Annotated in this window: 112 protein-coding genes, 8 tRNA genes and 1 other RNA gene (2 of these 121 running past the window's edge); 75 read left to right on the top strand and 46 right to left on the bottom strand. The window is 65.7% G+C overall.

The annotated features are described in order from the left end of the window. The 12 genes from AC5P67_RS11025 to AC5P67_RS10970 all read left to right on the top strand — a co-directional run. On the top strand, positions 1-57 hold the 3' portion of the coding sequence (locus tag AC5P67_RS11025) for a GPW/gp25 family protein (protein WP_005408332.1). The gene continues 282 nt to the left of window position 1, outside the view; the window shows 57 of its 339 coding nt (coding positions 283-339); its start codon lies off the left edge, out of view; the stop codon is at positions 55-57. A gap of 2 nt (positions 58-59) precedes the next feature. Next, positions 60-956: a baseplate assembly protein gene (locus AC5P67_RS11020; RefSeq protein WP_005412462.1), complete on the top strand. Its 897-nt coding sequence runs from the start codon at positions 60-62 to the stop codon at positions 954-956. A 223-nt stretch (positions 957-1,179) separates the two neighbouring features. Beyond that, entirely contained in the window at positions 1,180-1,728 is a 549-nt protein-coding gene (locus tag AC5P67_RS11015; protein WP_134948479.1) for a phage tail protein I, read from the top strand. Positions 1,729-1,735: 7 nt separating this feature from the next. Next, positions 1,736-3,703 (top strand): tail fiber domain-containing protein, encoded by a 1,968-nt coding sequence (locus tag AC5P67_RS11010; protein ID WP_049397153.1) that lies wholly within the window; start codon positions 1,736-1,738, stop codon positions 3,701-3,703. A gap of 1 nt (position 3,704) precedes the next feature. Further along, entirely contained in the window at positions 3,705-4,364 is a 660-nt protein-coding gene (locus tag AC5P67_RS11005; protein WP_012479299.1) for a hypothetical protein, read from the top strand. A gap of 106 nt (positions 4,365-4,470) precedes the next feature. Beyond that, a complete protein-coding gene (locus AC5P67_RS11000; RefSeq protein WP_111193432.1) occupies positions 4,471-5,673 on the top strand; it encodes a phage tail sheath C-terminal domain-containing protein in 1,203 nt (400 codons plus the stop codon). A 2-nt stretch (positions 5,674-5,675) separates the two neighbouring features. After that, positions 5,676-6,179 (top strand): phage major tail tube protein, encoded by a 504-nt coding sequence (locus AC5P67_RS10995; RefSeq protein ID WP_005412457.1) that lies wholly within the window; start codon positions 5,676-5,678, stop codon positions 6,177-6,179. Between the two features lie 80 nt (positions 6,180-6,259). Further along, on the top strand, positions 6,260-6,550 hold the full coding sequence (locus AC5P67_RS10990) for a phage tail assembly protein (RefSeq protein ID WP_005412456.1): 291 nt from the start codon (positions 6,260-6,262) through the stop codon (positions 6,548-6,550). Positions 6,551-6,670: 120 nt separating this feature from the next. After that, a complete protein-coding gene (locus AC5P67_RS10985) occupies positions 6,671-9,118 on the top strand; it encodes a phage tail tape measure protein (protein ID WP_111193433.1) in 2,448 nt (815 codons plus the stop codon). A 2-nt stretch (positions 9,119-9,120) separates the two neighbouring features. Beyond that, on the top strand, positions 9,121-9,588 hold the full coding sequence (locus AC5P67_RS10980; RefSeq protein WP_005408323.1) for a phage tail protein: 468 nt from the start codon (positions 9,121-9,123) through the stop codon (positions 9,586-9,588). Next, positions 9,572-9,787 carry a tail protein X gene (locus AC5P67_RS10975; RefSeq protein WP_005408322.1) on the top strand — a complete coding sequence of 72 codons (216 nt, stop codon included), beginning with the start codon at positions 9,572-9,574 and terminating at the stop codon, positions 9,785-9,787. Before AC5P67_RS10980 ends, AC5P67_RS10975 begins: the two co-directional genes overlap by 17 nt. After that, the gene (locus AC5P67_RS10970) at positions 9,778-10,851 is read left to right on the top strand and encodes a phage late control D family protein (protein ID WP_049397149.1); all 1,074 of its coding nucleotides are present in this window, start codon (positions 9,778-9,780) and stop codon (positions 10,849-10,851) included. The genes AC5P67_RS10975 and AC5P67_RS10970 overlap by 10 nt, the downstream gene beginning before the upstream one ends. 30 nt (positions 10,852-10,881) lie before the next feature. Here AC5P67_RS10970 and AC5P67_RS10965 read toward each other — a convergent pair whose 3' ends face one another. The 15 genes from AC5P67_RS10965 to AC5P67_RS10895 form a co-directional block, all read right to left on the bottom strand. Continuing rightward, positions 10,882-11,262 carry a tautomerase family protein gene (locus tag AC5P67_RS10965; protein ID WP_005408320.1) on the bottom strand — a complete coding sequence of 127 codons (381 nt, stop codon included), beginning with the start codon at positions 11,260-11,262 and terminating at the stop codon, positions 10,882-10,884. Between the two features lie 233 nt (positions 11,263-11,495). Beyond that, positions 11,496-11,570 (bottom strand) — tRNA-Val (locus AC5P67_RS10960). Positions 11,571-11,686: 116 nt separating this feature from the next. After that, positions 11,687-12,040 carry a PilZ domain-containing protein gene (locus AC5P67_RS10955; RefSeq protein WP_046982794.1) on the bottom strand — a complete coding sequence of 118 codons (354 nt, stop codon included), beginning with the start codon at positions 12,038-12,040 and terminating at the stop codon, positions 11,687-11,689. Then, positions 12,037-12,993, bottom strand: a complete 957-nt coding sequence (locus tag AC5P67_RS10950; RefSeq protein WP_049397148.1) for a DNA polymerase III subunit delta' — start codon at positions 12,991-12,993, stop codon at positions 12,037-12,039. Before AC5P67_RS10950 ends, AC5P67_RS10955 begins: the two co-directional genes overlap by 4 nt. Continuing rightward, entirely contained in the window at positions 12,990-13,655 is a 666-nt protein-coding gene (gene tmk, locus AC5P67_RS10945; RefSeq protein WP_049397147.1) for a dTMP kinase, read from the bottom strand. Before tmk ends, AC5P67_RS10950 begins: the two co-directional genes overlap by 4 nt. Next, positions 13,652-14,713 (bottom strand): endolytic transglycosylase MltG, encoded by a 1,062-nt coding sequence (gene mltG, locus AC5P67_RS10940; protein WP_005412449.1) that lies wholly within the window; start codon positions 14,711-14,713, stop codon positions 13,652-13,654. Before mltG ends, tmk begins: the two co-directional genes overlap by 4 nt. Positions 14,714-14,838: 125 nt before the next feature. Further along, entirely contained in the window at positions 14,839-16,203 is a 1,365-nt protein-coding gene (locus tag AC5P67_RS10935) for an aminodeoxychorismate synthase component I (RefSeq protein WP_012479291.1), read from the bottom strand. 214 nt (positions 16,204-16,417) lie between these two features. Beyond that, on the bottom strand, positions 16,418-17,680 hold the full coding sequence (gene fabF / locus AC5P67_RS10930) for a beta-ketoacyl-ACP synthase II (RefSeq protein WP_012479290.1): 1,263 nt from the start codon (positions 17,678-17,680) through the stop codon (positions 16,418-16,420). Positions 17,681-17,822: 142 nt separating this feature from the next. Then, entirely contained in the window at positions 17,823-18,062 is a 240-nt protein-coding gene (gene acpP, locus AC5P67_RS10925; protein WP_005408313.1) for an acyl carrier protein, read from the bottom strand. Between the two features lie 152 nt (positions 18,063-18,214). Further along, the gene (fabG, locus tag AC5P67_RS10920; protein WP_005408312.1) at positions 18,215-18,958 is read right to left on the bottom strand and encodes a 3-oxoacyl-ACP reductase FabG; all 744 of its coding nucleotides are present in this window, start codon (positions 18,956-18,958) and stop codon (positions 18,215-18,217) included. 82 nt (positions 18,959-19,040) lie between these two features. Next, positions 19,041-19,985: an ACP S-malonyltransferase gene (gene fabD, locus AC5P67_RS10915; protein WP_197596551.1), complete on the bottom strand. Its 945-nt coding sequence runs from the start codon at positions 19,983-19,985 to the stop codon at positions 19,041-19,043. Between the two features lie 256 nt (positions 19,986-20,241). Next, complete coding sequence (locus AC5P67_RS10910; protein ID WP_005408310.1) at positions 20,242-21,024, bottom strand: BUD32 family EKC/KEOPS complex subunit; 783 nt, start codon at positions 21,022-21,024, stop codon at positions 20,242-20,244. Positions 21,025-21,102: 78 nt separating this feature from the next. Beyond that, positions 21,103-22,080, bottom strand: a complete 978-nt coding sequence (locus AC5P67_RS10905; protein ID WP_005408309.1) for a beta-ketoacyl-ACP synthase III — start codon at positions 22,078-22,080, stop codon at positions 21,103-21,105. A 91-nt stretch (positions 22,081-22,171) separates the two neighbouring features. Further along, positions 22,172-22,366, bottom strand: a complete 195-nt coding sequence (gene rpmF / locus AC5P67_RS10900) for a 50S ribosomal protein L32 (RefSeq protein ID WP_005408308.1) — start codon at positions 22,364-22,366, stop codon at positions 22,172-22,174. A 107-nt stretch (positions 22,367-22,473) separates the two neighbouring features. Next, positions 22,474-22,983, bottom strand: a complete 510-nt coding sequence (locus tag AC5P67_RS10895; RefSeq protein WP_049397145.1) for a YceD family protein — start codon at positions 22,981-22,983, stop codon at positions 22,474-22,476. 113 nt (positions 22,984-23,096) lie between these two features. Here AC5P67_RS10895 and AC5P67_RS10890 point away from each other — a divergent pair, with 113 nt between their 5' ends. Then, complete coding sequence (locus AC5P67_RS10890; protein WP_012479286.1) at positions 23,097-23,666, top strand: Maf family protein; 570 nt, start codon at positions 23,097-23,099, stop codon at positions 23,664-23,666. Positions 23,667-23,895: 229 nt separating this feature from the next. Here AC5P67_RS10890 and AC5P67_RS10885 read toward each other — a convergent pair whose 3' ends face one another. After that, entirely contained in the window at positions 23,896-25,737 is a 1,842-nt protein-coding gene (locus AC5P67_RS10885; protein ID WP_165710227.1) for a glycosyltransferase family 39 protein, read from the bottom strand. Positions 25,738-25,779: 42 nt separating this feature from the next. Here AC5P67_RS10885 and AC5P67_RS10880 point away from each other — a divergent pair, with 42 nt between their 5' ends. Genes AC5P67_RS10880 through AC5P67_RS10865 form a run of 4 tightly spaced genes read left to right on the top strand, consistent with a single transcriptional unit; the run spans position 25,780 to position 30,146 of the window. Then, positions 25,780-26,733, top strand: a complete 954-nt coding sequence (locus tag AC5P67_RS10880; protein ID WP_005408304.1) for an AAA family ATPase — start codon at positions 25,780-25,782, stop codon at positions 26,731-26,733. 2 nt (positions 26,734-26,735) lie between these two features. Further along, positions 26,736-27,680, top strand: coding sequence for a DUF58 domain-containing protein (locus tag AC5P67_RS10875; RefSeq protein ID WP_111686939.1), 945 nt, complete (start codon positions 26,736-26,738; stop codon positions 27,678-27,680). Next, positions 27,673-29,622, top strand: a complete 1,950-nt coding sequence (locus tag AC5P67_RS10870; RefSeq protein ID WP_164172621.1) for a transglutaminase TgpA family protein — start codon at positions 27,673-27,675, stop codon at positions 29,620-29,622. The genes AC5P67_RS10875 and AC5P67_RS10870 overlap by 8 nt, the downstream gene beginning before the upstream one ends. Further along, positions 29,619-30,146, top strand: a complete 528-nt coding sequence (locus AC5P67_RS10865) for a Slp family lipoprotein (RefSeq protein ID WP_005408301.1) — start codon at positions 29,619-29,621, stop codon at positions 30,144-30,146. The genes AC5P67_RS10870 and AC5P67_RS10865 overlap by 4 nt, the downstream gene beginning before the upstream one ends. A 77-nt stretch (positions 30,147-30,223) precedes the next feature. Here the strand turns inward: AC5P67_RS10865 and AC5P67_RS10860 are convergent, their stop codons facing one another. The 4 genes from AC5P67_RS10860 to dnaX all read right to left on the bottom strand — a co-directional run bounded on the left by AC5P67_RS10860 (position 30,224) and on the right by dnaX (position 33,740). Continuing rightward, positions 30,224-30,583, bottom strand: a complete 360-nt coding sequence (locus tag AC5P67_RS10860) for a histidine triad nucleotide-binding protein (protein WP_005408300.1) — start codon at positions 30,581-30,583, stop codon at positions 30,224-30,226. 67 nt (positions 30,584-30,650) lie between these two features. Further along, on the bottom strand, positions 30,651-31,250 hold the full coding sequence (gene recR, locus AC5P67_RS10855; protein ID WP_005408299.1) for a recombination mediator RecR: 600 nt from the start codon (positions 31,248-31,250) through the stop codon (positions 30,651-30,653). A gap of 111 nt (positions 31,251-31,361) precedes the next feature. Beyond that, positions 31,362-31,682, bottom strand: a complete 321-nt coding sequence (locus AC5P67_RS10850) for a YbaB/EbfC family nucleoid-associated protein (protein WP_005408298.1) — start codon at positions 31,680-31,682, stop codon at positions 31,362-31,364. A 6-nt stretch (positions 31,683-31,688) separates the two neighbouring features. Beyond that, a complete protein-coding gene (gene dnaX, locus AC5P67_RS10845) occupies positions 31,689-33,740 on the bottom strand; it encodes a DNA polymerase III subunit gamma/tau (RefSeq protein WP_087803474.1) in 2,052 nt (683 codons plus the stop codon). Between the two features lie 146 nt (positions 33,741-33,886). On the opposite strand from dnaX, the gene AC5P67_RS10840 reads away from it, so the two are divergent. The 5 genes from AC5P67_RS10840 to AC5P67_RS10820 all read left to right on the top strand — a co-directional run bounded on the left by AC5P67_RS10840 (position 33,887) and on the right by AC5P67_RS10820 (position 37,859). After that, positions 33,887-33,979: transfer RNA gene (locus AC5P67_RS10840), tRNA-Ser, on the top strand. 245 nt (positions 33,980-34,224) lie between these two features. Next, positions 34,225-35,448, top strand: coding sequence for a DNA adenine methylase (locus tag AC5P67_RS10835; protein ID WP_197569409.1), 1,224 nt, complete (start codon positions 34,225-34,227; stop codon positions 35,446-35,448). A gap of 77 nt (positions 35,449-35,525) precedes the next feature. Further along, entirely contained in the window at positions 35,526-36,656 is a 1,131-nt protein-coding gene (locus AC5P67_RS10830; protein WP_049442234.1) for a hypothetical protein, read from the top strand. A gap of 183 nt (positions 36,657-36,839) precedes the next feature. Further along, a complete protein-coding gene (locus tag AC5P67_RS10825) occupies positions 36,840-37,340 on the top strand; it encodes a hypothetical protein (protein ID WP_232503878.1) in 501 nt (166 codons plus the stop codon). A gap of 75 nt (positions 37,341-37,415) precedes the next feature. Beyond that, a complete protein-coding gene (locus AC5P67_RS10820) occupies positions 37,416-37,859 on the top strand; it encodes a GNAT family N-acetyltransferase (protein WP_033835198.1) in 444 nt (147 codons plus the stop codon). Positions 37,860-37,915: 56 nt separating this feature from the next. Here the strand turns inward: AC5P67_RS10820 and AC5P67_RS10815 are convergent, their stop codons facing one another. Both AC5P67_RS10815 and AC5P67_RS10810 read right to left on the bottom strand, forming a co-directional pair. Then, positions 37,916-48,820 carry an autotransporter-associated beta strand repeat-containing protein gene (locus AC5P67_RS10815; RefSeq protein ID WP_495214676.1) on the bottom strand — a complete coding sequence of 3,635 codons (10,905 nt, stop codon included), beginning with the start codon at positions 48,818-48,820 and terminating at the stop codon, positions 37,916-37,918. A 358-nt stretch (positions 48,821-49,178) separates the two neighbouring features. Next, positions 49,179-49,496 (bottom strand): DMT family transporter, encoded by a 318-nt coding sequence (locus AC5P67_RS10810; protein ID WP_005408286.1) that lies wholly within the window; start codon positions 49,494-49,496, stop codon positions 49,179-49,181. A gap of 300 nt (positions 49,497-49,796) precedes the next feature. Here AC5P67_RS10810 and ffs point away from each other — a divergent pair. Beyond that, positions 49,797-49,893, top strand: an RNA gene (gene ffs, locus AC5P67_RS10805) — signal recognition particle sRNA small type. A gap of 78 nt (positions 49,894-49,971) precedes the next feature. Here ffs and AC5P67_RS10800 read toward each other — a convergent pair. Genes AC5P67_RS10800 through AC5P67_RS10790 form a run of 3 tightly spaced genes read right to left on the bottom strand, consistent with a single transcriptional unit; the run spans position 49,972 to position 51,874 of the window. Continuing rightward, positions 49,972-50,361, bottom strand: a complete 390-nt coding sequence (locus AC5P67_RS10800; RefSeq protein ID WP_012479276.1) for a nuclear transport factor 2 family protein — start codon at positions 50,359-50,361, stop codon at positions 49,972-49,974. Next, positions 50,358-51,125 carry an MBL fold metallo-hydrolase gene (locus AC5P67_RS10795; protein ID WP_005408284.1) on the bottom strand — a complete coding sequence of 256 codons (768 nt, stop codon included), beginning with the start codon at positions 51,123-51,125 and terminating at the stop codon, positions 50,358-50,360. The genes AC5P67_RS10800 and AC5P67_RS10795 overlap by 4 nt, the downstream gene beginning before the upstream one ends. Further along, a complete protein-coding gene (locus tag AC5P67_RS10790; RefSeq protein ID WP_012479275.1) occupies positions 51,125-51,874 on the bottom strand; it encodes a 3-deoxy-D-manno-octulosonic acid kinase in 750 nt (249 codons plus the stop codon). The genes AC5P67_RS10795 and AC5P67_RS10790 overlap by 1 nt, the downstream gene beginning before the upstream one ends. Positions 51,875-51,894: 20 nt before the next feature. Here AC5P67_RS10790 and AC5P67_RS10785 point away from each other — a divergent pair, with 20 nt between their 5' ends. Then, positions 51,895-52,941: a glycosyltransferase family 9 protein gene (locus tag AC5P67_RS10785; RefSeq protein ID WP_495214674.1), complete on the top strand. Its 1,047-nt coding sequence runs from the start codon at positions 51,895-51,897 to the stop codon at positions 52,939-52,941. 78 nt (positions 52,942-53,019) lie between these two features. On the opposite strand, the gene AC5P67_RS10780 is transcribed toward AC5P67_RS10785, so the two are convergent. Further along, positions 53,020-53,424, bottom strand: a complete 405-nt coding sequence (locus AC5P67_RS10780) for a DUF6165 family protein (RefSeq protein WP_005408281.1) — start codon at positions 53,422-53,424, stop codon at positions 53,020-53,022. A gap of 291 nt (positions 53,425-53,715) precedes the next feature. Between AC5P67_RS10780 and AC5P67_RS10775 the strand changes: the two genes are divergently transcribed. Further along, complete coding sequence (locus tag AC5P67_RS10775; RefSeq protein WP_099474419.1) at positions 53,716-56,727, top strand: autotransporter outer membrane beta-barrel domain-containing protein; 3,012 nt, start codon at positions 53,716-53,718, stop codon at positions 56,725-56,727. Positions 56,728-57,079: 352 nt separating this feature from the next. On the opposite strand, the gene AC5P67_RS10770 is transcribed toward AC5P67_RS10775, so the two are convergent. Then, positions 57,080-57,170: transfer RNA gene (locus AC5P67_RS10770), tRNA-Ser, on the bottom strand. A 165-nt stretch (positions 57,171-57,335) separates the two neighbouring features. Here AC5P67_RS10770 and AC5P67_RS10765 point away from each other — a divergent pair. Continuing rightward, positions 57,336-58,040 carry a PP2C family protein-serine/threonine phosphatase gene (locus AC5P67_RS10765; protein WP_005408277.1) on the top strand — a complete coding sequence of 235 codons (705 nt, stop codon included), beginning with the start codon at positions 57,336-57,338 and terminating at the stop codon, positions 58,038-58,040. Between the two features lie 111 nt (positions 58,041-58,151). Here AC5P67_RS10765 and dnaQ read toward each other — a convergent pair whose 3' ends face one another. The 3 genes from dnaQ to AC5P67_RS10750 are packed head-to-tail and all read right to left on the bottom strand — an operon-like array spanning position 58,152 to position 59,998. Next, positions 58,152-58,883 (bottom strand): DNA polymerase III subunit epsilon, encoded by a 732-nt coding sequence (gene dnaQ, locus AC5P67_RS10760; protein WP_005408276.1) that lies wholly within the window; start codon positions 58,881-58,883, stop codon positions 58,152-58,154. Between the two features lie 4 nt (positions 58,884-58,887). After that, positions 58,888-59,340 (bottom strand): ribonuclease HI, encoded by a 453-nt coding sequence (gene rnhA, locus AC5P67_RS10755; protein WP_004154603.1) that lies wholly within the window; start codon positions 59,338-59,340, stop codon positions 58,888-58,890. A 13-nt stretch (positions 59,341-59,353) separates the two neighbouring features. Beyond that, positions 59,354-59,998 (bottom strand): class I SAM-dependent methyltransferase, encoded by a 645-nt coding sequence (locus tag AC5P67_RS10750; RefSeq protein WP_106550101.1) that lies wholly within the window; start codon positions 59,996-59,998, stop codon positions 59,354-59,356. 11 nt (positions 59,999-60,009) lie between these two features. Here AC5P67_RS10750 and gloB point away from each other — a divergent pair, with 11 nt between their 5' ends. Together gloB and AC5P67_RS10740 are read left to right on the top strand one after the other, a co-directional pair. Further along, positions 60,010-60,774, top strand: coding sequence for a hydroxyacylglutathione hydrolase (gene gloB / locus AC5P67_RS10745; RefSeq protein ID WP_106550100.1), 765 nt, complete (start codon positions 60,010-60,012; stop codon positions 60,772-60,774). Further along, entirely contained in the window at positions 60,771-61,970 is a 1,200-nt protein-coding gene (locus tag AC5P67_RS10740) for a lytic transglycosylase domain-containing protein (RefSeq protein ID WP_111189437.1), read from the top strand. The genes gloB and AC5P67_RS10740 overlap by 4 nt, the downstream gene beginning before the upstream one ends. A gap of 183 nt (positions 61,971-62,153) precedes the next feature. Here AC5P67_RS10740 and AC5P67_RS10735 read toward each other — a convergent pair whose 3' ends face one another. The 12 genes from AC5P67_RS10735 to AC5P67_RS10680 form a co-directional block, all read right to left on the bottom strand. Continuing rightward, the gene (locus AC5P67_RS10735; RefSeq protein ID WP_414487327.1) at positions 62,154-64,109 is read right to left on the bottom strand and encodes a peptidyl-prolyl cis-trans isomerase; all 1,956 of its coding nucleotides are present in this window, start codon (positions 64,107-64,109) and stop codon (positions 62,154-62,156) included. Positions 64,110-64,255: 146 nt separating this feature from the next. Next, positions 64,256-64,332: transfer RNA gene (locus AC5P67_RS10730), tRNA-Asp, on the bottom strand. Positions 64,333-64,438: 106 nt separating this feature from the next. Next, positions 64,439-64,515, bottom strand: a tRNA-Asp gene (locus AC5P67_RS10725). Positions 64,516-64,600: 85 nt separating this feature from the next. Continuing rightward, positions 64,601-64,677, bottom strand: a tRNA-Asp gene (locus AC5P67_RS10720). 84 nt (positions 64,678-64,761) lie between these two features. Next, positions 64,762-64,838: transfer RNA gene (locus tag AC5P67_RS10715), tRNA-Asp, on the bottom strand. 26 nt (positions 64,839-64,864) lie between these two features. Further along, positions 64,865-64,939 (bottom strand) — tRNA-Val (locus AC5P67_RS10710). Positions 64,940-64,950: 11 nt separating this feature from the next. Next, positions 64,951-65,223 (bottom strand): HU family DNA-binding protein, encoded by a 273-nt coding sequence (locus AC5P67_RS10705; RefSeq protein ID WP_005408270.1) that lies wholly within the window; start codon positions 65,221-65,223, stop codon positions 64,951-64,953. Positions 65,224-65,440: 217 nt separating this feature from the next. Beyond that, positions 65,441-67,888 (bottom strand): endopeptidase La, encoded by a 2,448-nt coding sequence (lon, locus tag AC5P67_RS10700; protein WP_049449901.1) that lies wholly within the window; start codon positions 67,886-67,888, stop codon positions 65,441-65,443. Between the two features lie 143 nt (positions 67,889-68,031). Then, entirely contained in the window at positions 68,032-69,321 is a 1,290-nt protein-coding gene (gene clpX, locus AC5P67_RS10695; RefSeq protein ID WP_004154600.1) for an ATP-dependent Clp protease ATP-binding subunit ClpX, read from the bottom strand. A 126-nt stretch (positions 69,322-69,447) separates the two neighbouring features. Next, on the bottom strand, positions 69,448-70,074 hold the full coding sequence (gene clpP, locus AC5P67_RS10690; protein ID WP_004146318.1) for an ATP-dependent Clp endopeptidase proteolytic subunit ClpP: 627 nt from the start codon (positions 70,072-70,074) through the stop codon (positions 69,448-69,450). Positions 70,075-70,150: 76 nt separating this feature from the next. After that, a complete protein-coding gene (tig, locus tag AC5P67_RS10685) occupies positions 70,151-71,446 on the bottom strand; it encodes a trigger factor (RefSeq protein ID WP_495214671.1) in 1,296 nt (431 codons plus the stop codon). A gap of 290 nt (positions 71,447-71,736) precedes the next feature. After that, positions 71,737-72,297 (bottom strand): OB-fold protein, encoded by a 561-nt coding sequence (locus AC5P67_RS10680; protein WP_052504338.1) that lies wholly within the window; start codon positions 72,295-72,297, stop codon positions 71,737-71,739. Between the two features lie 535 nt (positions 72,298-72,832). Between AC5P67_RS10680 and AC5P67_RS10675 the strand changes: the two genes are divergently transcribed. The 21 genes from AC5P67_RS10675 (at position 72,833) to AC5P67_RS10575 (ending at position 85,053) form a co-directional block, all read left to right on the top strand. Continuing rightward, on the top strand, positions 72,833-75,268 hold the full coding sequence (locus AC5P67_RS10675; RefSeq protein ID WP_005412423.1) for a DNA-directed RNA polymerase: 2,436 nt from the start codon (positions 72,833-72,835) through the stop codon (positions 75,266-75,268). 44 nt (positions 75,269-75,312) lie between these two features. After that, positions 75,313-75,456, top strand: a complete 144-nt coding sequence (locus AC5P67_RS10670) for a hypothetical protein (protein WP_005412422.1) — start codon at positions 75,313-75,315, stop codon at positions 75,454-75,456. Further along, on the top strand, positions 75,449-75,733 hold the full coding sequence (locus AC5P67_RS10665; RefSeq protein WP_005412421.1) for a hypothetical protein: 285 nt from the start codon (positions 75,449-75,451) through the stop codon (positions 75,731-75,733). Before AC5P67_RS10670 ends, AC5P67_RS10665 begins: the two co-directional genes overlap by 8 nt. Then, positions 75,733-75,891, top strand: a complete 159-nt coding sequence (locus tag AC5P67_RS10660; protein WP_154267700.1) for a hypothetical protein — start codon at positions 75,733-75,735, stop codon at positions 75,889-75,891. The genes AC5P67_RS10665 and AC5P67_RS10660 overlap by 1 nt, the downstream gene beginning before the upstream one ends. Continuing rightward, a complete protein-coding gene (locus AC5P67_RS10655; protein WP_004154595.1) occupies positions 75,891-76,556 on the top strand; it encodes a hypothetical protein in 666 nt (221 codons plus the stop codon). Before AC5P67_RS10660 ends, AC5P67_RS10655 begins: the two co-directional genes overlap by 1 nt. Then, entirely contained in the window at positions 76,540-76,977 is a 438-nt protein-coding gene (locus tag AC5P67_RS10650) for a RusA family crossover junction endodeoxyribonuclease (protein ID WP_157178715.1), read from the top strand. The genes AC5P67_RS10655 and AC5P67_RS10650 overlap by 17 nt, the downstream gene beginning before the upstream one ends. Then, positions 76,978-77,340 carry an N-acetylmuramoyl-L-alanine amidase gene (locus tag AC5P67_RS10645; RefSeq protein ID WP_004154593.1) on the top strand — a complete coding sequence of 121 codons (363 nt, stop codon included), beginning with the start codon at positions 76,978-76,980 and terminating at the stop codon, positions 77,338-77,340. It abuts the gene before it with no gap. Positions 77,341-77,351: 11 nt separating this feature from the next. Then, complete coding sequence (locus AC5P67_RS10640) at positions 77,352-77,738, top strand: helix-turn-helix domain-containing protein (RefSeq protein ID WP_004154592.1); 387 nt, start codon at positions 77,352-77,354, stop codon at positions 77,736-77,738. Next, positions 77,735-77,914 (top strand): hypothetical protein, encoded by a 180-nt coding sequence (locus tag AC5P67_RS10635; RefSeq protein ID WP_004154591.1) that lies wholly within the window; start codon positions 77,735-77,737, stop codon positions 77,912-77,914. The genes AC5P67_RS10640 and AC5P67_RS10635 overlap by 4 nt, the downstream gene beginning before the upstream one ends. A 151-nt stretch (positions 77,915-78,065) precedes the next feature. Further along, positions 78,066-79,532 (top strand): toprim domain-containing protein, encoded by a 1,467-nt coding sequence (locus tag AC5P67_RS10630; RefSeq protein ID WP_005412418.1) that lies wholly within the window; start codon positions 78,066-78,068, stop codon positions 79,530-79,532. A 165-nt stretch (positions 79,533-79,697) separates the two neighbouring features. Next, entirely contained in the window at positions 79,698-79,946 is a 249-nt protein-coding gene (locus AC5P67_RS10625; protein ID WP_005412417.1) for a hypothetical protein, read from the top strand. Positions 79,947-79,956: 10 nt separating this feature from the next. Next, positions 79,957-80,607: a Gabija anti-defense Gad2 family protein gene (locus tag AC5P67_RS10620; protein ID WP_005412416.1), complete on the top strand. Its 651-nt coding sequence runs from the start codon at positions 79,957-79,959 to the stop codon at positions 80,605-80,607. Between the two features lie 12 nt (positions 80,608-80,619). Next, entirely contained in the window at positions 80,620-82,494 is a 1,875-nt protein-coding gene (locus tag AC5P67_RS10615; protein ID WP_049417451.1) for a DNA polymerase, read from the top strand. Then, on the top strand, positions 82,476-82,814 hold the full coding sequence (locus tag AC5P67_RS10610; protein WP_050483582.1) for a hypothetical protein: 339 nt from the start codon (positions 82,476-82,478) through the stop codon (positions 82,812-82,814). Before AC5P67_RS10615 ends, AC5P67_RS10610 begins: the two co-directional genes overlap by 19 nt. After that, positions 82,811-83,176: a hypothetical protein gene (locus tag AC5P67_RS10605; protein WP_005412414.1), complete on the top strand. Its 366-nt coding sequence runs from the start codon at positions 82,811-82,813 to the stop codon at positions 83,174-83,176. Before AC5P67_RS10610 ends, AC5P67_RS10605 begins: the two co-directional genes overlap by 4 nt. A gap of 28 nt (positions 83,177-83,204) precedes the next feature. After that, entirely contained in the window at positions 83,205-83,330 is a 126-nt protein-coding gene (locus AC5P67_RS10600; RefSeq protein ID WP_005412413.1) for a hypothetical protein, read from the top strand. After that, positions 83,327-83,575 (top strand): hypothetical protein, encoded by a 249-nt coding sequence (locus AC5P67_RS10595; RefSeq protein ID WP_005412412.1) that lies wholly within the window; start codon positions 83,327-83,329, stop codon positions 83,573-83,575. The genes AC5P67_RS10600 and AC5P67_RS10595 overlap by 4 nt, the downstream gene beginning before the upstream one ends. After that, positions 83,572-83,883 (top strand): hypothetical protein, encoded by a 312-nt coding sequence (locus tag AC5P67_RS10590; RefSeq protein WP_005412411.1) that lies wholly within the window; start codon positions 83,572-83,574, stop codon positions 83,881-83,883. The genes AC5P67_RS10595 and AC5P67_RS10590 overlap by 4 nt, the downstream gene beginning before the upstream one ends. Further along, entirely contained in the window at positions 83,880-84,029 is a 150-nt protein-coding gene (locus AC5P67_RS10585; protein WP_005412410.1) for a hypothetical protein, read from the top strand. Before AC5P67_RS10590 ends, AC5P67_RS10585 begins: the two co-directional genes overlap by 4 nt. Further along, a complete protein-coding gene (locus AC5P67_RS10580) occupies positions 84,026-84,859 on the top strand; it encodes a hypothetical protein (RefSeq protein ID WP_004154583.1) in 834 nt (277 codons plus the stop codon). Before AC5P67_RS10585 ends, AC5P67_RS10580 begins: the two co-directional genes overlap by 4 nt. Then, positions 84,847-85,053 carry a hypothetical protein gene (locus AC5P67_RS10575; RefSeq protein WP_005412408.1) on the top strand — a complete coding sequence of 69 codons (207 nt, stop codon included), beginning with the start codon at positions 84,847-84,849 and terminating at the stop codon, positions 85,051-85,053. Before AC5P67_RS10580 ends, AC5P67_RS10575 begins: the two co-directional genes overlap by 13 nt. 25 nt (positions 85,054-85,078) lie before the next feature. Here AC5P67_RS10575 and AC5P67_RS10570 read toward each other — a convergent pair whose 3' ends face one another. After that, on the bottom strand, positions 85,079-85,387 hold the full coding sequence (locus AC5P67_RS10570) for a hypothetical protein (RefSeq protein WP_032961816.1): 309 nt from the start codon (positions 85,385-85,387) through the stop codon (positions 85,079-85,081). 68 nt (positions 85,388-85,455) lie between these two features. Here AC5P67_RS10570 and AC5P67_RS10565 point away from each other — a divergent pair, with 68 nt between their 5' ends. The 23 genes from AC5P67_RS10565 (at position 85,456) to AC5P67_RS10455 (ending at position 108,519) form a co-directional block, all read left to right on the top strand. Then, a complete protein-coding gene (locus AC5P67_RS10565; protein WP_004154581.1) occupies positions 85,456-85,992 on the top strand; it encodes a deoxynucleotide monophosphate kinase family protein in 537 nt (178 codons plus the stop codon). A gap of 64 nt (positions 85,993-86,056) precedes the next feature. Further along, positions 86,057-86,236, top strand: a complete 180-nt coding sequence (locus tag AC5P67_RS10560; protein WP_005412407.1) for a hypothetical protein — start codon at positions 86,057-86,059, stop codon at positions 86,234-86,236. A gap of 20 nt (positions 86,237-86,256) precedes the next feature. Continuing rightward, the gene (locus tag AC5P67_RS10555; protein WP_005412406.1) at positions 86,257-86,409 is read left to right on the top strand and encodes a hypothetical protein; all 153 of its coding nucleotides are present in this window, start codon (positions 86,257-86,259) and stop codon (positions 86,407-86,409) included. Next, a complete protein-coding gene (locus tag AC5P67_RS10550; protein WP_005412405.1) occupies positions 86,402-87,958 on the top strand; it encodes a portal protein in 1,557 nt (518 codons plus the stop codon). The genes AC5P67_RS10555 and AC5P67_RS10550 overlap by 8 nt, the downstream gene beginning before the upstream one ends. Before the next feature lie 16 nt (positions 87,959-87,974). Beyond that, positions 87,975-88,118: a hypothetical protein gene (locus tag AC5P67_RS10545; protein WP_241889099.1), complete on the top strand. Its 144-nt coding sequence runs from the start codon at positions 87,975-87,977 to the stop codon at positions 88,116-88,118. Further along, the gene (locus tag AC5P67_RS10540) at positions 88,118-88,903 is read left to right on the top strand and encodes a capsid assembly protein (protein ID WP_005412404.1); all 786 of its coding nucleotides are present in this window, start codon (positions 88,118-88,120) and stop codon (positions 88,901-88,903) included. Before AC5P67_RS10545 ends, AC5P67_RS10540 begins: the two co-directional genes overlap by 1 nt. A 26-nt stretch (positions 88,904-88,929) precedes the next feature. Next, entirely contained in the window at positions 88,930-89,883 is a 954-nt protein-coding gene (locus AC5P67_RS10535) for a major capsid protein (protein ID WP_241889098.1), read from the top strand. Between the two features lie 99 nt (positions 89,884-89,982). Beyond that, positions 89,983-90,573 (top strand): phage tail tubular protein A, encoded by a 591-nt coding sequence (locus tag AC5P67_RS10530; RefSeq protein ID WP_005412402.1) that lies wholly within the window; start codon positions 89,983-89,985, stop codon positions 90,571-90,573. Next, a complete protein-coding gene (locus tag AC5P67_RS10525; RefSeq protein ID WP_005412401.1) occupies positions 90,573-92,705 on the top strand; it encodes a phage nozzle protein in 2,133 nt (710 codons plus the stop codon). Before AC5P67_RS10530 ends, AC5P67_RS10525 begins: the two co-directional genes overlap by 1 nt. After that, entirely contained in the window at positions 92,702-93,175 is a 474-nt protein-coding gene (locus tag AC5P67_RS10520) for a hypothetical protein (RefSeq protein WP_005412400.1), read from the top strand. Before AC5P67_RS10525 ends, AC5P67_RS10520 begins: the two co-directional genes overlap by 4 nt. A gap of 32 nt (positions 93,176-93,207) precedes the next feature. Continuing rightward, positions 93,208-93,606: a virion core protein, T7 gp14 family gene (locus AC5P67_RS10515; protein ID WP_032961812.1), complete on the top strand. Its 399-nt coding sequence runs from the start codon at positions 93,208-93,210 to the stop codon at positions 93,604-93,606. Between the two features lie 3 nt (positions 93,607-93,609). After that, positions 93,610-95,784 carry a hypothetical protein gene (locus tag AC5P67_RS10510; RefSeq protein WP_032961810.1) on the top strand — a complete coding sequence of 725 codons (2,175 nt, stop codon included), beginning with the start codon at positions 93,610-93,612 and terminating at the stop codon, positions 95,782-95,784. Positions 95,785-95,790: 6 nt separating this feature from the next. Then, the gene (locus tag AC5P67_RS10505; RefSeq protein ID WP_005412397.1) at positions 95,791-98,955 is read left to right on the top strand and encodes a hypothetical protein; all 3,165 of its coding nucleotides are present in this window, start codon (positions 95,791-95,793) and stop codon (positions 98,953-98,955) included. Positions 98,956-98,994: 39 nt separating this feature from the next. Beyond that, the gene (locus tag AC5P67_RS10500) at positions 98,995-101,532 is read left to right on the top strand and encodes a phage tail fiber domain-containing protein (protein WP_005412396.1); all 2,538 of its coding nucleotides are present in this window, start codon (positions 98,995-98,997) and stop codon (positions 101,530-101,532) included. Positions 101,533-101,557: 25 nt separating this feature from the next. Beyond that, positions 101,558-104,362: a tail fiber domain-containing protein gene (locus AC5P67_RS10495; RefSeq protein ID WP_005412395.1), complete on the top strand. Its 2,805-nt coding sequence runs from the start codon at positions 101,558-101,560 to the stop codon at positions 104,360-104,362. After that, positions 104,362-104,847 (top strand): hypothetical protein, encoded by a 486-nt coding sequence (locus AC5P67_RS10490; protein ID WP_126411773.1) that lies wholly within the window; start codon positions 104,362-104,364, stop codon positions 104,845-104,847. The genes AC5P67_RS10495 and AC5P67_RS10490 overlap by 1 nt, the downstream gene beginning before the upstream one ends. Before the next feature lie 26 nt (positions 104,848-104,873). Beyond that, positions 104,874-105,143 carry a phage holin family protein gene (locus AC5P67_RS10485; protein ID WP_005412393.1) on the top strand — a complete coding sequence of 90 codons (270 nt, stop codon included), beginning with the start codon at positions 104,874-104,876 and terminating at the stop codon, positions 105,141-105,143. After that, on the top strand, positions 105,140-105,385 hold the full coding sequence (locus AC5P67_RS10480) for a DNA packaging protein (RefSeq protein ID WP_032961803.1): 246 nt from the start codon (positions 105,140-105,142) through the stop codon (positions 105,383-105,385). The genes AC5P67_RS10485 and AC5P67_RS10480 overlap by 4 nt, the downstream gene beginning before the upstream one ends. An 8-nt stretch (positions 105,386-105,393) precedes the next feature. Beyond that, positions 105,394-107,058 (top strand): phage terminase large subunit, encoded by a 1,665-nt coding sequence (gene terL, locus AC5P67_RS10475; protein ID WP_032961836.1) that lies wholly within the window; start codon positions 105,394-105,396, stop codon positions 107,056-107,058. Between the two features lie 8 nt (positions 107,059-107,066). Continuing rightward, positions 107,067-107,258, top strand: coding sequence for an LPXTG cell wall anchor domain-containing protein (locus AC5P67_RS10470; RefSeq protein WP_005412390.1), 192 nt, complete (start codon positions 107,067-107,069; stop codon positions 107,256-107,258). Beyond that, complete coding sequence (locus AC5P67_RS10465; RefSeq protein ID WP_065426719.1) at positions 107,255-107,752, top strand: hypothetical protein; 498 nt, start codon at positions 107,255-107,257, stop codon at positions 107,750-107,752. The genes AC5P67_RS10470 and AC5P67_RS10465 overlap by 4 nt, the downstream gene beginning before the upstream one ends. Positions 107,753-107,761: 9 nt before the next feature. After that, the gene (locus AC5P67_RS10460) at positions 107,762-108,070 is read left to right on the top strand and encodes a hypothetical protein (protein WP_005412388.1); all 309 of its coding nucleotides are present in this window, start codon (positions 107,762-107,764) and stop codon (positions 108,068-108,070) included. Further along, entirely contained in the window at positions 108,067-108,519 is a 453-nt protein-coding gene (locus AC5P67_RS10455) for a hypothetical protein (RefSeq protein ID WP_005412387.1), read from the top strand. Before AC5P67_RS10460 ends, AC5P67_RS10455 begins: the two co-directional genes overlap by 4 nt. 21 nt (positions 108,520-108,540) lie before the next feature. On the opposite strand, the gene AC5P67_RS10450 is transcribed toward AC5P67_RS10455, so the two are convergent. The 3 genes from AC5P67_RS10450 to AC5P67_RS10440 all read right to left on the bottom strand — a co-directional run bounded on the left by AC5P67_RS10450 (position 108,541) and on the right by AC5P67_RS10440 (position 109,908). Continuing rightward, complete coding sequence (locus AC5P67_RS10450; RefSeq protein WP_125899042.1) at positions 108,541-108,942, bottom strand: response regulator; 402 nt, start codon at positions 108,940-108,942, stop codon at positions 108,541-108,543. Between the two features lie 88 nt (positions 108,943-109,030). Next, positions 109,031-109,363, bottom strand: coding sequence for a hypothetical protein (locus AC5P67_RS10445; protein ID WP_043033726.1), 333 nt, complete (start codon positions 109,361-109,363; stop codon positions 109,031-109,033). Between the two features lie 215 nt (positions 109,364-109,578). Then, positions 109,579-109,908, bottom strand: coding sequence for a hypothetical protein (locus AC5P67_RS10440; RefSeq protein ID WP_150359511.1), 330 nt, complete (start codon positions 109,906-109,908; stop codon positions 109,579-109,581). A gap of 1,075 nt (positions 109,909-110,983) precedes the next feature. Between AC5P67_RS10440 and AC5P67_RS10435 the strand changes: the two genes are divergently transcribed. From AC5P67_RS10435 to AC5P67_RS10425, 3 genes are all read left to right on the top strand, one after another. After that, positions 110,984-111,145: a hypothetical protein gene (locus tag AC5P67_RS10435; protein WP_154267699.1), complete on the top strand. Its 162-nt coding sequence runs from the start codon at positions 110,984-110,986 to the stop codon at positions 111,143-111,145. 68 nt (positions 111,146-111,213) lie between these two features. Beyond that, positions 111,214-111,384 (top strand): hypothetical protein, encoded by a 171-nt coding sequence (locus AC5P67_RS10430; protein ID WP_004154558.1) that lies wholly within the window; start codon positions 111,214-111,216, stop codon positions 111,382-111,384. A gap of 64 nt (positions 111,385-111,448) precedes the next feature. Beyond that, positions 111,449-111,898: the 5' portion of a DNA polymerase III subunit beta family protein gene (locus tag AC5P67_RS10425; protein ID WP_005412385.1), read on the top strand. Its footprint extends 150 nt past the window's final position; the window shows 450 of its 600 coding nt (coding positions 1-450); it begins with the start codon at positions 111,449-111,451; its stop codon lies beyond the right edge, outside the window.

The raw sequence follows: 111,898 nt of genomic DNA, 5'->3' as shown, positions 1-111,898 counted from the left end.
GGGATCCACCTGCCGGACGGCGAGGCCATCACCATCGAAGGAATCGAGGTTCGCTAACCGTGGCATCCGGCTCGTTCACCAGTGTCAATCTGTCCCAGCTGCCTGCACCGGCGGTCATCGAAGTGCTCGATTTCGAAGCCATGTTCGATGAATCGCTGACCGCACTGCAGGCCCTGGATCCCACTTTCGACGCGCTGCTGCCGTCGGACCCGGCCTTCAAGATCCTGGAGGTCTGCACCTACCTGCGCCTGCTCGATCGCCAGCGTGTCAACGACGCCGCGCGTGGCGTGATGCTGGCCTATGCCGGTGGCAGCGACCTGGACCACCTCGCCGCGATCTTCGGCGTCGCCCGCCAGGTGCTCGACCCGGGCAGGCCGCAGGAAGGCATTCCACCGCGATATGAGAGCGATGAGGACTTCCGCCGCCGCATCCAGCTGGGCCCGGAAGGGTTCAGCGTGGCAGGGCCGGAAGGTGCCTATGTATTCCATGCGCTGAGCGCCGACCCGCGCGTGCTCGACGCCAGTGCGACCAGTCCCGCCCCCGGCGAAGTGGTGGTCTCGGTGCTGTCGCGCGAAGCGGATGGAACCGCCACCCAGGGCCTGCTCGACATCGTCGAGGCGAAGCTGAGCGCCGATGACGTGCGACCGCTGACCGACCACGTGCTGGTGAAGCCGGCCACGATCGTCACCTACTCGGTCGACGCCACGCTGTTCACCTTTGCCGGCCCGGATTCGCAGGTCGTGCTTGCCGAAGCGCGCACCCGCCTGGACCGCTACATCAGCGAGTCACATCGCCTCGGCCGCGATGTCACCCGTTCGGGGTTGTTCGCCGCATTGCATGCCGAGGGCGTGCAGCGCGTGGAGATCGTCCATCCGGCTGCAGATGTGGTGGTGGACCGAACCCAAGCCACCCACTGCGCCGGCGTGACTCTGACCCACGGCGGCACCGATGAATGAGCCGAGCACGCGCCTGATCAACGCGCGGCTGCGCGGCGCGATCGATGGCCGCAACCGCACCTTCCGCCACCCCGGCGGCGCGCTGGCGAGCCTGCAGGCGGTGTACCGCACCGATGCACGGGGGCGGCAGCCGCTGCAGGGCAGCGTCATTGAGGGCAGCCGGGTCACCCTGGCCGCTGCACCGGCGCCCGGCGAGGTCATCGATGGTGACGCCCAGGTGGTGGTGCCCTCGGCGGCGAACCTGCTGCCCGCCAACGCCACCCACGCCGAGCGCGCGCTTGCCCGCGCCATCGTTGCGCGTCCGTTGCCGGTGGACATCACCGCGCTGTGGGATGCCGACCGCTGTCCGACCGCACTGCTGCCCTGGCTGGCCTGGGCACTGTCGGTGGACGAATGGAAGGCCTACTGGCCCGAAGCGGTGAAACGCGCACGGGTGCGCACGGCCATCGCCATCCAGCGCCGCAAGGGCACCGCCGGCAGCGTGCGCGACGTGGTGGCCGCCTTCGGCGGCTCGGTGCTGATCCGCGAGTGGTGGCAGCTGCAGCCCAAGGGCGCGCCGCACACCTTCGAAGCGGTGATGACCATCGCCAACCAGGATGGCCAGTCCGCCACGGCGATGTTCGTCGAGGACGTCATCGGCGAAATCACCCGGACCAAGCCGGTGCGCTCGCATTTCACCTTTACCCAGGGCATGCAGGCCGACGCCGCCATCGGCGCACTTGCAGCCGCCCACGCCACGGCCTTCCGCCGCCTTCAACTGATCGGAGAGTAACCCCCGCATGCGCCTGAAAATCACCGATGCCGGCTTCGCCAAGCTGGTCAATCCGCCGAACACCGGCACCAACGCCGTCCTGATCACCCAGATCGGCCTGACCTCGACCGCCTTCGTGCCGTCGGCGGGGCTCACGGCACTGCCCGGCGAGATCAAGCGCGTCGCCACCTTCGGCGGCCAGGCCGTGGGCGATGACACCGTGCACGTCACCATCCGCGATGACAGCGCCACCTCCTACACGCTGCGCGGCTTCGGCCTGTACCTGGCTGACGGTACGCTGTTCGCCAGCTACGGCCAGGCCGATCCGATCATGGAGAAGTCGGCCGCATCGATGCTGCTGCTGGCCACCGACACACGCTTCAGCGGGATCGACACGACGCAGATCCAGTTCGGCGATGCCGGCTTCCTCTATCCACCGGCCACCACCGAGGTCGTCGGCGTGGTCGAGCTGGCCACCAGCACCGAAGCCGAAGATGCGACCGACACCCAGCGCGTGGTGACTCCGCGTGGCATGCGTGCTTACACCGACAAGCGCTTCGGCGCCAGCGCCCCGACCGCGCTGGCGAAGACACTGCTGTCTGCGGCGAACACCGCGGCGGCGCGCACTGCGCTGGAACTGAAGAGCGCCGCGCTGAAGGACACCGGGCATGGCAACGGCCTGGACGCCGACACCCTGGATGGCAAGCACGCCTCCGAGTTCGCCCTGGCCGGTGACTTCGCCACCGTGGGCCACAAGCATGTGATTGCTGATGTGACCGGGCTGCAGTCGGCACTGGATGGCAAGGCGTCCAGGGGCGGCAACACGTTCACCGACCAGCAGTTCATCAGCGGCACGTATCCGTTGCTGGGCTTCGGTGCCGCCGGTGCCGAGCAGTCCTTCATTGGTGGCTGGGCAAATTCCAGCCTGTGGCGCGTGTGGAGCGCGGACCGCAGCGCCAGCAGCGAAATCACCATCAAGCATGGCGACACGCCGCGCTGGAACGGCTCGCCGATGTGGCATGCCGGGAACTTCGCGCCTGAAGCGAAGATGGACAAGAGTGGCGGGACGTTCACCGGCGCGGTTTCCATCTCCAACAACTCGCTGCGCCTGTCCGGCTGGGGCAGCACGCTGACCGATGGTGTCATCTACTTCGGCACCGGTGACAGCTACATTTTCAAGTCAGGTTCCTCCTTCACCTTCCGCAATGTGGAGGGTGCCTATAGCGCAACGCTCAGCGCAGGCGGGAACATCTGGACCAGCGGCAACTTCGATCCCGGCGGGAAGATCAACAAAGCCGGCGACATCATGAACGGCACGCTGAACATGTATGTGGGTCAAGGCAGCACCCAGGTCGTGCACCAACGGTTCGGCTGGGGCAACAACGTGACCCGATGGGCGACAGCCATGGAGAGCGACGCCACACTTTCGCTTTACTCCTACGACTTCAATGGAGGAACTCCGACGCAGCGCGCGAGCTTCAGCAATGTCCAGTACCGGGAGAACACATTCGTCGGCGGCGTCACTTCCGCAGGTGGCAATGCCGCATTCATCATCAAGGACCGTGGGAACGCGAATCAAGAGTTCCACATCTACAACACGGACAACGTGTTCCGGATCTGGTCGTCCACTGCGCAAGTGGATCGACTGCAACTGAATGCCGCGGGGGCTCTCTGGACGGCCGGCGGCTTCGATACTGGCTCTTCGCGCAAGCTGAAAAACATCGAAGGCGCACTTCCGTATGGCCTGGCAGCTGTCGAACAGATGGAACTTGCAGCCGGCCACTACAAACCCGAGTACAACGACGACGGTCGCCGTCGCCTGTTCTTCGTCGCCGAGCAGCTGGCCGAACTGGTGCCGGAAGCGGTCGACCTGGAAGGCGTCGAGTTCCAGGGTGAGCGCGTGGCATCGGTCAAGCTCGACCAGCTGCTGCCGGTGATGGCCAAGGCCATCCAGGAACTGGCCGCTGAAGTGCGCGCACTGAAAGCGGAGCGCTGACATGCCCAGCGGATATCGCTCTTCCGGTGTCGACTTTGACGACCTGTTCGATCCGTACGTTGAAGGTCCACTGGCGCAGGATTCGGGCCGCCGTATCGGCGGCACCGACCTGAGCCGCCGCTATGCCCACATCCAGTACGGCAGCAAGCGTGCCGACGTAGGCCATCGCATCAACGGCATGGACGTGTCCAACCTGTGGGCGGCCCGCGGCAGCGCCACCTACAGGCTGCCATTCCATGGCAAGGGCTACTCGGCAAGCAATGGCGCCAAGACCAACTCCACCGGCTCCGTGTCGGCAACCGTCTCGATCCTGATGTATGCCGACGGCACCTATGCCATCCGCACGGGCGTCGCCGGTGGCGGCAATGGAGGCAGCTCGGTAGCAGCGTCAGGCCAGTGGCTTCCGGCAGGTGCAAGCGTTTCCGAGTACGAAGTGCAGATCACCGGCTCCTCGCCCGCCAAAGCCTCTTTCAGCACCAGTGCTCCCTCGTTCGTGCCGGCATCGGCTGGACCGTCGGCAGGCGTGTCGATCAGCGTCCCTGCCAGGTCCGCCAGCTACGAATCGGACAGCGTCAGCATTTCCGTCGCGCTGCGCCGTGCCGGAGGTATCGCCCAGGTTTCCACCTTCAGCGCCAGCGTCAGCGCCTCCGGCTGGGTCTGATCGATCAGCGGGCCACCGCTGCAATTATCCCGACCGCCACATTCTCCGAACATTACCCCGTCGCCTGCACAAGCCGGCACACACCCACACCGAGGAAGAACCCCGAATGACCGAATTTCTCCATGGCGTACAGGTCGTCAACATCGATACCGGTGCCCGATCGATTGCCATCGCCTCCAGCAGCGTGATCGGCATCGTCGGCACCGCACCGCTGGCCGACACCGAAGCGTTCCCCATCAACACGCCCGTACTGGTGACCTCGCCGTCGCAGGCCGCCAAGCTGTCGGCCACCACCGGCGCCGATGCGGGCACCCTGCCCGGTGCGCTCGACGCGATCTTCGACCAGTCCAGTGCCGTGGTCGTCGTCGTCCGCGTCGAGAAGGGCGCCAATGAAAGCGCCACCCTGGCCAACGTGCTGGGCGGCGTGAACGCCCAGACCGGCGCCTACGAAGGCGTGCATGCACTGCTGGCCGCCAAGTCCATCGTCGGCGTCAAGCCGCGCATCCTGGTAGCACCCGGCTTCACCCATGTGCACCCGGCCGACCCGGCCAAGCCGGAGGCCGTGCTGGCCAACCCGGTCGTCGCGGAGCTGCTCGGCATTGCCGACAAGCTGCGCGCAGTGATCATCAAGGATGGCCCGAACAGCAACGACGACGCTGCCAAGTCCACCGCCGCCCTGACCGGCTCCAAGCGCGTCTACGTGGTCGACCCCGCGCTGCTGGTGCAGTCCGGTGATGCCATCGTCACCCGCCATGCCTCCGGTGCCGTGGCCGGTGCCATCGCCCGCAGCGACAACGAGCGCGGCTGGTGGACGTCGCCGTCGAACCTGGAACTCAACGGCGTGGTCGGTACCGCGCGTGCGATCGACTTCGGCCTGTCCGATGCCACCAGCCGCGCCAACCTGCTGAACCAGGCCAACGTGGCCACGGTCATCCGCGAAGGGGGCTTCCGCCTGTGGGGCAACCGCACCACCAGCATCGATCCGAAGTGGCAGTTCCTGTGCGTGGTGCGCACCGCCGACATCATCGCCGACAGCCTGGAAGCCGCCCACCTGTGGGCCGTCGACCGCGGCATCAGCAAGACCTACGTCGATGACGTGCGCGAGGGCGTCAATGCCTTCCTGCGCGGCCTGAAGACCCAGGGCGCGATCCTCGGCGGCAACTGCTGGATCGACCCGGAACTGAACGCAGCGGACAGCGTGGCCCAGGGCCGCTTCTACTGGGACTTCGACTTCACTCCGACCTACCCGGGTGAGCAGCTGACCTTCCGCATGCACATGAACAACAACTACGTCTCGGAGATCTTCTAAGCATGGCGCGCAAGATCCGCAAAAACTTCAACTTCTACGTCGACGGCAAGGGTTATGCCGGCAGCGTGATGTCCTTCACCGCCCCCAAGCTGTCGCTGAAGACCGAGGACTTCCAGGCCGGCGGCATGCTGGCCCCGACCGAGATCGTGCTCGGCCATGAAAAGCTGACCGCCGATGTGGAGTTCGCCTCCGACGACGCGGAGATCATGAGCAAGTTCCACGTCATCGAAAGCAAGGAATACGGCTTCACCGCCCGCGAGGCACTGGAAGGCGACGACGGCGAAGTGACCCAGGTCGTGCACAACATGCGTGGCAAGGTGAAGCTGCTGGACCGTGGCGAAACCAAGGTCGGCGAGAAGGGCACGATCAAGGTCAGCCTGGCGCTGAGCTACTACAAGCTGACCCATGGTGCCCAGGTCGTGCAGGAGATCGACGTGGTCAACATGATCGCCCGCCAGGGTGGCGTCGACGTCCTGGCCGGCATCCGCGGCGCGTTGGGCATCTGAGCCCACGCCGCACCGAAGAACCCGGGGGCGCCTCGCGCCCCCGCATCCATCGCACCGCATCGCATTCCAGGAACGCATCCATGTCCAGCAAGACCAAGACCCCCACCGACACCGTCATCGAGCGCGATGGCTTCGCCGAGATCACCCTCACCCGTCCGCGCCAGGTCAATGGCATGGAAACCGCCGTGCTGCGCATGCGCGAGCCGACCGTGGAAGACATGGAGCGCTACCAGGACGACAAGGGCAGCGACGCCCAGCGTGAGGTGCGGATGATCGCCAACCTGTGCGAGATCTCGCCGGACGACGTGCGCAAGATGCCGTTGCGCGACTACGCACGACTGCAGGCAGGCGTCGCGCTTTTTACCACCTGACCCTGCCACAGATCAGGCAGGGAGTGCTCGCCCTGGCCGGTCATACCGGCTGGGGCCTGCGCGAAATCATGACACTGCGGGTGTCGAAGTTCATCTGGTGGATTCAGGGATTGCCGGTACATGGCCAGTAACGTTCAAACGACAACGATCACGATCGGCGGTGAGGTGTCCAAGTCGCTGAAGGACGCATTGTCCTTCGCCAATGATGGCGTGAAGCGCCTCGGTGATGAAGCCGGCAAGCTGGAGCTCAAGCTCGCCGCGATGAAGAAGTCGGGCACCGCATACACCCGCATGCGCGCGCAGGCCGATGCGCTGCGCGCCTCACAGGAAGCGCTGGAGCGTGTCGAAGCCAAGCGCACCGCCAACCTGGAGAAGCGCGAGAAAATCGGCGCCTCGTTCAAGGCAGCGCGCGGCACACTCGGCACCGCCGTCACCGCACTGGCCAAGCCGGTCGAGAACGCCTCCGGCTTCGCCCGCCAGAACCAGCAGATCGGCGTAGCGGCCAACCTCAGCCGCGCCCAGGTCAGCGCACTTGGCCAGGCGATCCTGGAACAATCGCGCGCAACCAACCAAGGCGCCGACGCGCTGCAGCGCTCGATCAAGCTGATGATCGACGCCGGCATGGATGCACAGTCGGCCCAGGCCAGCCTCGGTGCTGTCGGGCGGACCACCACTGTCACCGGTGCCAGCATCGATGATGTGGCCCAAGCTGCGGCCGCCCTGCAGCAGTCGTTCGATATCGATCCCTCGCGCATGCAGAACGCGCTGGACGTGCTGGTGGTGAACAGCCAGCAGGGCAGCCTGGGCCTGAAGGACATGGCCCAGGTGCTGCCGGTGCTGGGTTCCTCGTTCGAGGCGATGAAGCTGCAGGGCACATCGGCGGCGGCTACGCTGGGTGCGGCACTGGAAGCCACGCTGGACTCGGCAGGTGGCGCCGACAAGGCCGCCAGCAACATGAAGAGTTTCATGTCCGAGGTGCTCTCGCCGGACATTCAGGAGAAGGCCAAGAAGAGCCTGAACCTGGATCTGCGCAAGATCATCGGCGATGCACAGACCAGCGGCGGCAATCCCTTCGATGCTGCGATGCAGGGAATCATCCAGGCGACCGCGGGCGACCAGAAGAAGATCGGCACCCTGTTCAGCGATGCACAGGCGAAGAACTTCGTCCAGCCCATGATCGAGAACTGGGACACCTACATCCGTGTCCGCGACAAGGCCTTGAATGGATCGGCGGGTACCACCGATGCGGCCTATGCCGACGCGATGCAGACCGATCCGCAGAAGATCGAAGGCGCCAAGATCGCCGTGGACAACCTGTCCAAGGCGTTCGGTGCGGCGCTGCTGCCCGCGGTGGGCGAGGCCGCGGTCAAGCTGACCGAGCTGTTGAACGGGGTCACCTCGTTCGTGCAGGAAAACCCGAAGCTGATCGCCAACACCACGCAGATCGTGGTCGGCATGCTGGGCATGCGCACGGCGGTACTCGGCGCTCGCTATGCCTGGACCTTCCTGCAGGGCCCGATCCTGGGCGTTCAGAAGGCCTTCCAGCTGTTCCGGGGTGGCAACCTGCTTGCCCAGATGGGACGCTTCGGGCCGATGGCCATGCGCCTGGCATCGGGCTTCCGCATCGTCGCAACTGTCATTGGTGCCATCGGCGGTGGCCCCATCGCCGTTGCGGTCGCCGCCATCACCGCCGGCGCCCTGCTGGTGCGCAAGTACTGGGAACCGATCAAGGCATTCCTGGGCGGCGTCTGGGAAGGCCTGAGCGGTGCAGGCACCGCAGCGATGGGTGAACTGATGCGCGCGGTTGAACCACTGCGCCCCGCCTGGGAAGTCATGAGCGGGCTGATCGGCCAGGCCTGGGACTGGCTGTCGAAGATGCTGGAGCCGGCGCAGTACACCGGCAATGAATTGTCACGCGTCGCCCAGATCGGCTCGCTGGTGGGTGAGGCGCTGCTGACCAACTTCCGGCTGGTGATCCAGGTCATCGGCGGCGTGGTGGGGGCGGTGGTGTGGCTGGGCGAGATGCTCGGCACCGTCGCCGGCTTCATCAACGAAACCCTTGGCAACATCTGGGAGTCGATCAGCCAGAAGGCGACCGCAGCGTTCGACCGCATCCTGGAAAAGCTCAAGCCAGTCATCGAAGGCGTCGGCTGGTTCATGGACAAGCTTGGTGGTCGCGTAGGGGCTGCCAACGACAAAGCGCTGGAGGTCGCCGAGGGCGGGCTGCAGACCGCAGTGGGCGCCGCCAACATCTACAGCGGCATGAAGGCGCGCGGCGGTGGTGGCATCGGCGACATGGCGCGCGTTGCGTACGCGGTCGGCACCAACGACAACGATGGCCTGAACCGCCGCATGGCCGAGCTGAGCGGCGCGCAGGGACGCCGTGCGCCGGACATGCCCTCGCCCACGATGCGCGCACCGACCACCGTGCAGCAGCAGCAGACCAACCACATCACCATCCACCAGCAGCCAGGCGAATCCAGCGAGGCGGTGGCGCGCCGCACCGCCGACGAGCTGCAGCGTCGCAACGCGGTTGCCGCCCGTGGTGGCCTTGCAGACAGGAACTGAGCATGAAACGCGAATTCGTAACCGGCACTGTGGACAAGCTGCTGTCGCAGTTCAAAGCCAATGACTCCGGCAACGCCCCGGTCCTGCTGATGCTGGGCGGCTTCAAGTTCAGCCTCAACACCGCGGTCTTCCGGGAGATCCAGCAATCCAACGAGTATCGCTGGCAGGCGCAGGACCGCATCGGCCAGATGGCGGCCCTGCAGTACACCGGACCGGGCTCAGCCAGCATGACCCTGCCGGGCGTCATCTACTACCAGTTCCGCGGCGCCGGCAACGAGCTCTCACAGCTGCGCAAGCTGGCCGCGCAGGGCACGCCTCATCGACTGCTGACCGGCAAAGGCGGCAACCTGGGCCTGTGGGTCATCGAGAAGATCGATGCCACCGCCAGCGAGTTCACCGCCGACAGCGCGATCCTGAAACAGGAATTCACCCTTTCACTGCGGAAGCACAGCAATGGCACGAACGTATAGCACCCGCGACGGCGACGTCGTAGACCGTATCGCGTACGCGCATTATGGCGAGCAGTCACCGGCCATCCTGCGCGCGGTGTTCGATGCCAACCCGGGCCTGGCCGCACGCGGCCCGGTACTGCCTGCCGGCGTAGCGATCACCCTGCCGGAGGTGCAGCGCCCGGCCAGCGAGCGCAAGGGAGTCGCCCTGTGGGATTGAACATCACACCGGCCTTCCGCGTGGTGGCCAACAGCCAGGACATCACCGACAAGATCATGGCGCGCTTCAAGTCGCTGCGCATCACCGACGAGACCGGCAACACGTCCGACACGCTGGAACTGCAGCTGGCCGACCACGATCCGTCCGATCCGATCCAGCTGCCACCGGTTGGCGCGGAACTGGAGGCCTTCATCGGCTATGACGGCGAAGTGCGGCGCGTAGGCCTGTACATCTGCGACGAGGTGGAGATCTCCGGCTTTCCCGGCAGCATGACGCTGCGCGCCCGGGCGGCACCGTTCGAGACCAGCAAGGGGGGCAAGAGCGACCTGCAGACGCAGAAGACACGCACCTGGAAGAAGGGCACCACGATCGGCGACATGGTGCGACGCATGGCCGGCGAGCATGGGCTGAACGCAGCGGTGAGCGCATCGCTGGCGTCCATCGTGCTGCCGCTGACGGTGCAGTCGCAGGAGTCGGACATGAACCTGCTGCTGCGCCTGGCCAAACAGCACGATGCCATCGCCAAGCCCGGAGGCGGGCGCCTGGTGTTCGTGAAGCGGGGCGAATCCACCAGCGCCAGCGGCGAGCGCATTCCCGATGTCACCCTCACCCCGGCCGATGGCAGCGACTACCGGGTAAGCCTTGCCGCACGCGAAGATGCCGGTACCACCATTGCGTACTACCGCGACGTGCGCAGTGCCAAGCGCCAGGAAGTGAAGGTCGGCAGCGGTGAACCGATCATGCGCCTGCGCATGGCCTATGCCGACCGGGAGAGCGCAGAAGCGGCGGCGCGCGCCAAGCATCGCGAACAGGCACGGCAGACGCGGACGCTCAGCTACACCCTGCCCGGCCGCGAAACACTGATGGCCGAAGCCACCGTGGTGATGCAGGGGTTCCGCGAGGGCGTGGATGGCCAGTGGCTGGTCAAGCGTGCCGAGCACAGCATCGGCAGCGAGGGCTTTATCACCCGCATCGAATGCGAACAACCCAACAGCGCCGACGCAGTGAAAGCGGCCAGCAATGCCCCGGCCAGCGAAGGCGAACAGGTCGGCAGCGAAGTGTAGATTCACGCCATGCGTGGTGCTTTCCGCGCATCAACTCACGTACTGCGCCACGCCATTGCCGAACGACCAGTTCTCCTTCTTTACTTCAACAAGATTGATGAACACATCCTCGCGGCGGATGCCCACCGCCGCGTGCAGTCCATCGGCGATGCCGGCGTACAACGCCTTCTTCTGCTCCAGCGTACGCCCTTCGTTCCAGGTGATCTGGATGCAGATGAAATCGTCGGTGCGGTCCACCCCCAGATAGCCGGGGTCGTAGATCAGCGTGCCGGCGTCGTGCTGCTGGAAGATCTGGAAGCGGTCGTTCTCCGGCACGCCCACCGCGCGCATGGCCTGGTAGATGGCTTCGCCGACACGTTGCAGGTAGTCGGCGGATTTACCTTTGCGAAGATCGATGCGGGCGAGCGGCATGGTGGCACTCCAGGGAATGGGGGCACGGCACTGCCTCGAGAGTACGCCGGCCGTGAACCACGGAACAGCGCATGGATGGAATCCTGTGCCCGCATCGGTGAAGTGCGTCCCCCGAGCGCTTCGCGCGGTTGAGGGAGCCGGTGAGTCGCGCTTCCAACGATGCCGGAAGGCCGCGCTGATGGCCAGGCAACAAAAAAGCCCCCATTTCTGGAGGCTTCTTTCGTTCTGCAACATGGTGGGCGGTACAGGGATCGAACCTGTGACCCTTGCCGTGTGAAGGCAATGCTCTACCGCTGAGCTAACCGCCCGGTGTGTTGCTGAGCCGCTCATTATAGGGGCTTTTCAGAGGCCGTCAACAGTTTTTCACATTCGTGTTCACGGGTGTTTCGAGGTCGTCGCCGGGCATGGCCCGGCGCTACCGGAATCACATCGTATGGGTCGGCTTGTCCGAACCGGTCAGGCCGGCCAGCAGGGTCTCGATCTTGTGGCGTACGCCCTCGCCTTCGGCACCCTCGGCCAGCTGCACGCCGATGCCGGCGGTGCGATTGCCCTGCGCGCCGGCCGGGGTCACCCAGATCACCTTGCCGGCCACCGGCAGGCGCTCGCTGGAATCGGGCAGGGTCAGCAGCAGGAACACCTCGTCGCCGAGGAAGTAGCGCTTGGGCGTGGGCACGAAGATGCCGCCATTCTTCACGAACGGCATGTACGCGCTGTACAGCGCGGCTTTGTCCTTCACGGCCAGGGACAGGATGCCCTGGCGGGCGTTGCTGGCACTCATCGATTTCCCCTTGCGGCAGGCCGCTCGTTCACCTTGTTCCAGGCCAGCAGCAACTCGACCACCGCAAGGTCTGCACGCACCGTGGTGCGCAGCAGGTCGCGGGTGCGGTTGGCCGCATCGAACCAGGCTGCAAGCTTGTGCAATCGCTCCGGCGTGGTCAAGGCATCGGTGCTGGCCTGGGCCAGCGCCAGGTCGGCGGCAAAGCGCAGGCGCAGCGCCGCGTTGTCGTCACCACACCACTTCTGCGCCAGCTCCACCGCGCCGGTCTTGCCGGCGGCCAGCTGTTCCAGATCTCGACCGACTTCGCGGCGCAGGCTCAGGCCGTCTTCGCGCAGCCAGTTGTCGGCCTGGCCGGGATGGCCGCGGGCGGCCTCCAGCGCTTCGCGCGCCGATGCTTCGCTGTGGCCCTGCTGCTGCAGCCAGGCCAGCGCTTCGTGCTGCGGCGGCAGCTTGAATTCCAGGCGTTGGCAACGGCTGCGGATGGTCTGCGGCAGGCGCGCCGGGTCGCTGCTGATCAGCCACAGGTAGCGGCCGGGCTGCGGCTCTTCCAGCGTCTTCAGCAGCGCGTTGGCCGCCGAGCGGTTGATCGCATCGGCCGGGTCGACGATCACCACCTGCGCCACGCCGTACTGCGGGGTCAGCGCCAGCTTGTCGGTGATCTCGCGCACCTGCTCGATGACGATCTCGGTACGCAGCTTGTCGCCGCTCTTGTTCGGTATGAAGCTGACCAGCTGCAGGTCCGGATGGGTACCCGCAGCGATCAGCTGGCGCGTGCGCGTGGCATGCGCGGCATCACCGCGGGCCAGCACGTGGTCGGCCAATGCCAGCGCCACCTCACGCTTGCCCAGACCGGCCGGCCCGCAGATCAGCAGGCCATGGCCGAGGCGACCGGCATCGAGCGCGACCACGGTCTGGTCGAACGCGCGCTGCTGCCATGGCGAGAACGTGCTCATGCGCCTTCCCCGTCCTGCAGCCAGCGCTCGACATGCGCGACCACATCAGCGGCCACGCGCGCCTGCTCCTGGCCCGCATCAATCAACGCAAAGCGCTGCGGGTCCTGCTGCGCACGGCCGCGGAATACTTCGCGCACGCGCTGGAAGAAATCGTCCTGCTCGCTTTCGATGCGGTCCGGCCACAGGTCACGGCCATTGGCGCGTGCCCGGCCGACGGCCACGTCCACGTCCAGCAGCAGGGTCAGGCCCGGCAGCAGGCCCACCGCGCGGCGCTCCAGATCGGCAATCCACTGCGGATCGAGGCCACGGCCACCGCCCTGGTAGGCATAGCTGGAATCGGTGAAGCGATCACTCAGCACATAAGCGCCGCGCTGCAGCGCCGGCTGGATCACCTGGCGCACATGCTGCGCGCGCGCGGCGAACACCAGCAGCAGCTCGGCTTCGGCGCTGAGCGGTTCGGCGACGATCTCGGCATCGGGCTTCAGCACCAGGCCGCGGATGCGCTCGGCCAGCGGCGTACCGCCCGGCTCGCGGGTCAGTACCACCTCATGACCGTGGCTGCGCAGGCAGTCACGGATGGCATTGATGGCGGTGGTCTTGCCCGCGCCCTCGCCGCCTTCCAGGCTGACGAAACGCGGGTGGCGAAGCAGCGCGGGACTCATTGCGCCGGGGTCTCCTGGGTACGTTGCTGGCGCAGCTGCTGCAGGTAGCGGGCGACTGCGGCGTTGTGCTGGTCCAGGCTGGGCGAGAACACGTGCGCGCCGCTGCCATCGCCCACCGCGACGAAGTACAGCGCGTCGCCCGCAGCGGGTTGCGCGGCGGCCATCAGCGCATCGCGGCTGGGCATCGCGATCGGGGTCGGGGTCAGGCCGGCACGGGTATAGGTGTTGTACGGCGTATCGGTGGTCAGGTCGCGGCGGCGGATGTTGCCGTCATACGCGGCACCGAGGCCGTAGATCACGGTCGGGTCGGTCTGCAGGCGCATGCCGATCTTCAGGCGGCGCATGAACACGCCGGCAATCTGCGGGCGTTCGCTGGCCAGCGCGGTTTCCTTCTCGATGATCGAGGCCATCGTCAGCAGTTCGTAGGGCGTGTTGATCGGCAGGTCCGGCGCGCGGCTTTCCCACGCTTCGTCCAGCGCCTTTTCCATTGCGGCATGGGCGCGCTTGAGCACGTCCAGATCGCTGTCGCCACGCTGGTAGACATAGGTCTCCGGCAGGAAGCGGCCTTCCGGATGCTGGCCACCGAAGCCGAGGCGCTGCATCAGCGCGGCATCATCAAGATTGTCGGTGGTGTGCAGCAGCGGCTCGGCGCGCTTGAGCGCAGCACGCAGCTGGCGGATGTTCCAGCCCTCGACGATCGTGACGCGGTGCTGCAGCACCTTGCCCGCGCGCATGCGCAGCAACAGCTCGCGCGGGGTCAGGTCGGCGCTGAGCGCGTACTCGCCCACTTTCAGTTTGCCGGCGGCGTCGAGCTGGCGCGCCAGCAGCTGCCATTGGGTGTCCTGGCCCTCGTCCACGCCGGCATCGCGCAGCTTGCGCAGCACGCTGTTCATGCCATCGCCGCTGGCGATGACCATGCTCTCGGCAGTCGGGGTGATCGGGGCATCGGCGAAACGCGTCTGCTGGTAGAAGAACCACGCGCCCACGCCGGCCACGACGGCGCCCAGCACCACCACCAGCGTTACCACGAACAGACACCCGCGCTTGGCTCCCGCCATGGACTACCTCTGAACTCGATTCCGTCGTGCAGGATACCGTGCCGGTGGATTGGGGTCATGACCGGGGCCACGCAGCCGTGCCGACCAACGGTCGGCACCCACCGGAACAACGGCACCCGCCGGCACTACCCCTGCTGGCCCAGTGCGCGCAGCAGGCCGCGGGCCTTGGCGCGGGTCTCGTCCAGCTCCTTGTCCGGGTCCGAATCGACCACGATGCCGGCGCCGGTGCGGAAGCTCACCTCGTGGCCATCCACTTCGGCGGTACGGATCAGGATGTTCAGGTCCAGGTCGCCATCGCGGTTCAGCCAGCCGAACGCGCCGGTGTAGGCACCACGCGGCACCTGCTCCAGCTCGCTGATGATCTGCATGCAGCGCACCTTCGGGCAGCCGGTGATGGTGCCACCCGGGAACGTGGCGGCGATCACCTCGCCGGGCGTGACCTCCGGGCGCAGGTGGCCGCTGACGTTGCTGACGATGTGGTGCACGTGCGCGTAGCTCTCCACGGTCATCAGCTCATCGACCACCACGGTGCCCGGCAGGCAGATGCGGCCCAGGTCGTTGCGCTCCAGGTCGATCAGCATCACGTGCTCGGCGCGCTCCTTGGGGTGACCGACCAGTTCCTGGATGCGCGCGGCATCGTCGTCGCCTTCGAAGCGTGGACGGGTACCGGCAATCGGACGGGTCTGCGCATGGCCGGCGTGCACCGACACCAGCCGCTCCGGCGAGGAACTGACCACATGGCGGCCGTGCGCGCTGAACAGGCCGGCAAACGGCGCCGGGTTGGCACGACGCAGCTGTGCGTACAGCGCCTGCGGGCTGACCGGCGCAGCGAACTGCGCGTTCCAGCGCCGCGACAGGTTCACCTGGAACACGTCGCCGGCGCGCAGATACTCGATCACCCGGCGCACGCCATCGGTGAAACGCTGCGGCGCGTCCTCGCCGACCGCCTGCGGTGGCTGCCAGCCCTGCCCGGCTTCGGGCAGCGCGGCCGAGGCCAGTGCCACCAGCGCATCCAGCAATGCCTGCTCGCCGGCTTCGGCAATGACGAAGCTGGCCTCGTTGTGGTGGTCGTGCAGCACCGCGGCCGGGCAGCGCAGCGCCAGCGCGGTCGGGCGGCCATCCCCGCGAGCACGCGCCGGCAGCACCGGTTCGATCTGGCTGGCCACTTCGTAATCGAGCATCAACGCCCAGCCGCCGCGGAACGGCAGGCTGTGGCTGCCGTCATGCGACAGGCGCTCATGCTGCCAGGCGCGATCCAGTGCCTGCAGGAACGTGCCGGGCTGCACCAGGTCGTGCTGGTCGCGCACCTGGCCGTCGGCATCCAGCCGCAGGCCATCGCCCTGCGCGACCAGCAGCAGGCTCCAGCGGCCCTGGGCGGTGCCCGAGGCGGTGGATTCCATCAGCAGCGGGAAACGCGCCGGGTCGTGCTGCTGCAGGGCCAGCAGATCGATCGGGTGCGGCAGCGGGTGGATCAGCGGTGCGTGGGTCATGGCAGCCAGTTCGGGAGTTCAGATGCACGGAAGCCGCCTTGCGGCGGCTCCGTGGTGCACGGCGTTGATCCGTTTGTCGGATTGCCGATGGGTAGAGTCGACTGTCAGTCGACTGCTTTCCCATCAACGATCACCGCGGCGGATCGAAAGGCAGTCGACTGACAGTCGACTCTACCAATGCGACGTCGAGCGTGGCGCGACGTCGCAACACCACTCAGACGCGCTTGAAGATCAGCGTGCCGTTGGTGCCGCCGAAGCCGAAGCCATTGGACATCACCACGTCCACCTTGGCCTGGCGTGCTTCGTTCGGCACGTAATCCAGGTCGCAGCCTTCGCCCGGCTGTTCCAGGTTGATGGTCGGCGGAATGACGTTGTCCTGCAGTGCCATCACCGAGAAGATCGCTTCCACGCCGCCGGCAGCGCCCAGCAGGTGGCCGGTCATCGACTTGGTGGAACTGACCATCATCTTGTAGGCGTGGTCGCCGAAGGCGGTCTTCATCGCCATGGTCTCGCCCAGGTCGCCCAGCGGCGTGGAGGTGCCGTGCGCGTTGAGGTAACCCACCTGCTCCGGGGTCACGCCGGCGTCCTTCATGGCCATGACCATGCAGCGCGCGGCGCCTTCGCCGTTCTCGCTCGGTGCGGTCATGTGATACGCGTCGGAGCTGGCGCCGAAGCCGGCCAGTTCGCAATAGATCTTCGCGCCACGTGCCTTGGCGTGTTCGTACTCTTCCAGGATCAGGATGCCGGCGCCGTCGCCCAGCACGAAGCCGTCACGGTCCTTGTCCCACGGGCGCGAGGCCTGTTCCGGAGCATCGTTGCGGGTGCTCATGGCCTTCATCGCGCAGAAGCCGCCCAGCGCGGTCGGCGACGAGCCACGCTCGGCACCGCCGACCACCATCACGTCGGCATCGCCGTACTGGATCATGCGCATCGCGGTACCGATCGAGTGGTTCGAGGTCGCGCACGCCGAGACCGCCGAGAACGACGGACCCTTCAGGCCGGTGATGATGCTCAGCTGGCCCGGCAGCATGTTGATGATGGTCTTGGGCACGTAGAAGGGCGAGATCTTCTTGCCCTCGTGGAACTCGATGGTCTGCTCTTCGATGCCGAGCAGGCCGCCGATGCCGGCGCCGACGATGGCGCCGATGCGCTCGGCATTGGCGTCGGTGATCTCCAGGCCCGAATCATGCAGGGCCATGAACGAGGCACCGAGGCCGTAATGGATGAACGGGTCCATCTTCTTGGCATCCTTGCCGCTGACCCGGAACTTGCCGAACAGTTCATTGTCGGCGGTGATGTCGAATCCCTTGACCTCACCTGCAATCTTGGTGGTGAACCGATCCACGTAGGCATCAGCAACGTTGGTCAGCGGACCGATGCCCGAACGACCGTGGGTGATGCCTTCCCAGCTGCTGGCCAGATCATTGCCCAACGGCGAGACGATACCCAGGCCGGTTACGACGACGCGACGCTTCATTGCTGTTTCTCCTGACCCGGATGGTTTCTACGGGCAACTCGGTTTGCTTCGATGTGATGCTCAAACACACGGGGCCGCAACAGCGGCCCCATGGGGTGCGGTGCGCGGCGAGGATGACCCGCGCGCGCACTGCCGTCTGACATCAGGCCTTGACGTGGGCCTTGACGTAGTCGATGGCGGCCTGCACGGTGCTGATCTTCTCGGCTTCTTCGTCCGGGATCTCGCACTCGAATTCTTCTTCCAGGGCCATCACCAGCTCGACGGTGTCCAGCGAGTCAGCGCCCAGGTCATCGACGAACGATGCGCTGTTGGTGACTTCTTCTTCCTTGACGCCAAGCTGTTCGACGACGATTTTCTTGACGCGTTCTTCGATGGTGCTCATGGGATCTCGCTCCAGATGGAGTTGTGGTTCAAAAGTGGTCGCCATCAAAGGCGATGGCCGTGGGATAGTGTAGTGGAAACCGGCGCGGCCTTGCATCGCAGCAAAAACCTCAGCAGATCAACCACTTGCGGCGCAATCCCTGCGCCCCTTGCTTACGGCATGTACATGCCACCGTTCACATGGAGGGTTTCGCCGGTGATGTAACCGGCAGCCGGGCTGGCCAGGAAGGCCACCGCATGGGCGATGTCCTCCGGCGAACCCAGGCGTTCGAGGGCGATGTCGTTGATCAGCGCGGTGCGCGCTTCTTCCGGCAACGCCTTGGTCATGTCGGTGTCGATGAAGCCGGGAGCAACCACATTGACGGTAACACCGCGCGAACCGATTTCCTTGGCCAGCGACTTGCTGAAGCCGATGATGCCGGCCTTGGCGGCCGCGTAGTTGGCCTGGCCGGCATTGCCGGTCACGCCCACCACCGATGCGATGTTGATGATGCGGCCCTTGCGTGCCTTCATCATGCCGCGCATCACCGCCTTGCTGGTGCGGAACACGCTGGTCAGGTTGGTGTCGATGATCGACGCCCAGTCCTCGTCCTTCATGCGCATCAGCAGGTTGTCGCGGGTGATGCCGGCATTGTTGACCAGGATCGAGATCGGGCCGAACTCCTTGGCGATGCCGTCCAGCACGCTGTCCAGCGCGGCAGCGTCGGTCACGTTCAGTGCACGGCCGTGGCCACCGTGGGCGGCCAGGCGCTCACCAATCGCGGCAGCGCCGGATTCGGTGGTGGCGGTGCCGATGACGGTGGCGCCCTGGGCGGCCAGCAGATCGGCGATGGCGGCACCAATGCCACGGCTGGCGCCGGTGACCAGTGCGATTTCACCCTGCAGGGGCTTGCTCATGATGTTTTCCTCAGGCTGGGGCGGCCGCCGTACCCGTACCGCGTGCAGCGGCCACCGGTACGGTCGGCAGGAACAGGGGGAGTCAGGCCGACCATGCCTCGCGGGCGGCTTCGAAGTCGCCCGGGGTGGCCAGTGAACGGCCGTCGATGGCCTTGTCGATGCGCTTGACCAGGCCGGTCAGCACCTTGCCCGGGCCGCACTCGGCGATCCGGGTGATGCCGCGGCCGGCCAGCGCCTGCACGCACCCGGTCCACTGCACCGGCTGGTACAGCTGCTGGACCAGCGCGGTACGGATCGCGTCGATACCGTCATGCACCTGGGCATCCACGTTCTGCACCACCGGCAGCTGCGGTGCCTGCCAGGACAGGCCGGCCATCACTTCGGCCAGACGGTTGGCGGCTTCGCGCATCAGCGGGGTGTGCGAGGGCACGCTCACGGCCAGCTTGACGGCCTTGCGCACGCCCTTCCCGGCCAGCAGCGCCAGCGCGCGGTCAACCGCATCTGCGTCGCCGCCGATCACGATCTGGCCCGGCGAATTGAAGTTGGCCGGCACCACCACCTGGCTGCCCGCGGCTTCGGCGCAGACGTCCAGCACCAGCTGGTCTTCAGCACCGAGCACGGCGGCCATGGCGCCGACACCGGCCGGTGCGGCTTCCTGCATCAGCTGGCCGCGCAGGCGCACCAGGTGCGCACCGTCATGCAGGCTCAGCGCGCCAGCGGCGACCAGGGCGGTGTACTCGCCCAGGCTGTGGCCGGCCAGCACCGACGGGCGCGGACCGCCCACGGCGTTCCAGACGCGCCACACGCCGATGCTCGCGGCCAGCAGGGCCGGCTGGGTGTATTCGGTACGGTTGAGCATTTCCTCCGGGCCACCCTGGGACAGCGCCCACAGGTCGACGCCGGCACCATCGGATGCTTCGGTGAAGGCTTCACGCACCTGCGGGTGCAGTTCGGCCAGCTCGGCCACCATGCCCACAGACTGCGAGCCCTGGCCGGGGAAGACAAAAGCGAGGGTGGATACGGTCACGCGGTCATCCGCTTGTTGCAATCGAAGCGGGCCATGATAAGGGCGAATCCGCTGTGTCGTCTGTACGTGCGCGTATGCAGGCGTATGGAGCGCCGCCGCGGGACAACCCCGCATCCGGTGCGGTGCCCCGCCCAGGTAGAGTCGAGTGACAGTCGACTGCCCTTCGATCAGCCGCTGAAAACCTGCGCTGCGCGCGGAAGTCGACTGACAGTCGACTCTACCGCAGCGCCAACCTGCCAGCAGCGCGAACCTGCCATCAGCAGAACAGCTGCAGCACGTCCAGGTCGCCGTCGGCGAGGAAGTCCACGCACAGGCCCACCAGCATCAGTACGCCCGCCGTGCTGGCGCCATGGGCGATGAAGATCGAATGCGCCAGCGCGCGCGCTGAACGGCCCAGCTTCATGCAGACCCGGGCCAGGCTGCGCAGGCGGCCGCTGACCGCGTGCACGTGTTCGCGCACAGGCGCCTGGGCCTCGCCCATCGCCTCGGCCATCATCGCCTGCAGCTGCTCGGGGCGGTCGGCGTAGTACTTGGCCACGCCGTAACCGAACATCAGCCAGTCGCGGGCCTGCGCCTCGGACAGATCCATCACTTCCAGCGGATCTTCCTCGAAGTCGATGAAGCCCACCTTCTGCCCATCCCAGGTGAGGTTGCGCGGCAGCGGCTGGCCGAAATAGGCGCCGCGCGCATGCGCTTCGGCGATGGCCTGCATGGCCGCCATCACCAGCCGGTCGCGGCCGGCCTCATCGGCCTGGCGCAGGCAGGTATTGAACGAGCTGCCGTTGTCACCGATCACCAGCGCGGCGTGGCCGCTGCCCAGCACGTCGGGCACGTTCACGCCTTGCGCCTGCAGTTCTCCCAGGCGACGGGCTTCGGTTTCTCGCGCGGCATCACCACCACGGTGCGGCGGTGGCCGCAGGGCGTCCAGATGGAAACGACGGGCAACGAAATTGAGCAGGCCCAGGGCCACTGCGCGGCTTCCCTTGCCGTACTGCTTCAGCCAGGCGCGCTGCCCTTCGATGACGATGGGCTCAACCATGACGTGTACTCCTTTAAACGCGTTACGGCCCCAGAGGGGCCGTAACGACAAAACTTCACATTGTCGTAACTTGCACTATCAATAGCGCAGCAGGGCCGAACCCCACGTGAAGCCGCCGCCGAAGGCTTCCAGCAGCAGCAGCTGGCCGCGCTCGACGCGGCCCGAACGCACCGCGGCGTCCAGCGCCAGCGGCACCGAGCCGGACGAGGTGTTGCCGTGCTTGTCGACAGTCACCACCACCTGGTCCATCGACATGTCCAGGCGCTTGGCGGTGGCTTCGATGATGCGCAGGTTGGCCTGGTGCGGAATCAGCCAATCCAGGTCGGACTTGTCCAGGCCATTGGCAGCCAGGGTCTCGTCCACGACCGAGTCCAGCGCCTTGACGGCGTACTTGAACACGTCGTTGCCCTTCATGTTGATGGTGCCGCCACCGTTGGCACCGTCCTTGAAGCCGGTCGAGACGCCCACCGGGTTCCACAGCAGCTCCTTCTTGCTGCCGTCGGCATGCAGGTGGGTACTGAGGATGCCGGTTTCCTCGTCGGCCTTGAGCACGACGGCGCCGGCGCCATCGCCGAACAGCACGCAGGTGGTGCGATCGTTCCAGTCGACCATGCGGGTCAGCGTTTCGGTGCCGATCACCAGCACATGCCTGCAGTCGCCGGAACGGATGAACTTGTCGGCCACGCCCAGCGCGAACACGAAGCCCGAGCAGGCGGCGTTGACGTCAAAGGCAGGGCACCCCGCAACACCGAGCTTGGCCTGGATCAGGCACGCGGTGGAGGGGAAAATGAGGTCGGGCGTGGTCGTACCGACCACGATCATGTCGAGCTGCGAAGCGTCGATACCGGCCGCTTCAAGTGCGCGCAACGCGGCCTGGTAGCCGAGGTCGCTGGTGGTTTCGCCTTCGGCCGCGATGTGCCGTTCACGAATTCCGGTGCGCGACTGGATCCACTCATCCGAGGTTTCGACCATTTTTTCCAGGTCGGCGTTGGTCAGGACTTTTTCCGGCAAATAGCTACCGGTGCCCGCGATCCTCGAATAGATCCGCTTGCTCATCATGTTTCCTGTTGCGCGGGCCGCCGATCACCGGCACGCCCGGGAAAGAAGGCAAAGGCCGCTGCCCGGGGGCAGCGGCCTTCCCGGCACATCAATCTTCTTCGACGGCCGAGGTCTTGGTCTGGATGACCTTCTTGCCGCGGTAGAAACCGTCGGCAGTGATGTGGTGACGCAGGTGCACTTCGCCGGTGGTCGGGTCGGTCGACAGCTGCTTGGCGCTCAGGGCGTCATGCGAACGGCGCTGGCCGCGGCGGGACGGGGTAACACGGGATTTCTGCACAGCCATGGGATTGCTCCAAACTCGGTTCGTTTTGCTTCGTCGTATCGTCGCGCAGGACGCCAGCGCCCAGCACACTTTCGCTTTCGCCGCAGCCGCCGACGACAATCCGGCTGCTATTGTTTCTTCAATGCCGCCAATGCCGCGAACGGATTGGCCTTCTTTGCTTCTTCTTCGCTCGGCGCCCAGTCCTTGTCGACTGCTTCACCGTCGGGCGACAGCGGAACCACCGGCACCGCCAGCACCAACTCGTCTTCGACCAGGTCCAGCGGACGCAGCTGGCCGTCTTCCGGCACCAGCAACGCCTCGTACTCCTCCGGCAGGGACGATTCCTCGTCCTCGTCGCGGATCAGGCCAAGCCTCTGGGTCACCTTCACCGGCAACAGGAATCGCTGCATGCTGCGCTGACAGGTCAGCGGCAACGCGGTGTCGATGGTCAGTTCCACATAGGATACCCGCAGGACTTCGTCGCGACCGAATTCAAGCGAGTAGGAACACTCGCCGTCGGTATCTGCGACCAGCCCCTGCAGGCGGGTCAATTCAGCCAGGGAGACCTGGCCGTCGAAGCGCCTTCGCGCTACGACCATCCGCCAAGCATCCAGCGATTCGGGCACGTTCGCGGACATAAGCCGCTGAATACTAAGGATCGGGGGGGCTGCTGTCAAATGCCCGCCATACAGCACTTGCTGCTGGCGCTGCGCACAGGCCAGACTGCCGCACCCTGCCCCGGTATTCTCGCATGTCACTGGTCCTGGCCTCCACCTCCCGCTACCGCCGCGAGTTGCTGCAGCGGCTGGGCCTGCCCTTCGACTGCGCGCGCCCGGAGGTGGATGAAACCCCGTTGAACGGTGAGACGCCGCTGGCCCTTGCAACGCGCCTTGCCACGGCCAAGGCAACCGAAGTCGCCGCCCGCCACCCCGGCGCCTGGGTGATCGGCTCGGACCAGGTGGCGGACCTGAACGGGCGGCCGCTGGGTAAACCGGGCACGGCCGGGGCGGCCTGCGCGCAGCTGGCGGCGATGTCCGGGCAGACAGTACGCTTCCACACCGCCATCAGTCTCACGCGAGACGGAGAATCATTCAGTGCCGTGGATTTGACCGAGGTCCGTTTCCGCGCGCTGGGCCAGGAGGAGATCGCACGCTACGTGGCCACCGAACAGCCCCTGGACTGCGCCGGCAGCTTCAAGTGCGAGGGCCTGGGCATCAGCCTGTTCGAAGCGATCGACAACCGCGACCCGACCGCGCTGATCGGCCTGCCGCTGATCGCGCTGTGCGGGTTGCTGCGCCAGGCAGGGTTCGCGGTGCCCTGAAGGCGACACACTGACTGCCGGCACCGATCGCGGAAACAGGCCGGACATGGGCCGGGTAGGACCTGAGCCGGGTAGCGTCGACTGTCAGTCGACCATCGCGCCCAGCGCGGGGTTTTGCCGGCGGCTGGAAGAGCAGTCGACTAACAGTCGACTCTACCAACGTGGAGCACCCGACCAACCTGGAGCACGCAACCAACCTGGCGCGCGACCACCTGGACCGCGCTCCGCCTCAGCGCCCGCGAACCTCGAACGGCTGCTCCTGCCATTCCTCTACGCTGCCATCGCGACCGTGCAGGCGCAGGCCCAGCCAATGTCGTCCCGGCGCCAGCGTGCTCGTGTCCAATGAAGCATCGAAGCCCACCGCCGGATGCTGCGGATCGGTGCTGTCCGGCCAGGTCTGGCGCACGTCGAATGCGCGGCCATAGCGCGCATCCCCCATCGAGCGGCCATCGACCAGCACCTCAACCCGTGCCAGGCCGACACCATCCTTGAACGCCCATCCCTTGATCGCCAGCGTGCCAGACACCTTTTCGCCGTTGGAAGGCGTATCCAGCCACGCCATTGCCGGAGTCACGCACGCCCCGGGCGCGCGCTGCGCCGGCAGCCGGAACAGCAGGAAACGCTGGAAGCCATGGTCACTGCTGACCACCCGCGGCGCCGGCAACGGCCCCACCTGTCCGCAGATGGCGTGATAGCGCGCCAGCAGATCGCGATAACGCTGGTCGCTGGGTGAAAGCACCAGCAGCATCGGCGTCGAGCGCTTGCCCTCATGCAGCAGTTCCCACTGCGCCAGCTGCGCGGTGCGCCCATGCTTGTCGTTGAGCGGATGCGGCAGCACTTCGATATCGCCATTGCCGAGCTGGAAGCCCAGCTCGGCGCCAACCTTGAAGTTCCCCGCCAGCACCCGCGTGCCCGCCGGCATCTGCTGCAACTCTTCGCGCACCGCCATCGCCAACGGCTGCCAGCCAGCGAAATTGCGCGGGTAGTACTTGCTGCCTGCCAGCTGCTCGCGCAACGCAGGCGTGGAGGCCATCAGGTAATAGCCGAACGCCAGCACCATGCCTGCGCCCGCCAGCCACCAGCCGGTGCGCCGCAGCCAGCGTGGCCAGCCGTTGAGCACCACCGGCACCGCCACCAGCAGGGCCAGATAGCCCGGCAGCGGCCAATGGAAACTGATCCGCTCGACGTCGGTGAAGAAGCCCAGCAGGAAGATGCCCAGCGTGGATACGCCCCCGACCAGGCCGAAGTAGCGCCACTGCACGCGCGTGCCGCCGCCCCTGCGGGTACCGGCCAGCGCCACCTTCCACATCGCCATGCACAGGATCGGGGTGACCAGCATGGGCTGGATCACCAGGAACCACCACCCGTTCCATTCGAACGTCCAGGGATGGCGCTCGACCACCTGGAACTTCAGGCCGGCGTCGTGGTTGTCCGCGTTCCATGCCAGCAACGGCAGCCACGCCAGCACGCCCACCGCCAGCGCGACCCATACGCGCGGATCGGCCAGCATGCGCCGCCCCTGCGGCAGCGCCAGCAACGCGATGAAGCCAACGCCGATGACACCGATGAAACGGTAGTGACTGAGCGCACCGATCGACAGGCCCAGCGCAAGCTTCATCGCCGACGATGCATCAACGTTGTGCAGCAGCCGCGCACCGGCGTGCAGGCAGATCACCGCGGCCAGTGCCATGGGCACATCCGGCACCGCCAGCAGGCCCAGCGTCGCCGACAACGGCATCAACAGCGTGAGGCTGCCCGCTTGCCAACCGGCCACATTGCCGAACCAGCGCGTGGCCGTGCGCACCACCAGCAACGGCAGCAGCGCGCCGATGGCCAGGAACGGCAGGCGCAACGCGAGCACATGGTGGCCACCGATCTCCACACCCAGGCGCGCCAACCACGCGGTCAGTCCGGGAAGGTCCGAATACGCAGCGGCCAGATGCTGGCCTTCCTGCCAATAGAACGCCTCGTCAACAAACAGTGGCAGCCGCGCAGCCACTACCAGCTTGGCCGCTGTGACCAGCGTCCATAACCAGAGAAATATTGTCCGCGCGCGCTGTTCGCCCTGCATTGCTCTATGGATAATCGAATGGATTCCAGACCTGAGACGATCATGCCAGCCTCGTCCCCCAATCCCAGCATGCTAACCGATCAACTGCGCCAGGCCCTGCGGGAGGCGCAGGATCAGGTAAACGCACTGGTGCTGGGCAAGGTGCCGGAAGTCAGGCTGGCTTTCGTCGCCCTGCTTTCCGGCGGCCATCTGCTGATCGAAGATCTGCCCGGCCTGGGCAAGACCACGCTGGCGCATGCGTTGGCCAGCAGCCTGGGCCTCAGTTTCCAGCGCGTGCAGTTCACCTCCGACCTGCTGCCCGCCGATGTACTGGGCGTTTCGGTATACGAGGCCGGCAGCCGCCAGTTCCAGTTCCACCCGGGGCCGGTGTTCACCCACGTGCTGCTGGCCGATGAGATCAACCGTGCGCCGCCACGCACGCAGAGCGCGCTGCTGGAGGCGATGGCCGAACAGCAGGTCACCCTGGATGGGCAGACCCATCCCCTGCCCGATCCGTTCTTCGTGATCGCCACGCAGAACCCGGTGGATCTGTCCGGTACCTTCCCGCTGCCGGATTCGCAGCTGGATCGTTTCCTGCTGCGCCTGGCGATGGGCTACCCCAGTGCGCAGGCCGAACGCGAACTGCTGCGTGGTACAGACCGCCGCGACCTGATCGCACGTGCCGTACCGAAGCTGGATGACACCCAGGTGCGCGCGCTGCGTGAAGCCGTCAGCCAGGTCCATGCCAGCGATGCACTGGTCGACTACGTGCAGGCCCTGCTGACTCGCAGCCGCCAGCACGCCGGCGTGCGCGTGGGCCTGTCACCGCGTGCCGGCCTTGCGCTGCTGCGCGCGGCCAGGGCGCATGCACTTCTGCTGGGCCGCGGCCACGTGGTGCCCGAGGACGTGCAGACCCTGTTCGTGGCGGTGGCCGGTCATCGCCTCGTGGCCGAAGCCGAGTCCAGCTCGGGGCCGGCACTGGCACGGGCCATCCTGCAGACCGTTGCGGTGGATTGAGGGTGGCCACGCGCTGGGCACGACTGCAACTGCTGGCACGCCCGCGCAGGCCTGAAGCACTGCCGCAGCGCCTGGACCGCCATCGCATCTACGTGCTGCCCACCCGTTTCGGCCTGTTCGTCGCCGCGCTGCTGGCGGCGATGCTGCTGGGCGCACTGAACTACAACAACAACCCGGCGTTGCTGCTGGCCCTGCTGCTGGCGGCAGCGGCGATCGCCAGCGCCATCGCCGCGCACCTGCAGCTGTCGGGCGTACAGATCGACGCGATCTCCGCCGAGCCGGTTCCTGCCGGGCAACCACTGCGCCTGCGCGTGGACCTGTCACTGCGTGATCCGCGCGCACGCCACGGCCTGCACCTGCAGCTGGGTGACAGCGAAGCCTGGACCTCGCTGCCTGCACACGGCCGCGGTGAAGTGGAGCTGCAGGTTCCCAGCGAACGCCGCGGCTGGCTGGAGCTCCCGCGCATCCGCCTCTCCACCACCCAGCCACTGGGCCTGGTGCGGGCATGGTCGTGGGTGTGGCCGGAACAACCGCTGCTGGTCTATCCGCAACCCGAGGCGCTGGCCCCTGCACTGCCGGAAAGCGGCAACGATCCGCTGCATACCCGGGCCCACGCCAGCGGCGAGGAACTGCATCAGCTACGGCCCTATCGTGCGGGCGATGCGCCACGCAGCATTTCCTGGAAGCACTCGGCACGCCGCGACAGCCTGCTGGTGCGCGAGTACGAAAGGCCGGTTGGCATCGAAGTCATCCTCGATTGGCGCACGCTGTCCCCGCTGGGCCATGAAGCACGCATCGCGCGTTTGGCGCGATGGGTCGACATGGCCGAGCGCGAAGGCCGCCGCTACACCCTGCTGCTGCCTGCACACCCGCCATTCGGGCCAGGCCAGGGCGCCATCCACCACCACCTGTGCCTGCGTGCACTGGCATTGATGCCGCATGACTGAGACCACGCCCGCGCTCGACCGCAATGCCCGCAACTGGACCCTGGCCAGCGCGGCGTTGGCGCTGTTGCCGTTGCTGCTGCAGTTGCCGCCCCTGCTGGCGGGCGTGATCGCGGCCGCAGCGCTCGTGACTGCGGTCCTGTCGAGGCGGAAGGTGCTGCCCATGCCGGTGCGCCTGCTGCTGGTGCTGGCCATGCTCGGTGCCATCGCCTGGCAGATGGGGATGGTCCGACCTGGGCGCGATACCGGTTGCGCCCTGCTGGCAGCGATGCTGGCGATCAAGTCCAGCGAACTGCGCAGCCGGCGCGATGCCCGCAGCCTGCTCGGCTTCGCGCTGTTTTCCCCGTTTGCGGCGTTCCTGCTCGACCAAGGACCACTGACCACGGTGTTGGCCGCACTGGCGGGGATCAGCGCGCTGCTCGCCCTGCAACGGCTGGCCGGGGATGAAGGCAACGCCGCGCAGCTGCCCTTGCGAGGGCAGCTGCGCGGCGTTGGCCGCCTGCTGGCGATCGGCCTGCCGCTGGCATTGGCCTGCTTCTGGCTGTTCCCCCGCCTGGCCACGCCACTGTGGGGTGTTCCCGAGCGCGCCGTGGGTACGCCGGGGTTGTCCGACAGCATGGAGCCCGGCCAGTGGCTGGACCTGATGGCCGACGACAGCCCGGCGCTGCGCGTGCAGTTCTTCGGCGCGGTACCCGAGCCGATGCAACGCTACTGGCGAGGACCGGTACTGACCGCCTTCGATGGCCGGCGCTGGACACGTGACCGCGCCAGCGAGCGACGGCCGGCGGCCGTGGTCGAGGCCGGCACGCAGGGCTGGGACTACCAGATCGACTACGAACCCACCGACCGGCGCCAGCTGGTGGCACTGGACCTGCCCAGCCGCGCGCCTGCAGGCAGCACGCTGGATGCGGACATGAGCCTGAGCAGCGAGCGGTCACTGGCGTCGCTGAGCCGCTGGCGGTTGCATTCGGCGCCACCACAACGCTTCGACAGCACGCTGTCACCCTATCTGCGACGGGCCGCGTTGCAGTTGCCCAGTGGCTTCAACCCGCGCACCGCCACGTTGGCGCAGCAATGGCGGCAGCAGGCTGGCAGCGATGACGAGGCCATCGTGCGCCGCGCGCTGCAGTGGATCACCACCGACTTCTCGTACACGCTGGACACCCCTGCGGCAGGGCGCGACCCGATCGACGAGTTCCTGTTCGGCTACAAGGCCGGCTTCTGTGAACACTTCAGCTCGGCCTTCGTGGTGTTGATGCGCAACGCCGGCGTCCCGGCACGGGTGGTGACCGGCTTTGCCGGCGGCACCTACAACCGCCTTGGCGACTACTGGATCGTGCGGCGGATGGACGCCCATGCCTGGGCCGAGGTATGGCTGCCGCAGCGCGGCTGGGTACGGGTTGACCCGACCGCAGCCGTGGCACCGGAACGCATCTTGGACACACTGGACGACCGCCTGCAGGCCGGTACGGACACGCCACTGCAGCAACGCTGGCAGCAGCTGGGGCAGATGGGCGACTGGCTGCGCCGCGGCTGGAACGACCTGGTGCTGTCATTCGATGCACGCCGCCAGCAGCAACTGCTCACGCCGTTCGGGCTGGATGATCTGGGCCCCACGCAACTTGTCGCTGGCTTCGTGGTGGCAACGATGCTGGCCTTGGCGTGGATGGCCTGGCTGCTGGCCCGTGGCGAGCGCGAACGCGACCCGCTGCTGCGCGCCTGGCACCGGCTCGGACGGCGCTACGCCCGCCTCGGCCTGGCCCGTGAACCGCACGAAACCGCACAGGACTGGGCCCAGCGGGTGCACCGGCAGCGCCCTGACCCGGCCCTGCTCGCACTCAGCCAGCGTTTCGCCGACGCGCGCTACGCTGGAACTTGCACCGACCTCGCTTCATTATTGCGGGACCTGCGCAGGCATCGCCCGACTTCCGGAGCCTCCCCATGAACACCAAGTTCCTTCTCACCGCTGTGGCCACGCTGGCCCTGTCGGCCTGCGCCACGGCCCCCAAGCCGCTGCAGGGACAGTTCAGCCTGGTCTCCCCGCGCGACTCGGTCGCTACCCAGCAGGTCGGCACGCCGGTCCGTTGGGGCGGTCGCATCATCGAAACCAAGCCCGGCCAGGGCGAGACCTGCTTCCAGATCATCTCGCGCCCGCTCAATGGCAGTGGCCGCCCGAACACCACCTCGTCCGACGCCAGCGACGGTCGTTTCATCGCCTGCCGTGCCGGCTTCTACGACCCGGCCGTGTTCGAAGCCGGTCGTGACGTGACCTTCATCGGCAAGATCGACGGCTACCAGAACACCCGCATCGGCGAGTACGACTACCGCCTGCCCAAGCTGTCGGCCGATGTGATCTACCTGTGGCCGGAACAGCGCCAGGTCGACGTGGTGCCCTACCCCTATGGCCCGTGGGGCCCGGGCCCGTATGGTCCGTACTGGGGCGGCTATGGTCGCTGGGGCTGGTGGTGAGCGTCACCGCACAGGCATGACGGAAAAGGCCGCCCTCGGGCGGCCTTTTTCATCCGCGCATGGCGTGGACAGGGGCTTCAACGCCCAGGCGCACCGAAATGCCCCAGCGGCGCGCCGGCCAGCAGGTGCATGTGGATATGGAACACGGTCTGCCCGGCATGCTCGCGGCAGTTCATCACGATGCGGTAGCCGTCCTGTGCGAAGCCCTCGCGGCGCGCGTACTCGGCGGCAGCCAGCGCCAGCTTGCCGATCAGGTGCGCCTGCGACGGCTGCAGGTCATCCAGGGTCGGAATGATCTCGTTCTTCGGAATGAACAGCACGTGCACCGGTGCCTGCGGTGCGATGTCCTTGAAGCCCAGCACCTCGTCATCCTCGTAGACGATGGTGGCCGGGATCTCGCGACGGATGATCTTGCTGAAAAGGGTTTCGTTGCTCATGGTCGGCCTCGGCGGGGATGTCATCCGCATTGTAGGCCGGCCGCGCCGGGGGATGCCCGGCCGGCATTCAATCGCGGAATTCGCTGCGCGTTCCGAACGCGTGCGAGAGCGTGCCGCGATCGACGTATTCGAGTTCACCGCCAAGTGGCAGGCCCTGCGCCAAACGGCTCGGCTGTACCTTGCGTGCGCGCGCCAGCTGCGCCAGGTAATGCGCGGTGGCCTCGCCCTCGACAGTGGCGCTGGTGGCGATGATCAGCTCCTGCACCTCGCCTTCGGCCAACCGTCGCTCCAATTGCTCCAGGCCCAGCTCGCGCGGGCCGATGCCATCGAGCGGCGACAGCCGCCCCTGCAGCACGAAGTAGACACCGCGGAAGCCGGTGGCGTTCTCGATGGCCAGGCGGTCGGCCGGCGATTCGACCACGCACAGCTGGCTGCGCTCGCGGCTGCCGTTGGCACAGGTCGGGCACAGCTCAGTTTCGCTGAAATCGCGGCACTGCACGCAGTGGCCGATTCGCTCCACCGCCAATGCCAGTGTCTCGGCCAGACGCTGGCCACCTTCGCGCTCGCGCTCGAGCAGGTGATAGGCCATGCGCTGTGCAGTCTTCTGGCCGACGCCAGGCAGCACCCGCAATGCGTCGATCAATTGTTCAAGCAGGGGTGCGGACACGGCGGCATGCTTTCATGGCGTCGAGCACGCTCGACAGCTGTCTGTAGAGTCGAGCCATGCTCGACCGAGGGTTGGAGCGGGCACCTGCAGCGGCAGGCGCCCCCTGGGAAATCAGAACGGCAGCTTCATGCCCGGCGGCAGCTGCATGCCGGCGGTGGCCGACCCCATCTTCGACTTCGACTCGGCATCGATCTTGTTCGAGGCATCATTGAAGGCGGCGGCGATCAGGTCTTCCAGCATCTCCGGGTCGCTGGTCAGCGACGGGTCGATGCGCACCTTGCGGCATTCCTTGGCACCGGTCAGGGTCACGCTGACCATGCCGCCGCCGGCGCTGCCGGTCACTTCGATCTTGGCGATTTCTTCCTGGGCCTTCTGCAGGTTTTCCTGCATTTTCTGGGCCTGCTGCATCAGTTGTGCGATGTTTCCGCGCATGGTGTCTTACTCGTCAAAAGAACGGATGGAATCGGAAACAACCCGGGCACCGTGCTGTTGGATCAGCACCTGCACTTCCGGGTCGTCCATGAAAACGGCCTCTGCCACCTGCTGCCGCTCACTACGCTGGCGGTCGGCACGCTGGTGCAGGGTCTCGGCCGGAACGTGTTCGGTTTCCACGGTCTCGACCACGATCTTCGGCGCCTGGCCGAGGGCCTTCTCCAGCATCTCGCCCAGGGCGGCCAGCGCGCGCTCCGAGCGCAGGTATTCAAATCCGGGCGAAAGGCCCAGTTTCAAGGTCCCGTGCTGGCAACTGATGAAGGCAGCGTTGGCGGCCAGCTGCCGCGACGGGCCGCTCAGGCCACTGTTGGCGACCAGATCCAGCCAGTCCTCGGCGCTGGCCAGGTCGCTGACACCTTCCAGCGGCGCGTTCTCCTGCACTGGCGCCGGCTCGACCGGCGCGATGGCAATGCCTTCCGTGCGGAACGGGCGTGCGGGCGGTGCAGGCTCGCTGGGAGCCGCGACGGGAGCCGGCGGCTCATGCCAGGGCGCCACCATGGTAGCTTCCGGCCCAGCCATCTCGGCCGCCAGCGCCTCGTCACGTGCCTCGGCTTCGTCGGTGGCCCACGGCGGCAGGTCGTCGCCCGCTTCTGTTTCAACGGACGGCGGCGCCGCTGCTTCGGCCTTCACCGGCGGCGGTGACACCGGCTCTTCCACCGGAACCGGCTCGGGCTCCGGCGTCGGGTCCGGTTCGGGTTGCGGGGCCGGGTCCGGTTCGGGTTCAGGTTCGCGCGGCGCGGCCTGCACCGGAGCGGCCACCTGCGCCACCAAGGCCGGGCTTGCCGAAGCGGCGGCAGTCGCCGGCGTCGCTTCGTGGGTACCCGCACCGGTGCCACCACCGGCAGCATTGCCACCCGGCGCATTGCCTGCCCCCTCCACCGACTTCGGCACCGGCGGGACCGCCGCGGCCGGGCGGAACGCCAGCATGCGCAGCACGGCCATCTCGAAGCCCGCGCGCGGGCTCGGCGCCATCGGCAGGTCACGACGGCCGTTCAAGGCCATCTGGTACCAGAGCTGCACCACTTCCGGGCGCAGGCGCTCGGCGAATGCGGCGGCATCCAGGCCTTCGGCAACGGCCGCACCCGGTACCAGCTGCTGCACCTGGATGCGGTGCAGGCCTTCGGCCAGCGCTTCCAGCACGCCACTCCAGTCCGGCGAGAATTCGGCCAGCGCGGCCACCACCTGCAGCAGGCGCGGGCCATCGCCGTCAGCCAGCGCATCGAGCATCGCCGCCACCTGGGTGCGGTCGACCGTGCCCAGCATGGTACGCACCACGTCCTCGCGCAGCGCGCCGCCGGCATAGGCAATCGCCTGGTCCAGCAGCGACAGGCCATCCCGCAGGCTGCCATCAGCGGCCTTGGCCAGCTGCACGATGGCACTGCCGTCGGCCTCGATCTCCTCGGCCGCCAGGATGCGGGTCATCTGGCCCTGGATCTGGTCCTCGTCCAGGCGCTTGAGGTTGAACTGCAGGCAGCGGCTGAGCACGGTGACCGGCAGCTTCTGCGGATCGGTGGTGGCCAGCAGGAACTTCACGTGCTCCGGCGGCTCTTCCAGCGTCTTCAGCAGCGCGTTGAACGCCGCCTTGGACAGCATGTGCACTTCGTCGATCAGGTAGACCTTGTACTTGCCACGCGAAGGCATGTACTGCGCGTTCTCGATCACCTCGCGCACGTCGTCCACGCCGGTGTTGGACGCGGCGTCGATTTCCAGCAGGTCGATGTAGCGGCCGGCGTCGATATCCAGGCAGGCTGCACACTGGCCGCATGGATCGGCACTGGTGCCCTGTTCGCAGTTCAGCGACTTGGCGAAGATGCGCGCGATGGTGGTCTTGCCCACGCCGCGGGTGCCGGTGAACAGGAACGCATGGTGGACCCGGCCGCTGTCGAGCGCGTTGCTGAGCGCACGGACCACGTGTTCCTGGCCCACCAGCTCGGCAAAACGCTTTGGACGCCACTTGCGGGCAAGGACGAGATAGGACATCAGGCCACCGTTTTCCATCGGATGTTCCATTGTGCCATGCCTGTCCAGCCCCCCCTCGCCTCCGGCACATCTTTCGCGGGTTCCTGGCCGGGGTGCTTGTGAAGTGCCGCGCAGCCCGCTAGAATCTGCGCCCCTGCTGAGGCGTTTGCCGATGGCAGGGATCCGGAGAGGTGTCCGAGTGGTTGAAGGAGCACGCCTGGAAAGTGTGTAAGCGTCTAAACCGCGCTTCGGGGGTTCGAATCCCCCTCTCTCCGCCAGTTATCGAGTAGGCAGGGGATCCGGCCAAGTAATTCCGGCCCCCCCTTACTGAAAGTCGTAATTTGGTCTGATGTGCTAGTGCTGAGCACTAAAACATAGTCCAAGTCTAGAATCACATGAAGGCCGCCCCTCAAGGGCGGCCTTCATGCATATGAAGGCATTGCAATTGAACCGAAGTCTCAACGAGTGCGACCTGCCTCAGGGAGAATCCTCTACTCTAGGACCAGACAGAGGAAGTACTCCCGTGACCCTCATAGACAAGGAACGCGAAGCAGTGTTCGCGCGCACCCAGCTAAAGCAACGAACGTACCCCCACTACATCAAGTACATGGGATCAAAGTCCAAGATCATGGACTTCGTGCTTTCCGGCATCAATGAGGTCTATGACGGCGGGGCTCTGTGCGACTTGTTCGGAGGAAGCGCATCCCTGGCCGGAGCAGTCGGAGATCAAATTAGCGTCCACTCCAATGACATCCAAGCTTATTCTGCAGTCTTGGCTGAGGCATACCTGAACGCGTGGCGCTCACCCCAAACGCCGACCTCCGAGCAGATCATTGAACAAGCCAAAGCGATTGCTGATAGGAATCGCAAAGCGATTGGCCCCCTCCATGATTACTCCGCGCAAATTTCATTGGCGCAATTCAATGCCGTCGAGCGAGAGCAGCAGACCTTGCTTGAACGAACTTTCCGCAGACCATGGCACCTGTTCCTGAAGTACTACTCCGGCACATGGTGGTCTGCGGAACAGACGCTCTGGATCGATGCTATACGTGAAGTTGCGGATCGCTACAAAGGTGACCCGGCATACAATGTAATTCTGTCATCCCTAATGTTTTCTATGGCGTATTCCAGCCAAGGAACAGGCCACTATGCGCAGTATCGCGATGCAAAGACCGAGTCTTCCATGCGGGACATCTCCATCTACCGCCAGCGGTCAGTTCCACATCTATTCGCGAAGAAGTATGACGACGTAGTCGCGGGAATTCCGACTCGAGAGCCAACTTTGGCGCATAGAGTGACTTCGCTAGACTACCGAACATCTTTAGCTGGATTCTCTGGCGGCACCGTGTATGCGGATCCGCCCTATGCATTCGTCCACTACAGCAGATTTTACCACGCACTTGAAACGCTGGTGTTGTATGACTACCCCGAAATTCAGGTAAAAAACGGAGAGATTGTCAAGGGGCGGTACAGGGAGAGTCGTCATCAGTCACCGTTCTGCATTCGCTCGCAGGTGAAGGGAGCATTTGAGGACCTCTTCCGAGGCGTCAGCAACAGCAATTCCAATCTAGTCTTGAGTTACAGCAACACTGGCATGATTTCGATTGATGAACTTGCTGAGCTTGCATCCAAGGAGTTCGGGCGCCGGTCAATCGATCTAATCTTTACTGATTACAAACACATGACCCTTGGGCGTCAGTTTGATCGCCACCGGGAAGTGGAAGAATGCCTGATGCTGGTGAAGTAGCCGAGAAATGTCGCTATTCACCTATGAATAGCTAGCTGATACGATCTCCCCCCCCAAGGGTTGTGAATCGTAGGCCAATGACAGACATTTCTCAGCTCAAGGTTTCGCTCACTAAGCACAACGCTCACAAGATTGCCGCGCTGCTGAAAAAATACGGACCAAGTCAGGCCCTCAAGAACCTCGCGGAGGTTCATGCCGATGAGGCTCAAGCCCATAAGAATCTGTCCGTGCAACCGGGAAACAGAATTCCTGACGTATGGTCCAAAGCCAAGAGGATTGGTGAAAACGCAATCGATGCACTCGTCCTGATTGGAATCACATTTAGTCATCACCAGTTGATCACAGCAATGATCAACGCAACTAGTCGATCAGGTTTCTCCGGGCGCATCGAGAGAAACAAGCAACTTTCGGCGAAGGCCTACACAAATTTCGTTCAAATCATCGATCAGCTCGGCTATGCAACAAGGCGCGATCACAATGGCGTCTCATTCAACCTGCGCTCAATGTTCGAAATTCCAGGACTCGGCCCCTTGGCCGGCGAACTACTCGGCCACAAACTCACGGCAGCAAGATGGGATGGGGAAGGCACCATTGCAGATGAAGCGATCGCGCACAATTTCCACAGAGTTCTTGGCTTGACCCCCAGGGAGTTTAAGGACTGGATAACTACCGATTCGCAACCCGAGGCCGCAGGAAATCAGCTTCTACCTAAGGACGAAGAGTTCTTTCAAACGGAAGAGGAGGACATCCCCCCTTCAGCATTCGAGTTCAAGCCAGGCCACGAGGAACGGCCCGCCGACCCGATTACGCGATCCGCGTCTGCGAGATCACAAGCCAACCAGCGGCATAACGACATCCAAAATCGCCTATACGCTCACCTCACGAAAAAGTTTGGCAAAGACAACGTCGGAACAGAAATAGACACCGGAAGCGGAACATCTATCGACTTGGTGACCAAAGAGGATCTCAAGGTTACGTTCTATGAAATCAAAACCGGAAAGTCTGTCCGCGCCTGCATTCGCCAAGCAATCCCTCAACTTCTTGAGTATGCCTATTGGCCAGATAGAATTCTCGCCGATGAACTTGTAATCGTATCGCACCTTCCGATTACAGAAACAGCCAAGCTCTATTTGAAACATCTGCGCGAGCGCTTTAATTTGCCAATTTCCTATCAGCAATTCAATCTAGCTAGAAATACCTTGATCTAATCTAATATTGTCGCTTAACCTAAACTATTGAAATCGATATCGAAGTCTCGAATCGACCAGCTGGACGCGTCCAGCCGCCAGGCCTGACTTCAGACTTTGCCTAGATCAACGTTTCCAAGCGGCACTTTCTTCAACCACACCGTCAACAGCAAACCGTGGGACGCTGACACCAACCCCATCGTGGTGGCCGGCTGGCCCCGGTTCGCCAACCACTGGCTCAACAAGCGCCTGCACAACGGCAACGCCAACCTCCAGCGCATGGGGGGCAAGACCGATCTGTACATGCAGGCGATCCTGACCGCATTGCCCGGCGCCCTGTTCTTCCTGATGCCAGTGTTCGCACTGGTACTGCGCGTCGCCTACATTCCGCGGGCGATGGGCTATCTGGAATACCCGGTGGTGGCGCTGTACAGCCACTGCTGGCTGATGATGGTGCTGCTGGCAACCTTCCTCATCGCTGGCATCAGCAGCTCGTTTGCATCACCCGCAATTGGCGCCGTCAGCCGATGGCTGTATGCACTGCTGTGGCTGGCGGTCCCGGTCTATCTGCTGTGGATGCAGCAACGCGTGTACGGCGGCAACAAGGCGCTGACCGTGCTGCGCTACCTGGCCATCGGCGGCATCTACCTGTTCCTGGTGAGCTTCGTGGTGATGTATGCGGCGCTGGCGGGAATCTCGACCTGAGGGATACACGCACGGCATCCGGTCCATGAATCCACGCATGGCGTGGTTCTATTGACGATCGTCTATCGTGGGCCCATGAACCTCCGCCTCTACCGCCCCGCCGATGCCAGCGCCTGCCTGTCGATTTTCGACAGCAACGTGCCCACCTACTTCGCGCCCGAAGAGCGCAGCGACTTTGAGCGCTTCCTGCAAGAACAGGCCATGGACTGTGCATTCCAGGTCATCGAGCGAGATGGCAGCATCGTGGCGTGCGGCGGCCTGTCGCGACGCGGCGACGGCAGTGCCGGTTTCTGCTGGGGCATGGTACAGCGCGCGCTGCACCGGCATGGACTGGGCCGGGAACTGGCGCTGGCACGCCTGCGCCAGGCCGAAGCGGATCCCTCGATCAAGCGCATCACGCTCAGTACCAGCCAGCACACCCAGGGCTTCTATGCTGGCCTGGGCTTCCAGGTGACGCGGATCGTTTCCAATGGCCACGGCGCCGGGATCGATGCCGTGGAGATGGAGCGGAGGGTCTAGCCCTCCGCACCGCCCTGGATCCACGCAGGCGTGGATCCAACGTCGCCCCACTCTCCTCAGAAGCCCACGCGCAGGTTGATCTGCCCGCCCACGTCGCGGCGGCCATCGCCGTGCTGGCCCTGCACGAACATCGACAGCTGGCTGTTGCGGCCGAGGCCCACCGCCACGCCCACCTGACTGACCAGCGCATTGCGTGCCATCACCGCGCTGTAGACGTCGAAGGCATTGCCGCCCACCGCGAAGCGGTTGCGGCTGGCCACACCGGTATCACCCGATGCATGCTGCCAGCCCAGGCCAACCGTCAGCTGCGCCGGGAAGCGCTCGCCGCTGCCCACATCCCAACGGCCGCGCACGCCCACGGTGCTGACATTGAGCGCGTCCTTGCCGCCTTCCAGCACCAGCGCAGCCGTGCCGCCCTGCTCCACCGCACGATCACTGTCGACCCAGTGCCTGGTGAACTGCACATACGGCTGCAGTTGGGTCCTGCCATGGGTCCAGGTCCAGCTGCCCTCCACCTGCGCGATGGTCACATCCGAGTCCTGGCGGCTGTACAGGGTCTGGCCCAGCAGCGGCACCTCACGCGTGGTACGCGTGCGGTAGTCACCGCGCGATACGCTGCCACCGACCGCAAAGCCGTTGTTCCACTGGCCCTGCGCATACAGGCCGAACGTGTTGCCGCGCAGGCGGGCCCGCGAGCTGCGATCGTAGAGGCGGGTATCCAGCCGCTCGTTGCCTGCGGCCGCACCCAGCACCACATGCTCGCCCAGCTGCCAGTCCACGCCCGCCATCAGTGCATTGCGGTTGGAGCGGATGTCGTCGCCGTTGCCATCGCCATCCTGCTTGAACACCTTGCCGCTGCCGGCCAGCCAGGCCGAGGCACGCTCGCCACGCACGGTCGGCAGCTCGCTGCCCAGACGCTGGCGGATGCCCTCTTCCAGGTAGTTGTCATACAGCAACACCGCACGGCTGGCCGCATGCACCTCACCGGACAACTGGTCGAACGCCGCGCGCGCGGTTCCTGCGTCATACATCAGCACCGTGTTGTACAGGCCCAGTGCCGAACCACTCTGCGGCAGGCTGTCCAGAGCCGCAGCGGTGTTGTACTGGTTGCGCGTCTTCGCCGCCGTGGTGAATGCCGCGGTCTGCGCTACGTCGATCTGCAGGTTGGCCGTGTTGGCGGTATAGACCGGGGTGATGGTCAGGAAGGCCGACGGCGAGGTCGCCGAAGCGAACTGCCCGCTGACGCCACCACCCGCGTTGATCACGGTGTACTGCTGGCCCTGCTGGTAGCTGGTGTTCGGCGAGATGGTATTCACCTTGACGATGCTGCCACCCACGTTGGCGCTGCCGCCCACCTGTACCGTATCGCTGCCGGTGGCACCCAGATCGACGCCCAGCGTGCTGCCCGGCGACAACGTCAGGTTACCGCCCACCGTGATCGTGCCGGTGCCATTGCCCGCACCACTGCCGTTGCCCGGGCCATTGCCCGGCGACAGCACGCCGCCGCTGGACACCGTCACGCCGCCACCCGTGCCACCGATGGTCCCGGTACCGGACAGCGTGGTACCGCTGCCGATGGTCCACTGGCCACCGATGTTGCCGGTGACATTCAGGCCACCGCCGGTGACCTGGCCGGTGCCGCTGAAGCCGCCGCTGTTGCCGCCCAGGTTCAGGCCGCCCGGGCCTGCCTGCACGATGCTGCCACCACCGCTGATGGTGCCGCCCAGCGTGGTGGTGCCGCCGGTGTTGATGACCAGGCCACCGTTGTTGGTGATGTTGCCGGTGATCGAGCCGCTGGCGCCGCCATTGCCGACCTGCACAGTGCCGCCGGCATTGATGGTGGTGCCGCCGGTGTAGGTGTTGTTGCCGGTCAGGGTGACCGTTCCGGTGCCGGCCTGGGTCAGGCCACCACTGCCGCTGATGGTGCCTCCGACGGTGGTGTTGCCGCCCACGTTGAACACCAGGCTGCCGTTGTTGCTGACGTTGCCGGCGATCGCACCGCTGGCGCCGCCGTTGCCAACCTGCAACGTGCCGCCGGTGTTGATGGTGGTGCCACCGGTATAGGTGTTGTTGCCGCCCAGGATCAACGTGCCGCTGCCGGCCTGGGTCAGGCCACCGCTGCCGCTGATGGCGCCGCCGACCGTGGTGTTGCCGCCCACGTTGAACACCAGGCTGCCGTTGTTGGTGACGTTGCCGCCGATCGCGCCGGTGGCACCGCCGTTGCCGACCTGCAGCGTGCCGTCTGCATTGATCGTGGTCGGCCCGGTGTAGGTGTTGTTGCCGGTCACGGTCAGAGTGCCGCTGCCGGCCTGGGTCAGGCCGCCGCTGCCGCTGATGGTGCCACCCAGCGTGGTGTTGCCGGCCACGTTGGACAGCAGCGTGCCGTTGTTGGTGACATCGCCAATGATCGAGCCGGTCGCGCCGCCATTGCCCAGCTGCAGCGTGCCGCCGGCGTTGATGGTGGTACCCCCGGTGTAGGTGTTGGTGCCGGTCAGCACCAGCGACCCACTGCCCGCCTGGGTCAGGCCCCCCGTACCGCTGATGGTGCCGCCCAGCTGCGTGTTGCCGGCCACGTTGGAGATCAACGCGCCATTGTTGGTGATGTCTCCAGCGATGGCGCCGGTTGCCCCGCCGTTGCCGACCTGCAGCGTACCGCCGGTATTGATCGTGGTGCCACCGGTATAGGTGTTGTTGCCGACCAGGGTCAGCACGCCGCTGCCGGCCTGGGTCAGGCCACCGCTGCCGCTGATCGCGCCACCGACCGTGGTGTTGCCGCCCACGTTGAATACCAGGCTGCCGTTGTTGGCAACGTTGCCGGTGATCGCACCGGTCGCACCGCCATTGCCCACCTGCAGGGTGCCACCGGCATTGACGGTGGTGCCGCCGGTATAGGTGTTGTTGCCGGTCAGCACCAGCGTGCCGCTGCCGGACTGGGTCAGGCCGCCACTGCCGCTGATGGTGCCACCGAGCGTGGTGTTGCCGGCCACGTTGGACACCAGCGCGCCGTTGTTGGTGATGTCGCCGACGATCGCACCGGTCGCACCACCGTTGCCGATCTGCAGCGTGCCGCCGGCATTGATGGTGGTCCCTCCGGTGTAGGTGTTGTTGCCGGTCAGCACCAGCGTGCCGCTGCCGGCCTGGGTCAGACCGCCATTGCCACTGACCACCGCACCCACGGTTGCCGTGGTGCCGAGGTTGTAGACCAGGCTGCCATTGTTGGTGATGTCGCCCAGCACCGAACCGGTGCTGCCACCGTTGCCGATCTGCAGGGTGCTGCCACCGTTGATGGTGGTACCGCCGGTATAGGTGTTGTCGCCGCTCAGGGTCAGCGTACCGGTACCTCCCTGCACCAGGCCGCCGGTGCCACTGAGGACGCCAGCGAACACGGTGCTGGCGTTGTTGCCGCCGGTAGTCAGCGTTGCGCCTCCCAGCGCCACCGTGCTGCCGGCCACACCGGCCAGGCCGCCGATGCTCTGATTGCCACCGGCGCTGATATCCAGTGTGCCAGCACCGGCCAGGTTGACCGTGCTGGCACCGGACAGGCTGCCGCCGGCTGCTACCGCCAGCGTGCCGCTGTTGATGGTGGTGGTGCCGGTATAGCTGCTGGCACCGCCCAGGGTGACCGTCGCCGCGCCATCCTTCAGCAGGCCACCGGCACCGCTGATCGGTCCGTTCAAGGTCAGCGCGTTGCTGCCGGCCAGAGTCAGCGTGCCGCTGGCCAGCTGCACGGTGTTGGCCAGAGTCAGCGCACTGGTGCCATCCAGGCTGGCGTTGCCGCCTACGGTCAGCGCGCCGATGCCCAGCGAACCGCCGTTGCCCAGCAGCAGGCCACCGGCATTGAGGGTCACGCCGCCCGTGAAGACGTTGACGCCCGTCAAGCCCTGGATGCCTGCGCCGTTCTTTACCAGGCCACCGGCCCCTCCGATGGTGCCGGCGAACGTGGTATTGCCCACGCCATTGAGGGTCAGCGTGCTGCCGCCCAGCGCCACGGTCGAACCTGCCACGCCTGCCAGCGAACCGATCGCCTGCGCACCACCCGCGCTGATGTCGAAGGTGGTACCGGCGTTGGCCAGGGTGACCGCACCGGTCGCTGCAAGGCTGCCGCCGGCACCGATCGCCAGCGTGCCGGCGTTGATGGTGGTGCCACCGGTGAAGGTGTTGGTGCCGGTCAACGTCTGGGTGCCCGAACCTTCCTTGATCAGGCCACCGGAGCCGGCCACCGAACCACTGAAGGTGCCATTGGCAGGGCCTCCGATCGTCAGCGTGTTGGCGCCCAGATTCACTGTACCGCTGCCGATCAGGGTACCGAACTGCTGCGTGCCGCTGCCTGCTGACAGATCGAAGGTCGCCCCCGTGGCCAGGTTGACGGTGCCTGAGGAGGCCAGGCTGGCGCCAGCACCCAGTGCCAGAGTGCCGGCGTTGATGAAAGTACCGCCGGTATAGGTGTTGGCACCATTCAAGGTCAGCGTCGCGGCACCCTCCTTGGTCAGTGAGCCGGTACCACTGAGGATGCCGTTGAGGGTGAGGTTGTTGCTGCCGAGGACGGTCAACGCGTTGTTGAGGGTGAAGTTGTTGGCGAGGGTGACCGCCGTGTTCGAATCGAGCGTCGCAGCGCCTCCGACCGTCACCGCACCGGTGCCCAACGCAGCATTGTTGCCGACCACCAGGCCACCGGCGTTGAGCGCTACGCCGCCGCTGAAGGTGCTGGCGCCGTTGAGCGTCTGCACGCCTGCGCCGTTCTTGACCAGGCCGCCGTTGCCACTGATCGCACCGCTGAAGGTGCTGTCCACGGTGCCGCCCAGGGTCAGCGTGCTGCCGCCCAGCGCCACCGTACTGCCGGCGACGCCGGCCAGCGAACCGATGGCCTGGTTGCCCGCCGAAATGTCGAACGTGCCAGCACCGGCCAGGTTCACTGCGCCGGCCGCGGCGAGGCTGCCACCAGCGCCGATCGCCAGCGTGCCGCTGTTGATGGTGGTGCCACCGGTGTAGGTGTTGGCGCCGCTCAGGGTCACCGTGGCCGCACCGTCCTTGATCAGCCCGCCCGTGCCGGAGATCACGCCGCCCAGGGTCAGCGCCTGGCTGCCGAGCAGATCGAGGTTGGCACCCGATGCGAGGTTGATGTTGTTGGCCAGGCTGACGCCGGTGGATGCATCCAGCGTCGCGTTGCTTCCCACCGTCAGCGCACCGCTGCCGAGCGCAGCGTTGTTGCCGACCACCAATGCGCCGCCATTGAGCGCGACGCCACCGCTGAACAGGTTGGCACCGCCCAGCGTGAGGCTGCCGGCGCCGTTCTTGACCAGGCCGCCGGTGCCGGAGATCGCGCCATCGAAGATGCTGTTGCCAACGCCGCCCAGGGTCAGTGTCTGTGCCCCCAGGCTCACCGTCGAACCCGCCACGCCGTTCAACGCCCCGATGGTCTGGTTGGCGCCGGCAGTGGAGATATCGAAGCCTGTGCCTGCCGCAGTGAGCGTCACCGCACCGGTCGCGGCCAGACTGCCGCCGGGGCCGATCGCCAGGGTACCGGCGTTGATGAAAGTGCCGCCGGTGTAGGTGTTGGCACCGGTCAGCGTCTCGATGCCGGCACCGACCTTGGTCAGGCCACCGGTGCCTGCGATCGAGCCACTGAAGGTGCCATCGGTGGCGCCGCCCACTTCGATCGAGTTGGCACCGAGGTTCACCGTACCGTTGCCGACCAGCGTGCCGAACTGCTGCGTGCCACTGCCGGCCGACAGGTCCAGCGTGGCGCCGGTGGCAAGATTGACGGTACCGCTCGCGGCCAGGCTGGCACCGGCCCCCAGCGCCAGCGTGCCGGCGTTGATGTTGGTGCCACCGGTGTAGGTGTTGGCGCCATTCAACGTCAGCGTCGCGCTGCCATTCTTGGTCAGGCTACCGGCCCCGGAAAGGACGCCGTTGAGCGTCAGTGCATTGGTCCCGATTACGGTCAGCCCGGCATTGAGCGCAATGTTGTTGGCCAGCGTTGCCAGGCCGGTGGTATCCAGCGTGGCAGCACCACCGACGATCAATGCGCCCGTGCCCAGCGCCGCATCATTGCCGAGCACCAGTCCGCCTGCATTGAGCGTCACGCCGCCACCGAAGGTATTGGCGCCGGACAAGGTCTGTACGCCCGCGCCCACCTTGACCAGGCCACCACCGCCGCTGATCACGCCATCGAACGCGGCGTTGCCGGCGGTACCGAAGGTCAACGAATTGCCGCCCAGCGTCAGCGTGCTGCCGCCCGCGCCGTTGAGCGCGCCGATGGTCTGGTTGCCGCCGGCACCGGAGATATCGAAGCCTGCGCCTGCGCCCAACGTGACATCACCGACTGCGGCGAGACTGCCACCCGTGCCCAACGCCAGCGTGCCGGCGTTGATGGTGGTACCGCCGGTGTAGGTGTTGGCACCGGACAGCGTCAACGTGGTGCCGCCATTCTTGATCAGGCTGCCATTGCCGCCTACCACGCCCGACAGCGTCAGCGCATTGCTGCCGGGCAGCGTGAGTGCGACGCCCGAGCCCAGCGTGACCGCATTGCCGAGCGTCACTGCAGTGCCTGCATCCAGCGTGGTGCTGGCATTGACCGCCAGCGCACCGGTACCGAGCGCACCATTCGCGCCGACCACCAGGCCACCACCGTTCAAGGTCAGGCCGCCACCGAAGGTGTTGGTGTTGTTGAGGGTCAGCAGGCCCGCACCATTCTTGACCAGGCTGCCGTTGCCGCTCAGCACGCCTCCGAATGCAACGTCACTGGTTCCGCCCAGGGTGAGCTGGGTGCCGGCACCGAAGTTCACCGCGTTGGCCAGATTCAATGCCACCGTGCTGTCCAGCGTGGTGGTGCCGCCAATACCCAGCGCACCGGTACCAAGCGCACCTGCATCGCCCAGTACCAACCCACCCGCGTTGAGCGCAAGGCCACCACTGAACGTGTTTGCACCGGACAGCGTCTGCACGCCCGTGCCGGTCTTGACCAGGCCGCCGGTACCACCGATCACACCGGCAAAGCTGCCATTGCTGGCACCGCCAAAGGTCAGCGACTGCGCGCCCAGCGCCAGCTGGCTGCCCGCCACGCCATTCAACGCGCCGATGGTCTGTGCCGCACCGGCTGCGGAGATGTCCAGTGTCGCGCCCGCACCGGCAAGATTCACCGCACCGGCTGCGGCGAGACTGCCGCCTGCGCCCAGCGCCAGCGTGCCGGCGTTGATGGTGGTGCCTCCGTTGTAGGTATTGGCGCCCGACAACGTCAACCGCGCCGTGCCGTCCTTGATCAGCCCACCGGCACCGAATACCGGACCGGCCAGCGTCAGGTCATTGCTGCCCAGCACGGAAAGGTTGGCACCGGCAGCGAGACCGATGTTGTTGCCCAGCGCCAGCGCCGTTGTGGCCTCCAGCGAAGCGTTGCCGCCCACCTCCAGCTGGCCGGTACCCAGCGCCTGCGCATTGCCCAGCTGCAGCAGGCCCGCGTTGAGGCCGACGCCCCCGCTGAACGTATTGGCGCCGTTCAACGCCAGCGTCGCCGTACCGTTTTTGACCAGGCTGCCAGTACCACTGATGAGACCGCCCAGCGACACGTTCTGGCTGCCCAGCAGATCCAGCGCCGCGCCTGCCCCAAGGTTGAGGTCGTTGGCGAGGTTCAGCGCTACTGAACTGTCCAGCGTGGCATTGGCGCCCACCGACAGTGCACCGGTGCCCAGTGCGCCGGCGTTCCCCAGGAACACGCCGCCGCCGTTGACGGTCAGCCCACCACCGAAGCTGTTGGCGCCGTTGAGGGTCAAGGTGGTGGCACCATTCTTGACCAGCCTGCCGGCACCGGACACCACGCCACCCAGCGTGATCGCCTGCGAGCCCGGCAGCGACAGCGCGGCACCCGCGCCCAGGGACACATTGTTGGCCAGGTTCAGCGGGGCGCCGCCATCGAGCGAGACGCTGCCGCCAATGCCCAATACTCCCGTACCGAGTGCGCCACTGTTGCCCAGCAGCAGACTGCCGGCGTTTGCGCTCAGTCCACCGCTGAAGGTGTTGGTACCGTTCAAGGTCAGTGTCGACGCGCCATTCTTGACCAGGCTGCCGGTGCCGGTGACGTTGCCGGCCAGGGCCAGGTTCTGGCTGCCCGGCAGGGTCAACGCCGCGCCGAGGTTGATCGCATTGCCCAGGTTCAGTGCAGCAGTGGCGTCCAGCGAACCGTTGCCACTGACGGTCAGCGCACCGCTTCCCAGCGCACCGGCGTTGCCCAGCACCAGGCCACCGGCGGCAAGATTCACCCCACCGCTGAAGGTGCTGGCGCTGGTCAGCGTCTGCACGCCGGTGCCCTGCTTGATCAGGCCACCGGTGCCGCCGATCACGCCGGCGAAGGTCTGGTTGGTGGCATCACCGAAGGTCAGCGTGCTGCTGCCCAGCGACAGGGTGCTGCCAGCCACGCCGGACAACGCACCGATGGTCTGGTTGCCACCCAGCGAGATATCCAGTGCGCTGCCAGCGCCGGCCAGGCTGACCGCGCCGGTCGCCGCCAGGCTGCCACCACTGGCCAATGACACCGTTCCGGCATTCACCGCCAGCCCACCGGTGAACGTGTTCGCGCCGCCCAGCGTCAGCGTGGAGGCGCCGTTCTTGACCAGGCTGCCGCTCCCGCCGATGACACCGCCCAGCGTCAGCGCATTCGAGCCCAGCACATCGAGCGAACCACCGGCGCCAAGCGTGATGCCATTGCCCACGGTGAGGCCGGCGCTGGCGTCGAGCGATACCGCACCGCCGACGTTCAGCGCCCCGGTTCCCAGTGCACCGCCGTTGCCCAGCACCAGGCTGCCGGCATTGAGCGCCAGACCGCCGCCGAACGTATTGGCGCCGTTGAGCGTCAGGGTTGCCGCGCCATTCTTGATCAGGCCACCAGCGCCACCGATCACGCCGTTGAATGTGAGCGCCTGGTTGCCCAGCAGATTCAGGCTGGCCCCGGCACCGAGGTTGACGGCATTGGTCAACGCCAACCCGGTCGTGCCATCCAGCGTGGCATTGCCGCCGACGGACAGCGTGCCGCTGCCCAACGCGGCCGCATTGCCCAGCAACAAGCCGCCGGCGTTGAGCGCAACACCGCCGCTGAGGTTGTTGACGCCGGACAGGGTCTGCACGCCGGTACCGAGCTTGATCAGGCCACCGGTGCCTGCGGCGAACGTGCCGCTGTAGCTGGTATTGCCCAGCCCACCCAGGGTCAGCGTGTGGCTGCCGAGATTGACCGAACCGCCGAGACCGGCCAGCGAGCCGATGGTCTGGTTGGTCGCCGCTGAAAGATCGAGGCTGGTACCAACGCCCAGCGTGATCGCACCGGTGGGCGACAGGCTGCCACCCGCGCCCAGCGCCAATGCGCCGCCGGCCAGATTGAAGGCGCCGGTCAGCGAATTGGCGCCATTCAAGGTCAGCGTGCCCGCGCCGTTCTTGGTCACGTTGCCGGCACCGGAAATCGAGCCACTCAATGACAACGCATTGCTGCCCAGCAGGTTCAGCGAGCCCCCGCCATTGATCACCAGATTGTTGCCCAGGGTGAAGCCCGACGCCGTATCCAGTGAAGCGCTGCCACCCACGGTCAGGTTGCCGCTGCCCAGCGCGCCCGCATTGCCCAGCAGCAGGCCGCCGGCATTGAGGTTGACGCCGCCGGAGAACAGGTTTGCGCCGCCGAGCGTGACGATGCCGGTGTTGTTGACCGTCAGCCCGCCAGTACCGGACAGCACGCCACCCAGGCTGAACGCATTGGTCCCGCCGAGGGAAAGGTTGCCGCCAAGGTTGAAGGCGTTGGTCAGGTTCAGACCGGCCGTGGAGGCGGCAATGGCACCGCCGTTGGCGGTGAACAGCCCTGTGCCGAAGGAACCGGCATTATTGAAATTGACCAGGCCATCGTTGAGCGTGGTCGTGCCCGCACCCGCCCACGCACCCTGCAGGTTCCAGGTACCGCTGTTGACGGTGAGCCTCTGGAAGTTGATGTACTGGTTCCAGCCCAGCGTGGTTACCGCTCCGCCGGTACCGCTGCCCGGGCCGGTGGCGCTGTTCTGCAGCACCAGGCTGTTGTTGGACGCCGAGCCACCGTCGACGATGCCGGCCGCGGCCAGATTCACCGCAAGCGCGCCGACCTGCCCGGCCACGCCGATACCGGCGGTATTGACGCTGGAACCAGACACGGCGGTGAAGGTGTTGCCGGCGACCGAACTGCCCAGGTTCACACTGCCGTTGATGGTTCCCGCGTTGAGGAAGGTATTGCCGGCCCCCGCCGTGGCCGAACCCTGGAACCCTATGCGGCCGGTAATGGTGCCGGTGTTGTTGAGAGTGGTCTGCGCACCACCGTAGCTTACGATCGATGCCGCATCGGCCGTGGTCAACAGGCCTGCACCAAAGATCGACATGTCCACATTACCGGCATTGACGATGTTGCTGACACCGCCGGAAGCGTTCTGCACCACCAGCGCCTGTCCGCCGAAACCGAGGATGGAGCCGATGTTGACCAGGCCTTTGATCGCCCCGCCTGCCTGATTGTTGACGCTGATGGTGTTTCCACCGACGGTATTGTTGCCCAGCACCATGCCCGACGCTGCCAGGCTCAGGCCACCGTTGATGGTGGGATCGACCGTGCCCTGGTTGTTCACGGTGATGCCGTTACCACTCAAATTCACTGCACTTCCGCCAACGATCGGCGGCACGCTGAGCTCGGCGCCGGTCTGGATATTCAGCGTCACGCCGTTGATGCTGTTGGTCAGCGAATTGGTATTGGAGCCGGTGGCGCAGGTCACCGTCGTACCTGCGGTAGTGCAGGCCGCAAACGCCGATCCGCTGGCCAGTGTGGCGGCCAAAGCCACCGCCAGCTGGTGCGCCCGCAATCGCGGCACCCGCCCTGCGCTGACCGCGCTTCCGCCGGGATTCCGGGCGACCTCCGAAGCAACCTGCATTACCCCAAGGGCACGATTGAAAACCAGACGGTAAATGCGGTTCATCGGTAAATCTCCATGAAAAGACCGGATGGCACAGCTGGCAGGTTTTTTGGAGACAATGCGGCCCACCCCGGCTCCCGATACGGAAACAAGGCTTGAAGGCATTAACTCCTGAAAATCTTCACATCTTCACGCCGTCGCACCCGGTGACAGGTACGACAGCGTGTCCCTCAAGGCGAAAACTCCCCGGTTTCGCCCGACGAATGGCGGCACTGTGCGACCGTCGGTGCCAGCGGCATGTGAATCACGCTCGTTATTTTCATGACGTACGTCAAATAAAACGGGCGGACAAAATGGTCTTGCCGAAAATGCATATACCTGCTGGAAGCGGAGATTCCTTTCCCCGCCATAAGTAAATCATTCAGCTGCTCGAGAGTTTCATCAGCACCAGGCCGGAAACGATCAGCACCGCTGCACCGATCCGCATCGGGCTGACCTGCTCGCCGAGGAACACGATGCCAACCACGAACGCACCGACCGCGCCGATGCCGGTCCAGATCGTATAGGCGGTGCCCAGCGGCAGGCTGCGCATGGCCACCGCCAGCAACCAGAAGCTGGCGATCATGCCGACGATCGTGACCACGGTGGGGGTGAGCTTGGTGAAGCCTTCGGACTGCTTCATGGACACGGCCCAGACGATTTCCAGCAGGCCGGCGAACAACAGATAGATCCAGGCCATGACGGCCCTCCTCTTGGTAGGGCCAGGCCGTCCTGGTCTTTGATTCCCGATGTGGGGGAGGCCGTTCCTCCTGGCCGGCATTCTAGCAACGGCGGGTGGCCCGGGCCGCCACGGGCGGGAACGGGTTACAGCGGATTCAGCGCGTGAAGCTGGCGTCGATGCACCTGCCTGCGCTAGACTACGCGTCTGCCATCGGCCAGCCGATGCGCAGTCCGGCTGTGGTCTCTGGCGCATCGCGCGCTGCTTCCCCTGGTCCGTGAACTGGCTGCCCTCCGGGCGGCCGACGTCTCTATGGTGGCCCCGTCGGCCCCTCGCGACGCTAGGTCGAAAACCCCGCCAGGGCCGGAAGGCAGCAACGGTATCGATCGACGCGGGCGCCGAGGTCAGCCGGCGGGGCCATCGCCTTTTCCGGCGACGCCCCGCCCCTGGCAGGTGCCACCCCTGGTTGGCGCCCTTCGCCGGACATGGCCCGGTCCTACCGTGCCTCGGGCGTGCCCTGGTGGAACAGCATGCGCCATCCATCCCCGTGCCGGCGCCACAGCGAGCTGCGCAGCACCCAGCCTTGCGGCTGGCCGTCGAGGTAATGGCGGCTGCGATAACGCACCTGGGCCAGACCGTCGGCCAACAACCACACCGCGTACTGTTCCGATTCGATCAGCACCTGCGCGCGCTCCAACGGGATCTCCTGCAAGGCTGCATCACGGCCGTAGCATTGCCCGGAACTGCCGATCTCGCTGAAATCCTCGTCCAGCAATGCGTCAAGGCGCTCAGGATCGGCCCGCACCGCAGGCGCATGCAGCGCGCGCTCCAGCACCTCCAGTCCGGCGGCCAGCGCCGCGTCGGCGGGCAGGCCGGCACCGCTCACGGCGGATCCTGCGCCAGCACGTGCGGTGCAGTCGGGGTTGCCAGCGGCACGCACTGCCCCGGCTGCGCCACGCGGTGGCCGCGCGCGGCCAGCGCCACACCATCAGCCACGCTGGCGTAGTGGTAGAGCATCATCCGCGCCTGCAGTTCCGCGCTGTACTCGCGCTCCAGGTCGTCCACACCGGTATGCGACGGATTGCCGTGCAGGCCGCAGTCGTGGGCGATCAGTTCGTTGTCATTGGCGAAGCGGGCCAGCATCTCCGGAATCGGCCGGGTATCACCACTCCAGGTCAGCGCGCCCTGCAGGCGCAGGCCGTAGGCCGTCTCCGGCCAGTGGTGGCGTACCGGGAATACTTCCAGGCGCACGCCCTCGTGCCAGAACGCCTCGCCCACCACGATCAACTGGAACGCATCCCAGAAGTTGGCACCGCCCTCGGCCAGCACGTTCGGGTAGTCACCGATGCGCTTGTGCAGCAGCGGCACCACGGTGGCAGGCACATACAGGCGCACCTTGCCGCGGCGCTGCGTGCTGAAGAAGGTATCGACGAACAGCCGCTCGAAACCGGCCACGTGATCCAGGTGCACATGGGTGACGAACAGTGCCTGCGGCATGTGCCCGTAGTGCGCCTTGAACGCGGTCAGGCCTTCGCCGCCGCAGTCGATCGTCAGCCATGGCCGCCCGTCCCGCTCGATCACCGACATCGGCGACCCCAGCTCGACCGCCGAGGCGTTGCCGACGCCGAGGAAACGCAACGACCAGCCCATCAGGTGCCCCGGTTCCAGGCCATGTCATAGGCGCGCCTCAGCCGCGCGTAGTCCTTCTGCACGTCCTCCACGCTGCGCTCGCCGCGCAGCTTGATCAGCGAGCGCAGCAGGCGCTTGAGGTTGCGTTCGCGCCAGGCGGTGGCCGGAATGCGGATCACCCCGCGGTCGAAGTCGATCAGCCAGCCATGGCCGTTGCCATCGAACAGGATGTTGTGCGCGTTGAGGTCGGCATGGTCCAGGCCGGCACGGTGAAAGCGGGCGATCAGCCGCCCGGTCTCTTCCCAGGGCGCGCCCCGTCCGGCGACCAGCGCACGGTCGGCCAGCGAGCGCACGCCCTCGATCCGCTCCATCAGGATTGCCGCCCGGTAGCGCAGGCCTTCGCGCATGTAGTACGCGGCGATCGGCCGGGGCACCGGCAGCTTCTTCTCGCGCAGGGCGCGCATCAGGCGGAATTCGGCAAAGCTCCGGGTCCGGTCCGAGCCACGCCAGAGGTACTGGTCATGGCTGATCTTCGCTGCCAGGCCGCCGCGCAGGTAGTGGCGCAGCACGCTGGCGCCGAACGGCGCATCGATGAACCAGGCGCTGCCGCGGCCGCCCTCGCCGACCGGCCGGGCCTTGCTTCCCCAGTGCTGGGGCGAGAACAGGCCAACCTCGGCTTGCCGCAGCCGCTCGCGGTCGAACAGAATGGCCCCGATGCCGCGACCCTCGCGGCATGGCGTCAGCGCTTCATTGGCGTCGAATGCGACCATTTCATTGAGTCTAACAACACATGGCATCAGCGTCCTCCTCCTTGTGCCTCCTGCGCCTGTCCGCACTCGGCGATGTCACCCACGTGGTGCCCCTGGTGCGCACCCTGCAGGCTGCGCGCCCGGACACGCCGATCCACTGGATCATCGACAAGGTCGGCCACAAACTGCTCGATGGCCTGCCCGGCGTCACCTTCCACGCCTACGACAAGAAGAGCGGCATGGCAGGGGTCAAGGAGCTGCGCAAACAGCTGCCACCGGGGCGTTTTGAAGCGCTGCTGCAGATGCAGGTGGCGTTCCGCGCCAACCTGCTGTCGGCGTTCATTCCCGCCGAGCGACGCATCGGCTACGACCGCAGCCGTTCCAAGGACCTGCACGGGCTCTTCATCAACGAGCGCATTCCCGACCGCCCCGGCGTCCATGTGCTGGATGCCATCGGCAGCTTCTGCGAGCCGCTGGGCCTGCGCCAGACCGAGGTCAGCTGGGACCTAGCCGTGCCCCAGTCCGCATATGACTGGGCCGCTGCGCAATGGCAGGACGATGGGCGCCCGGTGCTGATGATCTCGCCCTGTTCCAGCCACGTGCGCCGCAACTGGTATGCAGACCGCTATGCAGCCGTGGCCAACCACGCCGCGCAGCGTGGTTGGCAGGTGGTGCTGTGCGGTGGCCGCAGCGAACTGGAGCGCAGCATGGCCGATGCCATCCAGGCGCAGCTGCAGACTCCCGCACTGGACCTGGTCGGCAAGGACACGCTCAAGCAGCTGCCGGCCCTGCTGGCCCGCGCCAACCTGGTGATGACCCCGGACTCGGGCCCGATGCACATTGCCAACGCGATGGGTGCCAAGGTGCTGGGCCTGCATGCGGCCAGCAACCCGAACCGCAGCGGCCCGTACTCGGACCGCCGCTACTGCGTGGACCGCTACGACGATGCCGCGCGCAAGTACCTGGCCAAGCAGGCCGCCGATCTGAAATGGGGCACCAAGATCGAGTTCGACGATGTGATGGAACTGATCACTGTCGAAGACGGCATTGCGGCTTTCGAGCGCTACGTGGCCGATCATCTGGGGTGATTGGCCGGCCGAACGTTGGCCTGCGCCCTGCGGTTTCATCCACGCGTGGCGTGGACCTCCCCCTTTTGGCCGCCGGGATTACGCGCGCTGCGCGTAATCCTGGTAGGACTTCTCTTCCACGTACGCCGAGCCCAGCGCCAGGTTGATCGCCTTCTTGATGCGCGCACGCTCGTCGTTGCGCAGGTAGACGCTGCGCGCCAGGTCGACGAAGCCCTGGTCGAACGCCTGCGCCTTTTCCTTCAGGCGGATGTCGTCCTCGATGTCCCACAGCTGCTCGTTGACCGCCTTCAGCTCGGCACGCAGCTTGGCGATGTCCTTCACCGCCGCCGGGTGCGCCATCCAGGTCTGCTCCAGCGCCGACAGCTCCCTGCGCACGTTGGCCAGCTTGCCCTCGTCGCTGATGCGCTCGGACTTGATCTGCAGGATCGAGATCTTGTCCAGCAGCTCGCCGAAGGACACGGGGACAAGGATTTCAGCGCTCATGGGGGAAGGCTCCAGCAGGTGATGCATACATGGTAACCCGCGCGGCGCAAACGCTGCGCCCCGTCGCCTGCAGGGTCAGCCGAGCGCGATGACTGGGGGAGATCCCCCCGCAGCTGCGTTAGCGGTCTGGAGAGGCGGCCTGTCGCCCTCCTCGCCCGGCCAGTCCAACGGCCGAGCGCGCGCGACCCGCCCTGCCCAGGCTGCAACGTGTTGAAACCACGCCGCATCAGCGTGTTCATGCAGCGAAAAAGGGGCGGCAACCGCACTTCACTCCTTTCCGTGGAACTCCGCATGCATCGATATCCCGCCCTCCCCACCCGTCGCGCCACCGTCCTCGGCAGTGCCCTTGTTGCACTTCTCGGCATCGCTGCCGCGCCGCAGGCCCATGCCAGTGCCTTCCATGTGAATGGAGACACGCTCTACTACACCGGCAACGTGCTGGCGACCGATCCGCAGACGCTGGAGGCCTACATCCTGGCCGCGCAGGCCCGTGGTACGCCGCTGCGCCAGGTGGTGTTCCGCAACTCGCCGGGCGGGGCCGCCTCCGGTGGCGTGGGCATGGGCGCCATCATCCGCCAGCATGGGCTGGATACCGTGCTGGACGGCGGCTGCTACTCGGCCTGCGCCGACGCCTTCGTTGCCGGCGTGAAGCGCAAGGTCACGCAGTTCGGCCTGCTGCCAGCGCACGGCAACTACACGGAGACGGTGCTGGGCATCCATGGCGAATCCGGCCCGAACGGCCCTACCCCGTACCCGGGGCAGGACAAGTACATCAAGTACTACCGGGACATGTTCGGCCCGACCGACTTCGCGGTCATCGAAGCGCGCATCGTCCAGGCGCACTATGAACTGACCCAGCAGTCGGGCTTCCTGCGCTACTTCGACCCGAACGTGGCGGCCGTGGCCACGCGCTTCTGCCCGACCCGCGACCAGAGCGCGGCAGGCAACTGCACCGCGTATCCCGGTGTCACCTTCTACAGTGATCGCGTCGTTACCGAAGCCGGTTACGTCCAGCCCGGCGACGTGCTCTCCATCGACAAGGACGTGAGCGGAGACCTCAATCCGAACCTGGCCGTGCGCGGCCGTTACACCAATGCACTGGCCAACCTGCGCTACTTCCAGCAATCGGCCCCGGACATCCGGCTGGACGACGCCTTCGGCGTGATCCGCATCGGCAAGGGCGGCGTCTGGTCGCTGGATTCCGCCTCAGCCGCGCAGTATGTAGTGGCCGATGGTGGCACGCTGCGCCTGCAGCAGAATGGCTGGATCCACCACGCCGAAGCCATCGGCGCCCGCAATGGCGGACGCATCGAACTGCAGCAGGGCGCACTGCGCAGCCTGACCGTGATCGAACGCGGCGGCGTGCTGACCGGCAACGGCTCATTGAACGCCACGATCGACATCAACGACGGCGGCACGCTCGCACCGTCCGGCATCGTCATGCGCCCCTACTCGCTGGAAGCACTCGCACCCGGTGGCGACGACGTGTTCACCAGCGAGCGCTTCCGGATCGGCAAGGGCCGCTACATCAACCTCAAGGACGGCGCGAACCTGGCCTTCCAGGTCGACAGCCAGCGCACCGCGCCGGCACTCACGCTGGAAGAAGCCCGCTACTTCCTGGTCGATGAAGACCCGCAGGCGGGTGACTACAACCTGTTCGGCAACATCAACCGCGCCGTGCTGAGCATTGCCCCCAGCGCCAGGCTGACACTGGACGTCAAGCAGGCGTTCTTCCCGGCCGGGCAGCAGAACCACCTGGTCGGGACCCAGGTGGATGCCAGCGCCCTGCAGCTGCCCGTCGCCCCCTGCGGCCCGTCGAACGGTGAGTACGCTGGCCTGTGGTGCCGCACCGCTACGCCCGACACCCTGACCCGCGCAGCGCCGGTGTCGGACTTCATCGAAGGGCGCTTCCAGTACGTCGAGCGTAGTGGCGAGGCCGGCAGCGCGGTGGACCTCACCGCGCCCGGCGCGGTATTCCGCCCCCGCCACAATTCACTGCTCAGCTTCGCGGTCAACCAGACCGGCAGCGGCATCTGGTTGACCGCCAATCCCTCCTTCGACGACACCCGGCTGTTCGGCAATGCGCAATCCGGCGACGGCCTGGGCATTGCGCTGCAGCAGGCGGCCGCACAACGCACGCCGTCGATGAGCGGACTGCTCGGCGCCCTGCAGTTTGCTGACCGCGATGACATCACGCGCCAGGCGGGATCGCTGCGCGGTGACGCGCATGCCAGCCTGCGCCTGGCCGACAACGCATTGATCGGCAGCATCGGCAATGTCGTGCAGCAGCATCAGGCCGCTTCGCGCAGCGGTGGCGATGCCGATGGCCTGGCGGCACAGGCCGCGCAGGCGGCCTCGACGCAATCGGCGATGACCGGCAATCGCCTGTTCAACCAGCTGGCGATGCACCTGGTCGCACCGGCAGATGCGGGCAGTGATGCGGGCGACGCCGGACGCAACCGCAGCTTCTGGGCGCGGGGGTTCGGCAGCCACGGCCGGATCGACGCTGACGGTGGCGTCGCCGGCCTGAGCCACACCATCGGCGGCATCGCGCTTGGTGCCGATACCCGCCTGGCAGACGACCGTGTGACACTGGGCGTGAGCCTTGCCGCGGCCGACATGTCGACCCGGTCCAGCGAAGGTGCAGGATTCAGCGGTGATGTCCGCGCGCTGGATATCGGCGGCTACGTGGACGCGCTCTATTCGCGCGGCTACCTGTCCGCCGCCGTCCGCTACACCGATCTTCGCCACGACACCCGTCGCAGCATCGAGGGCATTGAAGGCCTGCAGGGACCGCTACGTGCGAAGTACAGCAACGACGCGATTTCCGCACGCGTGGAGCATGCGTTCTCGTTCACCACCGGCAACGGCGTGGTGATCCAGCCGCTGCTGCCGGTGATCGACTACACGCGCACCTCGGCCACGCGGTTCAATGAAGGCCAGGACGCGGCCGCACTGGTCGGCCGCAGTGGCAGCCTGGAGAGCATCCGGGTGGGCGCTGGCCTGCAGTTGTTCAAGACCTTCGACGGCAACAACGGCGAGCGCATCACCCCCCGTGCCCGCGTGGTCTGGCAGAAGGAGCTGGGCGATACCCAGGCCCGCTACAGCAACGGCTTCGCCGCCGCCCCGGACCTGCTGTTCAGTGCCAGCAGCCAGCCCGTCGGTGAGCAGGTCCTGGCCTGGAACCTGGGCGTGACCAGCCGTGCCAGCAAGCGCCTGTCGGTGATGGTTGATTACGTGGGCGAACGGCGCGACGGCCAGACCCAGAACGGCATACAGCTGGGGCTGGGCTACACGTTCTGAGCACACGCCATTCGCACAGGGCATCGGTCCCCGCCCTGTGCGAATGACCTTGCCTTCCACGCCGTGCGTGAATCCACACCCCATGTGGATGGCCGTCCCTCCCACGCCACGCATGGATGGCCTTCCCGGTAGATCCACGCCACGCGTGGATTGCCCACAGGCGTGACATGGAATCGTCGGGTGGAACAAGCCCCTCTGTTGAGGGGCTGCCCCGACAGGGGCGGGGAGAGGCAGGCAAGGGGAGGGGCCCACGCGTTGCCACGCAACGTGTGGGGCGACGCGCGAAACGCGCGTCGTGTCCCGCGCCAGATAAAAGAAAAGGGCTGCCTTTCGGCAGCCCTTTTCTTTTATCTGGCGGAGAGGGGGGGATTCGAACCCCCGAGGCGCTATAAACGCCTGCCTGATTTCGAGTCAGGTACATTCAACCACTCTGCCACCTCTCCGGGTGGTCCCCGGCGGACCGGGGACGCGCATCATACGAGGAAGTGAGGCCGACGACAAGTGATTCCGGCCAACGAAGTGAAAATTTCCTGGACGCATGCCTTGCCGGATGCCTGCGGCCACCCGATGATGCCTGTCTCCCCCGGCAATACCCCGCCCTGCCCACCATGATCGAATTCGGACACCTCACCCACCCCGGCATGCGCCGCGAGCTCAACGAGGACACCTACTACGGTGACAGCGAGCTGGCCCTGTGGCTGGTGGCCGACGGCATGGGCGGGCATGCCTGCGGCGAAGTGGCCAGTGCACTGGCGCGCGAAACCATCGTGCGCGAAATCCGCCGCGGCGCACCGCTGGCACAAGCCATCCGCACTGCCGACGAAGAGATCATCCGCGCCTCGCGCCGGCGCAACGACACGTTGCCGATGGGCACCACCGTGGTCGCCGCGCGTGTGCAGGGCAACCGCTATGAAGTGGCCTGGGTCGGCGACAGCCGCGCCTACCTGTGGCGCGACGGCCAGCTGGCGCAGCTCAGCCAGGACCACAGCGTGGTGCAGGAACTGGTCGCACAGGGCAACCTGACCGCCGAGCAGGCCCGCGCGCATCCGCACCGCAACGTGGTCACCCAGGCACTGGGCGTGACTGATCCGGCCCACCTGAACGTGGCTACGACCAGCGGTGAGCTGCGCCCGGGCATGCAGCTGCTGCTGTGCAGTGACGGTCTCACCGAGGAAGTGGATGACCGCGGCATCGCCCGCACCCTGGCATTCGAAGATGCCAGCGCGCAGGAATGCGTGGATACGCTGGTCGCCGCCGCACTCGACGGCGGTGGCCGCGACAACATCAGCGTGATCCTGGTGCGCTGCCATTAACCGGTAGAGCCACGCCGTGCGTGGAGGCGGTAGTGCCGGCCGCTGGCCGGCTCACCCGGGGAACCTCGTATCAGGACGATGCCGGCCAGCGGCCGGCACTACCTCGATGTATTACGCGCTGGCGGGCTCTTCCACCTTCGGGCCATCCCACAGTGCGTGGCCGGCCTTCTTGCGCAGCCGTTCCAGCCGCGCAGCGTGCGCTTCCAATTCCGACGGCGTAGCCACCACGCGCGGACGCGGCAGCAGCTTGCTGGTATCGAAAGCCTGCAACGCCGCGCCGGCACCGCCGCCGTCGTCATCGCCCAGGCCGAAGCCGATCTCTTCCTGGCCCGAGGTCAGTGCGATATAGACATCGCCAAGGATCTGCGCATCGAGCAGGCCGCCGTGCAGCGCACGGTGCGAATTGTCCACGCCCAGCCGCTTGCACAGCGCATCCAGCGAGTTGCGCTGGCCCGGGAAGCGCTCGCGCGCCATCGCGAGGGTATCGATCACCGTACAGCGGTCGGCGATCTTTCCGTACTGCGGCCCCAGCAGCGACAACTCGTTGTCGAGGAAGCCGAGGTCGAACGCCGCGTTGTGGATGATCAGCTCGGCGCCATCGATGAACGCCAGGAACTCATCGGCAATCTGCGCGAATTCAGGCTTGTCATCGAGGAACTCCAGGGTCAGGCCGGTGACTTCCTGCGCGCCCTGTTCGAACTCGCAGTCCGGCTTGATGTACTGGTGGTAGTTGTTGCCGGTCGGGCGGCGCTTGAACAGCTCCACGCAGCCGATTTCGACGATGCGGTTGCCCTTCTTCCACTCCAGGCCGGTGGTTTCGGTATCGAGGATGATCTGACGCATGGGCTCAGTTTACCGGGCTGGAGTCGCGGACCTGGATCGCCGCGTTGCGGGCCAGGGTATCCACCCGCTCATTGTCCGGGTCGCCGGAGTGCCCCTTCACCCAGCGCCAGTCGATCTGGTGCCGCAGCGTGGCCGCGTGCAGGCGCTCCCACAGCTCGCGGTTCTTCACCGGATCACCGCCGGCAGTCTTCCAGTTCTTGCGGATCCAGCCGGGCATCCACTGGGTCAGGCCCTGCCGCACGTACTGCGAGTCGGTGTAGAGCACGATGTTGCACGGCTCGGTCAGCGTCTCCAGCCCGGAAATGGCCGCCATCAGCTCCATCCGGTTGTTGGTGGTGTGCGCCTCACCGCCACTGAGCTCGCGCTCGTGGCCCTTGTAGCGCAGCAACGCGGCCCAGCCGCCGGGGCCGGGATTGCCGAGGCAGGATCCGTCGGTGTGGATTTCGATGGTTTTCAATACAGCTCCAGAATCAGGTAGCAACGGTGCCGTGCCAGCGCACCGGCAACGGTTTCGGCCCGGGCAGGGCCAGCGTGCGTTTTTCCGCATGGAACAGGCAGGCCGCGCGCAATGGCGCCCAGCCCCCCGCACGACGGCTGCCGGCACCGCGCCAGAGCGGGCCGAGGTAGCGCATATCGTCGCACTCCAGGCCATGGCGGCCGAGCAGCAGGCGGATCCGCTGTGGCGTACGCACCACCAGCCCATGCTGCCGCCAGTGCGTGCGGTACGGGCTGAACGGGTTGAGGCTGCTCAGCCACAAATGCCCGCCCGGCATCAGTACGCGCTCGCACTCGTCGAGCAGCTGGTCGGCATCGCCTGTGGTGACATGCTGCAGCACGATCGCATTGACGCTCTCGTTGGCCAGGGGCAAGGGCAGCCCGCAGCGGGTATCGCCGTCATAGCCCGGCCCCTGCCGGTACAGGCGCAGGCCGCGCCCACCCAGCTGCGCATCCTCCAGCCAGGCCGCACTCGGTGCGATCCACAACCAGGGTTGCGCGGGCAGCACCGACAGCTGCGGAAGCAGCAACTGCCGTTCCAGAACGCGCAGGGCCGCCGCTGGCTCACTGTCGAACCACGGGGTCTGGCTCGCTTGACGGGTGCTCTGCAGCGCGGGCATGGTCCAATTCTATGCGACTGACTGCCCTGCCCGCATTTGCGGATAACTACATCTGGACGCTGATCGACGACGATGGTGCCGCCGTGGTCGTTGACCCCGGCGACGCCGCGCCGGTGCTCGCGCTGGCCGATCAGGGCCTGCGCGTGGATACGATCCTGCTCACCCACCACCACGACGACCACATCGGTGGCGTGCCTGCCCTGAAAGCGCGTTTTCCCGATGCGCGGGTGATCGCGCCTGTCGAAGAGCGCATTCCCACGGCGACCGAGCGGGTCGGCGAAGGTGAACGCGTTCAGGCACTGGGCCGGACGTTCCACGTACTATCCGTGCCCGGGCATACCCGCAGCCACATCGCGTTTCACACTGCTGAACATCTTTTCAGTGGAGATTCGTTGTTCAGCCTGGGCTGTGGACGTCTGTTCGAAGGTACGCCGTCCCAGCTGCTGGCATCGATGCGCAAGCTGGGTACCTTGCCCGCGCAACTGCTGCTTTGTTGCGCCCACGAGTACACCGTGTCAAATGCCGTCTTCGCGCGGCATGTCGACCCCGCCAACGCTGCCCTGTGGCAGCGCCAAGAGGAGGCTTTGGCCATGCGCCGCGATGACCGTTCCACCCTGCCGGTAACCCTGGCCAACGAATTCGACTGCAATCCCTTCCTGCGTGTGCACGCGGCGCCGATCCGTGCGTCGGTGTCGGCACACCTGGGCCGTGACGTCGTTGACGACGTCGACGTGATGGCCGGTCTCCGGCACTGGAAAGACGGCTTCCGCGCATGATGCGCCGAAGTCTGCCGCTGGCCCTGGGCCTTGCCCTGGGGCTGGCCGGAACCGCGGGCGCACAGTCGCTGGGCGCCGGCATCAGCCAGAACCTGACCGCTGCCGCGGCCCTGCCGCTGGACCCGTCCGCGCTGCCAGCGGCCTCGGTGCGCAATGGCCAGGAGATCTTCACCAGCTTCCGCGACGGCCTGGCCGAACCCAGCTGCGACGCCGAGGCCACCAGCCCGCGCTGGCAGAAGCAGTTCGCCCACGCCCCCTCGCGCCTGGCCAACCAGGATGACGATGCGCTGGTGCTGTTCGGCTACGTGGTCGAAGAGCTGCGCAAGGCCGACCTGCCCACCGAATTCGCGCTGATTCCCTTCGTGGAAAGCGGCTACCGGCCCAATGCCCGCAACGGCAGCGGCCCGACCGGCCTGTGGCAGTTCATCGCCACCACCGCGCGCAACCACCGCGTGCCGATGGCCAACGGCTATGACGGCCGCCTGTCGGCGGTCGATTCCACCCAGGCCGCAGTGCGTTACCTGAAGACCCTGCACGGCATGTTCGGCGGCGACTGGCGCCTGGCCACCATGGCCTACAACGCCGGCGAGTACCGCGTGCTGCAGTCCATGCGCAAGGCTGGCATGAACGCGCAGAACGCCAAGCCTTCGGCGTTGCCCGGCCTGTCGCCGGTCACCCATGCCTACGTCGAGAAGCTGCATGCCCTGGCGTGCGTGCTGGAAGACGTGGAAGACCAGCCCGGCGTGATGGCCTCGCTGGACCGCACCGTGCCGGTGCTGAAGGACCACACCCTGCCTGCGGGCACCAGCGTGCAGCAGTGGGCCGCACAGCGCGCCCTGGACCCGGCCAGGATCGCCCGCCTCAACCCGGCCCTGGCCTCCGGTGGCCGACCCTCGGGCACCACCCGCGTGCTGGCACCGGTCTCGGCCGCAAATGCGACGGTAACGGAGGCAGCGACCGCGCTGGTCGCCAGCGCCGCACCGGTGGCGGCCGCTGTACCCGCGCCGCAGGCCACCAGGACCGTCGCCGCGATCGCCGACCGCCCGCGCAGCCGCCGCCACACCGTGCGTGATGGCGAGTCGGCCTGGACCATCGCCCGCCGCTACGGCATGCCGGTGAAGGCCCTGCTGTCGCTGAACGGCCTGAGCGGCAGCAGCGTGCTGAAGCCTGGCGCGGTACTGCGCGTCGAGGACTGACGCGCAGGCCAGGCGCCTCCCCATGTAGAGCCGAGCCCATGCTCGGCTTTTTTCTTGCCTGCGACTTCTCGGCATTCATGGCAAGCCGAGCGTGGGCTCGGCTCTACAGTTCAATTTCCAGCAACGCTCCAACAAAAAAGGCCCGGCAATGCCGGGCCTTTCTCGTCCTGCCCGCCGCGAGGCTTACAGGTTCGCTTCGGTGGTCTGGATCACGAACTTCTTGCGCATCGCCTCAACGTAGGCCTTGGCCGCAGCCATGCCATCGATCTGGCTCAGCTGGTCCTTCAGCTGCTTCTGCTGCTCGGCGGTCACTTCCTTCACGTCGCCCGGGTTCACCTTGTTCACCGCGAACAGCAGCGCGTGGCCGTTGACGTCGACCTTGCCGTAGCTCGGCTTGCCATCGGCCGGCACCGGCGCACTGAAGATCGCGCGGTTGATTTCCGGGGTCGGCACCGGCTGGCTGCGCGGCAGGCCCGGCATCGGGCTCAGCTGCAGCTTCTCGCTGGCCGCCAGCGACTGCAGGGTGGCGCCCGCCTTCAGCTTGGCCAGCACGGCATCGGCCGCCTTGTCGCTGGCCTGGCGCTGGCGGTCGGCACGGATCGCGGCGATCACCTGCTCGCGGGCCTTGTCCAGCGGCATGGCCTGTTCCGGGGTGTGCGCGGCCACGCGGATGACCACACTGTGGTTGGTCGCGCCGCCCAGAGCGATCGGGTCGCTGGCGGTCCCGTCCTGCACCAGCACGTCGGAGAACGCGGCACGCAGCACGGCCGGGTCAGCGGCGATGCCACTGGCGGTGGCACGGGTGATCGGGCCCAGGGTCTGCAGCGGCAGGTTCACTTCCTTGGCCGCAGCAGCCAGATCGCTCGGGCTCTTGTTGATGGCGTCGACCAGACGGCCGGCCAGTTCGTTGAAGCCGCGCTCGCCGTCGGCCTTCAGCTGCTCGGCAGCCAGCGTGTCACGCACTTCCTCGAAGGACTTGCCCTGGCCGCCACGGACCGCAGCAACCTTGATGATGTGATAGCCGAACTCGGTCTTGACCGGACCAATCACGTCACCGGCCTTGGCAGCGAACAGCGCATCTTCGAACGGCTTGACCATCGCGCCGCGTTCGACCCAACCCAGGTCACCACCCTGGCCCTTCGAACCCGGGTCTTCCGAGTTGGCCTTGGCCAGTGCAGCGAAGTCGGCGCCGGCAGCCTTGGCTTCGGCGGCAATCTTGTTCGCCTTGGCTTCGGCACCGTCGCCGGTGATCAGGATATGCGAGGCCTGGCGCTGCTCCGGCGTGGTGAACTTCGCCTTCTCGTCTTCATAGCGCTTGCGCAGGGTGGCTTCGTCGGCGGCGGTCGGTGCCGGCAGGTTCGCACCATTGATCTCGACGTACTCGAGCGAAACGCTCTCGGCCTGGCGGAAGTCCTTGCCATGGCTGTCGTACCACTGCTTGATCTGCGCGTCGGTCACCGGCGCGGTATCGGCCGGCACTTCCGGCAATGCGGCGAGTTCGACATCGCGGGTCTCGCCCAGCAGCTTCAGCAGGCGCTCGGTCTCGGACTGGGTAACGAAGCCCGAGTTCTGCAGGCCCGACGGGATCACCGACTGCTGCAGGCTCTCACGCACCAGTTCCTGGAACTGGGTCGGCGTGCGCGGCGGATTGCCACCGGCAAGCGCCAGGCGGTAGTTGTTCTCGTTGAACTTGCCGTTCGAATCGAGGAAGGCCGGGATGGTGGCGATGTACTCGCGCACCGCGCCATCGCCGATCACGACACCGGCCTGCTCGCCGACCAGGCGCACGACCTGTTCGTCGATCAGCTGATCGAGCACGGCCAGCTTGTTTTCAGTGCTTTCAAACGCGCGCGGGTCGAAGTTCTCGCCCTGCTGCTGGCGCTCACGCATGCGCTCCTGCTCGAAGCGGGTGCGGAAATCCTGCGCGCTGATCTCATGGTGCTGCCACAGCATGCGCACCGGCCACCACGACGGTGCCGAACGCCACCAGGTCGGCGGCGCGGAAACCTTGGCCACGTTCTGTGCGCCAACGCCACCGAGGTAGCTGTTGTCGATCACGAACAGGAACGGAATCATCAGCAGCCCCAGGATCACGGTGACGATCCAGCCTGAGGTCTTGTCGCGGAGTTTCTGCAGCATGGTGAGGAATCACAAGGCCTGATTGGCGAGCCCGGCAGTGTAACCCGCTTCGTCGCAGGGACCAAAAGCAGCACCGGCGTGGCCTGCGCACCGCTTCCGACGGCACAAAGAAAAAGCCCCCGGCTTGCGCCGAGGGCTTTTAGAGTTGGCGGAGCGGACGGGACTCGAACCCGCGACCTCCGGCGTGACAGGCCAGCATTCTAACCAGCTGAACTACCGCTCCGCGCTGAAACTTTGCAGGCGCCCAGTATATCCGAAGACTCCCTGGAAACCCAGCCCGATGAACACTTTTTTCAAAGTTTTTTCACAGGGACTTAAGAATTCTGCAATGGCGGAGCGGACGGGACTCGAACCCGCGACCTCCGGCGTGACAGGCCAGCATTCTAACCAGCTGAACTACCGCTCCGTTCTTGCAAAACCTTTCGCCTTCTTCCCGAACCTTCCGGGGAGAAGACAAGGCCCCCGGCTTCAGGCCGGGTGCCTCGATGTAGTGGCGGAGCGGACGGGACTCGAACCCGCGACCTCCGGCGTGACAGGCCAGCATTCTAACCAGCTGAACTACCGCTCCGCATTGTTGCTTTTTTTGCTTTCCAGCCGGCCTGGACCGGGAAGAAAACAAAGCCTCCAGCTTTTGGCCGGAGGCCTCGTTGAATGGCGGAGCGGACGGGACTCGAACCCGCGACCTCCGGCGTGACAGGCCAGCATTCTAACCAGCTGAACTACCGCTCCACACTCAAACATTTACCGCGGTGCTGTGGTGGGTGCTGAGGGTTTCGAACCCCCGACCCTCTCCGTGTAAAGGAGACGCTCTACCGCTGAGCTAAGCACCCCAGCGAGCCGCTTAGTTTACAGCATCCTTCAGGGCCTTGCCAGCCTTGAACGACGGATTCTTCGAAGCAGCGATCTTGATGGTGTCGCCGGTCTTCGGGTTGCGGCCGGTGCGTGCAGCACGGTCGCGGACCTGGAAGGTACCGAAGCCAACCAGGGTGACCGCATCGCCGTCCTTCAGCGCCTTGGTGATGGCAGCAACGACGGCATCGACAGCGCGGCTGGACTCGGCCTTGGTCAGGTCGGCAGCTTCAGCAACGGCATCGATCAATTCGGTCTTGTTCATTCTCTACAACTCCTTTGGCGGTGGGTTCCGCTTATTCGACAGGGAAGCAACCGCATGCCTTCTGCATGCGGCCACCATGTGGAAACGGTTCGCCGATTCAGTCATCGCTGACAGCGATCACTCATTCGCGAGTGCTGCTTTTATACCAGTGGCCCTACCCCCACGCAAGCTGGAAAGCCAGCAATGACGCGGGTTTCGGGCCATTGGACAGCGCGCGTCAATGCTTGACGCGCGCGCTTCCACTCGGTTTGGCCTTGCTGCGCACCGTGACACGCTGCGCACTCTTGCGCGCCTTCTTCGGTGCCAACGGACGCTCCAGCGCCAGGTCCAGGACCTCTTCGATGTACTTCACCGGGACGATCTTCAGATCGCGGGTGACGTTGGCCGGAATGTCGGCCAGGTCCTTGCGGTTCTCTTCCGGGATGATGACCGTGCGGATGCCGCCACGCAGTGCCGCCAGCAGCTTTTCCTTCAGGCCACCGATGGCGGTGACGCGACCACGCAGGGTGATCTCGCCGGTCATCGCCACATCGGCACGCACCGGCACCCTGGTCAGCATCGACACCAGCGAGGTGACCATTGCCGCACCGGCGCTCGGGCCGTCCTTCGGGGTGGCGCCATCGGGCACGTGCAGGTGCACGTCGTGCTTCTGCAGGAAGTCGCTGTCGATGCCGAAGCCGACCGCGCGCGAACGCACCACCGACAGCGCCGCTGAAGCCGATTCCTTCATCACGTTGCCGAGCTGGCCGGTCAGGATCAGCTGGCCCTTGCCCGGCACCAGCGTCGATTCGATCTGCAGCAGATCGCCGCCCACCTCGGTCCAGGCCAGGCCGGTGACCAGGCCGATCTCGTTCTCTTCCTCGGCACGGCCGAAGTCGAAGCGACGCACGCCCAGGTACTTGTCCAGGTTCTTGCTGGACACGCTCACCAGCGCCTTCTTCTTCGCGCCCTTCTTCGCCTTGGCCGGCTGCGGGCCGGCCAGCGCGATCTCCTTCACCACCTTGCGGCAGATCTTGGCGATCTCGCGTTCCAGGTTGCGCACGCCCGATTCGCGCGTGTAGTAGCGCACGATGTCCTGGATGGCATCGCTGCCGATCTCCAGCTCTTCCGGCTGCAGGCCGTTGGCCTTGACCTGCTTGGGCACCAGGTAGCGGGTGGCGATGTTGAGCTTCTCATCCTCGGTGTAGCCGGGGATGCGGATCACTTCCATGCGGTCCAGCAGCGGGCCGGGAATGTTGAGCGAGTTCGAGGTGGCCACGAACATCACTTCGGACAGGTCCAGGTCCACTTCCAGGTAATGGTCGTTGAACGCGTTGTTCTGCTCCGGGTCGAGCACTTCCAGCAGCGCCGAAGACGGATCGCCACGGAAGTCCATCGACATCTTGTCGATCTCGTCGAGCACGAACAGCGGGTTCTTGCTGCCGACCTTGTTGAGGTTCTGCACGATGCGGCCCGGCATCGAACCGACGTAGGTACGACGGTGGCCACGGATCTCGGCCTCGTCGCGCACGCCGCCCAGCGACATGCGCACGAACTTGCGGTTGGTGGCCTTGGCGATGGACTGGCCCAGCGAGGTCTTGCCCACGCCCGGCGGCCCGACCAGGCACAGGATCGGGCCCTTCATCTGCTTCACGCGCGACTGTACCGCCAGGTATTCAAGGATGCGTTCCTTGACCTTCTCCAGGCCGTAGTGATCGGCGTCGAGGGTGTCCTGCGCAGCCTTCAGGTCCTTGCGCACCTTGCTGCGCTTCTTCCACGGCACGCCCAGCAGCCACTCCAGGTAGTTGCGCACCACCGCGGCTTCGGCCGACATCGGCGACATCTGCTTGAGCTTGTTCAGTTCGTTGCGCGCCTTGGCTTCAACGGCCTTCGGCATGCCGGCTTCGGCGATCTTGCGGGCCAGCTCTTCCAGCTCGCCCGGTGCGTCGTCCAGGTCACCCAGTTCCTTCTGGATGGCCTTCATCTGTTCGTTGAGGTAGTACTCGCGCTGGCTCTTCTCCATCTGCGACTTCACGCGGCCGCGGATGCGCTTCTCCATCTGCTGCACGTCGATCTCGCCGTCGACCAGGCCGACCAGCATTTCCAGGCGGTCGCCCACGGCCAGCGTTTCCAGCAGGCGCTGCTTGTCGGCCAGGCGCACGCTGATGTGCGCGGCGATGGTGTCGGCCAGGCGCGCCGGCTCATCGATGCCCGACAACGTCTGCAACAGCTCCGGCGGCAGCTTGCGGTTGGTCTTGACGTACTGCTCGAACAGCGACATCAGCGAGCGGGCGATGGCCTCGACCTCGCGCGCTTCGCGCTCGTCAGTGGCCTCGATCTCCACCGCCTGGCCGTGCAGCGAGCCGTTGCGCTCGTCGACGTGGGTGACCTGTACGCGCGACAGTCCTTCGACCAGCACCTTGATGGTGCCGTCGGGCAGCTTCAGCAGCTGCAGCACCTGCGCCAGCGTACCGACCTGGTAGAGGTCGGCCGCATGCGGGTCGTCGGTTTCGGCCGACTTCTGCGCCAGCAGCAGGATGCGCTTGTCCGCCTCCATTGCCTGTTCGAGCGCGTGCATGGACTTGTCACGGCCGACGAACAGCGGGATGACCATGTGCGGGAACACCACTACGTCGCGCAGCGGCAGGACCGGCAGGTCGAGGGTTTCACTTGGGGAACGGGCCATGGGGGCTCCAGGGAAGGGGGAAAACCGCCTCCGGGAGGGCATCTTCCGGAGACAAAAAAAGCCGATGGCCCCGTTATGGGGCCATCGGCTTTCAGATGCAAGGCATTCCTTGAAAATCCTTTCCAATCAACAACCTGGAAGGATCACTCGGCGCCTGCGGCCTTCTGTTCAGGGGCCGCTGGGGTCTGGTAGATCAGGTACGGCTCTGACTTGTGCTCGATCACCGACTCGTCCACCACCACCTTGCTGACGTTTTCCTGCGACGGCAGGTCGTACATGGTGTCCAGCAGGACCGATTCGACGATGGTGCGCAGGCCGCGGGCACCGGTCTTGCGCTTGAGCGCCTTGCGGGCAATGGCCGACAACGCGTCCGGGCGGAACTCCAGCTCGACGTTCTCCATCTCGAACAGCTTCTTGAACTGCTTGGTGATGGCGTTCTTCGGCTCGGTCAGGATCTTGATCAGGGCCGGCTCGTCCAGCTCCTCCAGGGTCGCCACCACCGGCAGGCGGCCGACGAACTCGGGAATCAAGCCGAACTTGATCAGGTCTTCCGGCTCGACTTCGGCCAGCACCTTGCCCACTTCCTGCTTGCGCTCGCTGCTCTTCACCTTGGCGCCGAAGCCGATGCTGCCGACGTCGGTGGAACGGGCCTGGATCACCTTGTCCAGCCCGGCGAACGCGCCGCCGCAGATGAACAGGATGTTCTTGGTGTCCACCTGCAGGAATTCCTGCTGCGGGTGCTTGCGGCCGCCCTGCGGCGGAACGCTGGCCACGGTGCCTTCGATCAGCTTCAGCAGGGCCTGCTGCACGCCTTCGCCGGACACATCGCGGGTGATCGACGGGTTCTCGCTCTTGCGCGAGATCTTGTCGATTTCATCGATGTAGACGATGCCCTGCTGCGCCTTCTCGACGTCGTAGTCGCACTTCTGCAGCAGCTTCTGGATGATGTTCTCCACGTCCTCGCCCACGTAACCGGCTTCGGTCAGCGTGGTGGCGTCGGCCATGGTGAACGGCACGTTGAGCAGGCGGGCCAGGGTCTCGGCCAGCAGGGTCTTGCCCGAACCGGTCGGGCCGACCAGCAGGATGTTCGACTTCGCCAGTTCGACGTCATCGTTCTTCTGCCGGCTCTCGATGCGCTTGTAGTGGTTGTACACGGCCACGGCCAGGGTGCGCTTGGCGCGGTTCTGGCCGATCACGTACTGGTCGAGCACCTCGAGGATCTCGCGCGGCTTCGGCAGCGAACTGCGCGCCGACTGCGCCTTTTCCTCAAGCTCCTCGCGGATGATGTCGTTGCACAGCTCCACGCATTCATCACAGATGAACACGCTCGGACCCGCAATCAGCTTGCGCACTTCATGCTGGCTCTTGCCGCAGAAAGAGCAGTAGAGGATCTTGCCGGTGTCCGTGGAACGACCTTGGCGGTCTTCGCTCATGCTTCGCTTACCCAGTTACCCCACCCGCTGAACGGGGGTTCGATTCGAGAATAGCACAGGGCCGAGGGGACACCAGTCCCGCCCGACCCTGCAGGAACGAGGCCTCCATGGCCCCGTGAAGGCCGGTCAACCGGCCTGGATCGACTCATCCGGACGACGCTCCAGGACCTGGTCGACCAGACCGTAGGCCTGCGCCTCGAAGGCGCTCTTGAAGTTGTCGCGCTCGGTGTCGCGGGCGATCGTCTCCAGCGACTGGCCGGTGTGCTTGGCCAGCACCTCGTTCAGGCGCGAACGCAGGGTCAGGATCTCACGCGCGTGGATGTCGATGTCGGTGGCCTGGCCCTGGTAGCCACCCAGCGGCTGGTGGATCATCACGCGCGAGTTCGGCAGCGCATAGCGCTTGCCGGCTTCGCCCGCGGCCAGCAGCAGGGCACCCATCGAGGCAGCCTGGCCGATGCAGGTAGTGCTCACATTCGGCTTGATGTACTGCATGGTGTCGTAGATCGCCATGCCGGCGGTGACCACGCCACCCGGCGAGTTGATGTAGATGTTGATGTCCTTTTCCGGGTTTTCCGACTCCAGGAACAGCAACTGCGCCACCACCACGTTGGCCATGTGATCGTCGATCGGGCCCACGAGGAAGATCAGGCGCTCCTTCAACAGGCGCGAATAGATGTCGTAGGCACGCTCGCCGCGGCTGGTCTGCTCGACCACCATCGGAACCAGGTTCAGGGCTTTGGTTCGGTTGTCCATTACGTGAGGTACCTATCTTGGGGGGCAACAACCCCGCGCCGGCAAAGGCGCGGGGCATCCGGTGATCCGCCCGGGCTTACTGGCGGATCGCGTCCTGGAACGACAGCTTCTCTTCGGTGTGCTGGGCACGCTCGGCGATCCAGTCGATCACCTGCTCTTCCATCACACGGTTCTGCAGGCCAGACATCAGCTGGGGGTCGTTGCGGTACATCTCAATGACCTGCTCCGGCTCTTCGTAGGTCGAAGCGATCAGACGCATCGTTTCGTTCAGGCGCTTGGCTTCCAGGCGCAGGTCGTTGATGCGGGCCACTTCACCGACCAGCAGGCCGACCAGCACGCGCTTGGCGGCCGCTTCCTTGAAGCCTTCGTGGGCATCGGCCGGGATCTCGCCGACGTTCTGGCCGTTGCGGCGGATCTGCTCGACCTGCTGGGCCAGCATGGCACGGGCTTCGTTCTCAACCAGGCGCGGCGGCATTTCCACCGAGGCGTAGGCGGCGATCAGCTGCTCGCCGACTTCGCGGCGCAGGCGGTTCATCAGGGCGCCCTTCAGCTCGCGCTCCAGGTTGGCGCGGATGTCGCTGCGGAACTGCTCCACATCGCCGCCCTTCACGCCGAAGCTCTTGATGAAGGCTTCGTCGACCGCCGGCACGACCGGCTCGGAGACTTCAGCAACCTTGACGGTGACCTGCACGGTCTTGCCGGCCAGCACCGGCACGCGCCAGTCAGCCGGGAACTCGACGTCCAGGGTCTTCTCTTCACCCTTGGCCAGGCCGACCAGGCCCTTTTCGATGGTTTCGAACATCATGCCCTGGCCGAGCACGATCGAACCCTTCTCGGTGCCTTCGGCCGGCAGGCGCTCTTCGCCGGCCTGCGACCAGGTTTCCACCGCCACCAGGTCACCGTCCTGCGCGCCACGGCTGACCGGGGCCCAGGTACGACGCTGGTTCTGCAGGTTCTCGATCATCTGGTCGATGTCGGCGTCGGTGATTTCGGCGCTGTGGCGCACGACAGTCAGCTTGCTGACGTCGATGTCGCCGAAGTCCGGCACCACTTCCACGGTGGCCACGAAGGAGAATTCACCCTCGTCGCCCTTGTCGATGCGCGGGCTGCCGACGATGCGCAGGTCGTGCTCGCGCACGGCCGCGTCGAAGGTTTCGCGCAGCAGGCCGTCCAGCGCCTCGCCACGGACCTGCGCGCCGAAGCGCTGCTCGATCACCTTGGCCGGCACCTTGCCCGGGCGGAAGCCCTTGATGCGGGTGGTACGGGCGATTTCGCCCAGGCGGCCGACGATGTGGCTCTGCAGACGCTCTTCCGGCAGCGAGAAGCTCAGGCGGCGTTCCAGGTTGCCGGTGGATTCGATCGAAGCTTGCATGTTGACTCCTGCCACCGGTGGCCCAGGCCCCCGGCTCGATGATTGGGATGAAACGGTTGTAAGGACACGACGTCTGGGACGCGCCTGCTTGCCGCAGCCCTTTAGTTTCGCCCAATTCGGCCTGCACTGCCAGCGCGTGCCGGTCAAGGGGGGTTGAACCTGGCTCCCGGCAGACCCTCCGCCCGTGCCCGGCGAGCCCGCCCCGCGTTCAGGCACGCCCCATGGTGGGCCACACACATCAAAAAAAGGGCGCCAATGGCGCCCTTTTCCAGTACGGGACAGCGTCGCGGTCAGAGGACCTGGCAATCCTTGGACATCGGCGTCTTGCCGACATCACCACGACCGGTGCAGACCAGATTCACGGTCTGACCCTTCTTCAGGGTGCCGATGACCTCCAGGTGAGCCTGGCTGAACGAGAACTGCGGCTCGATGAACAGGCCCGCGCGCAGGCTCACGTAGGGGTCGCCCATCAGATCGGTGTTGATCGAGTCCACCGTGCCGGAAACGCGGTAGCGCTTGCCCTTGAACTTCTGGTCGGCGGCAACGGTGTTCTCCTCGTAGGCCTTGGCCAGCTCGGCAACAGTCACCTGCGGCAGCGCGTCGAGCGCGGCACGCTCTTCGTCGAGCTTCTTCTGCTCGGCCTCGGCCTTGGCGCGCTCCTTCGATGCCGCAGCGTCGGCCTTGGCCTGCTCCCTGGCGGCTGCGGCTTCGGTACGCTGCTGCTCACGCGCAGCGGTCTCGGCTGCACGCTGCTCAGGCGTCTTGTTGGCGTCGACCAGCATGCCGAGTGCCATCAGGCCCACGAACAGGACCACGATCACGATGATCGCCCACTTCAGAAACTTCTTCATGAATCCCCCCTTCCTTGTTGTAAGCGCAGCAAATCCGGCCACGCGATGCGGTCAACAAGTATAACGACTATGTGAAGACCGCTGGCCAACACTTGGGCAGATGCGGCATCTGCCAGTGGCATTGCAGGGGGAGTGGCTGGCCGGCCATGGACGCACCTCGGCTGGTGCGAAAGGGGGGACTCGAACCCCCACGCCTTGCGGCACTGGAACCTAAATCCCGAAGCCCCTGCCGATTAGTGCTGACCACTCAACTACTTACAGCGTTCCAGTCTATCAGGTGACGCTTCGGGTGACATATAGGTGACGCCGGGTGCCGCGACAGGTGACACCAGGTGACGCCGAATAAAGTGGTCATCTTCGGCGGACCTCCTCCTAGGACAACCATTCAGAACTACTCATTGCTGTTCACCACCGAGGACTACTACAGTTCCACATAGGTCCACCCAGGACCAACAACCGAACCACTCAGGACCGTACCGGGCAGCCCCCGGTGCGGTCCTCCCGTTTTGACTTTTGCATCCCCCGAGGGCAAACGATGACGACTTGGCAAGAGAACGACCTGCACGCCGCCCAGCTCGAACTGGAGAAGGAAAGCACCAGCCTGGGCATTGCCCGCTACGAGAAGATCAGGGAGCAGCGCCAGGAGGCCGAGACCGGCCCCGGCCGCAAGCTGGTCATGGAGAGCATCGACGCCACCGCCGCCGCGATCATGGCGTTCGTGGCCGAAGCCGACACCGGCAAGCCGGGCAAGCGCCACGCCGCCCTCAAATTCATCCGCCACCTGAACCCCCACGCCCTCGCCTATCTGACCAGCTTCACCTGCGTCAACGCGCTGGTCGCCGATCACCGCAAGGCGGTGTCCGTGGCGATCACCCTGGGCCACGAGGTCGCCAACGAGATCAACTTCTCCCTGCTCCGCGAGAAGCACCCCGGCCTGTACCGGGTCGTCCAGGAGCAGCTCAAGAAGTCCACCTCGGCCCGGCACTCCACCGCCGTCATGCGGCACGTCATCGCCGACGCCGAGTTCGCCCCCGAGGACGACAAGCGCCTCTACCTGTCCGACAAGGACGCGCTGCTGGTGGGCATGAAGCTCATCGAGCTGTTCGTCGAGGCGACCGGGCTGGTCGAGCTGGTCACCGTCGCCGAGCGCGGCAAGCGCCACCTGCTCATCGCCGGGAATCAGAAGGTGCTCGACTGGCTGACCAAGGCCCACGACAGCGCCGCCCTGTACCAGCCGGTGCTGATGCCGATGGTCGTCCCGCCCCGTCCGTGGACCACGCCCCGCGACGGCGGCTACCTGACCGACATCGGCGGCCGGGCTGACCTCGTGCGTACCCGCAACCGCGCCTACAAGCGCGAGCTGGCGCTGGTCGATATGCCCAACGTCTACCAGGCCCTCAACGCCATCCAGGCAACCGCCTGGAAGGTGAACGTGCCCGTCCTAGAGGTCATGCGCGAGCTGTGGAACGCAGGCGGCGGTGTCGCCGGGCTGCCGGAGCGTGAACTGATGGACCTGCCGAGCCGCCCTGCCCTGCTGGAGACCGACCCGGACTACTTCAAGGAGCACCACGCCGACGAGTTCAAGGAATGGAAGCGCGACCGCGCCAAGGTCTACGAGGCCAACGCGCGCAGCGTGTCCACCCGCCTCGCCGCCGCGCAGAAGATCGCCTTGGCGGAGAAGTTCGCCGAGTACCCCGCGATCTACTTCCCTCACAACCTCGACTTCCGCGGCCGGTGCTACCCCCTGCCCCCGACGCTGACCCCGCAGGGTGATGATGCGGCCAAGGGCCTGCTGACGTTCGCCCAAGGCGTGCCGCTCGGCGAGGACGGTGCCTACTGGCTCGCCATCCACGTCGCCAACTGCTTCGGCGTGGACAAGGTGTCGTTCGAGGAGCGCGTGGCCTGGGTGCGCGAGCACGAGGAGCAGATTCTCGACAGCGCCCTCGATCCGCTGGACGGCCAACGCTTCTGGATGGACGCCGACAGCCCGTTCTGCGCGCTGGCAGCGTGCTTCGAGTGGCTCGGCTACAGCCTCAACGGCCGCGATCACGTCTCCCATCTGCCCATCGCGCTCGACGGCTCCTGTAACGGCCTCCAGAACTTCTCGGCCATGCTCCGCGACTCCGTGGGCGGTGCAGCCACCAACCTGATCCCGCAGCCGAAGCCCGCCGACATCTATTCGCGCGTGAAAGACGTGGCCCAGGAGAAGCTGCGCGCCCGTGCCGAGAGCGGCGACCCGCTGGCGATCAAGCTGGACGGCCAGCTCACCCGCGACATCGTGAAGCAGCCGGTGATGACGCTGCCCTACGGCGTCACGAAGTCGGGCATGCGCGCCCAGGTGCTCTCCAAGTTCAAGAAGCTGGGCATGGAGGACGATTGGGAGACCGCCGAGTACCTGGCGACCCTGCTGTGGGAGTGCATCGGCGAGGTCGTGATCGCAGCCCGCGCGGCGATGGACTGGCTGCGTGACGCCTCCAAGGTCGCCTCGTCGGCCGACCTGCCGGTGAGCTGGACGACCCCCGCTGGCTTCCCGGTCCTCCAGGAGTACCGCGAGGAGGAAGGCGTCCGCATCCGGCCGCACGTCGGAGGCCGCGAGGTGAATTTAGTGGTCAACATCGGCGGTACTAAGCTCGACCGTCGCAGGCAGACCCTCGGGATCAGTCCGAACTTCGTCCACTCCTGCGACGCCAGCCACATGATGCTGACCACCTGCCTCGCGGCAGAGAACGGCATCGAGTCGTTCGCCATGATCCACGACTCCTACGGTACGCACGCGGGCCAGGCAGCAATCCTCGCCGCCGCACTCCGGCAGGCGTTCGTCGATCAATACAGCGGCGACGTACTGGCCGACTTCCGACAGCAACTCGTCGAGCAGCTCCCGCCAGAAGCGGCAGAGAAACTCCCACCCCTCCCGCCGCATGGCGACCTGGACCTCAGCCTGGTGCTGGAGTCGCGCTATTTCTTTGCCTAGTCCATCCCCCTTTGGCAATTGATACCCCAAGCGAGAACATCAACATGAGCATCAACTACCAGCACGCACTGAACACCTACGTTGCCCAGGACCACTTCGGTGTGGTCCTCGGCATCTACAACCCGGCCGAACACGGCACGGTCGAGGAGTTCAAGCACCGCATGACGGAGCTGCACGCAGGTGCGTGATCGCGTCATCGACGGACTGCACTCACGTTCTGCCGAGAGCGCCGCACGCGGCGCTTTCGTAGTGATCGACAGCGTGCAGTCCCTCGGCCACCCGGCCGATCAGGTGATCGGCTTGGCGTGCGCCTTCAAGAACTTCTGCGAAGTGCTCGGCCTCGATCCGATGGAAGTGCTGCGGGTCGTCTCGCGCATGGAGCAGGACTGCCGCTACCGGCAGGTCAACACCCTCAACGCCGTGCGCCGCTACGCGGAGCGCGAGCTGAAACCGCACTACCCGTGATGCGTGACCCGATCACCGACGCCTTCATCGACGAGGCGCTCATCGGCTTCGACATCGACGAAGCCTTCGGCATTTCCGCCGACACCCCGTTGACCGCCGCCGCTGACCTGTGGCGCGCGGGCATCTATCTCCCGACCAACTACGAGACCGACAACTGATGGCAACCAAGAAGCGCGAACGATTCGTCTCCCCCAAGGGCACCGCCGTGTGGCCGCGCCTGAACGAACCGGACACCAAGTTCAAGCCGGAAGGCGAATACACCGTGAGCCTGGCGTTCGACCCGAACGACAAGGACTTCAAGGCGCTGGCGAAGAAGCTGGAAACCCGGCGCGACGAGCTGTTCCAGGAGTTCCTGAGCGAGAACCCGAAGAAGAAGAAGGGTGCCGAAGTGGCCCCGGTGTTCACCGAAGAAACCGACGAGAACGGCGATGACACCGGCCGCGTGCTGGTGAAGTTCAAGATGAAGGCCAGCGGCGTCAGCAAGCGCACCGGCAAGAAGTTCACCATGCGCCCGGACATCTTCGACGCCCGCGGCAAGAAGATCGACAACCCGCCGCAGATCGGCGGCGGCAGCGAACTCAAGGTCTCCTACGAGATCGGCGGCTCGTTCGTCGAATCGGCCAAGAAGTTCTACCTGACCTGCTACATGGTCGCCGTCCAGGTGATCGAGCTGGTCGAGTTCGGCCAGCGCAACGCCAAGGACTACGGCTTCGGCGAGGAGGACGGCTACGAGGCCGCCGACAGCGCGCCGTTCAGCGACAGCGATGACGACTCGGACGACGACAGCGACTCCGACGACGAGGGCGATGACGGCGACTACTGATCCGCTGTCGGTCATCGTGAACACCGCGAGGGGGGCCAAGCATTTGGCCTCCCTCACGTTCCCGTTTGACCCGGTGCCCGCCTCGCGCCCGAAGGTTTCGCGCTGGGGCGTCTACTACGGCAAGACCTACAAGACCTGGAAGGAAGCCGCAGAGAAGCATCTGCCAGCCGGTGATCTGGACCTGTCGCCGACCGATCCGGTTTTAGTGGTCATCATCGCGGTATGCAAACGCGCCAAGACCTCGAAGGCCGCGTTTCCCAAGGGCGACGTGGACAACCTCGCCAAGGGGCCGATGGACGTTGTGACCAAAGCCACCGGCTATTGGGCCGACGACAAGCAAGTCATGTGGCTGCTCTCCGGTAAGCGCTGGGCGCAGCCGGACGAAGAACCACGCACCGAAGTCCACCTCTACAAACTCTAAGTGCGCCTCAAACCTCTGGAATCGGTAGAGGCGCTGTTCGTCCTCGCCAGCATGACCCGCCCCGAGCAGGTCACGACCGGCGAAGAACTCGCACGCCTGCACCGCTCGCAGGGCTACTCGAAGATCGCCGTCCACTTCGTCATCGAACGTGACGGCTCGATCTACGACGGTCGCCCGCTGAATCAGCCCGGCGCTCTCGCCGGTAAGCACAACCAATCCGCATACCAAGTCTGCCTCCTGGGCGGCGTCAACGACGCCATGCAGCCCGAGGACAACTTCACCGAAGCCCAACACGCCGCGCTGCGACGCCTGCTCGCCGCCTACGGCAAGCCCGTCGTGTGGGCACCTGACTTCCCTCGATAGGAGAACCCAACGTGAAACCGCTGCCCCCGCAAACCCAGGTCGTCCTGGATCACCTGCGTCGCCACTCGCACCTGACCTCGTGGCAGGCCGAAGGCGTCTACCGCATCCGCCGCCTCGCCTCGCGCGTCGATGAGCTGCGCGCTGCTGGCTTCGAGATCGAAACGCAGACCTGCGAGGACGCCTCGGGGCAGCGGTACACGCGCTATCGCCTGTCGCGCCGTCAGCGCCGCAGCAAGGCTCCGCTCCTGGAAGCGCGCCGCGCTCCGAAGCAGTACCGCGTCGATGCGCTGCTCCAGCTGTATCGCAACTACTGCACCGACGAGCTGGGCCTCGACGCCAACGATGCGACCGAAGAAGTCGCCGCATTCACCAAGTTCCTGCTGGAGAAGAACGCATGACCAACACCGCTACCACCGTCATTCCGTCCGCGATGCGCCTGGCTTTCGAGCGCGCATGGGCGCGCGCCGACAAGCCGTTCCGCGGCCTGGGCCGCACCGTCAAGGGTGCGCTGAATCGTCGCCTCGGCATTTCCTACCGCAAGCGCATGTGGTCCGTGGAGCGTGCAAAGCGCTGACTCCGAATACCTCCACAAAGAGCCGTGCCCGAACTGCGGCAGCAAGGACAACCTTGCGCGCTACAGCGACGGGCACGGCTACTGCTTCGGCTGCGGTCACTACGAGCCAGCCGAAGGCGAGGAGGTCTCTCAACCCACCAGCAGGAAAACCATGAGCGACTTTGCGAAGGGTGAACCGCAAGCCCTGGCGAAGCGCGGTATCACTGAGGAAGCATGCCGTAAGTACGGCTACTGGATCGGCAAGGACAAGCACGGCAAGACCGTGCAGATCGCCAACTACAAGCGCGATGGCGGCATCGTCGCGCAGAAGCTCCGCTACCCCGACAAGAAGTTCTCATTCATCGGCGACTCGAAGGCGTGCGGGCTGTTCGGCCAGCACCTCTACGAACCGGGGCGACGCCTCGTCATCACCGAAGGCGAGATCGACGCGCTCTCCGTGGCGCAGGCACTCGGCCTCCGCTGGCCGGTGGTGTCCGTTCCGAACGGAGCGCAAGGCGCGGCCAAGTCCATCAAGCGCGAGCTGGAGTGGGTCAACGGCTTCGACGAGGTTGTGCTCATGTTCGACATGGACGAACCGGGCCAAGCCGCCGCGCAGGAAGTGGCGCTGCTGCTGACTCCCGGCAAGGCCAAGATCGCACAGCTCCCGGCGAAAGACCCGAACGAGCTGCTCCAGCGTGGCGATGCCGAGGCGATCACCCGCGCCATCTACGAAGCGCAGACCAAGCGCCCCGATGGAGTGGTGACGTTCGGCTCCCTCAAGGAGAAGGCACTCAAGCCGGTCTCGATGGGCATGCCTTGGCACGACCCGCGCCTCACCGCGCTGACCTACGGCAAGCGGTACGGCGAGGTCTACACCTTCGGCGCGGGCACCGGCATCGGCAAGACCGACTGGCTGATGGAGGAAGCAGCCTTCATCGCGCAGGAAACCGGCGACCGCGTTGGCCTGTTCTTCCTGGAGCAGCAGCCGGTCGAGACGGCGAAGCGCATGGCAGGCAAGGTTGCTGGCCGCCGCTTCCACGTCCCCGATGGGAGCTGGACGCAGGAGGAGCTGGAAGCCGCGTTCGAGATTCTCGACAAGGGCCAGGTGTTCATCTACGACCACTTCGGCTCGTCCGAGTGGGACGTGATCGAAGCCAAGATGGCCCACATGGTCGTCGCCGAGGGCGTCAAGCACATCGTCCTCGACAACCTCACGTCGTTTGCGGCCGGTGCCGAGGACGAGCGGAAGATGCTGGAGGACACGATGGCGAAGATCGCGCAGTTCGCGCAGCGCCACCTCATCTGCATCTACCTGGTCTCGCACCTCGCCACGCCGGAAGGCAAGCCACACGAGGAAGGCGGGCGCGTGATGCTCCGCCACTTCAAGGGCAGCCGCGCGATTGGCTTCTGGACGCACTTCGCGTTCGGCCTGGAGCGCAACACGCAGGCCGAGAACGAGGCCGAGCGCAACTGCACGACCTTCCGCGTCCTAAAGGATCGCTTCACCGGCCAGTCGAACGGCCAGGTTCTCTACTACAGCTACGACCACGCATCCGGCCGCCTGCTCAATGCAGATGCTCCGGGCGAATACGGCGACTTCGCCGACGAGTCATCCGATGTATCCACCTCCGACTACTGACGGCCGCTCGGTCGTCGGCTTCATCCCAGCTGATGCGCCGCTCTCCTTCGCTGAGAGCCTCGTTCTCCCCTACCAACTCCCGCGCTCCGACCAAGCCTGCCGTGTCATGTACGGCAAGCCTGGGCGGCGCGTGGTCATCCACATCAAAGCCGAGGAACTACCCCAATGAAAGAGATCGTCGCCATCGCAATCGACCTGCTGACCGCTCCGTTCCGCAAGGACACCGTGACCGACGTGGTGAAGGTGCTGGAGGGCCAGGTGGACAAGCTGTTCAAGATCAGCGCCGACCGCATCGCCACCGCATCGACGCTGCGCGACAAGGCCGATGTCCTGCACTCGCAGGCCGACGAGCACGAGGAAGAAGCCGAGCGCGCCCTGCGCGTCGCCGAGCGCTTCACCAACCTGATCCGCTAAGGGACCAACCATGACTGCCGAGCAACACGCTCGGTCCCTGTTCGACGTGTTGCCGGCCGAAGTCCGCCACCTGGTGATCCTGGGTGGCGGAAGCCTGCGCGCGTTCTACGACGGGACCGAAATCAAGGACATCGACTGCTTCTTCGTGTCACTGGCGAGCTACACCTACGTGGCCGCGTACCTGAGCGGCCGTAACGACTGGACCAGCGAGGCCGCTCCGAACGGCATCCGCAACTTCCGCTCGCCCGAGGGTCACCTCGTGAGCCTGATCGGCTTCGAGTTCGGTACGCCGCACGAGCACTGCGCCCGGTTCGATCTGCGGTGCTGCGCCCACGTCGCCATCTACGAACCCAGCACCGACGAGGTGGTGGTCGTATCCCTCGAAGGCGCGGTTGCCGACGCATCGGAGAAGCTGCTGTTCGTGCTGAACAACAACGGCACCGAGCGCACCATCCGCCGCATCACGCACTACGTCGAGGATTACGGCTACACGCTGCATCCCGACCAGCCCGAGCAGGACGAACTGTTCGAGGACGACGACTTCCCCGGCCACGCGCCGCAGGGCGTCCACACGCCGCCGAAGGCCCCCGAGCCGGAGTACATCCTCCGCGCCCGCCGCCGCGTCCGCGCAATCCCCGTAACCAACCACGGCTACCCGTAAGGAGGACCGCCGTTGATCCTCGTATTCGACTGCGAGACCAATGGCCTCCTCGACGAACTTGACACGATCCACTGCATTTCCCTCCAAGAGGTAGATGAGACCGGCGCACCGCGCGGTCCCATCCTGTCCGCCAACGATCACGGCACGGGCGAAATGACAGTCCGTCAGGCCGTCGAGAGGCTCAAGAAGGCCAAGCGCGTTGTCGGCCACAACATCGCCGGATTCGACATTCCGGCTATCGCCAAGGTGTTCCCGGACTTCAAGGTCCAGGCGTACTTCGACACGTTGCTGATGTCCACGCTGGTCTACCCGGACCTCAAGGACCGCGACTTCAAGGCCCGCAAGAAGCAGGGAGCGAACCCGGTGTTGCCGGGCAAGCTGATCGGCCGCCACGCCCTCGAAGCGTGGGGCTACCGCCTCGGTCGCTGGAAAGGCGACTACGCGGCGCAGATGGCCGCACGCGGCCTCGATCCCTGGGCACAGTGGTCTCAGGAAATGGACGACTACTGCGACCAGGACGTTGCGGTCACGCAAGCGCTGTTCGCGTTGCTGATGAGCAAGGGCCTCCCTACCGAGGCCATCGAGCTGGAGCAGGCCGTCGCGCCGATCCTCTCGCGTCAGCAGCGCTACGGCTACCTGTTCGATCAGGAGAAGGCGCGTGAGCTGGAGTGCATCCTCGTGTCCCGGCGCACTGCGCTGGAGGCCGAGCTGCGCAAGGTCATTCCGCCGTGGAAGGTGGTGAAGCGCAAGTTCGTACCGAAGCGCGACGACAAGCGCCGCGGTTACGTCAAGGGCGTGGAGGTCACGACCTACAAGGACGTGGTGTTCAACCCGGCAAGCCGCCAGCACATTGCTGACCGCTTGACTGCAATGTACGGCTGGCAGCCCCAGGAGTTCACCGAGAAGGGCCAGCCGAAGATCGACGAAGAAGTCCTGGGCGCGCTCAAGTTCCCGATCATCCCGCTCCTGCTGGAGCACTTCATCGTCAACAAGCGCCTCGGCCAGCTCGCCGAAGGCGACGAGGCGTGGCTCAAGGCCATCAAGAAGGACGGCCGCATCCACGGCAGCGTGAATCAGAACGCAGCGGTGACCGGCCGCATGACGCACTCGAAGCCGAACATCGCTCAGGTGCCGAAGGTCCAGCACTCGAAGGAGAAGGGAATCCTCAAGGGCCAGGAAGGCGGCTACGGATTCGAGTGCCGCTCGTTGTTCTGCGTCCCAACAGGGAAGCTCCAGGTCGGCGCGGACGCCTCGGGATTGGAGCTGCGCTGCCTGGCGCACTTCATGGCAAAGCACGACGGCGGCGAGTACGCCAAGGTCATCCTCGAAGGCGACATCCACTCCGTCAACCAATCGGCGGCAGGACTGCCAACCCGCGACAACGCCAAGACCTTCATCTACGCCTTCCTCTATGGGGCAGGCGACGCGAAGCTCGGCTCCATCGTTGGCAAGGGTCGCCAGGCCGGGGCGAAGCTCCGCTCGAAGTTCCTGGCCGGGCTGCCTGCGCTGGAGAAGCTGGTACGCGGGGTCAAGAAGCGCGCGGCCGAGAAGGGATACCTGATCGGTCTCGACGGCCGGAAGCTGCACATCCGCAGCGACCACGCCGCGCTCAATACCCTGCTCCAGTCGGCCGGTGCGCTGGTGATGAAGAAAGCCCTGGTGATCCTCGACGCCGACCTGCAAGCCGCAGGGTTGGTGCCGGGCGTCCACTACGAGTTCCTCGCCAACGTCCATGACGAGTGGCAAATCGAAGTGGACGAGGACAAGGCCGAGTTCGTGGGCAAGACCGCCCAGGCTGCCATCCGCAAGGCTGGCGATTACTTCGGCTTCCGCTGTCCGCTCGATGGCGAGTTCAAGATCGGAAGGAATTGGGCCGAGACGCACTGACCCGCGGCAAGCGGGACATTGCACTCGCCCTGGTGCGCCAAGCGAAACGCCGGGCAGCTAGGAAGGGACTGCCGTTCGACCTCACGTCGGACGACATCGTGGTCCCCGACTTCTGCCCGGCACTGGGCATCCCGCTGTACCGCGCTGTCGGGCGCAAGGCCCAAGGCCCCAACTCACCCACGCTCGACCGCATCGAACCTGACCTCGGCTACGTCCGGGGCAACGTGCGCGTGATCTCCGCACGCGCGAATCAGATCAAGTCCGACGCGACTCCCTCGGAGCTTCTGCGAGTCGCCTGTTACGTCCAAGAGAACCGATGAACCCAACCAACATCCTGCGCGCCCTCGCGGCGCTGCTGGTCGTTGCCGCGCTCGCGGCAGGCGGCTTCGCAGCCTGGAAGTACACCGCAATGGCCCAGCGCGTGACGGAGCTGGAGGAGTCGGCAAAGGAACTGGCCGACCTCAAGCAGACCGTCGAGACCCTCAACCGCGAAGCCGTGCGCCGCTCTGCCTTCGATGCAGCGCTGCGGAACGCCCGCGCCACCACCAACCGCTCTGTGGAGATTGCAGCAAATGCTGACCCGGAAACTGGCGATTACCTGTCTCGCCGCATTCCTGACGAGCTGCGCCGCGCGCACCTCGAAAGTCGTGCCGGAGCAGTTCCTCCAGCCGACCGTCATTGAGGGCACGCACTCCTCACTCGACGCCGTGATGGCTGACCCGACCACCACCACCTACGACCTCTACCGCTTCGGCGGCAACGCCGAGGACGGCCTCCAGCGTTGCAACGCCGACAAGGCGAGCGCCCTGGAAGTCCTCAAGGAATCGAACCGATGAACGAGAACCGGCTTCGCGTGCATTTCATTGGCGGCCCCGCTGACGGCGATGTCCGCGTGATCGATCCGTGTACCACCTACCGCGTGGCTGTGCTCGAACACCAGCCCGAGGTTCATGCCTACAACGCCAAGTGCCCGTGCTGCACCGAGCGCATGCTGCGCCCCGTGGAGTGGAGCACCGCGACCTACTTCATCCGCCGCGTTAGCGAGAAGTGCTGGGTCGCCGTACACGAGAGCATGGTATGAAGCGCGCTCTCCTGATCCTGGCGCTGTGTGCTGGCCTCGCTGCGTGCGATATGAAGCCCTGGCCGCCGAGTGCGGACTATGGCTCGTGCCTGAAAGGGCACAGCGAGAACTCCTACATCATCATGTGGCAGTCGATGTGTACGGGGAACTCCTGCACGCAGATTCCGTACACCATCCCGACCACCGACTTCGTGTGCGACGAGCACGAGTACCCGCTCGGCGACGGCCCGGAGTACCAGGCCGGAATGAAGCGCTACGCCGCCGAGCTACAGGCGTGGTATGAGCGCTACCCGGAGAAGCGGCCATGACTTCCTACGTCACCTATCGGCCACCGCAGGCGGCCGGTTCCTGGGTCATTGGCGGCAACTTCTTCGTGCAGGTCCGGGAGCGTCCGAACTGGCTGCACCGCTGGTTCGCGCTGGCGTTCCTGGGATGGCAGTGGGTGGACGCATGAACAAGCGCGGCCCCCTGCTACTGATCGACGCCGATGTGCTGCGCTACCAGCTCGCGTTCTCGAACACCGCGAACATCGACTGGAACGGCGACGGCAACAAGGTCGAAGCGATCCAGCCCGAGCGCGCGAAGGCGAAGCTGGAGGACTACATCGACGAGATCGTCGAGAAGTTCGGCGCGCGTGATTACCTGCTGGCCCTGTCCTGCAAGAAGCACAACTTCCGCAAGGACATCGACCCAACCTACAAGCTCAACCGTGCCAGCAAGGACAAGCCTGCCCTGTGGTACGTGCTCGACGAGTTCGTCTACGACGAGTTCGGCGACAAGATCGTGGAGATCGAGAACCTGGAAGGTGACGACGTGCTGGGGCTGCTGGCCTCGCACCCGAATCCGAAGCGCGCGCCAGGCAGCCGCATCGTCGTGTCCATCGACAAGGACATGCAGACGATCCCCGGCATCCGTCTCTACAACCCCAACCGTCCCGACGTGGGCGTCCGGCCGATCTCGGCTCACGACGCTGACCTGTTCTGGATGAAGCAGGTGCTCACGGGCGACCAGGTGGATAACTACCCCGGCTTCCCCGGCATCGGCCACAAGGGCGCGGACGAGCTGCTCATGCCCATCCACGAGGCGTACCGCGATGCGTCCGTCGAGGAGCACCTCGGCGCGCTGTGGAACACCGTCGTCACCACCTACACCACCCGCATCCCCCGCGGCGGCACCGAGCCGCTGTCGAAGCACGATGCGATCCGCCAAGCACGCCTCGCGCGAATCCTGCGCTACGGCGACTACAACCCCAAGACCAAGGAAGTGAAGCTGTGGAAACCCTGATCCTGTTCATCACCATCGTCGCCGTGCTGGCCGTGCTGTTCGCCTTCGTCGCCTACGGCGCTGCCTGGCTGTGGTGGCGCAGCCTCAACACCCTCGAACGCACCCTGTACCGCTCGGCTGGCAGCGTCAAGCTGTGGCCGGCCGCTGTCGGCGTTGCTGGCGCGGCTTGGCTGATCGCCCGGTGTTTCGCCTGACGACAACCAAGCCACCTGATCCTGCTTACCGCAACTCGTCCACGTAGAACTGCTTCCAGTGTGCAATCTCTGACGGATTCCGACTTACGGGTTCTCGGCTATTGAAAACCCAAAGCTGGATCGCCTTCGGCGTAGTCAACGTTTCATACGTGCAGCTGAACTCAGTGAGCTTATCTGTGATGAGCTGCTTGGCCGCATCGTAGCGCTCTCGCTGAATTCCTTGTGCTTGCCCTGATGCCACGAGCGCATCCATCGCCTCCTGTAGGCCATAGAGCTTCTGTGCAAGCTCAGAGATTTCCGCTCCGTTTGTGTTACTCGGCGTAGAACTCGCCATACCTGTCTCCTTCCATAACGAACACGAATTGTACCCGGCTAAGGCCGGGTTTCTCTTTTGGAGTCCCCATGAAGATCATCGGAATCACCGGCCGCGCCCGCAGCGGCAAAGACACCCTGGCCGAGTTCCTGGTCAGCGACCACGGCTTCGTGAAGCTGTCCTTCGCGGCCCCGATCCGCGCCTTCGTGGCGGACATCACCGGCCTGCCGGTGTCCGCGATGGAGGACGGCCCGCTCAAGGAGGAGCCGCTCGACTGGCTCAACGGGCAGACCCCGCGCCGCCTGATGCAGACCGTGGGCACCGAGTGGGGCCGTGAAATGATCGACCGCGACCTGTGGGTCAAGGTGGTCGCGCAGAAGATCCGTCAGGCCCGCCGCGACGGCGCTGCTGGCGTCGTGGTGTCGGACGTTCGCTTCGACAACGAGGCGCAGTTCATCCGTGAGTGGGGCGGCCAGGTGGTCCAGGTGCTCCGCGACAGCGCGGCCCCGGTCTCGGCGCATGCCTCCGAGGCAGGCGTCCACGGCGACCTGATCGACACCGTGATCGACAACAACGGCCCGATCCACCGCCTGCGGATGGTCGCGGAATCGCTGGCCCGACTCTAAGGGTTTAGTGGTCATCATCGGGGGAAACGACAGTTTCCCCACCTATTCATAACCCAGGAGTTCTATGCAAATCCCTCTGCACTCCTACGACCTGATCGACCTCCTGGACGAACTGCACCCCGAAGTGATCTACGACCCCGCCAAGCCGAAGGAGGAGTTCCTGCTCCGGCAGGGCGAGCGCCGCCTGATCCTCCGGCTAAAGGCGCTGCGGAAGGTCGAGCAGATGGAGCACCGCGCCCGCTAATCATGTGCAGCAAGCCCAACATGCCGGACCAGCAGGAGAAAGACCCGATCCTGCTGACCCGCCAGGACACCCAGCCGACCGGCCACGCGGCCGATCAGCGGCGTAAGTCCAAGGTCCGACTGGACCTGAACAACGCAACGCAGTACCAAGGACTGACCATTCCGAATGGCTGACGCCAAGCAGACCTCGGCCGAGAAGCAGACGGCCGCGAAGCGCTACGGCGATCTCAAGTCCAACCGCAAAGAAGCCGAGACGCGCGCCAAGCGCTGCGCCAAGGTTACCCTGCCCCGCCTGTGGGTGGACGAGGGCGCGAAATCGCGTACCCCCGGTTCCGCCTACATCGACACCGGCCCGAAGTGCGTCAACGCCCTGGCCTCGAAGATCGTGCTGGCCTGGCTCCCGCCGAACGCCTCGGTGTTCAAGCTCGCGCCTGACCAGGCAGTCGCCGAGAACATCGCCGAGCAGGCTGGCGTGGAGACCTCCGAACTGGAGGCCGCGCTGGTGGACGTGGAGCGGGTCATCGTCAACGACCTGGAGACCAGCGGCGTCCGCCCGGTCCTCAGCGAGGCGGCCAAGCACGCCATCGTCCTCGGCAATTTCCTGCTCTACGACCCCGACGAGGGCAAGCCTAAGCTGTATCCGCTGACCTCCTACGTGACCGACCGCGACGGCCTGGGCAACGTGCTGGAGATCATCACGCTCGACAAGATCGCCCCGGCCATGCTGCCGGACTCGATCCGCGCGGCGGTGATGCAGAAGCTCGCCCAGGAACGCGACGAAAAGACCAAGAACGACGACGTGAACCTCTACACCTGGGTGCGTCGCTCGGAAGATGGCAAGGAGTGGGAAGTGGTCCAGGAGGTCGAGGGCGTCGAAGTCCCCGAGACCGTGGGCACCTACCCCATCGACGCCTGCCCGTGGATTCCCCTGTGCGCGCCGCCGTCCCTCGTGGACGACTACGGCGAGGGCTTGGTCTACGACTACGTGGGCGCGTTCGAGTCGCTGGAGGCGCTGCGCAAGGCGATCCGTAAGGGTGCCGCCGCGCTGGCGAAGATCATCATGTTCCTCAAGCCGACCTCGACGATCCGCGAGCGCCAGCTCACCGAGGCCGAGTCCGGCGCGGTGCTGCGTGGCGAGGCCAGCGACGTGACCACGCTCCAGCTCCAGAAAGCCTACGACCTGAACTTCGTGCGTCAGGAGGCCGAAGGGCTGGCGAACTCGCTGGAGCTGATCTTCGGCGTGAAGTCCGCCGTGCAGCGCCCCGGCGAGCGCGTGACCGCCTACGAAATCCGGGTGCTCACCCAGGAACTCGACGACGCCCTCAGCGGCTTCATGGCGATGTCGGGCGAGCAGCTCTTGCTGCCGCTGATCCGCCGCCGCCTGCACAAGCTCCAGAAGCAGGGTCGCCTGCCCGAGCTGCCGCAGGAACTCATCAAGCCGCGCATCACCGTTGGCATCGCCGCCCTCGGCCGCGGCCACGACCTGAACAAGCTGATCGAGTTCGGTCAGGCAGTGGATGCGCTTGTCGGCGCAGAGGAGAAGGCGCGCCGCCTCAACAGTGGCGAGGCGATCTCCCGACTGGCCGCCGCTTCCGACATTTCCACCAAGGGCCTGATCCGCTCCGACGACGAGCTTGCTGCCGAGCAGCAGGACGCCTCGGCGCAGGAGGCGATGGTCCGTGCCGCTCCGAATATCGCCTCAGCGATGACCCAAACCCCGTAACCCCGAGAAGGACGCAATGTCGAACGAAACCACCGAGAAGCTCGCCAAGCCGACCAAGGAAGCCCCGAAGGCTCCGAGCGTCGAGCGTAAGGGCAAGGCCGAGATCACCCGCAAGACGAACGGCCTGGTCATCGTCAACTACAAGCCCGAGGACAAGTAATGTCGCAGCCGGGCAAGTCCGAAGTGACCGTCAGCCTTGACGGCATCAACGGCCAGCCGACCCCAGGTCAGCAGCCGCCGCAGAACTCCCAGGACACCCAGCAGCCCGCACCGGGCGCGCAGGGTGGCACCGATGGCGAGCGCCTGTTCGGCGGCAAGTACAAGACCGTGGAGGAGCTGGAAGCCGCCTACGCACAACTGAGCACGCCAGCCGACGACAAGGGTGGCAAGGGCGGCCCCGCGACCATCGACGACGCCACCGCGGATGACGCGCGTGACGCCTTGGCGCGGGCTGGCCTGAACCTGGACGACTTCGCCACCGAGTTCAACTCGAACGGCTCGCTGTCCGAGGAGAGCTACAAGAAGCTCCAGGACGCGGGCTATCCGAAGGAGCTGGTGGACGTGTACGTCGATGGCCTGCGCGCTCGCGTGCAGACCTACGAGAACGCCGTCTACTCGCCCGCAGGTGGCAAGGCCGGTTACGACGGCCTGGTCCAGTGGGCTAAGACCAACCTGAGCGCCGAGCAGAAGCGGGCGTTCAACGAAGCGGTGCAGTCCGGCGACGCCGGCCGCGCAGCGCTGGCAGTCCAGGGCCTCGTCGCCCTCCGTGGCGGCAACGGCCGCCTTCTGAATGGCAAGACCGCATCGAACGCCGATGCAGGCCCCAAGCCGTTCCAGTCGCAGGCGCAGGTCGTCGAAGCGATGCGCGATGTGCGCTACCACCGTGATCCGGCTTACCGCGCGGAAGTCTCCGCCCGCCTGGCCGTGTCGCCGCTGTTCAAGTAATCCACTCAACCTCAAGCAAGGACTAAATGTCGGACGCAATCCCCTCCCGCCTGGGTCAAGCCCAGGCCAACGGCGACGCCTGGACGCTGTTCAAGCAGAACTACACTGCTGAAACCATCACCAGCTTCGTCGAGAACTACAAGCTGGACGGCCGCGTGTCGGTGCGCAACATCGAGAGCGGCAAGTCCGCCTCGTTCCCGAACGTCGGCACCATCGGCTCCGAGTACCATGTGCCGGGCACCGAGATCAAGGGCCTGGTGGTCGAGCACAACGAGACCATCATCACCCTCGATCCGATGCTGATCTCGCACGCCTTCATCGCCAACATCGACGAGGCGATGAACCACTACGACGTGCGTTCCGAGTACACCCGTCAGCAGGGTGCGGAGCTGGCGCTCAAGCGCATGCAGAACGAGCTGCGCTGCGCGATCCTGGCCGCTCGTACCACCGAAGGCAAGGTCGAAGGCCAGCCGGGTGGTGCCATCATCAAGGCCGCCACGATGGCCTCCGATCCGACCGTGCTGGCCGATGCGTTCCGCAACGCCCGCATGCTGTTCGACGAGAAGCTGCTGCCGGACAACCCGCAGGAGTTCACTGGCGCACTGGCCCCGGCTCAGTGGTATCTGCTGACCGAGAACAAGGACTTGATCGACCGCGACATCAACGCGGAATCGAACGGCTCCTACGGCCAGGCGATCATTTCCTCGGTCGCCCGCATCCCGCTGGTGAAGATCAACGCGATGCCGCGTGTCGATGAGTCGGCCCTGGCCTCGATCCCGGCCAAGTACCGCGGCAACTTCGCGGACACCGTGGGCGTGATCTTCCACCGCTCGGCGGTCGGCACCCTCAAGCTGCTGGACCTGTCCCTGGAGGACGTGTACCAGGGCGAGAAGCAGGGCACCCTGATGCTGGCGAAGTACGCGCTGGGTCACGGCATCCTGGCTCCGCGCGGTGCCATCGAGCTGTCGAAGGCCCCGTAAGCAATACCGCGCCGTTGGGCAAATCCCGCGGCGCTTCAATCTCTCTCCATCTACGGGGGACATCCACATGGGTGTCCCCCGTTTTTTTGCCCCGAATCCATGAACCTCGAACTCACTCCGACCACGGAACTCGAAGCCGTCAATGTGCTGCTCGGTGCTATCGGCGAAGCGCCGATCAGCGACCTCGAAGCGCTCGGCAACCTGTACGCCTCGCAGGCGCGCGACACCCTCCGCGCGGTGAGCCGCGAGGTCCAAACCGCTGGCTGGTGGTTCAACACCAGCGAGTCGTTCACCTTCACGCTCAACGCGGAAGGCAAGGTGCTGCCGCCGCAGTCGATCCTCAAGCTCGTCCCCGCACGCGGAAGCGAGCCGCTGGTGATCCGAGGCACGCGCCTCATCAACCCGCTCACCCTCGCCGACACGTTCTCGTCGGCCCCCACCGCCGACTTCGTGACCTGGTTCCTCGCCTACGAGGAGCTGCCCGAGTCGGCCCGCCGCTACATCGCCGTGCGCGCTGCGCGTCTGTTCCAGACGAGCGTGCTGGGTAGCGACCAGCTCTACGTGTTCACCGAGAAGCACGAGGAGGAGGCATACCTCATCTTCGCGCAGGAGCACGCCGACTTCACCTACGCCCGCGGCCACAACTTCCTCAGTGGCTCGACGGACGTGTCTGATATTTGGGACCGCTGATGCCGCTAATCACGGGGGACTATCCCTCGTTCCTGGGAGGCGAGTCGCAGCAGGACGATACCGTCCGCTCGCCGAACCAGCTCACCAAGGCGATCAACGCCTGGCTGCATGCCGCAATGGGCGCTGGCAAGCGCCCGCCCGCCGAGTTCGTTGCTGGCCTTGGCGTCACCCTCGATCACGACTGTGCCTTCCACTCCATCGTCCGCGATGAGAACGAGCGCTACATCGTCGCCGTGGGTCACCGCAGCATCCGCGTGTTCGACCACGAGACCGGCAAGGAATACACCGTCAACGCCACGGGCGACGCGCTCAACTACCTGGACACCCAGGGACAGCGTGCGTGGTCGTGCTTCGCGCTGGCGACGTTCTCCGACACCACCTTCATCGTCAACCGGCTGGTAGACGTGAAGCAGAGCGATGAGCTGTCGCCCGGTTCGCTGTACGGATCGGCGCAAACGATGTCCGACCTGCCGAAGCCCGGCGACAAAGGCTCGGCCGTTGTGCCGACCGGCGCGATCTACAACATCATCGGCTCGTCCGAATCGCAATTCGACGACTACTACGTCCAGAAGCAGTCCTCCTCGGTCTACCTGGAGGTCGCCCGGCCGGGCATCAAGCACCGCTTCGATGCCAAGACGATGCCGCACATCCTCAAGCGCATCCCCGATCCAGTGCATGCGGACGGCTTTTGGTTCTCCTTCGGTGGACCGGAGTGGACCGCGCGCCTCGCGGGTGACGAGCAAAGCAACCCGTTCCCGTCCATCGACGGCCAGCGCATCCGCGAGGTGTTCAAGCACCGGGACCGCCTAGGCTTCCTGGCCGGGGAGAACGTGCTGATGTCCGAGGTCTCCGATCCGTTCAACCTCTGGCGCACTTCGGTGACCCAGGTGCTCGACGCCGACCCCATCGACGTGAGCGTCAGCGGGTCTAACGGCGTCACCACGCTCTACCACGCAGTCCCGTTCCAGTCGGCCCTGTTCCTTGCCGCTGCGGGCGGCCAGTTCCTCCTGACCGCCGAGCCGTACCTGGCCGCCAAGAACGTCAAGAGCGATCCGGTCAACAGCTACAGCAGCTCGCCGTACATCCGGCCGAAGCTGATGGGCGAGTCGCTGTACTTCACCGAGGACAGCGGCGCATACGCCAGCGTGCGCGAATACTTCATCGACGACCTGTCGGTGACCGGCGACGCCGCCGACGTGACGGCGCATGTGCCCAAGCTGATGCCGGGCCGCATGCGAGCGATGGCGAGCGCAAGTGGTGCCGACTGCGTGTTCTTCGCTCCTGACGAGCCGACCGACGCGCAGCTCTACGTCTACTTCGTCCGCTGGATCGGCGACGAGAAGCAGCAGTCCGCATGGACGCGCTGGTCAATCTCCGGCGTCGGTCGCATCGTCCACATGCACGCCATCAACGACGTGCTGTACGCCGTCGCGGAAGCCCCAGGCGGCGGCTGCGAGCTGCTCAAGTTCCGCATGGTGCTCAACCAGCACGACACGGATGCCACGGGCGACTACAACTTCCTGCTCGACCGCATGCTGGTGGTGCAGCCCACCTATCAGCAGTTCGGCAACGAGACCTGGATCGACCTGCCCTACATCGTGCCCGATGGCATGACGGTCACCGTCCTCAAGACGGACGACTGGCAAGACCCCGGCGCGTACCTGGACATCACCAAGGCGCGCTGGGACAACGCCCGCACCCGCCTTGCGCTCCCCGGTAACCACACCGAGGGCCGCGTGGTCGTCGGCATGGACTACGAGCACCGCCTCACCCTGACCAAGCCCATCGTTCGCGGTGGGCAGAACCAGGCCGTGCTGGTGGGCCGCACGCAGGTGCGTGACATCGAGGTCGCCTACAAGGATGGCGCGTACTTCGAGCTGGAGGTCGAGCAGCACGGCAATGGCCGCGTCGAGACCTACGTGGCGTCGCACTCCGGTGCGTACACCGCGCGCGTCCTCAACGACTCGGTGTTCCGCACCAGCGCCCCGACGTTCCACTCCGGCTCTCGCCGGTTCCCCGTGCTGGGCGACGCCAACAGCGTCCGCATGCACCTCGTCAACCGCCTGCCGTTCCAGTGCTGGTTCCAGTCAGCACAGTGGCGCGGCATGTTCGTCTCCCGCAGCCGAGTATGACCCTGACCTATCGAAGCCCCACCGCCAGCGACATCCTCCACGTCGCCGAGAACATGCGGCAGGAGGACATCCTGGAGGTGGCGGCTTCGCATGGTCACACCCCGCTCCAGGCGCTCGCATTTGCAGTGACCGCGAGCGACCGCAGTTTCGCCGCGATGCACGACGGTTCCCCCGTGTGCATCTTCGGCTTCAGCCAGCACGCCGAGGGTATCGCCTCGGTTTGGCTGCTGGGCACCGACGCCCTGGTGGCTCCCACGTTCTGCCGCACGTTCCTCCGAGAAGCTCGGCGGATCAGCGACGAGTGGTCGGCCACCTTCGGCACCATCTTCAACTTCGTCGATGTCCACGCCGTCACCACGCGGCGATGGCTCGGCTGGCTTGGCTTCCGCGAGAGCGGCGTCGAGTCCGCCTACGGCTTCGCCAAGACACCCTTCGTCCGAGTAACCAAGACCCCATGTGCAACCCCGTAGCAGTCCAGGTCGGTATCGCCGCAGTCAGCGCGATGGCGACCATGTACGGCCAGGATCAGAACAACAAGGCCATCGAGGAAGCCGCGGAGCGTCAGCAGGAGCAGATCAACGACCAGGCCGCCGAGCGCACCCAACAGCGCATGGAGGAGGCCCGCGCACTGCGATCCGCGATGCGCGCCTCCGCAGCAGAAGCGGCAGTGTCCGGCAACTCGGTCGAGCTGCTGGCGAACGACATCATGGCCCAGGCTGGCCGTGACGTGGCCCTCATCGAGAAGAACCGCAGGAACGGAGTCGTCGAAAGCGGCTCCGAAGCACGCGCTCGTATCCGCACCGGCAATGCCGAGGCGCTGGGCGGCGTGATGCAGTCTGGCGCGAATGCCTACAGCAACATCCAAACCTACAAGCGCTATTCCATTCCCGGAGACGAGTAACCCGTGGCTCGCACGAAACCCCAAGAGATCATCCGCCGCGCGCAGGTGCCGCAGCGTCTCGCCGAGCGCCCCGTTCTGGCGGTGCAGGCTGACCAAGCGTCCTCCGCTGGTGCCGGTGTCCTCTCTCGCACCGCCGCTGCGGTGCTGACGCGCGTCTCGGATTCCGTCAACTCGCAGATGATCTCAAACAGCCGCGAGCAGTACAGCGCCGCGGCGACCCAACGTATGCAGGAGGACGCCGAGGGTACGCCCCGGCAGGCCGAGGACTTCGTTGCCCAGCAGTCGGAGTCATGGCGTCGCGGCTACCTCAAGGCAGACGGCATCATCCGCGTCCGCGACTGGCAGATCGAAGCGGCCAAAGAGATCGCCAAGGCCGAACCCGGCACCGACATCGAGCCGCTCATCAAGGAGCGGATGGCTGCGCTGACGCAGAACCCCGAGTTCCAAGACCCGCAGGTCCGCAAGGCCCTGATGCCGGTCGCCATGCGCGCCGCGCAGCAGGTCCGCCAGCAGTGGCAGGCCGACTCGATGCGGGAAATGCTGGTCCGGCAGAAGGAGTCGCTGACCGCGATCATCCGCGACGGCATCAAGGGCGGCACGTTCCTCACTTCCGAGGGCATGAACGGCCTGTACGCGATGCTGGACCAGGAGGAGTACGCCTATCTCAACAAGCGCGACGTGGACGAACTCTACGTCGAGGCCGCCAAGGAGGAGCTGGCCGCAGGCAACCGCGATCCTCAGTCGATCCTGGCGTTCCTGGAGCAGGACCGCGGCGACGGCCAGCCCGGCTTGATGAACACCGAGCACGGCGACGAGCTGCGCGCGGCGGCTGCCGCTGGTGCCCGCGTGATCGCACACCGCGAGGACGAGGCACGCAAGCAGGCGATGGCCGAGGCAGAGTGGACGCTCCAGGGCCTCGCGGATCGCGGCCAGCTCACCCACAAGACCATCGACACCTGGGCCAGTAAATTCGGCCTGAGCGGTGGCGACCTCCAGTCCTTCAAGCGATACTGGAACAACCAGCAGGAGCAGACGCTTCGCCGCTGGGAGCAGGAAGCGAAGGAGCGCGCCCGAGAGGAGCGCATCCGCAAGCTGGTAGCCGGGGGCAATCCCTACGAGATCAGCGACGCCGACCTCAAGAAGCAGGCCGGTAAGGAGTGGGAGGAAACCCCGCAGGCCGCACGCGGCCAGGTGCTCCAGAAGTGGGCACGGCAGGGCATCGTCATCCCCCAGCTCGAACGCATCCTCAAGCGCGCTGACCCGGCGTTCCAGGAGAACTTCCAGAACGCCGCGACGCTGTACGAACAGCTCCGCAAGGTCTCGCCCAAGTACGCCGATACGGTCGCTGGCGGCGAGGCTGCCGCAATGCTGGACCAGTACCTCTACGACACCCGGCGCAGCGGTCAGTCTCACCAGGAGGCCGCTCGCGTCCTGACGCAACCGAAGCGGGAAGTCGAGGAGGCCCGCTCGGTCATCAACGACACCTGGAAGTCCGGCATCAAGGACTACCTGGAGATCGACGGCAAGCCGCGTGACCCGCGTGAGCTGCACCGCATCCGCCAGGAAGCCGAGCGCATCGCCTCGCGTGGCGGAGTGTCCGGCGAAGCTGCCATCCGTGCAGCGGTCGGTCAGATCGACGCCCAGCGCACGACCGTCAACGGCCGCCGCGTGCCAAACATCGGCATGCCGCAGGGTGCCGAGCCAGCGGTAGACGAGCTGATCCAGACGGTCGCGCGCAAGCTCGGCCGCGACCCGGATGAGCTGTCGGCCCTGCCCAATCCCCGCAATCCGGGGCAGTGGCAGATCGTCGGCCCCGACAACTGGCTGATCCCTGACCCGGACACCGGCCGCGCCATCGGTTTCGACCCGCGTGCCATCGCGGCACAGCACCAGCGCTGGAAGGGAGACCTTGCGGAATCCCAGGCGCGTCGTCGGGTCGAGCAGCGCACCACCTGGGCGGACCAGTCCCGGAACATCCGCGACCTGCGCTCGCAGTCGGCGACCACGGAAGTCCCTGCGGCCATCGCCAAGCGCGACGCCAGCGCCGCCGAGGCTCCCGCCTTCGAGCTGCCCAAGTTCGACCTCACCAAGCCGCTGGTTCCCAACGCGGGCACCAAGCAAACCACCACCACCCCGGCAGTCCCCGAGGACTTCCTGGAGTACCTGACGAGGAAGTAAGACCGCATGTTTGAATCCCTACCCGGCGCAGACGAGAACATCGTCAAGCCGGCAACCCAGCAGCCCATCGTGCAAGCCGTGCGCGAGCGCAAGGAGCAGCGAGAGGCCGCGGAGCGCCGGAAGGATCAGACGACCGTATGGGACGGATGGGGCGCTGCCCAGGCAAAGGGCGGCATCGGCTTCATCGACCGCTTCATCACCGAGCTGGGCTACGAGCCGCAGCAGGGCTATCGCATTCCCGCAGACGCGCGCAAGCGCTGGGAGTCGATGGGCCTGCGCCCGGAGCAGTGGGAGCTGTTCGGCCGGGCCACGTCCGACGAGCACCTCTCCTATCTGGAATCCGTGGCCTTTATGAATCAGATGGCGGACGACGACCTGGCGCAGTTCGGCCTGGGCGGACAGATCGCCCTCGGCTTCACCGACCCGGTGGCAACCGGCCTCGATCTCGCCACGGGCGGCCTGGGGTACGCAGCCAAGGCCGGACGCCTCGCCAACGCGGTGCGTTCCGGTCTACAGGCTGCGGGCACCTCCGCGCTGATGTCGGCCGCAACCTCCACCTACGACCCCGAGCAGACGCTCGCGGATGGCGTGCAGAGCGCCGCCCTGTCGTTCGCGTTCGGTGGTGCCCTCGGCGCTCGCCGGGGTGCCCTGTTCGACGGCGAGGTGAAGCCTGACGTGGTGAAGCGGCTGGCCGGTGACGACTCGCTGTCCGCCGCCCGCGTGGCAGGCACCGCCGCCAACGACCTCACGCCAGGCGTCCTCCCGCTGCGCAACGAGAGCGCATTCGAGCAGGAGTTCACCGACAAGGCGCTGGTCAACGCGCACATCACGCCCCACTTCGCCACCGTCCGCCGCGACCTTGCTGCCCGCATGGGTAGCGCCAAGTCGCCGCTGGTGCGCGAGGCGGGCCGCCTGCTGTTCCGCGATGGCGTCGGCTACACCGATCGCTCCGTCGCGGTCCAGGAGTCCACCAGCGAGTTCGCCAAGCGCCACCTGGCCGTCATGGAGACGGAATGGCGGAGCGGAGTGAACGCCGCATGGGACGCCTACAAGCAACGGACAGGCACCCATTGGTGGAACTTCTCCGAGCGCGCAAAGTTCAACGAGGAGGTCGGCCGTGCCGTGCGCGGTGCGCCTGACGTATCACCGGAAGCCGCCAAGGCGGCCGGCAGCGTCGCCAAGGCGATGCGCGATGCGCTCAAGCTGGCGCAGGACAGCAACCTCGACGGCTTCGCCAACGTGGCGCAGAACGGCAGCTACCTGCCGCGCTACTGGAGTGGCAAGGGCTTCAAGCGCCTGTTCGGCGAGATGCAGCTTCACCAGGACGACGTGATCGAGCAGCTCATCAAGCCCGCCATGCGTCGCGCCTGGGAGGCCACCACCGACGAAGGCGACGAGATCGACGACGAGCTGCTCGGGGCGGTTGCACGCTCCTACCTCAAGCGCGCCCAAGCGAACTTCGAGGGCGACGGGATGGACCTGCTGGTCCGCCCGCTGGACAGCGATTCGGTCGAGGAGATCGGCAACATGCTGACCGAGGCGGGCGTCTCGCCCGTGCGGTCGCAAGAGCTACTGTCCAAGCTGGAGCGCAAGACCTACGAGTCGGGCAAGCTCGACCGCGCGAAGAAGCGCATCGACCTCGACGAGACCTACTCCACCACCATCCGCAACGAGGCTGGCGAGGACGTGCAGGTCTCGATGGCCGACCTGTTCGACAACGACGTGGACTCGGTGATGACCCGCTACATGCGCGAGATCACCGGCTGGTCGGCGCTGTCGTCGAAGGCTGGCATCAAGAACCGCGCACAGCTCGACCGCTTCGTGTCGAAGCTCAAGAGCGACGCCCGCAAGTCCGGCGACGACGTGAAGGACATCGAGCGCCTGATCGACATCGGCCTCAAGTCCACCTTCGGCCGCAGCACCGAACTCGATCCCGCCAGCCGAGGCGCACGCTACGCGCGGTTCCTGCGCAACTGGAACTTCGCCCGCGTGATGAACCAGGTCGGCTTCTCGCTGTTCGCCGAGCTTGGCCCGACCATCGCGCATGCCGGTCTCCGCAACTTCTGGAACTCCGTGGGTGCCGCCCGCGACTTCCTGGTGCGCGGCGCTGACGGCAAGCTGTCCTCGCAGGAGGCGCGCGTCATGGAGCGGCTGTTCGCACCCGGCACCGACTGGCTGCGCAACCCGCCGTTCCTGCGCCTGGACGAGGATGCGCTAGTGCCGCAGACGTTCAACGTCAAGCACGGCGAGAAGATCGACAACGCGATGAACATGGCGACGCACGTCACCTCGGTCGCATCCGGCATGGCCCCGATCAACACGATGCTCCAACGCATCGCCGGTCGCGCCACGCTGCTGCGGCTGCTGGACATGGCGAACGCCAAGAAGCTGTCGGACGCCGAAGTGGCCCGCCTGCGCACCTGGGGCCTCGACGAGAAGGCCCAGGCCGACGTGTTCGGCTACCTCAAAGGCAAGCGGCAGATCGAGCAGATCGACCCGGACAAGCTGCCGTTCCAGACGCGCGAGCGCATGGCGGCCTTCCTGTTCCGCGTGACGCGACACCAGGTTCTCGAAGGTGACGCCTCGGACAGCATCGAGCTGATGCACTCCACCACCGGCCGCATCGTCACGCAGTTCCGCAGCTTCATGGTCAACAGCTACACCCGCCACTTCCTGAACTCCGTCCACCACTACGACGACTGGCGCACCTACGCGATGGTCGTGCTGTCCACTTCGGCAGCAGGCATGGGCTGGGCGGCTCGCACGTACATCAACACTGCGGGCAACCCCGAACAGCGGAAGAAGCAGCTGACGCAGGAGAACTTCTACAAGAACGCTGTCGCGCAATCGAGCTGGTCGAACGTGATCCCCGCGGTCACCGACGCCGTGTGGGCGGACGCCTTGGGTAACGACCCGGTGTTCGCCAACAACCGCTCGACCGGCCTGGAGAACGGCGTGATGGGCATCCCGTCCATCGACCTGTTCAACAAGGTCTACGGCAGCACGCGGATGATCGGTTCGGCCATCCGCGACGATGAGGAGATCACCGAGAAGCAGATGCGCGACTTCTGGAAGATTTGGTGGTTCAACAACATGACGGGCGTCCGCAACATCGCGGATCAAGCCCTACAGCAGTTCCCTGACCGCAAGGACGGGACTGATCGACCGTAACCAGGAGGCCCTTCGGGGCCTCCACCTTTTTGAGGACGCATGATCGAACTATCGCGCGGCCTTTCCTTCGTGCTCTACACCTACGAGGGAGGCCCTACGCGGTTCACCGTGCCGTTCCCGTACATCGCCCGCGAACACATCCGGGCGTTCGTCGGTGAACCGGACGCGGCCCGCGCTGTCTCCGTGTCGTGGGTGGACGCCAGCACCATCGAGATTCCGTCGCAGGATGGCGTGCTCGACGCACCCTACACTGTGACCATCCGGCGATTCACGCCGATTGACGCCCTCCTGGTCAACTACAAGGAAGGCGCAAACCTCCCGGCGCGCGACTTGTCCAAGTCGTTCCGCCAACTGCTGTACGCACACCAGGAACTCGCCGAGTTCGGTGGTGGCAGCGGCCTCCCCGGTGGCGGCCCCGGTAACCCCGGTGGCGACCCGGACCTCAACGCAATCATCGAGCAGCTCCTCCGCTCGCCAGCACTGCAAGACCTGCTGACCCGCATCGACCTTATCGACGTGAACGCCGAGGCGATCCTGGAGGAAATCATGCGCTCGCACGAGTTCTTCGACGTGCAGCGCGACTATGGCGACAAGATCAGCACGGCCACCCACGAGATCGGACTGCTGACCGAAGGCAACAAGGTCATCGCGCAGCAGATCATCGACCTGTTCGCGCGGGTGGACTACGGCGAGCAAAGTAGCCAGGCACGATTCCTGGAGGTCAATCGCGCCATCGCTGACGAGCGCTCCGCGCGCGTCGAGGCGATCACCGAGCTGCAAGGCCAGGTGGTCGAGAACGGCAAGACGATCTCCGCAGCGCTCAACCAGCGCATCGACGAGGTGGAGAGCACCACCGAAGCGGCGCGTGCGGCCACCGAGCAGCGCCTCGGCGCAGAGATCGAGGACAGCGCGGCGCAGGTCCGCACCGCGGTCATGGCCGAGGTTGACGCAACCAAGGCCCGCGTGTCCGACGTTGAGACGGCAGTAGTCCGCCACGGCGAGAACATCGCTGGCCTGGCCGAGACCACCGAAGCCCTGACGGACGCCGAGGGTGCCAACACGGCATTCCGACAGCAGATGGCGGCCAGCTACGGCGCGAACGTGCCGCAGGGGATTGCCAATGAGATCGACGGCCAGGTGTCGGCGGTTTCGGCCGCCTTCGAGCAGCGCATCGACACCGAAGCGTCCGCGCGCGAAGCCCTGGCTTCCCAGGTATCCACGCTGGAGACCAGCACCGCGCCGACGATCTTCTCGGACGCGCAGCCCTCCCCGCCCGCTGGCGGCTTCAAGGTTCCGACCTTTTGGGTCAAGACCGTGCAGACCGGCGCGTACCTGACGCAGATTTGGGATGGCACCGGCTGGCGCAAGGCCGACCTGGATGTCACCTCTCCGACCGGCGCGCTGGTGCAGCAGCTCAACACCACCAAGATCACCGCCGAGCAGGCACAGGCCATCGCGGCCACGCAGGTCCAGGCGTTCAAGGACGGCGACTTCGCCACCATCCGGCAGGAGTTCAACGTGGTCGCCGGGCAGCACTCCGGCATGTACGGTCAGTGGCAGGCCAACTACTCGGTCAAGATCAACGCGGGCACCATCAACGGCGTCCCCGTGGTCGCCGGTATCGCCCTCTCCGCCAACCCGCAGACCGGCAGCGACTTCATCGTCACCGCGGATCGCTTCGCCTTCGTCCACCCGCAGTACACCTCGGGCGGCACCTTGGCGAGCATCAAGTATCCGTTCGTGATCGGCACTGTCGGCGGCCAGTCCACCGTGGGCATCCAGGGTGCGCTGGTGGTGGACGGGACGATCACTGCGGACAAGATCAGGGTGAACTCCCTGGCCGCGCTCACGGCAAACGCAGGCACGATCAACGGCGGCACGTTCAAGACCCACACCCTCGACGGCAACGGCAACATCGTCAACGCTGCCGAGTTCCGCGTGGAAATCTCCAACCTCGGCGACTGGCCCCTGTGGGTCGGCTCCGGCGCGAAGAACGCCAACAACGCGGTGTTCTACGTGGACCGCAACGGCGGCGCGTTCTTCCGAGGCCGCGTCAATGCTCCCAACATCGTTGGGCAGTTCCAGTCGGCGACCGGCGTGTGGTGGACCGGGGCAACGAGCCTCTGCTACCAGGCGGGCAACAACTTCATCCCGCTCGGCGATTGGGTGGCGATCCACGAGTTCTGGCTCGGCGCTCCGGTGCTGGCTGGCGAGGGTCATACGCCCTCCGTGTCGGTGACCGTCACCGCGAACACGCGCGTCTACGGGCTGCACGTCATCTTGGAGGAGCTGCGCGACTCTGTGTGGGTCGTCATCGCCTCGCACGAGCCGCCGATGTACCGCGCGTTGATTCAGCAGATGGGCGGCGACGGCAACACCTTCACCGCGTCCAACTTCTACACCTACGAGCAGTCGGTGACGCTCTCGGCGTCCGGCGCATGGACAGGCGGTGCCCGCGCATTCCGCGTGCGGTGCCGCGCATCCAGCCCGCCTCCGCAGGTCCACGGCTACGACGCCCCGGCCTACCCGAACTACCTCATCACGTCGATTGGCGGCTTCGCCTTCGGCATCCGATAACCCTCAGAGAGAACCCAAGCACCGCATGAGCACTACCCCCGGCTACGTCTCCAACGCCGAGCTGGCCTCGCGCCTCTCGACGCTGGTAGACCGCTGGAACCGGCGCGAGAATCAGATGATCGCGCTGCTGACTCAGGAGGAAGGCACCGTCGTCGTGACGGACGGCCTGGGCAACAACCACACCCTCCCCTCGTTCCCGCAGCTCCAGAAGGACGTGGCCGGGCTGACCGACGAGCTGACCGGCTCGGTCGTGCAGGTGCGCGACCTGGTGTCCGTGGCAACCGGCATGGCGAACGCCGCGCAGGCGTCCGCAGATGACGCCTCTGGCTTCGCCGACGCTGCCGAAGCATCCGCCGTGCGCGCTGCGGAATCCGCCGCGAGCATCGACGACGACGTGCAGGCCACCGCCGACGCGGCGACCTTCGCTGCTGCCAAGGCGGCCGAGGCTTCCGACAGCGCGACCGAGGCGGCAAGCTCCGCAGTGGACGCCGCCGCTTCGGCGACGGCCTCGGCCACCTCGGCGCTGGCTTCGGCTGGCTCCGCAAGCCAGGCGGGCACGTCGGCCACCGCAGCGGGTCAGGCGCGTTCCGACGCGCAAGCAGCGGCGACTGCTGCCGCCACGTCACGGGATCAGGCGCAGACCATCCTGGGCTATGCGACCGACGCGGCCGACCGCGCGGAAGCTGACGCCACCGCTGCCGCAGCATCGGCTGCCGCAGCCGCCGACAGCGCGACCGCCGCAGCGACCTCGGTCACTCAGGCGACCACCCAGGCCAACCGGGCGGAAGCCCAGGCGTCCGCCGCGGCGACCAAGGCTGGCGAGGCTGCTGGCTCGGCGACCACCGCAGCCGGTCATGCCTCCGCTGCGTCCGGCTCGGCGTCTGCCGCCTCGATCTCGGCGCAGACCGCATCGTCGGCCAAGGCCGCTGCCGAGGCTGCCCGCGACAAGGCTGGCCTGTACGCGAACGCGCCGCAGGGCACCGAGGTCTCGCCGGGCGAGTTCTCGGCGAAGCATTGGGCCGCCCAGGCGCAGGCTGCCGTCACTGGCTCGCTGGTCTACATGGGATCGTGGGATGCCGGCACTGGTGCGTTCCCGGCCAACCCGGTGAAGGGTCACTTCTACAAGGTGGTCGGCGAAGGCACTGTGGGCGACATCCACTGGCGAGTCGGCGACCAGGCGCTCTACGGCGCTACCTGGGAGAAGATCGACAACACCGATCAGGTCACCAGCGTCGCCGGTAAGCAGGGCGACGTGACCCTCGTGGCTGGCGACATCGGCGGCCTGGGCGCGCTGGCGACCCGCGACGACGTGGACTTCAACACCCACGTCACCGGGAAGCCGACGACCTACCCGCCGAGCACCCACACGCACACCAAGGCGCAGGTCGGCCTCGACAAGGTGGACAATACCGCCGACCTCGACAAGCCGATCAGCACCGCGACGCAGACGGCGCTCGACGGCAAGGCGGCGGCGACGCACACGCACACCATCGCCAACGTGACCGGCCTCCAGTCCGCGCTCGACGGCAAAGCGGCGGCGTCCCACTCGCACACCATCGCAAACGTAACCGGGCTGCAAGCGGCGCTCGACGGGAAGTCGGCAATCGGCCACACGCATACCGCCGCCGAGATCGCCAACGTCGTCAACGTGACCGACGATCAGTCCATCGGTGGCGTCAAGACGTTCGCCTCCGGGCAGATTCGTGTGCAGGGATTTGGCGGCGAGGCCACGTCCGGCGTCATGTACCTGGGGTCGCTGGATCGCTATGTGTACGTGCCGCCAGCTGCGAACTCGCTGGAGTTCCGATTCGGCGATGGCACGGGTGGCGTCGCGTCCCTCAACGCTGGCGGCACCGTCTGGACCTCGGCGAACTTCAACCCGGCAGGAAAGGCCGACGCCGGTCACACGCACACCATCGCAAACGTCAGCGGCCTCCAGTCCGCACTGGACGGCAAGGCGAGCCTGGGTGGCGCAACCTTCACCGGGCAGGTCACTCTGGCCTATGGCGCGCCGCTGCGGTTGACCGGCATGGGTGCAGCGGGAACCGCGTACATCCACGGAACGAACGGCGCTGGCGATGACGTTTGCTCGATCACCCGCGTGAACACGAACAGCTGGTACAACCTGTACTGGAACGGTGCTGCGAACATTGCGGGCCGCCTGACGGTCGGCGATCAGATTTACCTCAACGCTGGCTGGTTCCGCTCCCAGCAGTCCGGCACCGGCTGGTACTCGGAAGCGCACGGCGGCGGCATCTGGATGCAGGACAGCACCTGGGTTCGCACCTACGGCGGCAAGGGATTCCTTATCGCTGGCCCAGGCGGTAGCGGTGGCGACCTCCGTTTGGAGAGCTACTCGCCAACCATCACCTGTTACGACTCCGACAACGGGACCACGCACTGGCTCCATTGCAACGACAACAACCACGGCTTCCTCGCCAGCAACGCCTTCTCGTGGTGCGCCTACCGCGACGGCAGCAACAATTGGGTCGCCACGGGCAACATCGTCGCCTATGCGTCCGATGCGCGTCTAAAGAAGAACATCGTGGACGCCTCGGCCTCCAAGGTGGCCGACTTCTTCGACCGCTTCCGTGTACGCGAGTTCGATTGGGATGCCAAGGCAATCGCCGAGCTGAATCCCACGTTCCACCCGAGCGCGGATCACGAGGTCGGCGGCATCGCGCAGGAGGCCGAGGAGGTCTACTCGTTGATGGTCGCCACGCACGCAAACGGCATCAAGACGATCCAGTGGGAGAAGGCTATTCCCTTCCTTATCGCTGAGGTGCAGGCGCTGCGTAAGCGCGTCGCGGACCTTGGGGGAGGTGCCTGATGGCCCTCCCCGGCTCCGGCCCTATCTCCTGGGAAATGATCCGCGCCGAGTTTGGCGGCGGCTACCCGATCTACGCGGACCAGTATTACCGAGGACGTGGATTGGTGCCCGACGTTCCGGCCAACTACGGCGTCCCCACGAGCGGCCCGATCTACGCCTCGCAGTTCTACAACGCGGTCAAGGCGACGCCGTTCCAAGCATCGCTGTCGCCGAGCTACCTGATGGGTAACTGGCCTCAGTCCACCAACGGCACGGTCAGCGAGTCGTTCAGCGTTTATTGCTCGGGCGGCACCGGCAACTACTCCGTGGTCTCCCGCTCCGTCACAGGCGGCGCGTCGATCTCCGGCAGCGGCCTCGGTGGCACTGTGACCGCCTCTGGGCGGAACACCTCCCGCATGGGGCAGTTCACAGTCGTCGTCACCGATGGCGTCACGCAGATCACCCTGACCGGCAACTACGAGTACAGCTTCGGTCGTCCGCTCTAACGCATCCACCACCTACAAGAGACCTAATGCACGATGAAGTGAAGCTGGTCGGCGCTCTCGCGGGCGTCGGCCTCATCGTGGGCATCGCAAAGATGCTCACGTCGAACGATCCGATCACCTGGAAGCAGGCGCTCGGCCGCGCAATCCTCTCTGGCGCTACCGGCCTTGCCGCTGGTGCCATCGTCATTTTCATCCCCGGCGTCTCCTTCGTCGCCCAGGTCGCGCTCGCGTGCATCCTGGCGTCGCTCGGCACGTCCGCGCTGGAGACCGTACTGAACCGCGTCGTCAACAAGTGACCGCCCCCAAGGATGCCTTGGAGCGACTGCACGCCGCAGTCGCTGACAAGCTCGCCGACACCATCGACTCGATGGAGTCGGACGCGAAGGGCCTGGCCTCGATCCTCAACGTGGCCCGGCAGTTTCTCAAGGACAACGGCATCGACGTTGCGGCCACGCCGCCCGGCTCACCGCTGGGCAAGCTGGCCGACAAGGTGTCCGAGTTCCCGTTCGATCCCGCTGAGGATGGGCGGCTGAACTGATGGAGGGCATGACGAGCCTCCACGTTCGTCACCCTTTCGAGGACTTCCGCAACTTCGCCTGGTACGTCTGGAAGGAGCTGGGGCTACCAAGCCCCACTCCGATCCAGTACGACATCTGCGAGTTCCTGAAAACCGGCCCGCGCCGTCGCGTCATCATGGCGTACCGCGGCGTCGGCAAGTCCTGGGTGACGGCCGCCTACGTCTGCTGGCTCCTCTGGAAAGACCCCCAGCACAAGATCATGGTGGTCTCGGCATCGAAGGAACGCGCCGATGCGTTCTCGGTGTTCGTCAAGCGCCTGATCGAAACCCTGCCTGAGCTGCAACACCTGCGCCCGCGTCCCGACCAGCGCAACTCGAACCTGGCGTTCGATGTCGGTCCCGCGCAGCCCGATCAGTCGCCCTCGGTGAAGTCGGTCGGCATCAACGGCCAGCTCACCGGCTCCCGCGCCGACACCATCATCGCGGACGACATCGAAGTCCCAAAGAACTCCATGACCGTCGTGCAGCGCGAGAAGCTCGCCGAGCTGGTCAAGGAGTTCGACGCGGTGCTCAAGCCTGGCGGCGAGATCATCTACCTCGGCACTCCGCAGACCGAGGAGTCGCTCTACAACAAGCTGCCCGAGCGCGGCTACGTCATCCGCATCTGGCCTGCGCGCTACCCGAAGGACACCAAGCACCGTCAGGTGTACGGCGACCGCCTCGCGCCGATGATCGCCGATGCGTTCGACGCGAACCCCAAGCTCGCTTGGAAGAACTGCGAGAGCGTCCGCTTCTCCGATGAGGACTTGATGGAGCGCGAGGCGTCCTACGGACGCTCCGGCTTCATGCTCCAGTTCATGCTCGATGCGTCGCTGTCCGACGCCGAGAAGTACCCGCTCAAGCTGTCCGACCTGATCGTGATGGACGTGGACCGCGAGGTCGCTCCGATCCGCGTGGTCTACAGCAGCGGCCCGGAGTACATCGTCAGCGACATCCCGTCCGTGGGCTTCACTGGCGACCGCCTGTACCGGCCCATGTACCTCGCCTCGGAAATGGAGGAGTTCACCGGCAAGGTACTCGCCATCGACCCCTCGGGCCGAGGTGGCGACGAAACCGGCTACGCGGTCGTCGGCATGCTTCGCGGCATGCTCTACGCGCGCCGCGCTGGTGCGACCAAGGGCGGCTACGACGACGACACGCTGGAGACCCTGGCGCACATCGCGCGCGCCGAGAAGGTCTCCGCAGTCCTCATTGAGGCGAACTTCGGTGACGGCATGTTCGCCAAGATGCTCTCCGGCGTCCTGGCGCGCGTGTACCCGTGCTCCATCGAGGAGGTGAAGCACTACGGCACCTCGAAGGAGAACCGAATCATCGACGTGCTGGAGCCGGTGCTGAACCAGCACCGCCTGGTGGTCGATGCCTCGATCATCCGCGCCGATCAGAAGTCCGAACAGAAGTACCAGCTGTGCTACCAGCTGACGCGCATCACGCGCGACCGCGGCGCACTGCGCCACGACGACCGCCTCGAAGCGCTGGCGATGGCCGTGAAGTATTGGGCCGACCAGCTCTCCCGAGACGTGTCCAAGGAGGAGCAGCGCTACCTGGAGGAGCTGCTCGACCGCGAGTACGCCTCCTTCATCCAGTCCGTGACCGGCCGCATGCCGTCACCCGACAACTACCTCGACATCCTGTAGGAGACCCAATGTCCAACACGCTCGCTGCGTGGCTGATGGCGCTCGCCGCCGCTGGCCTGCTGTACCTGTTCCTGCGCCGCAAGAACGACGACGACAACGACGGCCCGAGCGCACCCGCGCCGGTAACGCCGTGCGACTGCAACCACGCTCCCTGCTGCCACACCCAGGGCGGCCAGTCGAACCCCTACGCGCCGGTATGACCGACGCAAAGCTGCCGAGCCTCGTGGAGGTCAGGGACAACCTGATCCCCGCGGCGGCCCGGCTGCTCCCCGGCGTGGCCTTCACTCCCGAAGCGAAGGTCATGCTGCTCGCCATTGGTCTCCAGGAATCTCGCTTCGAGCACCGCAGGCAGATCAAAGGCCCCGCACGCGGCTTCTGGCAGTTCGAGGCGGGCGGCGGCACCGCAGGTGTACTCCGTCACCCGGCGACCTCCGCACGCGCCTCACAGCTCGTCTCCGCGCGTCTGGAGCGTCCCTCGACCGCTGCGGTCAACGAGGCGCTCGCCTCCGACGACGTGCTCGCCTGTGCGTTCGCTCGCCTGCTGCTGTTCACCGATCCGCGTCCGCTGCCCGCCCTGGGTAACCCCCAGGCCGCATGGGACTACTACGTCCGCAACTGGCGGCCGGGCAAGCCGCACCGTGACACCTGGGACGCGCTCTACGCGAAGGCCCTGGCAACCATCCGCAACACCTAACCGGAACCCATGAACTTCAAGACCATCTACAACCGCGCCAGCGAGCGCCTGGTGCGCGCCTACGAGCGCGCTAAGGGGTACGTAGCGCTACGCATTGCCCTCGCCTCGCAGTGGCTCCTGGAGCGCCTGCGCGAGACCTCCCGTCGCACCTACACCGGCTGGCTGTTCGTCGTCGTGTTCCTGGCGCTGCCCTACGTCGTCCTCGGCGGCCTGTGGGAGCACCTGCGGAATGCCGCGGAGCGCCTGTGGGATGACGTGAACGACATCGAGTGGGCTGCGTTCACCCCGAGCTACTGGCGGGAGCACATCAAGCAGTGACCACGCTGGCCTTTGACGGCCGGCTCGTTGCTATCGACTCGCAGGTCACCGCTGGTGATCTGCGGTACGAGGAGGAGAAGTTCTACCGCACCACCGACACCACCGGGCGCGACCTGGTGGTGTTCGGCGCGGGCACCACTTCCCACATCCAGCGAGCCGTGCGCGAGCTGTCGGAGGGATTCGACGAACTGACCAAGGGCGAGTACACGATCCTCGTGGTCGGCCTGCGGGACAACCCGGTGGCCTTCTACCACGACGGTCTCCCTCTCGACCTCCGGCGCGACTTCCTCGTCGCCGGTAGTGGTGGTGCGATTGCCCTGGCCGCCATGAAGGCAGGCCACAACGCGACCGAAGCAGTCCTCATGGCCTGCTCGACGGACCTCTACAGCGGTCCTCCGGTGCAGACCTACGACACGGTTACAAAGCGTTTCCTAAAACGCCGGACCTGAACTACTGGCGCATGGACGCGCCTAAACAGGAATGCCGATTTGGCGAGTCCTATCAAGGGCGCTCATGAGTTCTTTGATGCGGTACGGCTTCGGGAGAAAGGTCGCCCACTGGTGAGCGTCAGGGAGCTGCGGGTTCGGCACCCCGGACGCGAACATGTAGGGAATTCGGTGCGACAGCAGGTAATCGGCGACGGACATTGATGCTCCGTCCTGCGTCTGGATGTCTAAGATCGCCGCGTGAAATGCTTTCGCCTCTATGCGGTCGAATGCATCGGCAGCGGAGGCGACCACATCGACCTCGTAACCCTGCATCGCCAGGATTTCCTTCAACATCCCTGAGAGGTCAGGATCATCTTCCATGACCAACAACGAGCCGAGCCGACCCTGGCTGTATGCATCCGTAGCCATCGCGCGTTCTCCCACGCCTACGTTCCCCAAACGGTTCGTACCGTACACGACGGCCAGTTAAAAGACAGGAAACGACTCTACCTGAAAGTGAACAGTTCAGCTATCACGCCAATTCTTCATCCTTGAACCACCACATTACAGCCAAGACGACAAACCAAACGATCAGCGGGACGCCAATCGTGAATTCCACGAGTAGGCCTCTCATGTGCTCGTGCTGCGCGGCCTCAGTCAGTGCAGAATCCAGAATTGGCACCGCATCGGCCACCACGCTGTACGAGGTCGTGTCATCGTTTATGACCTCGCGGGTACGTTCGACCAGCTCCCGTGCTGCTCGAAGCTTCGCGTGCTGATATGCGGCGGGCACTCCAGCACAGACCAGCGAGAGGACAGTGACCAGCGCCGCCAAGCGAATGAGGAGGGTATTGAGCGATGCCATAGATGCTCGTTGTAATGTCTATGCCAACCGCTAAGTTTATTCGACCACGGAGCACTGGGAGGGCTTGACAAGGGTGCTATCATAGTAAGACCTAAGTATTACTCTAGCAGGACTATAGAGTTCTATTCATTGGTATTCACCATCAAGTAGAGCTACAGTTCTCCTATGCACTCCTGGGGTGTTCCTCTGTCCTCCTTGGGTGCCACTGCGGCGGACTAGACCTCCGTCCCATCCTTGATGCCCCATAGCACCACGCCCGCACCAATCCAAGCGAGCGCCGGGATGCCCAAAGCGAGCTGGAGAAACAGGTTGCGGGAATTGCGGTTGCTGATGAGGTCATTCGTCGCGGCGTCAAACGTCCGCACCGCCTCATCAACCAACACCTGCGGCGAGGCGTCGTTCTCGATGATCTGCTCGTTCCAGGAACGCAACTCCTCAGCGCTCCTTACGCCGGTCTGAAAGTACGCGGCAGGGAGTCCTGCGAGCACTAAGGCCAGGACGGTGATCGCGGTAGCGGTTCTTATCGTGTATCGGCGGGCGTACATAACGTCTCCTCGAAGTGACAGAGGTGGTCGAAAGGTTTGCGGCAAATTTCCGAAGGAGTATCCAACTACTTGGAACGGCGCGATCACCCCCCGTAGGGGGTCGCCCCCTGTAGCGTAAGGCACGATGCGCCCCCTTCGCGTCACCTGCGGCGTCACCACCTCGGCTAACCTACTGATTCCAAAGGTGAACCACCGGATTAGGTATCCAGTGCCTAGGCAATCCCATGCGATACCTGGGCAACCTGCGGACATCCGCGCTCAAACGTTCGCGCCCCTGTCTGTCCCTATCTGTCTTTTTGCCCTGACCGCCACGCGCCCACCTCGGCACCACCTCGGCACACCTGCCGACCACCTCGGCACACCCTGCCCGGCCTATGCCCACCTGCCGCCCACCACGGCCAGCCAATGCGCCACCACGGCCCACGCAAGGCCCGCCACGGGCACCCCTACCGCCCCGCCTATAGAAGCTCCCCACGCGCGCGCTAGGCGCTCCCTGCGACCATCCAAAATCGTTGCCATCGGGGTATTGACAGCCATGCGGGGATTGATCTAATCTATACCCGTCGCCAGCAACACGGCGGCAGCGGAAAAGGCGGCGACAGACGTGCGACCGATGGATCGACAGCACCTAGAGCTTATCCCGCCAGCACTGAGGACTAGCCCCAAAGGCCCCTAAGCGCACCGCAGGTAACGTCCGGCTCAACCATCCCCCTACCGGGAGTGATTGACAAACCGGGAGCAAAAGGGCATAATGCCCACCATCGAACAACGGCCGCAGGGTGCGGTCGGGACAGTAGGAAAGGGGCAGGCAGGAGCGCCGCCCACGGCAGAACGCGGGGAGCTGGGAACACTAGCCGCGCCGGGAAGTGTAAGGGCCGATGAAGGCCGCCACGGATACCGGGTCACCGCCAGAAAGAGCGGGGCCATCTGTACGGGATTCCTAGGCGAGCTGGAGGCGCTCCCGGAAGCTGGCGACGGTCAGATTCCATGCCTTACGAGCATGAGTCTGACCGCCAAAGCGCCCCTACCGTTGTGATGGGGCGTTTTGGTGGTCCGATTCACTGGAGAGCAACCCATGACGATGATCCCGTTTGATATGACCGCCCGCGACTACTACGTGGCCGGTTGCATCCGCCGCGGCATCCGCGAGCACCGCGCCCGACTCAACGAGCGGGAGCGCCAGGCACACAAGAACCGCACCCAAGTTGCGCCTTGTCCATCCCCCGTTGTCATCTGATCCCCTTTCGTCAACCCGGTTTTCCACACCCCGCCGACGTGTGACGGCGGGTCTTTTTTGGAGCTACCATGAGCACCAATGGACCACTGGAGGACTTGCAAGTGCGCAAGCTCACCGCTGAGATTCGCAAGATCAACCGCGAGAGCGACAAGCTGATGATGGAGACCCGGTGGTATCCGCTGGTGGTCGCCACGGCCTTTGTGGCTGGCATCGTCACGCTGACCAAGCTGTTCCTCTAACAGCGCCCTACCCCAATCCCCCGAAGCCGCCGCAAGGCGGCTTTTTTGTTGCCCGGAGAAAGCTATGAACAAAATTCCTTCCGCCCTGATCGCCGCCGCTCTGCATGTGGCCCCCAAGAATGACGTTCGCTTCTACTTGAATGGCGTGCTGATTGAGTCGCACGCCGATGGTGCGATCATCGTTGCTACAGACGGCCACCGCATGCTTGTGGTGCGTACCAGCCTGCCGTGGGACATTGGCAAGATCATCGTGCCGCGCAATGCGTGCGAGCTGGTCGCCAAGATGAAGGGCGATGTCTATTTCAGCGCCGTGGGCGATGCCAGCCGGTTCAAGGCGGAGCGCGGAGGCCAGGCCATTGAGTTTGCTGCCGTTGATGGAACCTACCCGGACTGGCGTGCTGCGGTGTCCAAGCCGAACGAACTCAAGCTGTCCGGATTCGCGCCTGCCGTCCTCGAAGGCGTAGTGAAGGCGGCCGGTGTAATTTGCAAGGCATTCGGCGGCAAGGCCACTTCA

It is taken from the genome of Stenotrophomonas sp. YJH_SMC_21 (assembly GCF_059369555.1).
Note: the sequence above shows the minus strand (reverse complement) of the source record. Positions and strands in the feature narration are given on the sequence as shown.

Bases quoted from the DNA above. Each gene is read 5' to 3' on its own strand.
- AC5P67_RS10980 (WP_005408323.1), top strand. From the start codon at position 9,121: ATGAAACGCGAATTCGTAACCGGCACTGTGGACAAGCTGCTGTCGCAG.
- AC5P67_RS10850 (WP_005408298.1), bottom strand. From the start codon at position 31,682: ATGCGCGGAAACATCGCACAACTGATGCAGCAGGCCCAGAAAATGCAG.
- dnaQ (WP_005408276.1), bottom strand. From the start codon at position 58,883: ATGCGTCAGATCATCCTCGATACCGAAACCACCGGCCTGGAGTGGAAG.
- AC5P67_RS10765 (WP_005408277.1), top strand. From the start codon at position 57,336: ATGATCGAATTCGGACACCTCACCCACCCCGGCATGCGCCGCGAGCTC.
- AC5P67_RS10565 (WP_004154581.1), top strand. From the start codon at position 85,456: ATGAAGATCATCGGAATCACCGGCCGCGCCCGCAGCGGCAAAGACACC.
- AC5P67_RS10585 (WP_005412410.1), top strand. From the start codon at position 83,880: ATGACTTCCTACGTCACCTATCGGCCACCGCAGGCGGCCGGTTCCTGG.
- AC5P67_RS10605 (WP_005412414.1), top strand. From the start codon at position 82,811: ATGAACCCAACCAACATCCTGCGCGCCCTCGCGGCGCTGCTGGTCGTT.
- AC5P67_RS10820 (WP_033835198.1), top strand. From the start codon at position 37,416: ATGAACCTCCGCCTCTACCGCCCCGCCGATGCCAGCGCCTGCCTGTCG.
- lon (WP_049449901.1), bottom strand. From the start codon at position 67,888: ATGGCCCGTTCCCCAAGTGAAACCCTCGACCTGCCGGTCCTGCCGCTG.
- fabF (WP_012479290.1), bottom strand. From the start codon at position 17,680: ATGAAGCGTCGCGTCGTCGTAACCGGCCTGGGTATCGTCTCGCCGTTG.
- AC5P67_RS10470 (WP_005412390.1), top strand. From the start codon at position 107,067: ATGTCCAACACGCTCGCTGCGTGGCTGATGGCGCTCGCCGCCGCTGGC.
- AC5P67_RS10630 (WP_005412418.1), top strand. From the start codon at position 78,066: ATGAGCGACTTTGCGAAGGGTGAACCGCAAGCCCTGGCGAAGCGCGGT.
- AC5P67_RS10505 (WP_005412397.1), top strand. From the start codon at position 95,791: ATGTTTGAATCCCTACCCGGCGCAGACGAGAACATCGTCAAGCCGGCA.
- AC5P67_RS10985 (WP_111193433.1), top strand. From the start codon at position 6,671: ATGGCCAGTAACGTTCAAACGACAACGATCACGATCGGCGGTGAGGTG.
- AC5P67_RS10590 (WP_005412411.1), top strand. From the start codon at position 83,572: ATGAAGCGCGCTCTCCTGATCCTGGCGCTGTGTGCTGGCCTCGCTGCG.
- AC5P67_RS10740 (WP_111189437.1), top strand. From the start codon at position 60,771: ATGATGCGCCGAAGTCTGCCGCTGGCCCTGGGCCTTGCCCTGGGGCTG.
- AC5P67_RS10465 (WP_065426719.1), top strand. From the start codon at position 107,255: ATGACCGACGCAAAGCTGCCGAGCCTCGTGGAGGTCAGGGACAACCTG.
- AC5P67_RS10880 (WP_005408304.1), top strand. From the start codon at position 25,780: ATGCCAGCCTCGTCCCCCAATCCCAGCATGCTAACCGATCAACTGCGC.
- rpmF (WP_005408308.1), bottom strand. From the start codon at position 22,366: ATGGCTGTGCAGAAATCCCGTGTTACCCCGTCCCGCCGCGGCCAGCGC.
- tig (WP_495214671.1), bottom strand. From the start codon at position 71,446: ATGCAAGCTTCGATCGAATCCACCGGCAACCTGGAACGCCGCCTGAGC.
- clpP (WP_004146318.1), bottom strand. From the start codon at position 70,074: ATGGACAACCGAACCAAAGCCCTGAACCTGGTTCCGATGGTGGTCGAG.
- AC5P67_RS10965 (WP_005408320.1), bottom strand. From the start codon at position 11,262: ATGCCGCTCGCCCGCATCGATCTTCGCAAAGGTAAATCCGCCGACTAC.
- AC5P67_RS10620 (WP_005412416.1), top strand. From the start codon at position 79,957: ATGACTGCCGAGCAACACGCTCGGTCCCTGTTCGACGTGTTGCCGGCC.
- AC5P67_RS10810 (WP_005408286.1), bottom strand. From the start codon at position 49,496: ATGGCCTGGATCTATCTGTTGTTCGCCGGCCTGCTGGAAATCGTCTGG.
- gloB (WP_106550100.1), top strand. From the start codon at position 60,010: ATGCGACTGACTGCCCTGCCCGCATTTGCGGATAACTACATCTGGACG.
- AC5P67_RS10885 (WP_165710227.1), bottom strand. From the start codon at position 25,737: ATGCAGGGCGAACAGCGCGCGCGGACAATATTTCTCTGGTTATGGACG.
- AC5P67_RS10430 (WP_004154558.1), top strand. From the start codon at position 111,214: ATGAGCACCAATGGACCACTGGAGGACTTGCAAGTGCGCAAGCTCACC.
- AC5P67_RS10570 (WP_032961816.1), bottom strand. From the start codon at position 85,387: ATGGCGAGTTCTACGCCGAGTAACACAAACGGAGCGGAAATCTCTGAG.
- fabG (WP_005408312.1), bottom strand. From the start codon at position 18,958: ATGAGCAAGCCCCTGCAGGGTGAAATCGCACTGGTCACCGGCGCCAGC.
- AC5P67_RS10495 (WP_005412395.1), top strand. From the start codon at position 101,558: ATGAGCACTACCCCCGGCTACGTCTCCAACGCCGAGCTGGCCTCGCGC.
- dnaX (WP_087803474.1), bottom strand. From the start codon at position 33,740: ATGGAAAACGGTGGCCTGATGTCCTATCTCGTCCTTGCCCGCAAGTGG.
- AC5P67_RS10815 (WP_495214676.1), bottom strand. From the start codon at position 48,820: ATGAACCGCATTTACCGTCTGGTTTTCAATCGTGCCCTTGGGGTAATG.
- AC5P67_RS10555 (WP_005412406.1), top strand. From the start codon at position 86,257: ATGCCGGACCAGCAGGAGAAAGACCCGATCCTGCTGACCCGCCAGGAC.
- AC5P67_RS10870 (WP_164172621.1), top strand. From the start codon at position 27,673: ATGACTGAGACCACGCCCGCGCTCGACCGCAATGCCCGCAACTGGACC.
- AC5P67_RS10500 (WP_005412396.1), top strand. From the start codon at position 98,995: ATGATCGAACTATCGCGCGGCCTTTCCTTCGTGCTCTACACCTACGAG.
- AC5P67_RS10635 (WP_004154591.1), top strand. From the start codon at position 77,735: ATGACCAACACCGCTACCACCGTCATTCCGTCCGCGATGCGCCTGGCT.
- AC5P67_RS10460 (WP_005412388.1), top strand. From the start codon at position 107,762: ATGAACTTCAAGACCATCTACAACCGCGCCAGCGAGCGCCTGGTGCGC.
- AC5P67_RS10670 (WP_005412422.1), top strand. From the start codon at position 75,313: ATGAGCATCAACTACCAGCACGCACTGAACACCTACGTTGCCCAGGAC.
- AC5P67_RS10865 (WP_005408301.1), top strand. From the start codon at position 29,619: ATGAACACCAAGTTCCTTCTCACCGCTGTGGCCACGCTGGCCCTGTCG.
- AC5P67_RS10490 (WP_126411773.1), top strand. From the start codon at position 104,362: ATGGCCCTCCCCGGCTCCGGCCCTATCTCCTGGGAAATGATCCGCGCC.
- AC5P67_RS10910 (WP_005408310.1), bottom strand. From the start codon at position 21,024: ATGGTTGAGCCCATCGTCATCGAAGGGCAGCGCGCCTGGCTGAAGCAG.
- AC5P67_RS10525 (WP_005412401.1), top strand. From the start codon at position 90,573: ATGCCGCTAATCACGGGGGACTATCCCTCGTTCCTGGGAGGCGAGTCG.
- AC5P67_RS10545 (WP_241889099.1), top strand. From the start codon at position 87,975: ATGTCGAACGAAACCACCGAGAAGCTCGCCAAGCCGACCAAGGAAGCC.
- AC5P67_RS10435 (WP_154267699.1), top strand. From the start codon at position 110,984: ATGACGATGATCCCGTTTGATATGACCGCCCGCGACTACTACGTGGCC.
- AC5P67_RS11000 (WP_111193432.1), top strand. From the start codon at position 4,471: ATGACCGAATTTCTCCATGGCGTACAGGTCGTCAACATCGATACCGGT.
- AC5P67_RS10795 (WP_005408284.1), bottom strand. From the start codon at position 51,125: ATGGGCTGGTCGTTGCGTTTCCTCGGCGTCGGCAACGCCTCGGCGGTC.
- AC5P67_RS10675 (WP_005412423.1), top strand. From the start codon at position 72,833: ATGACGACTTGGCAAGAGAACGACCTGCACGCCGCCCAGCTCGAACTG.
- AC5P67_RS10550 (WP_005412405.1), top strand. From the start codon at position 86,402: ATGGCTGACGCCAAGCAGACCTCGGCCGAGAAGCAGACGGCCGCGAAG.
- AC5P67_RS10445 (WP_043033726.1), bottom strand. From the start codon at position 109,363: ATGGCATCGCTCAATACCCTCCTCATTCGCTTGGCGGCGCTGGTCACT.
- AC5P67_RS10955 (WP_046982794.1), bottom strand. From the start codon at position 12,040: ATGAGTGCCAGCAACGCCCGCCAGGGCATCCTGTCCCTGGCCGTGAAG.
- AC5P67_RS10905 (WP_005408309.1), bottom strand. From the start codon at position 22,080: ATGAGCAAGCGGATCTATTCGAGGATCGCGGGCACCGGTAGCTATTTG.
- AC5P67_RS10535 (WP_241889098.1), top strand. From the start codon at position 88,930: ATGTCGGACGCAATCCCCTCCCGCCTGGGTCAAGCCCAGGCCAACGGC.
- AC5P67_RS10785 (WP_495214674.1), top strand. From the start codon at position 51,895: ATGGCATCAGCGTCCTCCTCCTTGTGCCTCCTGCGCCTGTCCGCACTC.
- AC5P67_RS10780 (WP_005408281.1), bottom strand. From the start codon at position 53,424: ATGAGCGCTGAAATCCTTGTCCCCGTGTCCTTCGGCGAGCTGCTGGAC.
- acpP (WP_005408313.1), bottom strand. From the start codon at position 18,062: ATGAGCACCATCGAAGAACGCGTCAAGAAAATCGTCGTCGAACAGCTT.
- AC5P67_RS11010 (WP_049397153.1), top strand. From the start codon at position 1,736: ATGCGCCTGAAAATCACCGATGCCGGCTTCGCCAAGCTGGTCAATCCG.
- AC5P67_RS10650 (WP_157178715.1), top strand. From the start codon at position 76,540: ATGACGGCGACTACTGATCCGCTGTCGGTCATCGTGAACACCGCGAGG.
- AC5P67_RS10600 (WP_005412413.1), top strand. From the start codon at position 83,205: ATGGCTGACCCGACCACCACCACCTACGACCTCTACCGCTTCGGCGGC.
- AC5P67_RS10655 (WP_004154595.1), top strand. From the start codon at position 75,891: ATGGCAACCAAGAAGCGCGAACGATTCGTCTCCCCCAAGGGCACCGCC.
- AC5P67_RS10975 (WP_005408322.1), top strand. From the start codon at position 9,572: ATGGCACGAACGTATAGCACCCGCGACGGCGACGTCGTAGACCGTATC.
- tmk (WP_049397147.1), bottom strand. From the start codon at position 13,655: ATGAGTCCCGCGCTGCTTCGCCACCCGCGTTTCGTCAGCCTGGAAGGC.
- AC5P67_RS10705 (WP_005408270.1), bottom strand. From the start codon at position 65,223: ATGAACAAGACCGAATTGATCGATGCCGTTGCTGAAGCTGCCGACCTG.
- AC5P67_RS10515 (WP_032961812.1), top strand. From the start codon at position 93,208: ATGGCGACCATGTACGGCCAGGATCAGAACAACAAGGCCATCGAGGAA.
- AC5P67_RS11005 (WP_012479299.1), top strand. From the start codon at position 3,705: ATGCCCAGCGGATATCGCTCTTCCGGTGTCGACTTTGACGACCTGTTC.
- AC5P67_RS10520 (WP_005412400.1), top strand. From the start codon at position 92,702: ATGACCCTGACCTATCGAAGCCCCACCGCCAGCGACATCCTCCACGTC.
- AC5P67_RS10750 (WP_106550101.1), bottom strand. From the start codon at position 59,998: ATGCCCGCGCTGCAGAGCACCCGTCAAGCGAGCCAGACCCCGTGGTTC.
- AC5P67_RS10530 (WP_005412402.1), top strand. From the start codon at position 89,983: ATGAACCTCGAACTCACTCCGACCACGGAACTCGAAGCCGTCAATGTG.
- AC5P67_RS10625 (WP_005412417.1), top strand. From the start codon at position 79,698: ATGAAAGAGATCGTCGCCATCGCAATCGACCTGCTGACCGCTCCGTTC.
- AC5P67_RS10830 (WP_049442234.1), top strand. From the start codon at position 35,526: ATGACAGACATTTCTCAGCTCAAGGTTTCGCTCACTAAGCACAACGCT.
- AC5P67_RS10890 (WP_012479286.1), top strand. From the start codon at position 23,097: ATGTCACTGGTCCTGGCCTCCACCTCCCGCTACCGCCGCGAGTTGCTG.
- AC5P67_RS10990 (WP_005412456.1), top strand. From the start codon at position 6,260: ATGTCCAGCAAGACCAAGACCCCCACCGACACCGTCATCGAGCGCGAT.
- AC5P67_RS10680 (WP_052504338.1), bottom strand. From the start codon at position 72,297: ATGAAGAAGTTTCTGAAGTGGGCGATCATCGTGATCGTGGTCCTGTTC.
- AC5P67_RS10485 (WP_005412393.1), top strand. From the start codon at position 104,874: ATGCACGATGAAGTGAAGCTGGTCGGCGCTCTCGCGGGCGTCGGCCTC.
- mltG (WP_005412449.1), bottom strand. From the start codon at position 14,713: ATGGCGGGAGCCAAGCGCGGGTGTCTGTTCGTGGTAACGCTGGTGGTG.
- AC5P67_RS10735 (WP_414487327.1), bottom strand. From the start codon at position 64,109: ATGCTGCAGAAACTCCGCGACAAGACCTCAGGCTGGATCGTCACCGTG.
- AC5P67_RS10540 (WP_005412404.1), top strand. From the start codon at position 88,118: ATGTCGCAGCCGGGCAAGTCCGAAGTGACCGTCAGCCTTGACGGCATC.
- AC5P67_RS10935 (WP_012479291.1), bottom strand. From the start codon at position 16,203: ATGACCCACGCACCGCTGATCCACCCGCTGCCGCACCCGATCGATCTG.
- AC5P67_RS10860 (WP_005408300.1), bottom strand. From the start codon at position 30,583: ATGAGCAACGAAACCCTTTTCAGCAAGATCATCCGTCGCGAGATCCCG.
- AC5P67_RS10580 (WP_004154583.1), top strand. From the start codon at position 84,026: ATGAACAAGCGCGGCCCCCTGCTACTGATCGACGCCGATGTGCTGCGC.
- AC5P67_RS10595 (WP_005412412.1), top strand. From the start codon at position 83,327: ATGAACGAGAACCGGCTTCGCGTGCATTTCATTGGCGGCCCCGCTGAC.
- AC5P67_RS10995 (WP_005412457.1), top strand. From the start codon at position 5,676: ATGGCGCGCAAGATCCGCAAAAACTTCAACTTCTACGTCGACGGCAAG.
- AC5P67_RS10790 (WP_012479275.1), bottom strand. From the start codon at position 51,874: ATGGTCGCATTCGACGCCAATGAAGCGCTGACGCCATGCCGCGAGGGT.
- AC5P67_RS10660 (WP_154267700.1), top strand. From the start codon at position 75,733: ATGCGTGACCCGATCACCGACGCCTTCATCGACGAGGCGCTCATCGGC.
- AC5P67_RS10440 (WP_150359511.1), bottom strand. From the start codon at position 109,908: ATGTACGCCCGCCGATACACGATAAGAACCGCTACCGCGATCACCGTC.
- AC5P67_RS10775 (WP_099474419.1), top strand. From the start codon at position 53,716: ATGCATCGATATCCCGCCCTCCCCACCCGTCGCGCCACCGTCCTCGGC.
- AC5P67_RS10950 (WP_049397148.1), bottom strand. From the start codon at position 12,993: ATGAGCACGTTCTCGCCATGGCAGCAGCGCGCGTTCGACCAGACCGTG.
- terL (WP_032961836.1), top strand. From the start codon at position 105,394: ATGACGAGCCTCCACGTTCGTCACCCTTTCGAGGACTTCCGCAACTTC.
- AC5P67_RS10560 (WP_005412407.1), top strand. From the start codon at position 86,057: ATGCAAATCCCTCTGCACTCCTACGACCTGATCGACCTCCTGGACGAA.
- AC5P67_RS10895 (WP_049397145.1), bottom strand. From the start codon at position 22,983: ATGTCCGCGAACGTGCCCGAATCGCTGGATGCTTGGCGGATGGTCGTA.
- clpX (WP_004154600.1), bottom strand. From the start codon at position 69,321: ATGAGCGAAGACCGCCAAGGTCGTTCCACGGACACCGGCAAGATCCTC.